Source organism: Moraxella haemolytica (assembly GCF_030177935.1).
In the GTDB taxonomy this organism is placed as follows: domain Bacteria; phylum Pseudomonadota; class Gammaproteobacteria; order Pseudomonadales; family Moraxellaceae; genus Moraxella; species Moraxella haemolytica.
Window position 1 is genome coordinate 461,372 of sequence record NZ_CP089974.1, and the last position, 115,343, is coordinate 576,714.

The window sequence follows — 115,343 nt, forward strand, 5'->3', positions numbered from 1 at the left end:
TGTCGGCAGTGGACATGCCACGCATGATGTATCTGTGTGAGCTGGCGGTGGATTTTGCTTTAAAGGTGCTACCAGAAGGCGGTGCACTTATCATGAAAGTTTTTCAGGGTGAAGGTTCGCCTGAGCTTCGTGCCCAAATGCAAAAAAAGTTCAGTAAAATTAAAAGTATTAAGCCTGCTGCTAGCCGACCACGATCAAAAGAAATGTTCTGGGTGGCGATTAAATAGATAATCTGGCTTGAATTTTTAAAGACAATCCGCATATTAACTAAAACTGCACATGGTGCAAAACAGGGCAAGCCCCTAAAAATCAGCGAATAACGCTAAGTAATATAGGAAAATTAGTGAGCGACATGGTAAAAAGCACTTTATTGTGGCTGGTTATTATTGGCGTGGTGGTTGCGATTTTTAGCAATCTAGACCGTACCAATGCCGATGCTGACCAGTTGAATTATTCATCATTTGTAACGGCCGTTGCCAAAGGCGAAATCAAGGAAGTGAAGATTGATGGCGAAGAGATTACGGGCACCAAAGTTAATGGCTCGGAATTTGAGACAGTGCGTCCCCCCATCAGTGATGATGAGTTAATGCCACTGTTGCGTGAGCATAATGTGGAGGTGCAAGGAACTTTGCCCGAGCGTCAAGGTCTAGGCTCTCAGCTATTGATTGCCGCCTTTCCCATTCTCTTGATTATTGGTTTGCTGTGGCTATTTATGCGTGGCATGGGTGGTGGTAGTGCAGGCGGCGGCATGGGTGGGCGAAACCCTATGAGCTTTGGTAAATCTAAGGCTAAAATGCTGTCTGAAGATCAAATTAAAGTTACCTTTGCCGATGTGGCAGGCTGTGAAGAATCCAAACAAGAAGTTGTGGAGATTGTTGACTTTTTAAGAGACCCTGACAAATTCACCAAGCTTGGTGCAACCATTCCACGAGGCGTACTGATGGTAGGTCCGCCTGGTACAGGTAAAACCTTGCTTGCCAAAGCCATCGCAGGCGAAGCAAAAGTGCCGTTTTTTTCAATCTCGGGTTCTGACTTCGTGGAGATGTTCGTTGGTGTGGGTGCTAGCCGTGTGCGTGATATGTTTGAGCAAGCCAAGAAAAATGCCCCTTGTATCATCTTTATTGATGAGATTGATGCAGTTGGTCGTCATCGTGGCTCTGGCATGGGTGGCGGTCACGATGAGCGTGAACAGACTCTTAACCAGTTGCTTGTTGAAATGGACGGTTTTGAGGGTAATGATGGTGTTATTGTTATTGCAGCGACTAACCGTGTTGATGTGTTGGATAAAGCCTTATTGCGACCAGGTCGTTTTGACCGCCAAGTATCTGTTGGGTTGCCTGACATTAAAGGTCGTGAGCAGATTTTAAATGTGCATCTAAAAAAATTACCACAGACCATTGGTGTCGATGTGAATGCACTTGCTCGTGGTACACCAGGATTTAGTGGAGCTCAGCTTGCCAACCTTGTTAACGAAGCTGCTTTATTTGCCGCTCGTCGCAATAAGTCGCATGTGGACATGAACGACTTTGAGGATGCCAAAGACAAGCTCTACATGGGACCAGAAAGAAAATCTATGGTGTTGCGTGAAGATGAACGCCGTGCCACAGCTTATCATGAAGCAGGTCATGCCTTGGTTGCTCAGCTGTTACCAGGTACTGACCCTGTGCATAAAGTTACTATCATGCCACGAGGCTGGGCATTGGGCGTAACATGGCAGTTGCCAGAACAAGATGCTGTTAGCAACTATAAAGATAAGATGCTAAACGAGCTTTCCATCTTGTTTGGAGGTCGTATCGCTGAAGAGATTTTTGTGAATCGCAAGTCTACAGGGGCGAGTAATGACTTTGAGCGTGCTACCAAAATGGCTCGTGCGATGGTTGCTAAATATGGCATGAGTGATAATCTGGGCATCATGGTCTATGAGGCCGAAGAGCATGGTGGTTATATCGGTGGTTCAACTCGCACCATCTCAGAGGCGACACAACAAAAAGTTGATGATGAGATTCGCCGTATCTTAGAAGAACAATATAATGTGGCATACAAACTCATTGATGATAATCATGACAAGATGCACGCCATGGTGGATGCACTCATGAAGTGGGAAACCATCGATCGTGAGCAGTTTTTGCAAATCATGAATGGCGAAGAACCTCGTGAACCAAAAGAATATCAGCATGAAGTGCTGGACATTACTGTGGGTGCACCAAAATCGCCATTTGATGAGCTACCGCCACCATTACCTACTGCTTAACCATGGCAATAAAAAACAGTGTCGTTATGACGCTGTTTTTTATTGCCTGTCAATCTGTTCTACCAATAATCTTTTTAAATTTAAACACTCGTTCACTAAAAATGCTTGCAATTTTACCAAAAGTCTTATAGCATGATTATTTTTATTTTCTAAAATCAATTGGTAAGAAGTATTATTATGGCAGGTTTTTTAAAAACTCAATTTAATCGTGGAAAAAAAATCACAGGCATGGGGCTGACACTTGTTGGTGGATACCGAGCTGCTAAGCGTATCGGTGCATTTGGCGAGGTGCCACCTAGAGATGTCCTGCCTAAGTACATTCAAACCTTTTGCAAAAAGATGGCAAATTCATTCGGTGTGCAGGTGGTGCAGGTTGAGCGTGTTCCGCAGATGCAAGGGCTATGGGTTTGCAATCATGTCTCATGGCTTGATATCCCTGTGGTAGGTAGTGTTGCTCCTGTGTTTTTCTTATCGAAGGCGGAGATTGGTGAGTGGTTTATTTTTGGTCGTCTCGCTAAGGCAGGCGGTACACTATTTATTAAGCGTGGGTCTGGGGATTCTGCCAGTGTGAGTGAACAGATTGCTGACTTTTTGCGTGGTGGTTCATCAGTGGTGTTCTTTCCTGAGGCAACAACCACAGATGGCAAACAAATCAAAAAAATTCATGGTAAGCTATTGGAGGCTAGCATACAGACAGGATTGCCCATCCGACCGATGGTTATTGCTTATGTGGATCAAGATGGCAAGTTGTCGGATGATGCTGCTTATTATGGTAAGCGTACGATGGCACAAAGCTTAAAGAGAGTTGCTGACAGTAGTGGTATTACTGCTTATGTATTACCACTAGATCCAATATTTCCAGAGAATAAAAAGAGAAATGAGCTAACTGCTGAGTTACAACAGGTGATGGAGATGGGATTGGCGGAATTACACAAAAGGGTATTAAAATCCAACTAAGGATGATAAACAACAAAAACAAATGATTGTTTTTGTTGTTTTTTTTGATGACTAGACCGCCTAAGAGTTCAGTGATGATTGATTAGACAAATTTTAGATTGCTTTCGCCTTTTGGCGTTACCTTAAAAATTTGCACCTTAAACAGCACCTCTTGCCCTGCTAATGGATGGTTAAAATCAACCTCAACCTCATCGTTGCCAACCTTGCTAATCACCCCAACAAGCGAGTTTTTGCCTTTATCATTAAACTCCATCATCATTCCGACTGCAGGATTCGGCTCAGATAAGGAAAACTTGGCTCGAGGGAAAGTTTGTACATTGTCGCTGTTCCACACGCCAAAGGCTTGTTCTGGTGGTAGGTGGGCGGTTCTGACATCGCCTGCTTTTAGATTGATGAGAACCTGCTCAAAGCCTAAAAGTAGACTCTCATCGCCAACAGTTAGGCTGACAGGCTCATGACGCCCAAAGGTTGAGTCAATCACTGTGCCATTGGGTAGGCTGACTTCAAAATGCAGACTGACGACACTGCCGTGGGTGATACGAATCTCTTCATTAGGTAGAATTGGGTTCATGGGTTACTTAGCCTATATTGATTAAATTTGCTTAGTTTATCATAGGCGTAATTGATAGTAAAATATTCAACGAGCGTTAGAAGGCTGTGCTAAATCAATTTTATAAGCATAATAAAAAAGGGCGAAAAACCACACCCTTTTTAATGCTGGCATCATAAAGGCACTAAAGTGTTTTGGGCTGCCGTTTTTTTTCTAAAAACAACATATCATAAACAACCAGTACCATGCCTATACAGATACCAATATCGGCAATATTAAAAATCGGATAATGCCAAATATCAGCATAATGGACATGAATAAAATCAATGACATAGCCATAAAGAAAACGGTCAACTACATTGCCAATTGCACCGCCTAGCACCAATGCCAAGCCGAGCGATAATACTTTAGCCATGCGTGGAACTTGCCGTATATAAACCGTGAGAAATACTGCTACTGCTAATCCCAAAACAGCAAAAAACCATTTTTGCCAGCCTGCTTGGTCAGCCAAAAAGCTAAATGCTGCACCATGATTATAGGCTAAAGTCCAATTTAGTAGAGGCGGTATGACATCTACTGTCTCATACAGTTCAAAACGACTATTAAAGTATATTTTAGTGATTTGATCAAGCATGAGTACAACAAGAGCGATGAGATAATATTTCATCGCGTTGTTATTGGATGGGGTGATATTAGGCATAATGACGCACTTCTCCATCACCTTCAATGTTGGTTATACAGCGACCACACAATTCAGGGTGTGCTTTGTGTGTGCCAACATCCGTACGAATGTGCCAACAGCGGGTGCATTTTTGCCCTTCGGCAGGCGTGATGGCGATATTCAACTCTGTCCCTTGAGAGATGGTGGCATCACTGGTAATAAAGACAAAGCGTGCCTCATCGCCTAGTTTTGCTAGGGCTTGATGGGTTTTTTCTTCGGCACTGATGGCAACCTTAGCTGTCAGGTTTGAGCTGATTAGCTTCTCGGTGCGAGCATCTTCGATGGCTTTATTAACCAAATCTTTAGTGGATAATATCGCTTGCCAGTCATCTTCTGTGATGTCGTGCATGGCGGGCGTTGGTAGCTCGTACCACAGCTGAGTAAAGACATATTTGTCATCATCTTTGTTGGTGCGAACCAGTTCCCACGCTTCTTGGGAGGTGAATGGTAAAATTGGTGCAATCCAGCGAATGAGTGCTTGTGCGATATGATAAAGTGCGGTTTGGGCCGAGCGTCTTGGCTGACCGTCTGCACGAGTGGTGTAGGTGCGGTCTTTGATGATATCCAGATAAAAACCACCCAAGCTTTGTGAACAGAACATGGAAATGGCTTGCACCACTTGGTGAAAATCCATGTCGTCATACGACTTGATGACGGTTTGTTGGGTTTGATTGGCAAGATGTAAGATGAATTTATCAACACTGACCAAATCGTCAGTCGCCACAGCATCGGTCGCCACATTAAAGTCGCTGGTGTTAGCCAATAAGAATCGCATGGTATTGCGAATACGGCGATAGTTATCTACCGCCCCTGCAAAGACTTTTTGTCCTGCACTCATTTCGTAGCGATAGTCGGCAGAGGCAATCCATAGGCGGAGCATATCCGCCCCTGTTTTATCGATTTCTTTTTGTGGTTCGATGATATTGCCCACGGATTTACTCATTTTATGGCCTTTTTCATCAACCACAAAACCATGTGTCAAGACCTGCTTAAACGGTGCTCGCCCATAAATGGCTTCAGAGGTTAACAAAGAAGTCTGGAACCAGCCACGATGTTGATCCGAACCTTCTAGGTACATATCAGCAGGGTTGGTTAAGCTGTCATCTTGACCAAGTACAGTAAAATGCGTTGTTCCAGAATCAAACCAAACATCTAGCGTGTCAGTAACTTTTTGATAGGTATCGGCATCATCACCTAAGAATTCACGAGCATCTGCGTCAAACCACGCTTCAATACCACCTTGTTCAATCACTTGGGCAACTTTTTCGATCAGCTCGCTAGTATTTGGGTGTAGCTTACCCGTATCCTTATGAATAAAAAAGGCAATCGGCACTCCCCAAGTGCGTTGGCGAGAGATACACCAATCAGGACGGCTCTCCACCATGGCCTCAATGCGGTTTTGCCCCCATGAAGGTGTCCAAACGACTTTCTTGATATCTTCTAGAGCTTTTTGACGCAGTCCGCCTTGCTCCATGCTGATAAACCACTGAGGTGTGGCACGAAAGATAATCGGTGTTTTGTGTCGCCAGCAGTGCGGATAGCTGTGGGTGATTTTTTTGTGGTTTAATAAATGCCCACTTTCTTCTAGACTTGCAATAATCTTTGGCTGCGCTTTATAGATATGCTCACCGACAAAAATTGTGGCTTCTGGCAAATAAACGCCATTCGCTCCGACTGGGTTTTCGGTCGGTAGGTCATTGGCACGCCCAACATTATAGTCGTCCATGCCGTGAGCAGGAGCGGTGTGTACCAGACCTGTACCACTATCAGCTGTTACATGTTCACCTGTGATAAACGGAACTTGGCGGTCACAGATGAGCGGATGTTGGGCTTTTAGGGCGGTTAGTTGTTCGCCTTTGATGCTAAATAAGGTAGTATAATTCTCAATCCCTATGGATTTGGCAAAATCATCTTTTAGACTATCTGCCACGATATAGATTTTATCGCCAGTTGTCAAAAACGCATACTCAAGCTCGCTGTGGACAGCAATCGCTTGGTTGGCAGGCAAAGTCCAAGGGGTTGTTGTCCAAATCACAGCCTGCAGCGTACCTGATAAATCGGCGGTTACTGCTAAGTTTTCACGACCTAAAACATCAAAAGCAACATAGATGGCGTCTGATTGTTTGTCTTGATATTCCACCTCGGCTTCAGCAAGGGCAGAGCCACAGTCCAAGCACCAATTGACAGGCTTTAAACCTCGCACAATATGCCCATTGTCATAAATTTTGCCCAAAGCACGCACAATGCCTGCTTCGGTGGCAAAATTCATCGTTAAATAGGGGTTGTCCCAATCCCCTAGCACGCCCAGTCGCTTAAAGTCTGCCATTTGTAGCTGGATTTGGCTGTTGGCATAGTCTCGGCAATGCTTGCGAAATTCGGTGGCATTAACTTGTTGACCGACTTTACCAACTTTGGCTTCTACTTTTTGTTCAATTGGCAAGCCATGACAGTCCCAGCCTGGCACATATACCGCATCAAAACCTGAGAGATTTTTGGATTTGGTGATGATGTCTTTTAACACTTTATTTACGGCATGACCTAAGTGGATTTGACCGTTGGCATAAGGGGGGCCATCATGTAAGATGTATTTTGGTAAGCCTTTTTTGGCGGTACGAACTTTTTTGTAAAGTTTGTCTGCTTCCCATTCGGCTAGCCATTTTGGCTCTCTTTTGGCAAGGTCGGCACGCATGGGAAATGGGGTGTCGGCAAGATTTAGGGTGTTCTTGTAGTCGGTGGCTGGATTGGTTGGCTGACTCATTTTATTGGCTCTAAAATCAAGAGAAATACTAATTATACCCCAAAAAACAGGCTTTATAAAGACAAACTTGCCCCAAATACTGCAATCGGTGTTTATGAATACAGTTTGGGATAAAGCGTGCCATAATGACCATCCAATCTCTCATCGCCAATTTGATAGATGTGAGCGATGGTGGTATTTTTAATGACTACCCAAGACAATATCAGCATGATAAAGCCTACTGTACCATAAAAATAAATCAACACATCGTGTCGTAACGCCCAAGTCGTCAATACCACCCCAACAGGAATGAACGCAATACAACACGCCAAAAAGACAAATTCAAAACTGGTGCGAACATGCTTTGGGGTAGCGGTACAGCGAATGTGCATACTGCTGATATTAAACATGACCACGCCAACACCCATCATCGCAAGTGCAATACAAAAGCCATAAAAATTATCCACCACAGACAGCACAATCCCAACCGCCACCAATAAGATGCTGAATGCGACAGTCCTTTGCTTGCCAAGTGATTGATTAACTATTTTTAACAAATAAGCACTGCCAACCATCATACCGATACCAAAAAACTTTCGGCAATGCCAATATAAAACGCAGGCAATTTGAATTGGTAGGCAATCTTATAGGGAACGATATAAGCAATGATTGGCGTGATGATAAAATTTGCCAATGATGATACCAAAACCATCAGTCTTTCGATGGGATTGTTAAGCAGGATGTTAAAAGTGTTTTTTGATGGGTGTTCTGGGCTTTGTTTTAATTTGATGTCTTTTATGCCATAAAATAAGAGACTGCTTATCAAGGAGAAAATCATACAAAATAAGATGATTGTCTGGGCGTTAAAATAATGAATGACAAACCCAGAGATGGCAGGGGATAAGATGGTATTGATGGCATTGACAAAGCCCCGCACCTTAAAAGCGTGCGATTTGTTATCATCAAGATACAAATCGTTGGTAAGGCTTGTCCCCAGCGGATTTAAAAGAATACTAATCATCAAACTGATGATAAAAATCATGCCAAAAATAAAATAATGCTGCACAAATGACAATGCTAAAAAAGACAGCAGGCAAATCAAACAAAAGCCAATTAGGGTCTTTTTGCTGTGAATGGTGAATGACGATTGATGGCATATACAAGAAAATAAGAGTAACGCCAATACCTGACACGCCCAAGAGATACCAATAAACACGCCCAAATGTTCAGACTGATGAAAGGTGGTGAGCATGAGCCAAACAAATAAAAGTCCGATCGTTCTGATGCTTGTATTGAGTAGAGTTTCTGTAAATTGATAGAGATAAAAATCTTTATGCTTCATCTTCTCTCCCTTGGGGTGTTTTGCACCTTATCTTAGCTGTATGCAAACTTTGGTGTAAATGCTATAGTTTTATTAAGCCATAGGCATTAAACGGGTGATGTCATAGATGAGCTGTGTTGCAATATCCATTGGGGTAAAATACCGACTTCTTGTCATGAATTCTTATTTTTATGCGATTGCAATTATATGATTGTTGCCAAGTCTAGCAGCCTTATTTTGGTGTTCACTGAGTTAATATAACATACTTTTACTCTCTTGTGGTTTTTTTATTGTCGATAACATCAGCTAAAATTGATAAAAAATATGGCAATTTTTGTAAAATTTTGTTATAATTTTGCGATTTTTTTAATCGGTACGCCATAATGACTTTTAATGTTCTAAACTGTTTTAGCAATCAATCAGCATACCGCCTAGTAACGGTGCTAAATAAGTCATTGAAAAATATCTATTTTTTTAAAATAACCAATAGCCTTATCGTTATTGGTTTTTTATTACTCCAAAATCAATAAAATAAGGGTAATATTATGTCGTTTTTTCCAAAATACCGACCTTATACGGGCAATCTTGATACTACGCCTGTCGCCACGAATGAATACCTGCCTGTTACGCAGACTGCCATGCTCGGCATTCAGCATGTGCTAGCGATGTTTGGGGCGACAGTTTTAGCACCGATTTTGATGGGCTTTGATGCCAATCTTGCCATCATGATGAGTGGTGTTTGTACGATTTTGTTCTTTTTGATGACAGGCGGGCGTGTGCCGAGCTATTTGGGTTCGTCTTTTGCCTTTATTGGGGTAGTGGCGGCAGCGACTGCTCACGCCACTGGCTCTGGTGCAAATCCTAATCTTGGTGTGGCATTGGGCGGTATCATTGCTTGCGGTATTTTGTATGCGGTGATTGGGTTTTTGGTGATGACAACAGGCACCAAGTGGATAGAGAAGCTGATGCCACCTGTGGTTACTGGTGCGGTGGTGATGATTATTGGATTAAACCTTGCTCCTGTTACGGTCTCATCTGTTGCTGGCAAACCATTTGAACTGTGGATGACTTTGGTAACCGTGCTTTGTATGGGCATGATTGCAGTATTTGCACGAGGATTCATGCAGCGTCTGCTACTACTACTTGGCTTGGTGCTTGCCTACATTATCTATGCCATCGTAGCAAACGGTTTGGGGTTTGGTGCACCGATTGATTTTAGTGTTATTGCTCAAACGGCATGGTTTGGCATGCCGAGCTTCTCATCGCCTGTATTTGATGTGAATGCCGTGCTCATCATTGCACCTGTTGCGTTCATTTTGGTTGCAGAGAACTTAGGACACATCAAGGCGGTTGGTGCGATGACAGGTGAAAACCTAACGCCATATTTGGGCAAGGCGTTCGTTGCAGATGGTGTAGCGACCGCATTGTCAGCCAGTGTGGGTGGTACAGGCATGACGACCTATGGCGAGAACATTGGAGTGATGGCGGTAACTCGTGTATATTCAACCATCATCTTTGTGGTTGCAGGGGTGTTTGCAATTTTCTTGGGCTTATCACCAAAATTTGGTGCACTCATTCAGACAATCCCTGCACCGATTTTGACAGGTGCTTCCATCGTGGTATTTGGTTTGATTGCCATTGCAGGTGCAAAAATCTGGATTGATAATAAGGTAAACTTTGCAAATAACAAAAACCTCATGGTTGCTGCCATCACCATCATTTTGGGCACAGGCGATTTTGGGTTAATGATTGGCGAGTTTAATTTGGGTGGTATTGGTACAGCAACTTTCGCTGCCATCTTGCTGAATTGGTTTTTAAGTTTAAAAGAAGCAACAAAGACAGAGCAAGCTCATTGATGGTTAAAAATTGACCGCAATTGTTGCTTGATGGATAACGATATTTACAAAAGGTTTGCATATTTGTAACAAAAGCCTTATAATAAGTACATCTATCCATTGCTAATGTATCAAGTGATTTGATGGCAACAGGTGGCAGCCATGATGAGTTGTCGCCTTTTTTCGTACTTAGTGCTATTGATTTAGTATGGTTATAAATTCACAAAAATAAAAATATGGGGTCAATCATGTATGATAATCCATTTTCTTGTACTGCACAGCCAACTTTCGTTGAAGGTCTGCATTGTGTGGTAAATGCGTTTAGTGCACCGCTTTGGGATGTCTTGCTGTGGCTACTGATTATAGCCGGTTTGTTTTTTACCGTGATGTCAGGTTTTGCACAGTTTCGCCTATTTGGTCGTAGTGTTAAGACCATGTTGGGTAGTCGCACAGGTCATGATGAGCGTCAGGGAATCTCTGCATTTCAGGCTTTTGCTACAGGCTTGGCAAGCCGTGTTGGTGTGGGTAACATCGCAGGGGTGGCACTTGCCATCGGTATCGGTGGTGCAGGGGCGGTCTTTTGGATGTGGCTGATTGCCTTGATTGGTATGTGTTCGGCATTGGCAGAATCAAGTCTGGCTCAGTTGTTTAAGATTAAAGATGAAGCAACAGGACGGTTTCGTGGTGGTCCTGCTTACTACATTGAGCAAGGACTAGGTCAAAAGTGGCTTGGGCTTGTGTTTGCCTTGGCTTTGATTGTGTGCTTTGGCTTTGTGTATCAGTCAATTCAATCAAATACCATTACGCTGTCAATTCAATCGGCGGTAGGTTGTACTGCTCAAGATGATGCGTGTCAGAGTGATTGGCAGATTTATAAGCACATCATTGGTGCGGTATTGGTGATATTGGCTGCCCCTATTATTTTTGGTGGTATTAAGCGAGTATCAAAGATTGCTGAGGTGATTGTTCCTGTGATGGCGACAATCTATCTATTGGTATCGGCTTATGTCATCTTGATGAATATTGGCGACCTGCCTGGTGTTATTACGCTGATTTTTAGTAAGGCGTTTGCTTTTGAGGCGGCAGGTGGCGGTCTGCTTGGTTCTATGGTGTCAATGGCAATGATGCAGGGCATTAAGCGTGGTCTGTATTCTAACGAAGCAGGTCAAGGCTCTGCCCCAAATGCGGCAGCGGCAGCGAGTGTTAAACATCCTGTGGAGCAAGGCACTATTCAGATGCTCGGTGTATTTGTTGATACGCTGATTGTCTGTTCTTGTACGGCATTTGTGATTTTACTTGCGACCATGCCAGAAAACGCAGCCGATCTATCTGGTGTACAGCTTACCCAAGCAGCCCTTGAGAGCCATGTAGGCAGTTGGGGTCAATATTTCTTAGTGGTAATTTTGTTCATGTTTGCATTCTCAACCATCATTGGTAACTATGCTTATGCAGAGTCAAATATGCAATTTTTGAAAAATAACCCTGCGGTATTGACGCTGTTCCGCTTGTTGGTGCTTGGCTTTGTATATTTTGGAGCGGTAACAAAAGTGGCGGTTGTTTGGGACATGGGTGATTTGACCATGGGAATTATGGCTTTCATCAACTTAATTGCCATTTTACTGCTATCAAGATATGTATTCTTGCTTGTCAAAGATTATACCAAGCAAATCAAGGCAGGCGTAGCAGAGCCAGAGTTTAAACTGGATAACTACCCAGAGCTTAAAGCAAAAATTAAATCTGATATTTGGTAATTGCATAATAAAAAAGACCTGCTATTGTGGCAGGTCTTTTTGTTTGGCTAGGTTTCGTGCTGATTGAGTACTGGTATAGACCCGTTCTATGTAAACTTTGGTAGTTATGGGTACTTATGATATTTTATAATGAATGGCTGGGGGTAAAGATAGTGGGCATAAAAAAGCCCATCACAATGGGCTTTTTAAAGAATATACCGTCAATATTGCTAATTAACGCTCAAGATATTGAATCTTACCTGCAACACCGTCCCACTTTTCATGCTCTGGCATTGGGTTTTTTTTCTCGGTGATGTTAGTCCAAATTTGTGATAACTCTTCGTTTAGGGCGAGATATTCTTCTTGACCTGATGGGATTTCATCTTCGGAGAAAATGGCATTGGCAGGACATTCTGGCTCACACAGTGCACAGTCAATGCACTCATCAGGATTGATGACCAAAAAGTTCGGACCTTCATAAAAACAGTCCACAGGGCAAACTTCCACACAGTCGGTATATTTGCACAGCACGCAGTTATCGGTTACAACAAAAGTCATGGGAGTACCTTGGCTAAAAATGGCTAACAGGTAGCAATAAGTTTATTATCAAAAATGCACAATGTATGGGCATGTATAAAACGAGCTATATTTTAACTTGTTTATGAGATTTTCTCAAACAAAACCTGTCATTTTATTATGCCAAAATAGAAAAATGATTGATGAAAACTGCAAATAGCAAGCGTCATTAAGCAAGATGATGACCCATGTTGGCTTAATGACGCTTTGATGACATTGGTGAACTAAACTTAGATAAGCAAATAGATTGCTGATGGGTTTAGTGTGTTGATGCATATCAGTTCGCCTTTAGCTGAGCTTCTTTGGCGACTTGATAGCAATGATCAATATGTTCAAAGGCGATTTTTTTGAAAATCATATAACCAATGGTGGCAGCGACCATTTGACCGCCAAGTGGTACATATTTAGCAACTTGCTTACCAATGATACGACCACCAAACCCTTGAATGGTCTTATTTACCACGCCACGAGTTGCCACTAGACCACCAATGGCAACGATACGGTTTTGAATGCTTTGTTTGCGGTCTTGTTCGCTGACGCTACTGTTTGGGTCTGTCGGTTCTTGCAGTTCGAATCTTTTGGTGATTTCAGGCAAGAGTTTGGACAGCATGCCAACATCAATCGCTACATCTATGAATGGCACAGGAATGATGGCGACACCTGCCGAGATTTTAGCACGAGATTTGGCAAGAGTGCGACACTCGGCACGGACTTGTTCAAGGTCTAGATTTGGATTGAAGTCTTTAGCGATGGGCTGAGAGATTGGTTTTATCATGATTTGTTTCCTTTTTAAATGGGTTGGTGATATATCAATTTATTGTACATGATATACAACCCATTATTGTACATGATATGTAACTAAGCTGTAACGATATGAGTTGTTTTGTGTAGAATTAGCACACTAAGTACGAACCATTAGTGATGCTTGAGATGGCGTGGGCGAAAGCCTGTGCTAAGCAATGCTATGCCATAGACCAATGCACCCATCACACAGATGCCCAAAAGAGTAAAGATTCGCATCAATGTACCGCCATCGGTTGGATAATAGGGCAGTAGCATGGATAATGCCAGCACCATTGCAAGGCTTGATATAACAAATTGTAAACCCATCTTTTGCCAATGCTTACATAAGCGAAAGATGTCTCGCTTATGTAAGAAATAGTAAAGAAGCCCTGCATTAACAAAACTGGCAGCGGTGGTTGCTAATGCTAAGCCACCATGTAGTGGAAGCTTCATCAAATAAAAAATACCAATGAATAGTACACTAAAAATCATGTTAGCAAATACAGAGATGATGCCAATCTTAACGGGGGTCTTGGTATCTTGCCCTGCAAAAAAGGCGGGGGCAAAAATCTTGATGAGCATAAAGCCTAAGATGCCACCTGATAGGCACTTTAGGGCAAAACCGCTCATCAGAGCATCATTTTGGGTGAATTCGCCACGCACAAACAAGGCATTCATCAGCACATCAGACAACATGAACATGGCAAGTGAAGCAGGTAGTCCCACAAGAACAACCAGCCTTGCTGCCCAGTCGAGTGTTTTTTTGAAGGTGTCATCATCGGCTTTGGCACGACTGGCGGACAGACTTGGCAAAATCACTGTGCCAATTGCAACGCCAATTAGTCCTAGCGGTAGCTCGCTTAAGCGTTCGGCAGCATAAAGCCAAGATACCGAACCGCCAATCATCAGCGAAGCAAAAACAGTATTTAGCAGTAGGTTGATTTGAGTAACGGATACGCCAAAGATGGCAGGGAGCATTAGTCTTAAAATGCGTACCACGCCTTCGTGCTTGAATTCTATTTTTGGGGCGATGAGTAGCTTTTGGCGATACAACTGCGGTAGTTGAATCAAAAGTTGTAGTAGCCCAGAGATGGCAACTGCATAGCCTAATGCCATGATGGGTGTATCAAACATTGGGGCAAAGAGTAGTGCTGCCAAAATCATGCAAACATTAAGCAATACAGGTGCAAAAGCAGGAGTAGCAAAACGACCATAGCTTTGCAAGATACTGCCAAAAAATGCCGTCATAGAAATAAATAGCAGATAGGGGAATGTCAGTCTTAATAGTTCGGTAGCTGCCACAAACTTGATGGGGTTGTCTTTAAACCCAGGAGCGAACAGATGAATGATAACTGGTGCGATGGCGATGATAATGACAGTTAAAGTAAGCAGTATAACGCTTAGCACGCCTGAGACACGGCTGATGAGTATCTGAACTTCGTTGAGCGTGCGTTTTTCCTTGTATTCGGATAAGATGGGGACGAAGGCTTGGCTAAAAGCCCCTTCGGCAAATAAACGACGCAAAAAATTTGGGATTTTAAAGGCGACCAAAAAGGCATCCATCAACCCACCGGCACCAAATACACCCATCAAAACAACATCACGCAACAAACCTAAGATGCGAGAGAGCATGGTCATGGCACTAACCACCATGGTTGAGCGAAAAAGACGAGATTTTGCCATAATACAGCTTAACAATAAAAAAGAATATTATAATGGATTTTTGTAGAGTTCGTATGCAAAAGTTTATGTAAATTTTTAGCTGACTACTGTGAGCTTTATCAGTAATAAAAAAGCTGTGGCAAGGGGTGGTAAGATAAGGATTTTGGTTGAGCTTAGATGGTTGTTTTGATTTTACTATCGTTATTATTTAGGCATAGTGTTTCAATCATTTGTCTGATTCTTGACCAATCAAAAAACTTGCCAGGATCGCTTTTTCGGGTTGGTGCGATATCGCTATGCCCCATTAGATGACGCATTGTCTTGGGGTAGGCTTGGTAAATGGCATGAATGACCTGAGCCAGTGCTGTATATTGAGCATCAGTAAAGGGCGAAAAATCATCTCCTTCAAGCTCAATGCCAATGGTAAAATCGTTGCAATTTCTCCTGCCTAGATAGACCGACTCTCCTGCGTGCCAAGCCCGATCATCAAAATTAACAAATTGTACGATTTTGCCGTTTCTTTTAATGAACAAATGGGCAGAGACCTTCATCGTATAGATGGTGGTAAAGTACTCATGATCATTTGGGTTTAGTTGATTTTGAAAAAAGGCTTCAACAAAGTGTATGCCATTTTTGTCGGTTTGTTCAAATTGGGATGGTGGCAGGCTAATATTATGAATGACGATACCGTCAATAGTGGGCGTGCCATCAATGGTGGGGCGAGTGTTAAAATTGGGCGATGGCATGAAGTTTGCCCCTTCTAATACGCCATTTTTTATGCTGAAATGCGTCATGATGATGGTATACTAAAGGTATATCTATTATTGTAGCAAAATTATCATGAATACGAAACGCTTTTGTTGGATTTTATTGGTGGTGTTGATGACAGGTTGTGGTATGGCAGGCTCATTGGCAACAGCACGGGCAGCACCGCTACAAGATAAGATTGGTGTGGAAAATCAACTACCTTTTGCACTTAGTGATGTGCAAATTGATAAGCTGTCCCAACATGTGCTGTGGAGACGGCTGTTGATGCTTGGTGATGGCGGATACGCTAAAGATAAAAACCGCATTGATACAGAGACATTTTTCTTGTCGGATGATGGGCATACAAACCCAAAAAGTGAACTGATTGCCATGCTATCGGCAATAGCGGTAAATGACCAGAAGATAATTTGTCGTTTTCCTGCACGAACGCATTTTTTAAAGACCGAATTGGTCAAGTTAGGTGTTAATGTGGTGGCATCTGATGCAGGCTGTCAAGAATTTCGTACATGGGCGGATAAAATAGATGCGCGACAGTTGTCGTTTGTCTTTGCCGAAGAGCATGGCAATAATATTGCTTCGGCTTTTGCACATGCGTTCATGCGTATTGATGGTGATGAGCGTGCTACTGTCATGAATTATACAGTGGCAAGTAGTGCAGATGATGGTTTGATTGCCAATGCGATTAAGCCGCTGACAGGTCGCTATGCAGGCGTGATGGAGATTTTACCTTATCGTGTAAAATCTGATGATTATCTGGTTAAGGACGAAAGAGACTTGTGGGAATATCGTCTTGATTTAACACCATCTCAGGTTGATCAAATCATGCGTCATCTTTGGGAAGTGAAAGATTTGGCACGCTCTTATTATTTAACCCATGATAACTGTGCTACTGAGATTGCTCGTCTTGTTGATGTGGTGCGTGCTGATAAATCGCTACTGTCCATGTTTGGCATGGTAACTACGCCTGCTCAGGCTGTCCAAGTACTTGATAGGCAAGGTATCATCACAAACACCACCTACCACCCATCAAACGCCACAAAACACCAAGCCATCATGACCAACAGCAATGCATTTGATATGACTGCCATTCAACCAAATAACAACAATCCTGTTACTGCCAGTCCAACGCATCGCTTAGGTATGGCAGTATCTTATGATGAGCGGTATGTAGATAAAACGGGCTATCATGTGAGTATCCGCTCAGCTTATCAAGACGCACTGGACAACCCTGCTGGTGTGCGTAAGTTTCACGAGGTAATACTACCGTCCATCGACTTAGCCTATCAAGATGGCAAAATTCGTCTCAATGAACTGACGATATTTAGAACAACCAGTCTAAACCCAGCCAATACCGCTAAAGCTTATCTTGGCGGACAAAGTCAAAAAAAGGCGTGGGCAACACGAATGCAGCTTGGATTAAAACAGGCAGTTGATGCTTCAGATGAACAAAACGACACGCATCTGGTGGCAGACATTGCCCTACAAAAGGGCAGGTCTTGGACGCTTGGTAAGCCCAAGGCTCAGACGGGCGATATGGCAGATATGGTATGTTATGTGCTAGGTGGCACAGGAGGACAGATTGGCAAGGTTAATCAGGGCTATCGCATGGGGTTGAAGTTTAGTGCGGGTTGTATTTATCATCAGACGGATAGATGGCGAATGACAGGGGAGATTGAAGTGCCGTATTGGTATCACAAAGACGATGCGGGGCGGTCAAGTTATGTGCAGCCTGAGCTAAAACTGGGTGCACAGTACGACCTAAGTCGTTATCATGCTTTAAGAGCAACTGCCAGTATCCAAAAGAACCATAGCCAAAACAACCATGCTGTTAAATTTCAAATACTGCGTTATTTTTAGGCCATGAAAGAAGGCTGCAGTATTTGAATGTTCTTAAAATAAACGATGTGATGAGTTTTTTAAATGGGGCGATATGAATAATTATCATCAAAAATGCTATCTTGTCATTGGGCAGGGCGATATTGGATTATCTTTGACCAGACAGCTTGCCCAAACAGGGTGTCAGGTTGTTGGGCTATCACGCACTGCCAAGTGCCATGCCAATTTGCCCATCACGCATTGGCAAATGAACGCCTTAGAGTTGGATGCCAAACGACTGCACAATATCACACACATCGCCATTATTGTTTCGCCCGATACACAAAAGGATAAAGTGCGGGCATATCAAGACAGCTATCTTGCCATTTGTCAGCATATGGCATCTTTGGCGGATGAGTTGCCACAGATTCGTCAGATTTTATTCGTATCATCAACAGCAGTTTATAGTGAAAATGCAGGCGAAGTGGTTAATGAGCAGATGATTGCACAGCCTAGTACACCAACTGCCAAGGTGCTGTATGATGCAGAGCAAGTCATTGTGAAAGCCTTTGGGGATAAGGCGGTGATTGTCCGACCAAGTGGCATCTATGGGGTATCAAGACGGCGTATGCTAAGGCTAGCGAAGACGGCACATGGCGATGGTGTACCAAGCCAACATTACACCAATCGAATCATGGATACCGATTTGGTGATGGTGCTTTGGCATATTTTAATGCAAAGTGAGCCAAAGCCCATTTACATAGCGACCGACTTTTGTCCTGCTAGTAGCCGAGAAGTACTTGATTTCTTGTGCCAAAAATTACAATATCAGCCACTGAAGGTGATTGATGCTCCCGCCACAGGCAAGCGACTTGTAAGTAACTTACCCAAAGAGTGGTTGCAATTTGGTGATTATCGTCAGGGATATACACACATTGTGGGTAATTTAACTTGATATTTTTGGGGTATACCACCCAGCAAAAGATGGTGAATTAGCACCATCTTTTTATTTACATTAAGGGGTTTTTATTTGCCTTTGGCTGTAGTTGGATCTTCTAATGGAATCCATTGTTTTGGAGTGTTGCGTAGCTGTTGGCGACTAAAATTCACCCAAATCGGCAAGGCGGCAACACCACCATATTCTCTTGTACCCATTGGTGCAGGGTTATCAAAGCCAACCCAAACCACCGTTGAGCTGGTTGGATGCACGCCAGCGAACCAAGCATCTTTGGCTTCGTTAGTTGTGCCTGTTTTGCCACCCACATCAGATCGCCCTAGTGCCAATGCTTTTTTGGCTGTACCACTGGTGATGACTTCTCGTAGCATTTCTGCCATTTCATAAGAAGTCTGATGACTGATGACTCTGGGTGCTTGCTTAGCCGTAGTATGGATGATGGTTTTGTTTGGCTTTAAGCGATCATGTTTTGTTGTGGCATTGGGACTGCTATCGGTAGGTTGGTTGTCCTTTGTGACTGTCTTTTGGACTGCTTTGCTGTTTGCTGACCGTTGTGCTTTGGAAAGTTCCTTGTTGTGGCATGGAGCACAAGCTTGGGCGGGGTTTGCCTGAAAGATGGTCTCATTGTCAAAATTATAAATGCGATCGATGAAATAAGGTTGTACACGATGACCACCATTGATAAGAGCAGCAAAACCTGTTGCCATCTGTAAAGGCGTTGCGTTAGCGGCACCTAGTGCCAATGCTAAAGTTTCAGGCAGGCGTTCTTTTTCAAGCCCTAGCATATCTAGCGTTTGGCGAGCTTCATTCAGTCCTGTTGCACGCAACAGACGAATGGATGGGGTGTTTCTTGACAAGGCGAGAGCTTGCCGTACTGACATATATTCTGTGTACTTGCCATCGGCATTTTTGGGCTGCCATTTGCCTATACGAATGGCAGCATCTGAAATAAGACTATCTGGTGTGTATTTTCCTGACTCTAGGGCGGCAGCAAATATCAGTGGTTTGATGATAGAGCCAGGTTGGCGATAGCCTTGGGTAACACGGTTGAATTTGCTGTGGTTAAAGTCAAATCCACCTACCAAAGCACGAATTGCTCCGTTTTGTGGGTGAATCGATATCAAAGCACCTTGAATTGATGGTGGTTGGGTCAATCTCCACGCAGTCTTTTCTTGGTTTAAGGGCATGACTCGCACGATATTGCCTACTTTTACCATCTGATGGGCATTGCTAAAGCGACCGCCCACACGACCTGAACCGATGGATCGGCGAGCCCAGTTCATGCCAGACCATGGAATGGTGATGGTATGACCTGATTGCAGTATGGCTTCAAAACTTGAATGATTAACTTTGACAACTTTGGCAGGATACATGTTGTCAAAATTTTTAAATTTATCTAAATCACCATTTTGAGATTCTGGACCTTGCCAACCGTTACCATGACGGCTGTCATAGCTTTTTAGTCCTGCAACGAGAGCATTTTCGGCGGCAGTTTGCTCTTGGCTGCTGACGGTGAGCTGTACACGCCAGCCACTATCCATGACTGATTTACCGTATTTTTTAACCAAAGCACTTCTTGCCATTTCCGCCAGATAAGGCATATTCATGTCAAGTTTTTCTTGATACAGGTTGAGTCCGATGGGGGCAGCTACTGCTTCATCATGCTGTGCTTGGCTGATGCGTCCTTCTTTTAGCATACGCCCGATAATCCAGTTGCGGCGTTCTAAGGCTCGTTTAGGATTGATGACAGGGTTGTAAGCTGATGGGGCTTTTGGCAAACCGGCAATCATTGCCATCTCAGCGATGGTGAGTTGGTCTAGCGTTTTGCTATAATAACGGCGAGCTGCAGCAGCAATGCCGTATGCACCTTCGCCAAGATAGATTTTATTGACATATAAGGTTAAAATTTCATCTTTGGCCATCTCATTTTCTATTTTTCTGGCAATGAACAGCTCGGTTAATTTACGATCAAGCGTGCGTTCGGCACTCAAAAAATAGTTCTTTGCCACCTGCATGGTGATGGTTGAGCCACCTGTTCGGGTGTCGTCATTGGTAATCACTTCAGTGATTGCACGCCCAATGCCCTTGACGCTGATACCACTATGCTCAAAAAAGCTAGAATCTTCTGCTGATAAGAAAGCATCAATCAGGTGCTTGGGGATTTGTTCGTAGCTAACCGGCATAGAAAAGCGGTTGCCATACTGACCAATCAGCTTATTGTCCGCCGTATAAATCTGCAAAGGCATTGCAAAACGATTGGCATCAATGTTTTTTACATCTGGTAAGGTAGGCTCAAGATACATCGCCATGCCATAAAAACCGATGGGAAAGGCAAGCACCAAAATTAAAAGCAGGGCGATAATGGCAGCTAAACAGCGTAAAATCACAGAAAGTATTGACGCATTAAGCATTGTGGCGGTATTGGTTTGAGTCATGTTGGTCTTTTTGATTTGGTGTGGCGATTGCCTGTAGCCACTGGATTTTACTTCATTGAATGGTCATTTTACCATTTTATTAAAAAAATGCCAGCCCTGTATTTTGCGTCTCACAAAAGACTGATTGATGTTTTGTGATTGGCTTTTTTTATGCAAAATCATGAATGTATTTAGTATTTGGGTTGTTTTATTGCAGTTTTAAGGTGGGTAATGACTAAAGGTGCTTGTTTGGTTTTTTTGATGTACTGCTTGTGAAGTAATAAAACTGCTAAAAATAATATACAAAATGGGCAAGTTATTTTTTAATTCGCCCATGGATCGTTTGTGTTTAAAAACTATCGGTAGGTACAAAGACATTGCCGACCATAAGCCGTCTTGCACTGCGGCTCATAGATACTCTGCGAGCCACCCATTTGCCATTCACGCATTCAGACTGTCCACCAACGGTAAGTCTGCCTGATGGGTGTCCAAAACAAACTTCGGTCAAACGCCCACCACCTGCCACTTCATTGACAATCGTACCGACTATCGTTCCTGCTGTACCAATCGCTACGCTTGCTGTACCCATCATGGCATGGTGCAACTGCCCCATACTCATCGCACGAACCAACAGATTGATGTCACTTGCTTTTACGGTTTTGCCACTTGATGAAATGTACTCAACAGGCGGTGCAACCCATGCAATTTTTGGCGTGTGTTGGCGAGTTTTAGCTTGTTGAATATCATCAATTAAGCCCATTTTAACCGCCCCATAAGCACGGATTTTTTCTAATCTGGCTAGGGTTTCGCTGTTTGAATTGATGTCCGCTTGCATTTCTGTGCCTTTAAAGCCCAAATCGCTTGCGTGCAGAAATATCGTGGGAATGCCTGCGTTAATCATCGTAACTTCAAACTCGCCCACATTAGGCACGGACAAAGTGTCCTTTAAATTGCCTGTGGGGAACATCTCTCCGCCCTCGTCCACAGGGTCTATAAATTCAATTTTAATTTCACTGGCTGGAAAAGTTACCCCATCAAGCTTAAAACCACCTGTTTCTACCACTTGACCGTTCTTGATGGGTACATGGGCGATGATGGTTTTGCCAATATTTTGTTGATAAATTCGTACTGTACAAATACCATTGTCAGGGATTTTATCTTTTGCAATCAAGCCATTAAAAATCGCAAAACTGCCCACCGCTCCTGTTAAATTGCCACAGTTGCCCGACCAGTCAATCATCGCCTTGTCAATCGCCACCTGCCCAAACAGATAATTGACATCGTGTACGCCGTCTGTGGCAGGCGAGATAATCACGACCTTTGATGTGCTTGATGAGCCGTTGCCCATACCGTCAATTTGCTTGCCGTAGGGGTCTGGACTGCCAACGACTCTAAGTAATAAGGCGTCTCGTGCCTGCCCTGCCATTTGGCAAGGCTCTGGCAAATCCGCCAAATTAAAAAATGTACCTTTTGAAGTACCGCCACGCATATAAGTGGCTGGGATTGGGGTTTGCATTTTGGTTATTCCTTTTGTGGATTTGTGCTACTTATATATTGATGATATAAAATATCCGCAAATTCAATTTCAGTTAATTCACCAATGACCAAATCACGCATTGCATCCGCCATTAAAATATGGTCTATCGTAATTTCATAATCATTGAGCGATAAATATTCTAGGGCAACCGCCAATCCTGTGCGTTTATTGGCATCAGATAAAGCGTGAGCCATTGCAATGCTATTTGCATATTTACTGGCAATTTCAAAAACATCATTTAAGCCTTCATACAAAATCGCATTATCAATCCGAGATAATGCCCCTTGTAATTTGCCAATATCCGCTTGTCCTTTCATTCCTTTTTCGGTAGAAAGAATGTAGGTATTAATTTCAATGACCCGTTCAAATGGAAAACAAATAATTTCCATTACATATCTGCCAAGCGTTTAAAGGTTTCTTTATGGGTTCGCAAAACCAATTTTGTTTCAGATTTAATAATCTGTTGCCCTTGTTCGCCTGTTAAATCTAGCTTTTTGGTTGCAGGGATTTTTGGGCGATTGGTTGGGTTAATGCCGTATTTTGAAAGTTTGTTGTTCATAAAATTTTCCTTTGGGCGTAAGGTGCGTTTTACGCACCGTTTTGGAGTTATTCACACAGCCAATCTACAAGCTGTTTAATTGTATCAAAGTCAGAAATGACACTGTCCACATTTTCACTATCTAACCTATGTTTGTAGTTAGCCCATACTTGTTCATTTTTTTCAGCTAACCCCAAATGAGTTTCAATAGTGCCTTTTGTCCATAACCAAATTTGCTTTTCCTTAAGTAAGTTATGAAGCTTATGTATGGATTCACTTGATTCATCTTGTTGGGCCAAAATTTTATAGCCATAAGAAGCTGATATTTTTCTTTTTTCTCCATTGATTTTGGTTAGCTCACCTTTTCTAGGCAATTTATCTTCACCTATCAAAATTTCAGAATTATTTGCTAAGTTTTCTAAAACTTGAATTAAGGACTTTCTATCAGCATTACTTTCTTCTATAAACTCCTGTTTGTGGGCTTCTTTGAAAGCATAATCCAAATCTACAATTACCTTTGTAGGAATACCTATTTCTTGAAGTACGGTTAATGCTTTTTTGATGTTGCCAGTACCACCAACACTAACCAAAGCAATTTTTTCTTGTGCTAGTGTCTTTCCTTTTAATTTTTCAAAAATAAAAGGTAATAGCCTATGCTCTGTTGTACCTTCAACTAACAAAACTTTCTCAGAAAATAGAATTTTGCTAGAATTTGTTAAGCTAAATAGTAATTCTCTTTGGGATATGGTATCAGATATAACAGAATTCACGGCTTGTGAAAGGCTAGTCAGACAGACAGTTTTTTTTTCGCTCTTTCTTATTAGTAAGGTATTTCCAATATCTTCCGAAGTAATCATTTGAGCTGAATGAGTGGTAAAAATTACTTGATAGCCATTTTTGGATAAATACTTTAATGCCACTCTTAGTTGCTCTATTGCAGTAGGGTGTAAATATAGTTCTGGCTCATCTATCAAAAGTAAGTTTGTAGCAAAATTTTCTGTTGCATTTACTTCTGCCAAACTTCTAATGAGTGCCATTTGAATGGAACGTTGTGAACCGTGTCCATAATACGATAGATTTCTTGCAGTATCATCGCTTTCAAAAACCTTAATTGTTCCTGACTTGAATATGTCTGAGATATTGGGTGTTTCAAAATGTAGCTTTATTTGAACGCCCGAAAAGAAATCATTGATATTTTTATTTATTTGATTATCCAAATCTGATAAATCAGACAATCTCTCACTACCATCAGATGATATTTTCTTGTTTATTTCATTTAGGGATTTACTAAAATCTTCTGAATATCTTTCAGCTACTGATTTAAGCATTTTGTCCAGCAATTTGCCAATAGTAGTTGTATTTTTTGCTTTTGTTGCATCTTCTTCGGCATTATCCATAGCACTAATTTTAATAGGCTCTGGCAATAAAATCTTAATGGCATTATCAATACCATTGGGATTATCTACCCAAGTTGCGTTATTCTCATCATAAACACTAAGATTAACATTAGTTGCTTTGTCATCTATTTTATGCTGTGTTCTTTTTATTTTTAAAATTCCATTTGATATGTAAGGTTCAATCGATTTTCTTTGTTTAATTTCCATTTTATCAAGTCTTTCTTCGGTAATTCCTGAAATTTTACCAATAACTTCTACTGGCTGATTTTCATCAAAAAAGTCAGCTTTTGTTAGTGCAGATTTTTTGAGTAACCATTGAATGGCTAATAATACATTTGATTTTCCAGCATTATTATAGCCAACTAAAGCCGTATAAGGTGATAATTTGGTATTAAAACTTTTGCAAGAACGATAGTTGTTAATTGTAATTTCATCTAAAAAGTGCATATTAAATTCTCCAAATTTTGCTAGGAAACAAGACAATTCTACCACAAAATTGCCTTGTCTTTACACCAATTACAACTCTCCTTTATCCAAGAAATTTACTCGCAAACTCCCTTAGCACACCCCCCGCCTTATAGGTTTTGACATCACTATCGCTATCCAGGCGGCATAAGACAGGCACTTTTTCAATATCGCCATTTTTGCGTTCAATGACAAGTTCTAATTCACAGCGAGCTGAAATTTCCCCTTGTACCGCATAAATTTCTGTACCGTCTAATTTAAGGGTATGGCGATTTTGACCGTTTATAAATTGCAGCGGCAACACGCCCATTCCCACAAGGTTGGTACGGTGAATGCGTTCAAAGCCTTCTGCGACAATCACTTCCACGCCAGCCAAACGCACGCCCTTTGCCGCCCAATCCCTACTTGACCCTTGTCCATAATCCGCCCCTGCAATGATGATAAGAGGTTGTGAGCGGTTCATATAAGTTTCTATTGCCTCCCACATTCTCATCACCGTGCCATCTGGTTCAACTCGTGCCAGTGAGCCTTGTTTGATTGTACCATCAGCGTTTTTGACCATTTCATTAAAGAGTTTTGGATTTGCCAAAGTTGCTCGTTGTGCGGTCAAATGGTCGCCTCGGTGTGTAGCATAAGAGTTAAAATCCTTCTCTGGCACACCCATTTTTGCTAGATATTCTCCTGCTGCCGAATTTTTGATGATGGCATTGGACGGCGATAAATGGTCGGTGGTGATATTATCAGGCAAAATGGCAAGCGGTCGTAAGTTTTTAAGTTCACATTCTTTTGCCAATGCTCCCTCCCAATAGGGCGGACGGCGGATATAGGTGGACTTTTCACGCCAATCATACAGCGGACTTTGGGCGGTTTGTGAATTGCCCAAATCAAACATTGGAATGTAGATTTCTTTAAATTGCTCTGGTTTTACGCACTTGGCGACAATCTTGTCAATTTCATCATCTGATGGATAAATATCTTTTAGATAAATCGGCTTGTCGTTATGATAGCCTAAGACATCATTTTCAATGTCAAAACGAATCGTGCCAGCAATGGCATAGGCAACCACAAGGGGCGGACTTGCCAAAAATGCCTGTTTTGCTTGTGGGTGAATGCGTCCATCAAAATTGCGATTGCCTGAAAGCACTGCTGTGGCGTACAAATCACGATCGATGATTTCTTGCTCAATTTCAGGTCGTAATGCACCACTCATGCCATTACAAGTCGTGCAGGCAAAGCCAACAATGCCAAAGCCCAATTTTTCAAGTTCGGATAATAATCCTGCTTCTTGCAAGTACAATTTGGCTACTTTTGAACCAGGGGCAAATGATGATTTGACCCAAGGCTTGCGAGTTAAACCCAATTCATTCGCCTTCTTCGCCAACAGTCCTGCGGCAACGGTGTTTCTTGGGTTGGAAGTGTTGGTACAACTCGTTATCGCGGCGATAATCACCGCTCCGTCAGGCATTAGACCATCTGTGCGATTTTCTACCACGCCTGCAATACCTTTTGCCTTTAGCTCGGCCGTTGCTACTCGTGCGTGTGGGTTGGAAGGACCTGCGATATTACGAGTAACGGTAGATAAGTCAAATTCTAATACTCGTGGATAAACTGCCTTGGTCATTGCTTCTGCCCACAGCCCAATGGTTTTTGCATATTGTTCAACCAATTTAACTTGTTTAGGCTCACGACCTGTCAAAGTCAAATAATCCAAAGTGTTTTGGTCAGTATAAAATAGTCCAGCACTTGCCCCATATTCAGGGGTCATATTGGCAATCGTTGCTCTATCGCCAACTGACAGACTGTCTGCTCCTTCGCCAAAAAATTCCAAATACGCCCCAACCACTCGCTCGTTGCGTAAAAACTCAGTTAACGCCAGTACGATGTCGGTTGCTGTAATGCCTGCTTGCTTTCTGCCGATTAAATGCACGCCAATGATATCGGGTGTACGCATCATTGACGGTTGTCCTAACATCACGCATTCAGCCTCTAGACCGCCTACACCTACCGAAATTACACCTAGTGCATCGGTATGTGGTGTATGGCTGTCTGTACCGACACAGGTGTCAGGAAATGCTACACCATCTTTAATCTGCACCACGGGCGACATCTTTTCTAAATTGATTTGGTGCATAATGCCGTTGCCAGCAGGAATCACATCAACATTTTTAAAGGCGGTTTTTGTCCAGTTGATAAAATGAAAACGGTCATCATTACGGCGGTCTTCAATGGCACGGTTTTTGGCAAAAGCGTCAGGGTCATCGCCGCCGTGTTCCACCGCCAAAGAATGGTCTACAATGAGCTGGGTTTGTACCACAGGATTGACTTTGGAGGGGTCTCCGCCAGCTTGGGCAATCGCATCACGAAGTCCTGCTAAATCGACTAAAGCCGTCTGACCCAAAATGTCGTGGCACACCACTCGTGCAGGATACCAAGGAAAATCAAGCTCTTGCTTATTACCGATAAGTTCATTTAGATAATCGGTAAGTTTTGGGTCATCGCTACAATTTCGTACCAGCTGTTCGGCAAGTACTTTGGCGGTGTAGGGAAGTGCTTCATACGCACTTGGGCGAATGTCGTTAATTGCCTGTTCTACATCAAAGTAGTCTAATGCAGTATCGGCTAAGGGTTTACGGTAGTTTTTCATTGCTAAGTTTCCTTTTCTTTGGCTGTGAAAAAATTTATTTAAAACAGAATATGTTTTATAGGGGTGAAAAATATCGCTTAGTTGATTTATAAGGTCTGCTGGTAATGGATTTTTTAGATTTTCAAAAAACACATATTGTTTGTACTCTTCGTTTTTTTGTGTTTCAAAATGAAAAATACAAAGATTGAAATCACTATCTCGTGAAAATTTTCCATCACTATCAAGCAATGAAATAGTATGTTCCCCTCCTTCAAAACTATTAGTTTCGTATATTAAATCACCTCTTTTGCCATAAAATGCAGGATATATGAATCCGCTATGGATTCCATCATATAAATTTCCAGTATAAGGCAAACATTCTTTTGGTTGACAAAGGAAAGACATATTTTTAAATGACATCATCAATATTTTATAAGGATAACTTTTTGTTTGTTTTGATGATTTTACATCTCTGATTTTTTTTATTATTTTTAATATTTCAGTTGTTCCAAATGGTTTGTATTCATTAAATGCAGAAAAAATATTCTTATTGGGATTGTTTTTAAAAAATAATTTGATATTTTTATTTATTTTTGCATTATCTAAATTTTTTTGTTTGATGCAATCTCTATGTTCATTAACAGAAACGCATTCAAAAGCAATATTTTTTCCATTAATTGTAGCACAAAAATCAGGTGTGGAATTTTCATTATCTTCTAATAAAAAATTTCCATAAGAATACATAGGTTCCAACATATGTAATTCATTGATGAAATTTTGAATATTAACATTGTCTTTTTCGTCTTTAAATCTTTTCAGACGCTCTTTGTCAATAGCTTTGTTGTCTAATGCTTTTCTAATTAAACTCTCCAAATCAAATTTATTGTTCATATATAAAATTTCAAATAAAGGATTGATAGTTGCTTTTCTGGATAAAGCCCCTTGCTCCAATTTTAGTTTTTCTATATATTCATCTCCTAATAAATCAAATAGTATAGGAAATTTACTTTCTATTTCATTTATTTCTCTCATAAAGCACTCCAATTTTAAAAACAAAGGCACATTTTCCCAATTAAAAATATGCCCTTGTTTTATTGAATTACCGCTCACCCATCGGCACAAATTTTAAATCATCAGGACCGGTATAATTGGCTGATGGACGGATAATTTTGCCATCTGAACGCTGTTCTAGCACATGAGCCGACCAGCCTGCGGTACGAGCGATGACAAACAGTGGGGTAAACATTGCGGTCGGCACCCCCATTTTTTGATAAGACACCGCAGAGAACCAATCAAGATTTGGGAACATTTTTTTCTCGTTCCACATTACGCTTTCCAAGCGTTCGGCGATGTCAAATAAACGCATATCGCCTGTTTCCTCCGATAGGTCTTTGGCGACTTGCTTAATGACGACATTTCTAGGGTCAGCAATGGTATAGACAGGGTGTCCAAAACCAATGATAATCTCTTTTTTGGCAATGCGTTCTTTAATATCGGCTTCGGCTTCATCAGGCGTGCGATAGCGTTTTTGAATGTCATAAGCGACTTCGTTGGCACCGCCGTGCTTTGGTCCTTTTAATGCTCCAATCGACCCACAAATGCACGAATAAATATCAGACCCTGTGCCAGCAATGACACGACTGGTGAATGTGGACGCATTGAACTCGTGCTCAGCATATAAAATCAGACTGATGTGCATTGCTTTAACATGGCTGTTGTCTGGTCGTCTGCCGTGCAATAGATGCAAAAAATGCCCACCAATGCTGTCTTCTTCGCTCTCCACACTGATACGCTTGCCATTGTGGCTGTATTGATACCAATACAGTAGCATAGAGCCTAGACTTGCAATTAGTTTATCAGCAATGTCTTTAGCCTCTGACGCAGGCTGGCTCTCACGCTCGGGGTGTACGCAACCAAGCATGGATACACCTGTTCTCATCACATCCATCGGGTGTGTATGGGCAGGCAGGCTCTCTAATACTTCAATGACCCGAATCGGCAAACCACGCATGGATTTTAATTTTTGTTTGTAGGCTGTCAGCTCAAATCGATTGGGTAGGTGTCCGTGGATGAGTAGATGAGCGACCTCTTCATATTCGCAGTTATTTGCTAAGTCTAAAATATCATAACCACGATAATGCAAATCATTGCCTGATTTACCAACGGTGCAAAGAGCGGTATTGCCTGCGATTTGTCCGCTTAGGGCGACTGATTTTTTGGGTTTAAAGCCGTCAATTTTGGGTAGGGTTTGTTCACTCATAGCAGTGTTCCTTTTGTCCTTAATGGGAAGAATGATAATTTAATGGCATTAGACGGTTAAATTATCGGTTTTTGGATAATTATGCTTGGATAATTATCCGTTTTTTAAATATCCTTTTTAAAACTGGGTGGGGATATTTAAATTTTTACAGCTTTAAAAATCCAGAGTGCCCAATTTTTAAAGCCAATATTAACAATATTATAAAAATTAACATTTTAAAAATGTTAGTACTAATTTTATCTCTTAACCATATACCAATATATAGACCGATAATAGAAAATATGGTTAGAAAAAATATCAATCCATATTCATTTTTATCAAGTAATAAATATTGATTTCTTAGCATATAAATTTGAATAATTTTTGCTAATAAAAAACATAAATTACTTGCTTTTGTGATACGATTTTTATCATCTGTTTCACTAAATAAAAACATAAGTAATATTGGGGACATTGCATTAGTAGCACCACCAACTATCCCAGCTAATAACCCAAATAAAACCATATTTTTATTATTAGGATTTACTTTAATGCTTTTAGCTTTTCCATACATATTCAATAATCCGTTTATTGAATAATATAGGGTAATACTTGCCATTAAAATATATAAATAAGATACTGGTAACATTAAAAGCATTTTTACACCTAAAATACTTCCAATAACACTACTAATAGCAAGCAATTTATAAGCTCTTAGGTAGTAAATTATTTCTTGATAAATGCTTTTTTGATTATTGCTACATAATACCAATATACTCATCAAAAGACTGGGTAATGCTACCAATGCAACTACCTTAGATAGGGGCATAACAAATGCTAAGGAAGTAGTTCCTAGCATTGGAAATGCCATACCTGTAATTCCGTGCAATATTGAAGCAATAACAAAAACAATAGATTGTATTATCTCTTGCACAAAATCCCCCTAAATGGTAATTCTAGCTCTAACATAATGTCTAGATTTATCTGTATAATCTGTTCTAGCGTGCAAACCATTGGAATTATCAATAATGATTAAATCATCATCTTGTGCGGAAAACTCTTGAATATTATTGGAGTTTTTTATCAAACTTACCATATAATCAAGAGCATCTATCATTTCTTGCGTTACCTTATCTTTATTTTCTAAAATGCCTTTGTAAATACAATCATCTCTAAATCTAATCATTTGACTATCATTGGGCAAAATAGTTCCCCATACAACACCATCTCTTTCCCCAAAGGATTTTGGTGTTTTAAATGGATGCTGATTATTTGCAAGAATATTTGGATATTGCAATCCAAGTTCTGTATTTGATAGTTCTTTCTTAATATCAGATGAACTTAAAAATAGAGAATTCCCCTCATCGTTAGCAGATTTTACAACATACATTACCAAGTAATTTTCTGGATTTTCACTAAAAGACGAATCGCTATGAAGTGAGCATTCTCCAACATCTTCCGAAAATGTAATTTCATTGTTAGTTGCATAGTCATCACCACGATATTTAATATCCCAAAATATGGATTTTAAATTATCATCATTTTTATGATTTGTTAATTTTCCTAATTTAGAAAGAAAGTCAAATAATTTTTGATTTCTCTCTACTTCATCACAATTACCAATATTTAAACCACGAACAATACAATATCCAACATTGCTGACCTTTTCGTGAATTTTTTCCAATAGATTGACATTGGTAACAGATAGAATATGGTTTTTACTCATAGTAGATAACCTTATTTAATTAGTTGATTGAAAATTGATTGCTTTTGATTTATGAAGAAATCATTAGTTAGCTTTTGCGTTAATATACCTCCTATCCAAATAATCCTCAAAAGCGTGGTAATTAATGCGTTCGTATAATTCACTGCGAGTTTGCATTGTGTCTATGACATTTTTTTGTGTGCCGTCAGCTCGTATGGCATTATAGACATTCTCTGCTGCCTTATTCATTGCTCTAAAAGCTGATAGTGGATATAAGGCGAGTGAAACGTCTACGCTTGCTAATTCATCGGTGGTATAAAGTGGCGTTGAGCCAAATTCGGTGATGTTCGCCAAAATCGGCACGCCTGTCGCATTGGCAAATTTTTGATACATCGCAAGGTCGGTAATTGCTTCTGGAAATAGCATATCTGCCCCGGCCTCTACATAGGCACACGCTCGCTCAATCGCACCGTCTAAGCCTTCTACTGCTAAGGCATCGGTACGAGCCATAATCACAAAATTGTCATCGGTACGAGAATCTACAGCCGCTTTGATTCTATCTACCATCTCTTGCGTGGAGACAACGGCTTTATTTGGGCGGTGACCACAGCGTTTTGCACCAATCTGGTCTTCAATGTGCATTGCTCCTGCCCCAAATTTGATTAAAGATTTTGTGGTGCGGGCAATATTAAACGCACTCGCCCCAAAACCTGTATCGGCGTCCACCAGCAGGGGTAAGTCGCATACATCGGTAATGCGGCGAACATCGGTAAGTACATCATCAAGATTAGAAATGCCCAAATCAGGCAAGCCAAGAGAGCCTGCTGCCACACCACCACCTGATAAATAGATGGCTTTAAAGCCTGCTCTTTTGGCAAGTAGTGCATGGTTTGCGTTAATTGCACCGACAACTTGTAAAGGTCTTTCATTGTTGACGGCTTGACGAAAATTAAGACCTGCTGAAGTGATACTCATGATGGTTATCCTTTGTTCTTAAAAGCAGCAAAAGCTGGCTGGGATTGAATGATGTTTACAAATTAGTGTGTAAGTAAGGCCTATATAATAGGCGACTAAATGATGGTGATATGATTTAGTATAGTCATAAGTTTGAAATATTGCCATAGACGAGTTCTAAAAAACACTCATCATAAAGATGAGTGTTGCAATACTATACAGAAATTAAATAATATACTTTGTGTTTTGCAATATTATGGGCGGATTTATACAAATTTTGGATATTATGTAAAATATTTAAAATATTTTGTTACAAATTTATCAATAAGGGGTTTGTTTGTATGATGCCTTTTTTTTCATAGACAGTTTGGATTGATTTTAATAGTGTAGTGATGTTAGGGTTTTGGTTGTCCAAAAGTGTATTAAGATATATGGGGGAGGTGGCATTATCAGGGCTAAGTGGTAGGTAGGTGATTTTTTCTTGATGAATTCCCTTTAGGCTTATTGGCACGATGGTGACGCCTTCACCTGCTGACACAAGCCCTAAGGCAATCTGCATATCTCTAACCTTTTGAGTATTTTTTGGAATAAGATGTCGTTCGTAAAATAAATGTAAAAGAGGATCAAACTCTTGTCCTGTACTCAATAGTATGGGTGTGCGATGATACAAGATTAACATCTCATCATTTAATGATTTAAAAGAAATGTTGCTTTTTTTTGTAAGTTGATGATTCATCGGCAGGGCAACAACCAGCCGTTCATGTCGTAAGAGTATTTGTTTGATGAATGATTCTGACGATAAAAAACGACCAAAGCCGACATCGATTTCGCCTGCTTTTAATGCACGATTCTGATCACCAGAGCTGATTTCTGTCAGTCTAACATCAAGGTTTGGCAGTTGTACTCTTAGCTCGCCTATTACATCAGGCAGTAGTCCATATAAGATTGATGCCACAAAACCGATTCTTAAAGTATTTGGGGTGTATTTACCAAAAGTTTGGGTGAGTGTGATGAGTTCATTTAGCTCATGCAGGTTTTTTTGGCGTGATTATAAAAAAAGATACCTGCCGCTGTTAACTGTATTGGTCAATGGCGACGGTCGATGAGTTGTTGTCCGAGCGTCTGTTCAAGCTGGGCAATATGGCGAGATAAGGTGGGTTGTGAGATACCTAGCATCTTGGCGGACTGGCTGATATTACCCGTCTTTGCTACATGAATAAAGGTGTTGAGATGAGATAAATCCATGATTTATGCCAAGTTTAAAAATAGTATAATTAGAATAGCACAAAATCATAGTTTTGTGTGGTATGACTTAAATTGAGTTGCTATGAGTTGCTATAATGTTGCGGTAGGGTTAAAAAATTCTCAAATTTTCCACAAAAATACTTGAAATGCTAAAAAACTATGCTATCATGCGAACTACCAAATTTTATTTATATTTTATGGAGCCTAGTTCATCACGCAAGCTAAGTCAAATAAAGATGGTGTTTGGTTGATGGACTGGTGAGAATTGTGGCCTACTTTCTTAACAGGATTTAATAAGTAGTAACAATTTTTAGGGCTAGGAGTGGTCTTAAGAAGTATTTTGTTAAGGAAGTGAATTTTTAAATTGCAACTATGCAATTTACAAGGAGGTTACCATGTCGCATGGTACAGAACACGATGTCGTGGGCTACTGGAAAGCCAATGTACGCCTCATCATCGGTTGCTTAATTGTTTGGGCATTATGCTCGCTCGGTTTTGCTATCATACTTCGCCCAGCATTGATGGGCATCACTTTCATGGGTACAGACCTTGGACTATGGTTTGGTCAGCAAGGTGCTATTCTTGTTTTTGTCGCTTTGATTTTTTTCTATGCTTGGCGTATGAACAAGCTGGATAAAGAATATGGCGTAGAGGAGGAATAAGCCATGAGTCAGTTTTGGATTAACCTATTTTTTGTTGGTGCTTCGTTCGTGCTTTACTTTGGGATTGCACTGTGGGCGCGTGCTGGCTCAACAGAAGAATTCTATGTTGCAGGTGGCGGTGTTCACCCTGTTGTGAACGGTATGGCAACGGGTGCTGACTGGATGAGTGCTGCGTCATTTATCTCAATGGCAGGTATGCTAGCGATGGGTGGCTATGCTGCGTCGGCCTATTTGATGGGTTGGACGGGTGGCTTTGTATTGCTTGCATTATTGCTCGCCCCTTACCTTCGTAAGTTCGGTAAATTTACTGTACCTGACTTTATTGGCGATCGTTTCTATTCTAAATCGGCTCGTCTGATTGCGGTTGTCTGCCTTATTCTTGCATGTACAACCTATGTTATCGGTCAGATGACAGGTGCTGGCGTTGCTTTCTCTCGCTTCTTAGAAGTTGATAAGAATACAGGTCTTATCATTGCTGCTGTTGTGGTATTATTCTATGCTGTATTAGGTGGCATGAAGGGTATCACCTATACACAGGTTGCTCAGTATGTGGTATTGATGATTGCCTATATCGTGCCTGCGATTTTTATTTCTTTAAACATCACTGGTAACCCTATCCCAGCTTTGGGCATGTTTGGCAATGATGTGGAAAGTGGCATGACCATGTTGTCTAAGCTTGACGCATTAGTAACCGATCTGGGTTTTGCTGCTTATACTGCCGATGTACCTGATAAACTAAATATGTTCTTGCTGACTTTATCGTTGATGATTGGTACTGCTGGTTTGCCACATGTTATCATCCGCTTCTTTACGGTTAATAAAGTATCCGATGCTCGTTCGTCAGCAGGCTGGACATTGGTATTCATCGCCTTGCTATATACGACCGCTCCTGCGGTAGGTTCTATGGCTCGTATGAATTTGGTTGAGACTGTATATCCAAATGGTACAGCTTCTGCACCGATTGATTATGAAGCTCGCCCAGAATGGATGAAAAACTGGGAACAAACAGGTCTTTTGAAGTTTGAAGATAAAAATGGTGATGGCAAAATTGATTACTATAATGACAACTCAAAAGACGATGCTTTCTTGGCAGCGGCTGAAGCCAAAGGCTTAAAAGGCAATGAATTGGTTGCTAACAATGACATCATGGTACTTGCCAACCCTGAGATTGCAAACTTACCTGGTTGGGTTATTGGTCTGATTGCAGCAGGTGGTATCGCAGCGGCGTTATCTACTGCAGCAGGTCTGTTGCTAGCCATCTCGTCAGCCATTTCGCATGATTTGATTAAAATGGTGCTCAAGCCAGACATTTCGGATAAAGGTGAACTAAATGTCGCCCGTGTCGTGATGGTATTATCGATTGCGGTAGCCACTTGGTTGGGTATGAATCCGCCAGGCTTTGCGGCACAAACAGTCGCCTTGGCGTTCGGTATTGCAGGCTCTTCGTTGTTCCCTGCCTTGATGATGGGTATATTCTCAAAACGCATTAACAACAAAGGTGCGGTTGCGGGTATGCTAGCAGGGTTGATCTTCACCTGTATATACATATTCTTGTTTAAAGGTTGGTTCTTTATTCCAGGTACTGCAAGTCTTGCTGATGATGCTTCTGGTTGGATCTTTGGTATCAATCCACTTGGTATCGGTCCGATTGGTGCATTGCTAAACTTCGTGGTCGCATTTGCGGTATCGTATATGACAGCACCGCCACCACAAGAGATTCAAGATCTTGTTGAAAGCGTACGCTATCCTAAAGGTGCAGGTGCTGCGATTGATCACTAATCGCAAAGCCTTTAAAAAATGCAAGTCTTAAGGGCTTGCATTTTTTATTGCATATTTGCACTCATGACTAACGATATGAAATTATTTATATGTCAAGTCAAAGTGTATAAAAGGGTTGAAAAAAACTAACTATTCAAGCAGAATGCTTTGTGATATAGTTTGGATACTGTATGATGACTTATGATAATCATCAAAGCATTTGGCAAACTGATTGGTAAATTTAAGGAAAAATAACGATGTTTTGGGAATTGATTGCAACTTTTTTGACAGGATTTATGGCGGCAGGCGTGGTGATGTCATTACGACTTATCATCAAAAAATTACCAAAGTGGATTGTGCCGGCAGCAGCAGGGCTTGGTATGATTGGTTTTCAGGTGTATAGCGAGTATGATTGGTTTGACCATACCAAAAACCGTCTCCCAGAGGGAGTGGTCGTGGTGGCGACGCATGAATCATCTGTATTTTATCAGCCTTGGTCGTATTTTATTGCACCAACCACTCGCTTTGTGGCTGTTGAAAAGATAGTAGGTGAGTCAGGTCTTGTTAGGCAAGCGAACTTATACTTTTTTGAAAGACGCATGTCGGCAGAGCATACGCCCATTTTGGTGGATTGTCAGAATAAACGCCAATCTGACTTCTCAAAAGTACCAAATTGGGGCATAACGCCAATGACTAATAATATCGTCATGGCAGTATGCAATTAAAGTGTTCTAAAGATTAATAGCAATAAAAACCTTGATTATATCATACCAGAAAATAGATAATTTTGTAGTAGTTCTCATTGTGTACACATCTTATAGATGATTTGAGTAATAAGTTTAAAACCAAAGTTAGTAAAATAAAAGTGAGTATTTAAATAAAAAAGTCCTGCCAGTGCAGGGCTTTTTTTGGTTTATGAATCAGATTTTGAATTTTTCTTTAACAAAGTAATAATTTCTTTTAGTGAATCAATCTCATTTTGTTTTTGTTCTAGTAGCACATCTTTATTTTGAAGTAATTCATCTTTATGTCTCAATAACATCTTTAGTTTTTCGTTGTCAGTGGCAATACTATCATTTGTTCCACAGTAAGCTGTATTATTATCTGAACTTTCGTTATTCATTAAAAAATAAATGTTTTTATTGCTATTTTGCATCAGTTCAAGCACATCCAACTCAAAAATCTGTGCTATTTGTTCTAGTTTGGCTAATGTCAGCTTGGTCTCTCCGCGTTCAATCTTAGCGTAGCCATTAACAGACATGTGCAATTTATTTGCCATCTCCTCTTGAGACCACTGATTTATTTCACGCATGATTTTAATTTTTTGGGGAATGTTTTTCATATTGCCTACTTTTTGGGTAATTTTCACCACAAATGTGTTTTTTATAAATATTGCTTGTTGGTGGTTGAAGTTGCTTGTCATCACTATAATTTCATTATATTTTTTGTCGCTTTAATTGGCAAGTATTTTTTTAAGTAAGGATTTGTATGCAGGGTTTTGGTTTTCCAATTGAAACGATTGTAATATTTTTTGGTGTGATTGTCATTTCTGTTTATTTAGATTTATTTGCTCACAAAAACACTGCTGAAATTAGCATAAAAGATGCATCGCTTTGGTCTGTCTTTTGGATTGGTCTTGCGATACTATTTTATAGTTATTTGTGGTGGCGATTTACACCTGAATTTGCCAATCTTTATCTGGCAGGATATGTTCTAGAAAAGAGTTTATCCATTGATAACCTAATGGTCTTTATGGCAATTTTTTCATCATTTGGTATTGCAGGCAAGTTGCAACATCGAATTTTGTATTGGGGAATTATCGGTGCTTTGGCTTTTAGGGCGATATTTGTAGCAATCGGTACAGGGCTTTTTGTTGCCAGTCCTTGGGTTGGTTTCTTGTTCTCTGCATTTGTCATTTGGAGTGGGTTTAAAATGCTACAAGGCAGCGATGATGATAGTGAAGAAATTGAAGATTATTCTAATCATTGGAGCGTGCGATTGATGGGTAAATTTACACCTATTTATAGCCGACTTTTTGGCGATAAATTTTTTGTCAAACATGGTGAGCTTAATGCTGAACAATTAGCTGTAACGACAAGAAAAGGTTTGCGTTATGCCACCCCTGCTTTTTTGTGCCTAATGGCGATTGAGACATCTGATGTGGCTTTTGCTTTTGACTCTGTACCTGCGGTTATTGCGATCACTCAAGAGCCATTATTGGTGTATGCGGCAATGATTTTTGCCATTTTGGGGCTTAGAAGTTTGTATTTTGTACTAGCTGCATTAACCAAATATTTGGTGTATTTAGAAAAGGCGGTGGTTGCGTTATTGTTTTTTATTGGCTTTAAAATGGGTTTGCAGTCGTGGAATCATGCCATTAGCGACACAGGCATTCATATTTCAGCAAATACAAGTTTAATAATAGTTTTATCTGTTCTAGCAAGCGGTGTGATTGCATCGTTTATTTTTCCTGAAAAACAATAACTGTTTTTCTTTTTCACTTAACACAATGGAGAATGATTATGTCAGTATCTTTATCAAAAGGCGGTAATGTCAGCTTGAGCAAAAGCGACCCTAGCTTAACCAAGCTTATTATTGGTTTGGGTTGGGATGTGCGTTCAACTGATGGTGTGGATTTTGACCTTGATGGCAGTGCTTTTTTGTTGGCTAGCAACGATAAAGTGCGTTCAGATAATGATTTTATTTTTTATAATAACTTAAAGTCAATTGATGGTAGCGTGGAGCATACAGGTGATAATCGTACTGGTGAGGGTGATGGTGATGATGAAAGTCTAATCATCAATTTAGATAAAGTGCCAGCAGGTATTGAAAAGATTGCCATTACTGTAACCATTCATGATGCCGACATTAGAAGACAAAGTTTTGGTCAGGTTTCCAATGCATTTATTCGCTGTGTAAATGGGGTAAGTGACAGGGAAATCGCTCGTTTTGATTTAAATGAAGATGCTTCTACCGAAACCGCCATGATTTTTGGGGAAGTGTACCGCCATAATGGCGAGTGGAAATTCCGTGCTATCGGCCAAGGTTTTTCAGGTGGTTTAGGAGCTTTGGCACGCAATTATGGTATTAATATCTAATAAATAGCTATTGACAATAAAGAGCGGTTAATTATTCGCTCTTTATTTTTTAGGGTTGGTTCTTATGATTAGGAGTGCATAATGGCAATTGATGTAACCAAAAAACCAAAAATTTCACTGAGTAAAATTGTGCTAGAAAAATCTGGCGATGCAGCAAGAGTAGACTTATCCAAAAATAATGACAGTGCTATCGTTATTAATTTAAACTGGTCTCAAAGCAAAAAACCTAATGGATTGCTAGCTGGTTTATTCCAAAAACATCAAGAGATCGATTTAGATTTGGGTTGTTATTATCAATTAAAAAATGGTCAATCAGGTGTCATTGATGGCGTGCAATTTTCTCACAATCGTGGCGGAGCAAGAAACCAACAAACCGCACAAGGTTGTTATACACAATCACCTTGGGTATGGCATTGTGGAGATGATAGAGTTGGTAGTAGTGCGACTGGCGAAAGTATTCTGGTTAACCCACAGGGTATTTTAGATATTAGACAGCTAATCGTTTATTGTTTTATTTATGATGGGGTTGCCAAGTGGAATGAGTCTGATGCCATTGTAACAATAAAAATACCCAATCAACCTGATGTTGTGGTTGAAATGGGCAGACAGACTGATGGCAGAAAATTTTGTGCGATTGCTATGATTGATTTTTCTGGTAATCATATGACAGTACGCAAGCAAATTACCTTTCATCGTGGACATAAAGACTGTGACGATTATTATAAATGGGGTTTTAACTGGGGAGCTGGTTCTAAATAGTCTATTAATGTTTAAAAACCGCCTTAGTGCGGTTTTTTGTCATCTTTGAGTCTTTGTTTTATTAGAGTCATCACATTTAGCTTGGCAACTTTATCAAAATAATCATATACAAAAATATGATGCCTTGTTAAAATACAGTTAAATTCTAGAAACAAAATTTTATTAAGGAATATCCAATGAAGGCTGCTTTATCTTTGATGACGGTATTTGTTTTGTCAGGTTGTGTGGCAACACCCACCACGCAAACCAAAACTGCCAAACCTACAACTAAAATCAGTGAACGAAAAAAACAAGACATTGCCCCAGAAATTGGCTATGGTTTAACTGACCAAAAACTGACGCACGCCAAACATTTTATGGTAGCTACCGCTAATCCTATTGCCACGCAAGCAGGCTATGATATTTTATTAAAGGGTGGTACAGCCATTGATGCTATGATCGCTGTACAGAGCACGCTTGGCCTTGTTGAGCCGCAATCATCAGGACTTGGCGGTGGGGCATTTGTTGTCTATTGGGATAATAAAACTAAGCAATTAACAACTTTTGATGGGCGGGAAACTGCCCCACAAGCGGTTGATGGTGAGTTATTTATGAAGGATGGTAAGCCTATGGGCTTTATGGATGCAGTCGTTGGCGGTCGCTCGGTTGGTGTGCCTGCTATCCCCATGCTTATGGAAACCTTGCACAAAAAATATGGTAAATTAGCATGGCAAAGCCTATTTGATACACCCATTGGTTTAAGCAAAAATGGTTTTTATGTCTCAAAACGCATGGCAGACTCTATTAAAAGTAATCAAAAAACCTTAGCAAATTATAAATCAACTGCTGATTACTTTTTGCCAAATGGCAAACCTTTGCAAGAGGGTGATTTGCTAAAAAATAATGAATACGCAAATACCTTAAAAATGCTTGCTGCAGAAGGTTCACGCCCATTTTATCAAGGTCGGTATGCCCAAAACATCGTAGGTGTCGTCCAAAATAACAACGGTGCATTAAGTATGGCGGATTTTCATGATTATAAAGTCATACAAAAAGAGCCTGTCTGTGCCAATTACCGCAGCTATCAAGTGTGTGGTATGGACGCACCAAGCTCTGGGGGTATTGCGGTTGGGCAGATTGTCGGTGTGCTCAATCAATTTTCAAAAGAGCAATTACCAAAAGATGACCCAAACACGCTAAGAATCTTGGGTGATGCGTCAAGGCTTGCATTTGCTGACCGTGAAAAATATGTAGCTGACCCCGAATTTGTCAATGTGCCAAGCCAATTTTTGATGTCAGACCATTATCTAAAAAACCGTGCCAAACTTATCAAAAACAGCAATACTGCCCTTGATATGGTTCAAGCAGGCAATGTGCCCAATTTACAAAGCAAGTATGTTGCTGCCCCAAGTCTAGAATTACCGTCTACAAGCCATATTAGCATCGTGGATAAATATGGCAATGTATTATCCATGACCACATCAATCGAAAATGCGTTTGGTTCAGGGCTTATGGCGAATGGTTATTTATTAAATAACGAATTGACTGATTTTTCTTTTGAGCCAACCAAGAGCGGTAAATATGTCGCCAATCGTGTTGAAGGTGGTAAGCGTCCACGCTCATCAATGGCACCTACTATTGTGATGCTAGATGGTAAGCCGTATATGGCAGTTGGTTCGCCAGGCGGTAGTCGTATTATTGGCTATGTCGCCAAAACACTGGTGGCACATATTGATTGAGGTATGGATATTCAACAAGCGATTAATTACCCAAATGTTTTAAACCGCTTTGGTAATTATGAGCTTGAACAAAACAGTGATGCAATAGACTTTAATGATAAGCTCATTGAGTTTGGCTTTAAAACTGATATTCGGGATTTGAATTCAGGCGTTCAAGGTATTGTGATTACGAATGCAGGTCTATCGGGGGGTGCTGACCCACGCCGAGAGGGTAAGGTTATGGGGCGTTGATACTATTTTGCGATCATTTTAAATTCTAATAATCATAACAGCATAAGAGGTAGCTCAAGTAATCCGATAAATGATGCAGGTCTTTGAACGCATGTTTAGCTATCTTTTTTGGATTTTTTAAAGATGTTTAAGACCTGAGGCTATTTTGGTCTATTACTTAAGCTATGCCATATTACAAACTGTATCATCAAAATCATGTTATAATAAAGTGCTAAATGATTTGAAAAACTTGAGAAATTATGAAAGTATTGGGGCTTGAGACATCTTGTGATGAGACAGGGCTTGCGATTTATGATAGCCAAATGAATGATGGAAAGGGCGGTGTACTCGCTCAAGTGCTGTATAGCCAGATTGAACTGCATGCTACTTATGGTGGCGTTGTACCTGAGCTTGCTAGCCGAGACCATATTCGTAAACTTGTACCGCTTTTTCATGATTTGTTGGAGCAGGCGAATATCTCAAAGCACAAGATTAGTGCTATCGCCTATACCAAAGGTCCAGGATTGATTGGTGCTTTGATGACAGGAGCGTTGTTTGGGCGGACGCTTGCTTATGGGCTTGGCGTGCCCGCCATTGGTGTGCATCACATGGAAGGACATCTGTTAGCACCTTTGTTGGGTGATGATGTGGCATTTCCTTTTGTCTGTTTGTTGGTTTCAGGTGGGCATACCATGCTTGTGCGAGCAGATGGGGTGGGTCAATATGAAGTTTTGGGTGAATCTATTGACGATGCAGCAGGCGAGTGCTTTGATAAAGCAGCAAAGATGCTAAATCTGCCTTATCCGGGCGGTCCAAATATCGCACAACTGGCGGTCGGTGGGGATAAGAATGCCTATGAGCTACCACGCCCCATGTTGGGCAAAGGACTTGATTTTTCATTCAGTGGCATGAAAACTGCCATTCATAATGTCATCAAAGACACGCCAAATGCCGATAAGGACCCTGTGGTTCGTGCCAATATTGCAGCAAGTTTTGAGTTTGCAGTTGTTGATACACTGGTTAAAAAATGTATTAAGGCATTAAAGCAGACAGGACTAAAACGCCTTGTTATTGCAGGTGGTGTGTCCGCCAACAGTGAACTTCGATTAAATCTAGAAAAACAGCTCGCCAAAATTCATGCCACCGTGCATTATGCACCAAAAGAGCTATGTACGGATAATGGAGCGATGATTGCTTATGCAGGATACTGCCGTTTACAGATGGGGCAGAGTGATGGACTATCGGTTTCGTGTGTGCCCAGATGGGATATGCAAAGTTTGGCAGTCTAGTTGCCGTTTTGTTTGTTGGTTATTTGTGAGCCATGTGTCGGATTTTTGGTAAATTGAAGAAGCGTAAAGTAAAAATAGTTGGGCTTGTGAGGTAACTTGAATTATTTTCAATTATTTTTAAAAATATATCATTTTTATTCATCTAAGTTTTGTGGTTTAATATACATGTCTTTTAAGCAGTTGTGAAAAACAGCTGACAACCACTAAACATAGGTGATGACATGACAACACAATTTAAATGCCAAGTTCATACCCTTGAATTTGATGAAAATTATGAACCAGCCAGTAGTACTCGCTTAACCACTAACTTTGCCAACTTGGCTCGAGGCGAGAACCGCAAGCAAAACTTACAAAATGCCATTAACATGATTGACAATCGTTTTAATGATTTGGCAAATTGGGACAATCCTAATGGCGACCGCTACTCAGTAAAGCTAGACATTGTGTCTATTGATATTGATGTGGCAGGTAAGGGCGAGTTCTTCTCAGGTCTTGAATGGCTAAAAACTTCAGTGATTGACCATAAGACTGGCAAAACCATCGATGGCATCATCGGTAATAGCTTCTCATCTTTTGTGCGTGATTATGATTTTAGCGTGTTGCTTCGTGGATATAACGAAGGCAAGAGTGAGTTTAGCGTACCAGCAGGTTATGGCGATTTGCATGGCAAATTGTTCAAACTCATGGTAAACTCGCCAGAATACCAAGCTCAATTCAAAAAACCACCCGTCTTGTGCTTAAGCGTGGCAACCACCAGAACTTACCACAGAACAACCAACGCTCACCCAATTTTAGGTGTGGAATATGTGCAAAATGACTATTCATTGACTGATGAATACTTTGCCAAGATGGGCTTAAAGGTTCGCTACTTCATGCCGCCTAATTCGGTTGCACCGTATGCGTTTTATTTTGATGAAAATGCTGATTTGCTCAATGATTATACCAACCTTGAACTAATCAGTACGATTGCCACAATGGAAGCTTTCCAAAAAATCTATCGCCCAGAGATTTATAATGCTAACTCGGTGGCAGGGCAGGTGTATAAAGGTAGCTTGACTTATCAAGACTACTCACTGACCCAAGTTGAATATGACCGTGTGGAGCGTACCGAGCTTGCCATCAAGCAGGGTAAGCTTGCAGAAGAGCAGTTCATCAAGCCCTATAAAGAGATTTTGGATGCTTGGTTAAATGAAAAATAATTAACTTTGGTTCAAATCAGCTGATAGAATCATCGGCTGATTTGGCTTTTTTGTATCACATGAGATTTTAGGCTTTTAGGAAAACACAATGAGCAAACTTTTACTCCCTACTTCTACTGCCGGCAGTTTACCAAAACCTGCTTGGCTTGCCGAACCTGAAAAACTATGGTCGGAATGGAAATTCTCAGGCGATGAATTGCGACAAGCCAAGCAAGATGCCTTGTTGGTGTCACTTGCTGAGCAAGCCGCTGCTGGTATTGATATTGTGAGCGATGGTGAGCAGACTCGCCAGCATTTTGTAACGACATTCATCGAACATCTAGACGGTGTGGATTTTAATAAACGAGAGACTGTTCGTATCCGCAATCGTTATGATGCTAGCGTGCCTAGCGTGGTAGGGGTGGTATCACGCCCTAAATCGGTATTTGTGGAAGATGCCAAGTTCTTGCGTGCACATACCGATAAACTCATCAAATGGGCGTTACCTGGTCCGATGACGATGATTGATACGCTGTATGATGGGCATTATAAGAGTCGTGAAAAGTTGGCGTGGGAATTTGCCAAAATCCTAAACGATGAAGCAAAAGAACTAGAAGCAGCAGGCGTGGATATTATCCAGTTTGATGAACCTGCTTTTAATGTGTTTTTTGACGAACTTAGTGATTGGGGTGTGGCAGCTTTAGAGCGAGCAGTAGAGGGTCTAAACTGTCAAACAGCGGTACATATTTGCTATGGCTATGGCATCAAGGCAAATACCGATTGGAAGCAGACGCTAGGCAATGAGTGGCGGCAATACGAAGAGAGCTTCCCGTTACTACAAAAATCAAGCATTGATATCATTTCATTGGAATGTCAAAATTCTAAAGTGCCAATGGACTTGATTGAACTGGTGCGTGGTAAAAAAGTCATGGTGGGGGCGATTGATGTGGCAACCAATACCGTTGAAACACCAGAGCAGGTGGCGGATACTTTGCGTAAAGCTCTACAATTTGTGGATGCAGATAAGCTATATCCTTCTACCAACTGCGGTATGGCTCCTTTGTCTCGCACGGTGGCACGAGGTAAGCTCAACGCCCTTAGTCAAGGAGCACAGATTATCCGTACCGAATTGACAGCGAATCGCTAGGCGTATTTGTACATAAGGTGTGCATGTCGCACCTTATGTTTACTTTGATAAACACTGATTAGATTTTAAGAATTAACATGGTATCTGTAACAGATTTTAAAGATGCGATGGCAAAGCTAGCCACTGCCGTGCATGTCGTAACCACTGATGGCGAACATGGTCGCTACGGCTTTACTGCATCGGCAGTAGCAAGCGTTACCGACTCACCACCCACGCTTCTTGTGTGTATGAATACAAGCATTCGCTTTTATGAGGACTTTGTCAAAAATGGCGTACTGATGGTCAATACGCTAACTGCCAAGCAGTCGCATTTATCCAACGCCTTTGCATCTTCGTTGAGTGCAGAAGAGAGATTTGCTACTGCCAGTTGGACGACTTTGGCAACAGGTTCGCCACTTTTGGAAGAAGCTCTCATTGGTTTTGATTGTAAGATTCGTGAAATTAAGGAAGTAGGCACGCACGGCATCTTGATTTGTGAAATTGTGGCAATCAAGCATGGCGATAGTAATGAGGCGTTAACTTACTATGAGCGTGGATACCATCAAGTTGCCCCACAGACGGCATTATAGATTGATGTATTTATTGATGAAATTGCACAAAAGGGCGAATCTGTTCGCTCTTTTTTATGCCTGCTTTTTTATTGGCAATCAACTTATGTTTACTGCAATCACTCAGTATGGGTTGTTATCTTGTTGAGCTGATTTAAGGTGTTGATAAATTTATCTTGCTTAGATGATGCTATTTTGAGAAAATAGGCTGTTTGGTAGATGTATCGTTAATCATCAATCCACCCACTAACCTTAAAAAAGAGTTCGCCTTGCCGTTATCTGAATCATCTTTAAAATTTGAATCCTTACCAGGGTTCTTTGCCAGTCTATATTCTAATATCTTAGCTGCATTAAAAATGCTGGTTGGTAGTACTCGTGCATTTTCGCTGGTTAAGCCAACTTTTGGGCAGTTTATATTATTCTTATTGACAGCTTCAGGGTCAAACATTTTGTTTGGCTACTTGTCGGCACATGAAAGTGGCTATTTTAATGAACAAGGACTCATCAGTTATCTGATTTGGCCAGTCATTATCTTGGTGGCAGGCATCATTTTGGCAAAACGCACGATGAACTATTCGTTATTGTTTGTGCCTGTGATTTTGTGGCTGACTGCTGATACGATGCTTGTGTTATCACAAAGTGCCATCCAATTTTTGGATATTAAGGGTCTGTTGCCATCATCTTTATATGGTATTTTGCCTAATTTATTCATGTTGCTGTTTGTATGGCAGACGGCATCGTTGTTGTGGATTTTTGCCAAAAAGCTACATTGGCAGTGGTGGGAGCGACTGTTGATGATTGCTGGTGCGGTAGCATTACTGATTGTCTGGCAAAAAAACACCGCCGACCAACCGATTTTTAAGGTTAAGGAAGTTGTACCAACGCTAAGTGAGCAGCAGTTCTATGAGCAGTCAGCACTGCTGGAGCAAAAGCTATCTGCCATCGCCAAGGGGGTTAAGGGTAAGAGTGAGTGGTATTTTGTGGGGGTGGCAGGTTATGCAGAACAAAATGTCTTTGCCAAAGAAATTGAACAAGCACATCAGCTGTTTGAAGCTCGTTTTGGGGTAAAAGATCGTGCACTCATGCTGATTAACAACTTGTACACTTGGGATACTCATCCCATCGCCAGTCGCACAAGTTTGGCTCAGTCGCTAAAGAATATCGGCACAAAGATGAATCCTAATGAAGATGTGCTATTTTTGACATTAAGTTCACATGGGGCGGTTGATGAATCAGGTAGTATATTGGGGGATTTGGTGATGACTAACCCTCCTTTGACGCTTGACTCCATTGATCCTGTGTGGCTTCGTGGAGCACTTGATGCATCAGGTATTCGCTGGCGTGTTATTGTGGTGTCATCGTGCTATTCAGGGTCGTTCATTCAGGCTTTATCAAGTCCGACTACCGCCATCATTACCGCCAGCCGACCTGATCGTGCATCTTTTGGTTGTAGCAATGACGCTGACATGACTTATTTTGGTCGAGCATTTTTTGCAGAGAGTATGCGTGAACAAACGACGTTAACTGGAGCATTCTCTCAGGCTCGTCGCCGTATTGGCGAGCGAGAAGCACTCATGGGATTTGAGCCATCTGAACCGCAAATGGTGATGGGAGCGATGATGCAAATCGCTTTACCTGAGCTTGAAAAAACATTGTTTGATCGCACCAATAGCCTAAGTGTAAAGTTGCCTAAGTTTGATCACCTAGAGATTGTTAAATAAAAAAATCCTGCCTAATGGCAGGGTTTTTTATGGATTAACTCTTTGGAATGATTAAAGTATATATTTGATAAAACTAATTGATGAGTTGATATATATCATAAATTCAGATATATGTATAAAAAATTGTGAATAATGTTTGCATTTTATTTAATTTTTGATTATATTATCCTTGCTAATAAAGGCATTAACAGAAATTATGAATTTCTATTAATAAAATATTTTTTATTGTCAACATAGGAAGATTGCCATGACTATTCAAGCTACTATCGCTAAAATTGAGCAAAACTACGCTCATCAGCCAGAATTTATCCAAGCTGTTAAAGAAGTTGCCATGACTATCGAGAAGGTCTATGGCGATAACCCAAAATACGAAGCCTTGCAGGTATTTGAACGCCTATGTGAGCCTGATCGTATCATCTCATTCCGTGTAAACTGGGAAAACGATAAGGGTGAGATTCAAGTAAACCGTGGCTGGCGTGTACAGTTTAGCAATGCCATCGGTCCTTATAAAGGCGGTATCCGTTTCCACCCGACCGTAACCGAAGGCACTCTAAAATTCTTAGGTTTTGAGCAAATTTTCAAAAATGCCCTAACTGGTTTGCCAATGGGTGGTGCTAAGGGTGGTTCAGACTTTGACCCTAAAGGCAAGAGCGAGGCTGAGATCCGCCGTTTTTGCTACGCATTCATGCGTGAGCTTCATAAAAATGTCGGCAAAGATATGGATGTGCCTGCAGGCGATATCGGTGTGGGCGGTCGTGAAGTGAACTATATGTTTGCGATGTACAAAAACCTAACTCGTGAGTTTGAGGGGGTGCTAACTGGTAAAGGCGTAGGTCATGGTGGTTCGCTCATTCGTACTGAGGCGACAGGTTATGGACTTGTTTACTTCCTTGATAATATGCTAAAAGTCAACAACGATAGCCTAGAAGGCAAAACCGTCCTAGTATCAGGTGCGGGTAATGTGGCACAGTACGCTGCCGAAAAATGCCTACACTTGGGTGGTAAAGTCATCACTTTCTCTGACTCAAAAGGCACGCTCGTTGATAAAGATGGCTTCACCCAAGAGAAGATTGACTGGGTTAAAGCTCACAAAGAAAATGGCAAAGCTTTGGCTGACTATGTATCAGAGTTTGGTGGCGAGTGGTTAGAAGGTCAAAAGCCTTGGCAGTTTGATGCTGAAGTGGCTCTGCCTTGTGCCACCCAAAACGAAGTTAATGCTGACAATGCCAAAGCCCTTGTGAAGCATGGCGTCAAATATGTTGGCGAAGGTGCAAATATGCCACTGACAGCCGAAGCGATTGATATTGTGCGTGACAATGGCATCGCTTATGCTCCTGGTAAAGCTGCCAATGCTGGCGGTGTGGCGGTATCTGGTCTTGAGATGAGCCAAAACTCAGTGCGTAAGTACAAGTCTTTTGAGGATTTGGATTTGGAACTTCAAAAAATCATGAAAAATATTCATGAAAGTGCCAAGGCTGCTGCTGAAGAGTACGGCACAACCGAAGGTGCGATTGACTATATGACAGGTGCTAATGTGGCAGGCTTTACCCAAGTTGCCAATGCACTTGTGGCTTACGGTTATCTATAATCGCTCTTTTGTTAATGAATAAATACTATTAACAAGTTTTACTAAAATAAACACCCCAAAAGCCAGATGCCTTTGGGGTGTTTTTTATGACAACATATAATCATCTGTTATAAGGCATGATTTATGACGGATTATCTGTGAAGAATTATAATCTTGGTGGCATGATTGAATCAAACTAAAGCAAAAGATGGCTTTACCAAGAGCTCACCCCAACCAAAAGGCATCAGAAGTTGGGGTGATTGGTTGATTTAATTCTTGGGCAATGATGATTTATGATATTTAATGTGTGTGATGCGAGCTGTGATTTTGATGTTGGGTATGGCTGTGATTGTCTTGCGTGTGATGGTGTTCAGTAAAGCTATGCTCGGTGTGATGATTGTGAATATGATGTTGGTGGTTGCCAACGAAATGACCATGCCCAGTGTGGTCGTGTCCGTGCATCATGTGCATGATGGTGGGCGATAAAGCAACCAAAATCCCTGATATTAGCATTAATGCACCACTGAACTTGCGTAGGTTGAATTTTTTTACCGTTTTTTGCAAAAAGGCAAGTATGCTATCAGTAGCGATAAGCATCGGCAGTGAACCTAAGCCAAAAAATAGCATGAATGTCGCACCAACCAAAGCATGGGTATGTAGGCTTGATATGCTGACCGCCATAACCAATGCACCATACACTAAACCACAAGGCAAAAACCCCCACAATATTCCTGCTAAAAATGCCTTAGAAGGACTATCAATGGGCAAGACCTTTTGACGCACTGGAGCAAGTTTGTTCCATAGTCCTAGACCTAATTTTTCAAGGCGGTTTAAAGCAGGTAAGCCAAGCATGAGCAGGGCAGCAAAGATGAGAGCCGCTCCAAGCAAAATTCGTGGCATGGCGTTATTTGTTAAAAATGGTGCAATGAGCTGGCTACCTATAAGCGTTGCCAACACGCCCAATGCCATATAACTGGTCAGTCTGCCAAGATGATAAGTGGCAACCAAAAGTCTTCTTTTGGCGGGTGAAAGATGTCGCATTGAGATGCCAAATGCAGTAACAATACCACCACACATACCCAAGCAATGTGGCGAACCAAAAAAGCCCATAGCAAGGGCTGCCAGTAATAAAGAAGCTGTCATGAACCACCTTCAGGATATGTTAATTTACATGGTTGTTTGGATTGTTGGCTAGGGATTTTCGGCGTGCTTGCCTGTCATCTAAGATAATCTGTTCTGGTGCGTTGTCTAGGTCTTCAAACTGATTGGATTTCACAGCGTACCAAATCGCCCAAATCGCCACAATGAACAAGATAAGACTTAAAGGAATGAGCAAGTAGATACTAGGCATAATAATCCTTGTTATAAATTGATGACAAACTGCCAATCATCATGATATGGCTTTATTATAACATACTATGGCAGGTATTACCAATAAAGAGCTTGCTTATGAGTGATTTTTTACTGGGCGACCACAATGGCACATGGCAGATGGTGCAGGCTTTTAATGGTTTTGGTTGCATTGCCATGATTGTTGATTGCATTTATCAAGACATACAGCTGATGGGTAGCATATCGTGCTGTTGTGTGGGCAGTGTATCACTGGGTTTGGCAATATCTTGCACCGTAAATGGTGTCTTTAGTAGCTGAAATAACCGCCCAATCTCGCCAAAATCCCCTGCTAGCACGGCATCTATTGCGTCTTGTGCCATACTATTTCTAAGTATGTACACAGGATTGGTTTGTTTCATAAGACAGGTGGCATCTGTTTTATTTGTGGTGTGTTCGATGAGCTGTATGTATCTTGTCGTCCAATCCATCCATGAAGTTTGACCATCTTGAGCGTCTATCTCTGCTGTGAGTGTGTCTAATAGTGCTTGCTCGTGTGGCGATGGCATATTATCCACTAGGGCAATGAGTGCCCGAAAACTGTTGGTATAATCAAGTTCATAAGTTTTTAAGAGACTTACAAATTCATAGGCAAGATTGACGCTGTCTTGGCGATGAGGCAGTCCTAATTTTTTGCATATCCCTTCATTATAAGTATGATAAAAAGTCTCTTGGTAACTATCCAGGCTTGCCATCATGGTTTCTTGTTTTATTGACAGCAAGGCAAAGCAAGATAGCCATTTTTGTAAATTCCAATGCCCAATGGTTGGTTGGTTTTGATAGGTATAGCGACCATGATGGTCGGAGTGGTTATTGATCCAAGTTGGGTTAAACCGCTCCATCATGCCAAAAGGACCAAAGTCTAGTGTTGAGCCTGTAATGTTTAGGTTGTCTGTGTTCATCACACCATGACTAAAGCCGATAAGCTGCCAATGGGCGATGAGCTTGGCGGTATTTTGACAAACCTGTTTTAAAAATTCATCAAGGTCATTTTTGGGTAAATGTGGATAATAAGTTGCAAGCATCTCGTAGGTAAATTCGCTAAATAGCTTAGGCTGGTATGCTGCAATCCATTCAAAATGCCCAAAACGCACATGGCAATCATTGACTCGTAGCAGGCTTGCGGCTTTGACCATCTGTATGCGAGCAATCAGCGTGTCTGAGACAACAAAACCTAAAGCGTTTGAACTTTTGATGCCTAGGCTAGATAGGGCATGACCGCCTAGATACTCACGCACGGTACTATCGACCATCGCTCGCCCATCACCAAAGCGAGAAAAAGGCGTGCGTCCTGAACCCTTTAAGTGCAGGTCGGTGAGTTTGCCATCTTTATTAATAACTTGAGTGAGTAATAGACCTCGTCCATCGCCAAGCTGTCCTGCCCATTGTCCAAACTGATGTCCTGCATAAACCATCGCCAATGGACAAAACTCATCAGCAAAAGCATTATTATCTCCACCAATGATGCCTTGCCAATCAAGTGCGTCAAAGGGAATATCAAAAATACGCTCATACAAGTCATGATTAAAATGCACCAGTAAGGGATTTTCTAGCGGTAGGGCGGCTTGCCTGTGGTATAAGATGGGGTCTAGAGTGAGATAATGATGATGGTATTTCATGGGTATGCTCGTTAATTTAGCCCATTGTATCACAAACAGCCATAAAAAACCCTTTGTCATTGAACAAAGGGTAAGGAGAAAAACGATGTTGGTACTTATTGGACCGATTTACCTTTTAACTGCAAGTAAGCATTCTCAATGCGTTCACTGTGTGCCAAGATTTTGGCTTCTACTTGAGCAAATTGTTCCTTTAATTTCTCATCGGCTTCATGCAGACGATTGACAAATTCGGTACGCTTAAGTTCAACAGATTTTGCTTTTAGAGCGTGCCATTCTTCTACCGTTTGGGTGAACGCATCATATTCGGCACTGATGCGTTCTTTAAAGGCAAGCAGGCGATCATCTAGACTCTTTTCGTTGCTTTTTTCAATGCGAGCTTGGGCACGCTTGAACTGCATGATGACTTCGGCGTGCTTGATGGTTACATCATCAACTCGTTTTAGGTCTTTGGCAAGTCCGACTTTGTGTAGCATGCTGATGAACCATTTGGTTGGGTCGTATTGCCACCATTTTACGCCATTGCGATAGTCATATTGAAAGTAATGATGGTAGTTATGATAACCTTCACCCCAAGTAAAGATGGCAAGAATTGGGTTGTCTCGTGCGGTGTTTTCATCAGTATATGGTCTGCTGCCAAACATATGGCACAGCGAGTTGATAAAAAAGGTGAAGTGATGAGTTAGCACCATACGAAGCAGACCTGCAATTAAAAAAGTGCCAAGCATATCGCCCGTCAATATACCTGCCAAACCAACCACCACGATATTGGTTAAGATTACCCAGATGCCATAATATTTATGCTGAAGTTGTAGTAGTTTATCTTTTTTAAGGTCGGGAATATTTTTGTAGTCGTATTGACCGCTTGGATATTTACGAAGCATCCAATTCATATGGCTAAACCAAAAACCACGCTGTGATGAGTATGGGTCATCATACTCATCGTCAACATGACGATGATGAGTTCTGTGTCCAGAACACCAGTCAAAGGCTGAACTCTGTACAGCTAAGGTTGCCCCAAGCAACAAGAAGTATTTGATGATGGGGTGTGCCTCATAGGATTTGTGTGCCCATAGGCGATGATAACCTGCTGTAATGGATAGCCCTGTCCACGCCATAAAGAAAGCAAAAGCTGTCCAAACGGCAGGATTGACACCATGTGTCCACAGATACCAAGGCACAAGTACGATGGCAAGCAGCGGGGTTGATAGCAAGACAATGGCTGGCACCCAGTTGATGGGGGCGTTCTCAAAGGCTTGCGGATTTCTTTCGACGCTCATGTTGGGGTCCTGTTGGTCAAAATAGACTGGAATGATGGTTAGTAATATTATTATATTGTAGCCTAATTTTTTAAAAAAGTGAACATTTATTCACATTAAATTAACTGAACTTTATAAATGTTATTATTGATTTTATCAATCATATCGTAAATTTTGATTGGCGGTGGCTTTTGAGAGTTTTTCGATGAATTTTTAAGAAGTTTTTGGTGAAATTGGTGTTTTTTGTGGTGTGAGTTTGTTATAATTTTTTGTTAGCTTGCTTGCTAGACAACAGACGCTTTTGGGCATTGTAGAGATTGTATTTACTAACTGGTTGATGCAGGCAGCTACTTGGTTTAATTTTGTAAGGACTGATATGTCAAATCGCAAGGAATTATTTGAAATTAGGGAAACTAAAATCCTGCAAGCTGCTGAGCAACTCATCTTAGAATCAGGCGAAGGCGATTTGACATTAGATAGCTTAGCGTGGCATTTGGATTTGGCAAAAGGCACACTGTACAAGCATTTTGCCAGTAAAGATGAACTGTTACTTAGGATTCTCATTGACCATGAAAAACGGCTATTCGCCATGAATCAGACCCAAGATGGGGCGGCAGCAGGCGTTGCTCGCATGGTATTACAACAACTACGACTGCCACAACGAGCGATGCTGTTTAACCATATTGAAGAGCGTCTGGCGGGTACATCGTCAGGGCTTAATAAGATATTTGCCGAGCTATATCGTATCCGCCGTGAACGCATGAAAAGACTGCTTGAAATCGCTGAACAGTATCTAAAGGAACAAAAAAGTGCGATGACGGTGCGAGATTATGTGGCGAGCATTTGGGCGGTCGGTCAAGGCGGTGCAGGATTGCTCAATTCAAGTTTTTATCAGCGGTATTTGGGTAGTAGGGAGACTTTAAAATATGCTCTTGTGCAACAACTGCTTGATTTACCAAAACTGTATCCACTTGATCGTGCTGATTGATGAGTCTGACGCTTGTCATCATGCTTGCTTTGGCAGGCTTTGTTTTTGATATTTTGACAAAAATGGCGTCAGCATGATTGTTGATGCTGACGCCAGTCATGGGTTGTTTGTGTTTATTTATAAGGATGGTTTTTGACACGCTAAAAGTCGGTAAGTCTAGATTGATATTGCTTCATCATCAAGATTGCTCACTGGTTCCTAGGTACATACCGTCATTTTTAGCAAGGATTGGGTGATCGGTATCTTTAATATTGGCTCTTAACATCATGTAGCCTGCAACACCAGAGATGAGCGAACCTAAGATGATGCCTAATCGTGGGTCGTAATCTTCAGGAATGCCACCAAAGGCAAGACCCGATATGAATAGCGACATGGTAAAGCCGATACCGCACAGCAGTGATACCCCATATATCTGTTTAAGATTTGTCCCTTTGGGTAGTTGTACTAAGCCTAATTTTACCACCAAGAGTACAGGTAGCATAACGCCAATTTGCTTGCCGACAAATAGACCTAGTGCAATACCTAACGGCACACCATGAATAAGACTATCTAAATTCGTACCGGCAAGAGAAATACCTGCATTGGCAAAAGCAAATAGTGGCAAGATACCAAAGGCAACGGTGTTGTGCAAGTCGTGCTCTAGCTCTTCTAATGGCGAGTGTTCTGGGTCTTTTTTATTGCGAAGTGGGATAAAGAGTGCCAACAACACCCCTGCCAATGTTGCGTGTACGCCTGATTTTAACATTGCAGCCCACAACACCGCACCGATCAGTAGATAGGGCGTTAAACGCACAACATTAAGGCGGTTTAAGATGAATAAAAACGGCAGACAAACAGCCGCAATACCTAGCGAAACCAAGGACAGCTCGGAGGTGTAAAATAGTGCGATGATAATGATTGCCCCCAAGTCATCAAAAATGGCGATGGATACCAAAAATACTTTTAGGGCGTTGGGTACTCGGTTACCAAGTAGGCTTAATACGCCGATAGCAAAGGCAATGTCGGTGGCAGTTGGAATCGCCCAGCCTTGCATGGCAATGGCATTACCGTGATTTAGTCCTGTATAAACTAAGGCGGGAGCTATCATACCACCTACTGCACATAAGGCAGGCAGGATAATCTGCTTGACATCAGACAGCTCGCCAATGAGGGCTTCTCGCTTTAGCTCTAGCCCCACCAAAAAGAAAAAGACTGCCATTAGTCCATCGTTAATCCAATGATGGGCATCTTTATTGATGCTAAATTCGCCAATCTGAACCACAACGGGGGCATGAATAAAGCTGTTATAAAAGTCATACAAGGGTGAGTTAGCGACAATCATTGCCAAGATAGCAGCGACCGCCAACACAATGCCTCCAGCGGCTTCTAATTCAAAAAATGCTTTAATTCGGTTCATTGGCATAAGTATTATTCTCTTGACTAAAAAATAAACAATCTTAGAAATATATCATAAAAACTGATGGGGCTAAAGGTCTTTTATGATATTTTGCGTAAAAAATTATAAAAAATATCATTTTATGCTTTTGATGAGTAGACTAGAATTTGATGGCGTCTATGGCAAAATCACGGCGAGCGATATTGAGCATTTGCCAACTGATTGCGTTATTAACTTGGCAATAAAAACCGTCAGCTTGTTGGTTGGGCTACTAAAATTACAACTGGTCTGATGACCTAATATTTTATTGGTATTAAAAAATAGGACAGGCTAGATAAAACATCAATCATACTAGGTAGGGCAAAAGCGTTCCACACCCACGCCTAATCTGTGCTAAAATATGCACTATTTTTAACCTTTACATCTCTTATAATGAATCACGCCTTCCAGACCAAAAATATACTCCTTGCCATCACAGGTGGTGTCGCCGCTTATAAATCTGCTGCTCTTGCTCGCTTGCTCATGAAGGCGGGGTGCAATGTGCGTGTCATGATGACTGATGCGGCGTGCCAGTTCATCACGCCTTTAACTTTGCAGGCATTGACGGGTCAAGAGGTGCATACTCAGCTACTTGATGAGCAAGCAGAGCGAGGCATGGGGCATATTGAGCTTGCCAAGTGGGCAGATGTGGTGGTGATTGCCCCTGCTACAGCCAATATGATTGGTAAACTGGCTGGTGGCTTAGCAGATGATTTGGTGGGTACGGTGTGCTTGGCAACTACCGCACCAATTTTGATTGCCCCTGCGATGAATCAGGCGATGTATGGACAAAAAGTCGTCCAAGAAAATCTGCATAAATTACAAAAATTTGGTCATATAATCCTAAATCCTGACAGTGGCGAGCAGGCGTGTGGCGATGTGGGAGCTGGCAGATTGCCCGAACCTGAAGATTTGTGCGAGCGAATTTTGGGTTATTTGCGTCGTTGTTCAATACCCCAAAATTTGACAGGCAAGACCGTTGTTATCACCGCAGGGGCGACAGTAGAATCCATTGACCCTGTGCGTTACCTATCCAACCATTCTACAGGAAAAATGGGCTATGCCATCGCTCGTGCCTGTCTGGATATGGGTGCAAAGGTTATTATTATTGCAGGTAAATCGGTTCATCTGCCCACGCCAATAGGTGCGGATAAAATCACCATCACAACGGCAGATGAGCTGTTGGTTGCTTGTCAAAGTGTGATGCGTGATGATGGCGATACCATCTTTATCGCCACCGCTGCCGTTGCTGATTATAAAGTCAAAACTGTCGCTACCCAAAAAATCAAAAAAAATGCTGATAATGACGCTCTGGTCTTAGAGCTTGTCAAAAATCCTGATGTGCTTGCCACTATTGCCAAAGAATTCCCCCGTGCTTTTATGGTTGGGTTTGCTGCTGAGACTCAAGATACCGAAAATTATGCCAAATCCAAGCTTGTCAGTAAAAACTTGGACATGATAGCGGTAAACGATGTGTCAGATACTTCCATTGGCTTTGGTGCAGATGATAATGCCATGACGGTGTTTTTTGCTCAAGCCTACGCCAAAGACAAAAGACTACTTGCTAAGGCAAGCAAAGATGATATCGCAGCTCAGCTTGTTTTGATGATTGGTGAAACAATGCTGTTAAAACAAGCCCAATTTAATCAACAAAGCCAAGCTAAGAGCATGATAGTATGAAAACCTTGACGCTGGAGGTGTGGTTGATCGCCTTATTTTTGGTGGCGTCATTATTGCTGGTATTGCAGGCATGGGTTTTCCGCTCATTACTATTGGTGCATTAAGCTCGCCTTATGGTTTGGCAGAAGCGATTATCATTGTGCTGATACCAACAACGGTGTTAAACCTAATTGCATGGCTGTTTGGCAATGGTAGTATTTGGCATAACTTTAGCCATTACCTTAGAAAATACTGGATGTTGATTGTTGTTTCGGTGATTGGTAGTGCTTTGGGTGTGTATCTGCTACTTATTATGAACTCAGCATATCTGATGTTGACTTTGGCCGCTGCGGTGCTGTGGTACGCCATCATGAGTCTTTTGGGTAAAAAAATCGTTCTGCCTAATAACCTAGTATCATTGATGATAATTGGTCTGGTTGCAGGTGTGATTGGTGGGGCGACCAACGCCATGTCATCGGTGTTATTGATGTACTTATTATCCATCAGTGATGATAAATTTACCATCATCAAGCTAGGCAATCTATGCTATTTTGTTAATAAACTAGTACAAGCCATCATTTTAAAAGATGCCATCATGAGCGTGCCAAGCCAAACTTGGGTTGTGATTGCTTTCTTAACGGTGTTGTCTGTGGTAGGGATTGTGCTTGGTGGACGGCTTGGCAGTTGTTTACCCAAAGAAAAATTTCGCTTATTGACTTTGGTGATTTTGTTGCTACTTGGCATAAAAGTTGGTTATCAAGCGGTGCAAATGCTATGGTTATCTTAGTGGCGGATTATTTTGGTGTGGGTCTTTCACAAAACATAAAAATTGATTGGCAAATCCAAAAAAATGGTGTATTTTATTAGAAAATTTTAATCGCAATATTTGGCGTTATGTAATATTGTGCCGATAGGTCGAATGAGATCGGCCGCTTCATGTGAAAAAGGAATAGATTATGACGACATCTAACTTCGCACTCCCAAAAGATCGCTTGTGGTATAAGACCTACGAACAGTATGGCGTTGATTATGATTTTGAGATACCAGAACATATTAATTCGTTGGCGGATAGTTTTGAGGAGTATATCGCCACTCATAGAGAGAATAATGTGCTAACTTTCATGGATAAGTCCATGACCTATAGCGAGTTAGATGTAGCAAGTTTAAAGATTGCAGCGTATTTGCAGTCGCTAGGGCTACAAAAGGGCGATAAAGTAGCGGTCATGATGCCCAATGTGCCACAATATCTCATCACGATGTTTGGTATTATTCGTGCAGGTTATACACTAGTCAATGTCAATCCGTTATACACTAGCCATGAGCTTGAGCATCAGCTCAATGATAGCGATACCAAAGTATTATTCATCTTGGAAAACTTCGCCAAAACTTTTGCTGATGTCAAAAACAAGAGGCAGGTAAAGCATGTCGTGGTCGCCAGTATTGGCGATATGTTGGGTCTAAAAGGCTTGGTGGTAAATCTGGTCGTCAAATACATCAAAAAAATGGTACCAAGCTATCAGTTGGATAATGCCGTCAGCTTTAAAGAGGCGTTAAACAAAGTTCCGCACAGTAATTATAAACGCCCACAATTAGAACTTGATGATGTGGCAGTGTTGCAATACACAGGTGGTACAACTGGTGTGGCCAAAGGTGCGATGCTGACCCATCGCAATATTATTGCCAATGTTAGACAGGCAAGCAACTTCGTGCAAACGGCATTTCCTAATGGCGTAACAAAAGGCGAATATGTAACGATTGCTCTACCACTTTATCACATATTCTGCTTCATGGTGAGCCTGTTGGCGATGCGTATCGGTTTTTCGTTATTGTTGATTCCAAATGCTCGTGATTTTAACGACTTAACCAAACAGCACAGCAATTATCGCCCAGCTTTCTTTATGGGCGTTAATACGCTATTTAATGCACTGACGAACCATGAAGGCTTTAAGAATATTGACCACAGCAACTTAAAGTTTAGTCTTGCAGGGGGTATGTCTGTCTTACCCAGTACTGCCAAAGCGTGGGAAGATATGACAGGTTGTTATATCACCGAAGGTTATGGACTATCAGAGACTTCGCCTGTACTGACTGTTACGCCACCACCGGCAGGCTATTCCGGCAGAATCGGTGTTCCTTTGCCACACACAGATATCCGCTTGCTTGATGATGCGGGCAACGAAGTGCCATTTGGTGAGCCGGGTGAAATCTGTGCCAAAGGTCCACAGGTCATGAAAGGCTACTATAAGCGAGATGATGAAACCGCCAAAGTGATGACTGATGATGGATTTTTCCGCACAGGCGATATTGGCATTATTGATGAAGAAGGGTATATCAAGATTGTTGACCGCAAAAAAGATATGGTCTTGGTGTCTGGCTTCAATGTCTATCCAAACGAAGTTGAAGCGGCAATCTCCGCTCATCCAAAAGTGCTAGAATGTGGGGTTATTGGTGTGTCGGATGAGTATAGCGGTGAAATGGTGAAAGCCTATATTGTTAAAAAAGACGAAACTTTAACTGAGCAGGAAATCAAACAATGGGCAAAAGAACAGCTAACAGGCTATAAACGCCCAAAAATCATTGAGTTCATCAATGAATTGCCAAAATCAAATGTCGGTAAGATTTTGCGTAAGGATTTGCGTAAGCTTGAAGAACAAAATAAACAATAAGTTGCCATTGGCGATGTAGTTTTAAAGAAAAAGACCTAAGTGGGTCTTTTTCTTTGGATAATGTTTTGTATTATTGGGCGGAACTTGATAGAATATCCTTGCATTAACAAACATAAAAAATGAGTAAAAATCATGCGATACAATAACCGTGCATTCAATGAAATGCGTCCCATCTCATTCACCAGAAATTACACCAAGCACGCTGAAGGTTCGGTATTGGTATGCTTTGGCGATACCAAAGTGCTGTGTACTGCTAGCATTGAAGCGGGCGTACCACGCTGGCTAAAAGGGCAGGGTCAAGGTTGGCTGACAGCTGAGTACGGTATGTTGCCTCGTGCCACAGGCACACGCACCCAACGAGAGGCGGCTAAGGGCAAGCAATCTGGACGCACCCAAGAGATTCAAAGACTTATTGGACGCTCTTTGCGTGCGATGCTTGATTTATCAAAACTGGGAGAAAATACCATCTACATTGACTGCGATGTCATTCAGGCAGATGGCGGTACTCGCACAGCAAGCATTACAGGGGCGGCGGTAGCACTCATTGATGCCCTAGAGACTTTGCAACGAGACAAAAAAATAACCCAAGACCCATTATTAGGCTTGGTTGCGGCGGTGTCTGTTGGCATCAAAGATGGTCAGGCTTATTTGGATTTGGATTATAGTGAAGACTCAACTTGTGATACCGACTTGAATGTGGTAATGACGCAGGCGGGTGGCTTTATTGAGATTCAAGGGACGGCAGAAGAAAAGCCCTTTACGCCTGATGAAGCAAATGAGATGCTTGCTTTGGCATATTCTGGTATTCGCACACTGATTGATGCACAGCAAAAGGCATTGGGCTGGTGATGCAGGTTATAGAAGATGGTGTGCAAATAAGGCTGATAGGCAAGACTTGCGATTATTTGTTTATTTGGGCATTGGCCATGCTACTTTGTTCGGTGCTAGTAGCGGTGATTTGCTTTACCATGCCTGTTCCTTATGCTATCGGTGCGGTGGCATTATGGGCGGTGCTGATGTATTTTTTTAATCAAAAAAAACATACCGCCAAGACGCAACAATACCATGCTCAAGGTCTGCTTGTGATAAAACAAGGATTCTTTAGTATCAATGGCATGAATGTTAGGCTAAGTGAGAATGCTTGGATACAGGCTGACCAAGCCCAGCTAACCATTTGCGATAAAGGATACTGCCATCACTTTGTGGGCTTTGCTGATGAACGAGAAGTTGTCATTGCCAAAGCGGTGCTTGAGGGGCAAAAAATAGCCATCAGACAAACAACCATCAAGATGGGCACACCCTCTTGATGGTTTTTTAAATATGGGTTTGGTTGGCAATTAAAATGGTTTGACCACCACCAGTACAACTACTGCTACAAGAATAAAAACAGGAACCTCATTAAACCATCGCCAATAGACATGGCTTTTTAACTTGGGGTTATCCATCAGACGCATCCGAAAACGCCCGCATAGCAGGTGATAGATGGTTAGGAGAATGACAAGTGTGAGCTTGGCATGTAGCCAGCCTTGTGTTTTGTACACCTGCCAATTCATGATGACCATTGATAGACCTAGCACCCATGTGGCTATCATTGCAGGAGTCATAATCCCACGATACAGCTTACGCTCCATAACAACAAAGCGATCTAGGCTTATCCTATCCTCACTCATGGCGTGATAGACGAAGAGGCGAGGTAAATAAAAAATCCCTGCAAACCAGCAGATCATCGAGATGATATGAAAAGCCTTAATATAGTCAAACATGAGAAGCCATCAGCAATATAAAAATTGTAGATAAAATAAAAAGTGGCATGATACCACTTTTTATTTGACTTTGAAAGTTGATTATTCAAAGAGGTTATTAAAACGCCCATGCGGTACTGATGAAGCCACCAGTATTGGTATCTGTACCATGCTTGCCATCTAGATGTGTAGCATAAGCACCCACGCCTATTTGGGTGCGACCGATTTGACCTTTTAGACCCAATGTGGCACTTGTGGTATGAACTTTATCACCCACGACAGTGGTGTTAAAGCCTTTGGCGTATTCAGGCACTGATGTGAGAGCGGCATTGATCACACGGTCATTTTCCTTAAACTCGTGAGTATGGCTTACTCCACCTGTAAAAGTTACCTTTGGCGTGATGACATAATCCATATCAATGCCAACCTTACCTTGCAAGGAGTTGATGTCTTGCTTATGGAATCTCATGGCGGTAGACAGTGCAAGTTGGTCTTCTGTCAGTGCGTTTAAGGCTACTTTTTGCGTGTTAACACCAATATAAGGGCGAATGCTTGCTTTGTCTAAACTGATGTTATAGCCAGCTTGCATACCAGCATGGAAGCGTCTGGCAGCTGCATTGGCACTGTGCTGGCGTGCTTCACCTTTCCAAGCGATTCGGCGATTGGTATTGACTGTTAGGCGATCGATGCCTGCATTCATACCTAGGTATAGATTGTTGAATACATGGCGATGATATACACCAACACCAATGTTCTTAGCCTCTGCACTTAAGGTATTAGATAGGGCATAATCTTGGTTTTGATGGCTCAGATATGCTCCTGTATGGCTACGCTCGCCTGCAATGTCGAGCCCTGTGGTAAGCGAACCATTGCTACCTGCAAGAGCATCTACCCATATACCATGTTTTTGACCATTTAAACGATTTAGGCGACGGCTTAGATGCTCATTGTTAATGGTACCTGTATTAAGTATCTGCTGAGGCAGTTTGCTCACTTGAGTAGGTGCATCAATGATGGAGCGGTAATACTGTGCCAAGATATGGTGAGTGCGTCCTGATGGATGAATTTCATCAGCAAAGGCGAAGTCTTCATTGGCTGTAGGGGTCTGCCAAGAGCTTTGGTCGCAAGTAACTGAAATTAATGATGATGGTAATTGTGGATGAATAGGCTTGCATCCGTAGGTGTCGGTATGTTTAAAGCCAAAAGCCTCTTTGTTGCTTACTGCTTCTTGAAGCAGGGCAAAAGTGTTGGCAGGAATGACATTTGCGTCGCTTTGATTGAGACCGGTGTATAGTGTGCTGTTGTAGTATTGAGCGGCAATGGTGGCAGATGCTTTGTTTGGGTCATTAATCATACGAGGAGTTAGACTGACATCAGGTAGATTTGGCACCAAGATTTGCTTTGCTCCTGAGTCGCTTAGACGCTTGACTGATTGTATTTCAGACTGTGCAGCATCTTGTAGAATTTTAATAGAATCTAAGATGCTGTGTTTTTTATCACTGGCTTCTAGTAGGTCATTTGCACCAATCCAAACGGCATAAAGTGCTTTGGGGTCAGCTTTATCATGTTTGTTAAAATAACTGTCAATTTGTTGTTTTACAGAGGGGCTTGTGGCAATACCAAGAGGTTGCACCACCTCGAATTCTGCTCTAGCACCACCAACAGCATAGTTTGTTCCTGTTAGTGTTTGGTTGTCATTAGGTTCGGCAGTATGTCCATAAGAGCGAGCAAGTACGCCAGCCCATGTTGTATCAGGGTTTGTGGTAAAAGAAGGCTGAGCCTTTGTATTAAAGATAAGTCCAATTAAGCCACTATCGTTGATTTGTTTAGCAAAATTACCTGTGTCCGACAGACTGTCTCCAAATACAATGACTTGGCTGTACGGCTGTGCATGAGTACTTAGAGCAAGGGATATGGTCAAGCCTAGGGCTGACTGTTTAAGTAAGGTGGATTTTTTCATGGGATTTAATCTCTTTGAGTGGAAAAAGAAAAATATTTGCTCATAAAGCTTTGATTAAGCAAATAGCGGACAGTTTTCAGGCAGATCCTGAAATTCATCTTTGCCTGTCATGGCATTAACGATGGTGGGTTTGGGTTTGGGTTGTTGGGCGATAAGTCCTAATTCAGCCATGAGTCGATCATCGTTGGCTTGGGACTGATTGCCTGTGGTCAGTAGCTTATCGCCATAAAAGAACGAGTTTGCTCCTGCCATAAATGCTAATGCCTGCTCGCCATCGGTTAGGCTTTCACGCCCTGCCGATAGACGCACATAGCTAGTTGGGCAGCAAATACGAGTAACTGCAATCGTACGAATCCATTCAATGACGGATAACCGACCTTCTTCTAGAACCTTATCGCCAAGTGGTGTGCCTTTGATGGGGACAAGCAGATTGACAGGAATGGATTGGGGGGCTACAGGCATAGTGGTTAGTTCATGTATCCAATCAATGCGATCTTCACGGCTTTCGCCCATGCCCACGATAGAGCCACTGCATACATTGATACCAGCTTTGCGTACATGGTCTAGGGTTTTTAAGCGGTCATCATAGGTGCGAGTAGAGGTAACTTGATTGTAATAATTGCGAGAGGTATCAAGGTTGTGATTGTAATAATCAAGACCTGCGTCAGCAAGCATTTGGGCTTGCTCAGATTGTAACATCCCTAAAGTCATGCAGGTTTCAAGCCCTAAGGCTTTAACTTCACGAATCAGTTCGGTCAGATAGGGCATGTCTTTGGTTGAAGGGTGCTTCCAAGCGGCACCCATACAAAAACGAGAAGAGCCAGATGCTTTGGCTTGTTTTGCAGCATTGATGACTTTTTGGACTTCTAGGCGTTTTTCAGCTTCAAGCCCTGTTTTATCACGGTAATGACCTGACTGTGAACAGTAGCCACAGTCTTCAGGGCAGTTGCCTGTTTTGATGGATAGTAGGGTGCTGATTTGTACTTCATTGGCATTGAAATGCTGTCGGTGTACACTTTGAGCCTGCATCAGCAAATCCATGAGTGGCAGGTCGAACAGGCGAGCAATCTCTTCTTTACTGCGTCTTATTGCTGTGTTGTTGTTCATTAGCAGTCCTGTCAAAAATAAACTGAAATTTATCAGTAAACAAATGTTCCTTATTCTAACAAACTTTATAAAAATAGTAAACAAGTATTCAAAAAAGACGCCATCATTGCTATGATGAATCAATTAGGTGAGTTATTTACTAGTCTTGCTTTTAATGGCATTAACAACCTGCTCAACATAAGGCTTGACTTGGTCAATATAGCCTTTATATTCATCAGGGATTTTTGTGGCGTGCTTGGCAACTCCTGCAAACCAAAGCACAAGCTTATAGTCTCCTGTGATTTTGACATCGCCATTTTGTACAGCGGTCATAAAAGCGGCGATATCACCTTTGGTAAGTAGCTTAACACCTGTGTTGGAATCCTTAAAATCAATGGTTAAATCCGCTTTGTCTGTTTTGCCTAGCGACTGACTAAACGAGCTTTGTGTAAACTCATAAAAACGCTCAGCGGTTGGGCTGATGAACTGGATGCTGATATTTTTGTCGGCAATGAGAGAATTTAGCTCATCATTTGAACGGCTTTTAATGAGCGAGCTTAAACGAAAGCCTAAAGTGGCAAGTAGGGCATCTAAGGCATCTGCTTTAATATCTAAAAAAGGCACTATAAACATATCAAAACTCAAAAATAAAAAGTGAATAAGAGCTAATAATTAGCTAATTGATAAAAACTCATCAAGTAGTATAACAAAAATTTTTCACGAAAAGCTAGCTATTCAAATCATGATTATTATGTTTTTGTGTTTTATTTGACGGTTTTGGTGGTACATGTGCAGTTGGGCAAGTCAAGCGTACATCAATCAAGTGTGTACATCAAAACGATGACCCAAGGCATATAGCACTCCTTCAAGCCCTGTAATATTGATGGCTGCATCAGCTTTGGCTTTAACAATAGGTTTGGCATGATAAGCGATGCCTATATCGCTGATGTGCATCATTGGTAAATCATTTGCCCCATCGCCAACGCAGACCACTTGGTGCATACCGAGCGAGTGTGCGTTTGCAATCTTAGCAACGATGGCAGCCTTTTTGTTGCCATCAATGATATTGTCATCTATTTGTCCTGTTAATTCATCACCCAAAACAGATAGGGTGTTAGCGTGATATTCATCTATGCCGAGCGTTTGAGCGACATATTGGGCAAATGGCGTAAAACCACCTGAAATCAGTACTGTATGATAGCCCAACGCTTTTAGTGCCTTGATGGCGGCGTATGCACCTGAGCTAAAGGTAATGCGTTTGGCGATGATTTCGTCAATGACCGATGCCAAGACCCCTTCAAGCAGTGCCACACGGCGAGCAAAACTGGTTGCAAAATCAATCTCACCACGCATTGCCTGCTCGGTAATCTCTAAAACCTTATCCTCAATGCCACAGAATCTAGCAATCTCAACGATAACCTCTTGTTCAATTAAGGTAGAGTCCATGTCAAAGCACGCCAAACGGTGGTCGTGCAACACTTGACCGACAGACAAAATGTGTACATCGGCATCATTATCAAGCCTATCTGCCAAGTAGGTGCTAAGCTGTTCATCAATGATATGAGTGGCAGCTTTGCGTTCGCCATCGCTCATCTGGATACATTGGGCTTGGGCGAGCAGATAGCGATGAACAGAAACATCAGCTAGCGGTTCTTGAACTTCTATGAGATGGGCATTTGTTTTGGCGTTTTCATCATCATGGACAATGATGGCTTGCCAGTTTGCTTGAGTATCCACCCATGCCTGTATGAGCGAATCAACATTGCCGTGCGGACGCTTGACAACGACCACGATGGCAAAGATGGGTAATTGTTCCAAAGGAGCGGTAGTTATGCTCATGCCTATGGGTAGTACATTGGCAACAGAATTTAGGGCGTTTTGCCATGCTTGACTATGCTTTGGTAGGGCGTAAGTGATGCTCATATATGGATAACCCTGTTTTCTTGGTGATGAGTATGGGCTATCATGCCCAAATATCAAAAAAAATACAACCCCCATTCCAAACTTTTTACCCTTTGGTATCAAAAATATAACCAAGATTGTGTTATTGTTTGGGTATTTTTAGAAAAAACACTGATTTTTTGGCAAAAATAGATAAATTTTAGCTAAAGATGCAGCAATTTTTAGCATAAGCGTGGTAAAATGGTTGTTCTCATCAAGTTATTTACCCATTGTTGCCACAATCCTTGGCAGGGGGTTTTAGGTTTTTGTATCTTATGACTTTCTTAGCACCACGACAAGGGCTTTTTGCCGTATTTATTTTGGTTAGTTTATGTCTGCATACTTTGTTTTTTGTGCTCAGTGAAGAGCGTGAAAGCAAAGATAGATACCGCATTTCTGCTGAGCAGTCAATCGCTGAGCTTACCTTGGAGCTAAAAGCACCACTTGCTAATAATGACCGTATCAGCATGAGCGTGCTAGCAGATAAATATGCCAAAGATTATGAGCTGTCTTTTGTGGGCATCTATGACGCTAAAGATATCCTGATTGTACCTGTGGGCAGTGAGAATGATGCAGGTATTTCCCTAAAGGGGTCGGTGGTCTCGGGCAGTGATGCACTAGGTAGCGTGGTGGTAAAAGCCCCGAGCATCAGTCGTGCTAAGATTATCTCAGAACATTGGCTATTTTTGCTTGGTGCATTGGCACTGCATATGATTTTGTGGTTGATATATGGCTATATTGCCCGCCCAACCAGTGAACTAAGAGATAGTATCGCCAAAAAAGTACGCCTAGAACTACTGGATAAAGGTCTTTTGGTACAGCAGACTACGCAGTCGCTAACTGCAACCGCTAAGGCAAATGAAGATGTAAATGACAAAGGCGAAGACAAAGACAGGGGTAAAGCCGTCCCATCGGTGAATTCATTTCTACAAAAAGCCAGAATTCAGCAAGAAATATCAATGGGTGATACGCAGGCAAATACTCATGATGTGACTGACACTATCTCTGATCAAGCTGGTTACATGGTTCAAATACTGCTTGAAGACCCAAATCAACTATTATCCACCGTAAGCCATGACAATAAAGTGGCGTATTTCGCCTTATGCAATCAGCTACTAGATAGGTCGCTAAAAGAGCTGTTGAATCTGACATTATTGGTGGGTGTGCAAGCAAAAGTGATTAAATATTATGATGATAAGGGTGCAAAAGTCGTCATCAATGGCAACGACCGTGCCAAACAAGCAACAGCAGCAGTATTCTTATCAAAGCTCATGCTTATGCTGAATCAGGCGGTGTACGATAAACATCGTGAAATCAAACGACCTGCATGGCAAATTCGCACCGCCGTTAGTAGCGTACAGCATGCTAGTGTGGTGTTGGGATTGACCAATAAACGCAAAGAAACGCCACTGATTCTGATTGATGAACAAGCTCAAGAAGAAGTAAAAGTGTATGTTGAGCTTGTGCGGTTAGATAACCCCAAATCCATTCACGAGCGTGAAAGTCGCAGTCTTGCCAGTGTGAGTAGGGCTACTGCTGAGCGATTACGCCAAGCGATGGAAAAAGTGCTGTTATAAGAATGCTATCATAAAAAAATTCAAAAATACTTGACATTTTTATAAATAACTTATATAAGGCTGTTGGTGGTTGATAAAAATGCAATCAAAAGTCATTCTATCGGCTACCTAATGAACAGATGATTAATGGGGAGTCATGATGAGCGAAATTGATGATTTTGATGATGACAACTTTGAAGAAGATACCGATGCAAAATTGGTAGATGAAGTCAAAGCAAAACCTTTGGAAAAACGCCTAAAAATTGATGCACTGCTAGAGCAACAGCGTTTAAAAAAGCTCGAGCAGGCACTTGAGCAGGAAGATGATTTTGCTGAGTTTGATTTAGATGATGATTTTGATGACTTTGACGACTTTGACGATTTTTAACCTGTTAAGTAACGGCAAATTAAGATGATGGGATTTGTACCTGTTGGTATAAATCCTTTTTAAATGATATACCTTGATAATGATTAAGAGAGCAACAATGAACAAACAAGCATTATTTGATTATCTAGAATCCGATGCCAATCAATTCGGACTAGATCCGATTGCTGCACATGGTTTTTTGACAGCAACGGTTGTAGGCAAGCCTTTGCCAAATTGGCTATCGGCATTTTTTGAAGGCGGTGAACAGCAAGTTGCTGACGAGGTCAAGCAGGCATTGCTAGCATGGCAACAAGAATTGCACGACACACTAAAAGCAGAAGAACCGATTGAATTGCCTTTTAATGCCAGTGAAGAAGCTGAAGATTTTAGTGAAGAAGGGGATCTGGCGGCGTGGGCCATCGGCTTTGTTGATGCCATGTACTCTGATGAGAATGTTGATTGGTTTGATGATGAAAGCACCAAAGAAGATGTGGCGATGCTTACCCTGCCAATGGTGCTTTTATCCGGCATTGATCCAGAAATGGACGATATGCGAGATGAAGAGACGCTGGCACAGATGGCAAATGCCCTTGAAGACAATATTACCGAGCTGTTTTTGTTGTTCCATACAGATGATTGATGATGGTTGTTTTTTAAGCAAATTGTGCGTAAAATGGGTCTTGGTTGACCCATTTTTTATGTCAAAATCAACAAACAGCGGAAAAAATCATGCAATTATCCAATCTAGAGCACTTGCCCAATCACACCATTACTGAACGCTTGGATGTGGTCTATGGTAGCACGGTGCGTACCAAACATGTGGGTAAGGACTTTTTGGCAGGGCTTAAAAATATCATAGGCGGTGAGCTTGTTGCCTATACCGAGCTACTCGAAGAAGCACGCCAAGAAGCTCTTGACAGAATGATTGCTAAAGCGGTGGAGCTTGGAGCAGATGCGATAGTGGGCGTGCGGTTTGCTACTTCTAATGTGGCAGCAGGTGCGTCTGAAATCTTTGTTTATGGCACAGCGGTTAAGGCAATAAGAGAGCCTTTTGTGCAGACCACCGCACAAGCCATACCACAGCAAGATTTGCAATCAAATCAGGCATAAACCATGAGCCTGTTTGAATAAATCTGGGGCGATGCCATGAATATGATTGCACTGCTTTTGCAGAATTTTCAAATCGTTACTGTCATTATTTTGGTGGGTGTGGGGTGGTATTTTGGCACAAGATCCGAACGCAAGCATCTGGCAAATTTGGATGCTGACGAAAGGATTTTGGCGTATATCGTCATTTCAAATGAACGCTTTTATCAGCCTGATACTCATGCAGATGGCGTACTGGTCTTAGGTTCGGTATCTATTGCTCAAGACTATTTTAAATTGATGTATTCTGGTGTTTTAAGCCTATTTGGTAAAAACCTAACCGTTTATGAAAGACTGCTTGAACGAGGACGGCGTGAAGCGGTGGTGCGAATGAAAAAGCAAGCACAAAAGAGCGGTTATAATCACATCTATGGTGTGAGAATTGAGACATCAACGATAGGTAATGGCGGTGTGGAGGTGCTTGCCTACGGCACGGCAGTGGCCAGTTTGGATAATTTTAATGTATCCTTACAGCCTACCCATCTAAACCAGTAACGCCCACCGTAATAACTTTTTGTTGGTTTCTACCCCTAACTTTGGTTACCAAAAAATCCCCACAATCCCCTTATTTTTTGCTAAAATAGGGGGTATTTTTTCATTAAAATTTTGGAGTTATGATGCGTACTTTGGATCAGTTGTCCGCCACTTATAATCCTGCCGATATTGAAGCAGGCATTTATGATAAATGGGAACAAAAAGGCTATTTTAAACCTACCACCGACAAAGACAAATCCTTTTGTATTGTTTTGCCACCACCTAATGTAACAGGCTCACTGCATATGGGGCATGGCTTTAATAATGCCATTATGGACGCACTGACTCGCTATCATCGCATGAAAGGCTACAACACGCTCTGGCAAGGCGGTACTGACCACGCAGGCATTGCCACGCAAATGGTGGTAGAACGCCGGCTCGGTTTGCAAGGTATCAGTCGCCACGACTTAGGGCGTGAGAAGTTTTTGGACAAAGTGTGGGAGTGGAAAGAGTTATCGGGTGGCACAATCACTAGCCAAATCCGCCGTTTGGGGTCAAGCGTGGATTGGTCTCGTGAACGCTTTACGATGGACGATGAGCTGTCCGATGTGGTCAAAGAAGTGTTTGTTCGCCTATATGACGAAGGTCTGATTTATCGCAAAAAACGCCTTGTGAATTGGGATACCAAGTTGCATACCGCTCTATCGGATTTGGAGGTAGAAAATCACGATGAGCAAGGCTCGCTTTGGCATTTTAATTATTATTTCGCTGATAAAAATTTAACAACGGTAGATGGTAAAAATCACCTTACCGTTGCCACCACTCGCCCAGAGACACTGCTTGGCGATACGGCGGTTGCGGTTAATCCTGATGATGAAAGATATGCTCATTTGATTGGTAAAACAGTTATTTTACCTATTACTAATCGTGAAGTACCCATCATTGCTGATGATTATGTGGAAAAAGAATTTGGCACAGGTTGTGTAAAAATTACCCCTGCTCATGATTTTAATGATTACGATGTAGGTGAACGCCATCACTTGCCTTTAATTAATATCTTTGATAAAGATGGTTGTATTTTGACCGAATTTGATGTGATTGGACAAGATTCAATTTCAGCTCCGACTGAGTATGCAGGACTTGACCGCTTTGTTGCTCGTAAAAAGTTGGTTGAGCAGGCTACCAATGAGAGTTGGCTTGAAAAAATAGAGCCACACGCTTTAAAAACGCCAAAAGGCGATCGTTCTGGTACGGTGATTGAGCCATTACTAACCGACCAATGGTATGTCAACATTGATGAACTTGCCAAACCTGCCATCGATGCAGTGCAAAATGGCGATATTAAATTTGTGCCAGAGCAATATACCAATATGTATATGGCGTGGATGCGTGAGATTAAGGATTGGTGTATTAGCCGTCAGCTTTGGTGGGGGCATCGCATTCCTGCGTGGTATGATGACAATGGTAATTTTTATGTGGGGCGTAATGAAACAGAAGTTCGCCAAAAATACAATCTAGGCGATATTGCTTTACGCCAAGATGATGATGTGCTAGATACTTGGTTTAGTTCGGCTCTTTGGACATTTAGTACATTGGGTTGGAAAGGTGATGAGAGTGATTTTGATAATCAAATCTTACAAAAATTCCACCCAACTTCGGTGCTGGTAACTGGCTTTGATATCATCTTCTTTTGGGTTGCCCGAATGATTATGATGACTTTGCATTTTGTCAAAGACAAAGACGGTAAACCGCAAGTGCCTTTTAAGACGGTTTATGTGCATGGGCTTGTTCGTGATGGCGAAGGTCAAAAAATGAGTAAGTCAAAAGGCAATGTATTAGACCCACTGGATTTGATTGATGGCATTGATTTGGAGAGTTTGGTTGCCAAACGCACCACAGGACTGATGAATCCTAAAGATGCCACCAAAATTGAAAAAGCCACCAGAAAAGAATTTGAAAATGGCATCAATGCTTATGGTACAGATGCGGTGCGTTTTACTTTTTGTGCATTGGCGAACACAGGGCGAGACATTAAATTTGACTTAAAACGAGTAGAGGGCTATCGTAATTTTTGTAATAAAATTTGGAATGCTACTCGCTTTGTCTTGATGAATGTTGATGGCAAAGACATTGATACTGATGCACGCCCAGAGCTTTGGGAGTTGCCAGAACAGTGGATAGTAAGCCGTCTGCAAAAAGCAGAACAATCGGTTAATCTTGCTTTTGATACTTATCGGTTGGATTTGGCAAGTCAAGCGATTTATGACTTTATTTGGAATGAATATTGCGACTGGTATGTGGAGCTGACCAAGCCTGTCTTAAATGACCCTGAAGTATCTGATGACAGAAAAGCCCAAGTGCGGTATGTCTTATTATCGGTGATGGAAGTTGCCCTACGCCTTGTACATCCAATCATGCCGTTTATCAGTGAGGAAATTTGGCAGACGCTTACCCCAATGATTAATCGTGGTGGAGAAAGCATTATGCTAGCTCCTTATCCAATAGCCGATGAAAGCCGTATCAATGAGCAAGCCGAAAATGATATGGCGTGGTTACAAGGCTTGATTGGGGCGGTGCGTAATATTCGTGGCGAGATGAATTTGGGCAATAGCGTCAAATTGCCTGTGTTATTGCAAAATATCACGGATAGCGAAAAAGCACAAATTACCCGCATTGAGCCTTTATTTAAAGCACTTGCTAAGGTGGAAAGTATCACATTCTTGACAGATGATGAAAAAGCCCCCTTGTCGTCATCAAGCGTGATTGGACAAGCGACCATTTATGTACCGATGAAAGGCTTGATTGACCCTGCGGTAGAACTTGCAAGACTACAAAAAGAGCTGGACAAATTACAAAAACAATTTGACCAAATTGCAAATAAGCTAAATAATGAAGCCTTTGTTGCCAAAGCCCCATCTGCGGTTGTTTCGGCTGAACGAGAGAAATTAAGTGAGCTTGAAAGGCAGATTGGGAAGGTGAAGGAGAGTGTGGAAGAAATCAATAATATGTGATTTGTAATTGGTTGAAAAATCAGGCATAATCATTGTGAAATGGCTATGTCTGATTATCATTTTTTAGAGAAGTATTATGAGTAACGATTTAAGCAAAAAATATGTGGTAACAATTGATACTAATATTTTTCATAGTATTGGCTATAATTTTAATAGCCCAAAGATATATGAATTAAGCAAAATTCGAGACAGAAATATTAAAATTATTCTTTCTGATATTATTTACAATGAGATGATAAAAAATTTTGAAAAAAATAAACGGATAGATGAGCAAATAAAGCAGTTAGGAGGATTGGTTGCTTTTGCTGGTGATAATAATATTTTATCAAAAGATTTACAAATTTCCATTAAAAATGAGTTAAATTCTTGTAACCACATAGAGATTGCAAGGAGAAAAATCGATGATTTTTGTAACGAATATAGTATTGAAATTATAAACACTTCCAAGCTGGTTGATATGCAAAGTATTTTGGATATGTATGTTAAAAGTATTGCACCGTTTGAGAAAAATAAAGACAAATCATCTGAATTCCAAGATGCAATCAGTTTAGTCGGATTAACAAATTGGGCAAAAGAGCAGAATTACGAAATTCTAGCTGTCAGTAATGATAATGGTTGGAAAGACTATGCTCATAGCTTAAAAATCATAAAGGTTTTTAGTGACATTTCCCTAATTGCAGAACATTTATTATTGTTGGAGAATAAACAAAAAGAGTTAAAAAGATTAAAGGAAAAATTACTGAAATTTATTGATAGAAACTATGATTTAATATCAGGAATAATTGAAAGTGATGTAGAGAATTACGGATTATATCCTCTTGCAGATAGTCATTACCATTATGAAGTTGAAGATAAATATATAACATATATAAATCACACATTTGACAATGAAAAAATAGTTATTACAGAAATAGATCAAGATTATTTTGATGTCAGTGTCTCTGTAAATATTGATTATGAAGCCAATGCTACATTTTTATTTGAAATGAAGGATGGCATTGATGGAGATTATATCAGTATGGGAAATAGTATGGAGATAATTGAAGTTAATGATGATTTTGATTTTTTTATGAGATTTCATTTGGATGAAAATACAGAAATTACAGACTTTAAGCTAAGTAATTCCAAAAGTCATCACGCTATCCTTGAAGTGGATTTTGGCTGGGTGGAACCAAATTGGGATTATTAAAATATCATAGTTAAGGTTAAAATATGGCATTAGCAAAACATTATGAAGAGATTTTGGAGCGGTTACATAGCAATGTAAATTCCATTAACTATTTAATTAAACCAGAAAATAGATGGATTATTACTGATGATAGATGGCAACAGATTCTTGCTAATTTAAATAACCAGATAGAAAAAGCAGAGAAAATTTGCAAAGAATTGTCAAATAAAGATTTGTTGCAATTGCAGAATGAAATTGATAATTTAAAAAAAGAAAATATAGAACTTAGGTAATATATTGATGATTTAAGTAATAAATCAAAAGTAGATAATATATCCAATAAACAGCTATCAGTTGAGCAAGCAATTATTTTTCGCCATAAAATTCAAGATGGATTTACACAAGTTTTACTGGAAAATTATAAAAATGATATTGTTATACATCATAAAGATTTTCCTGAAATTACAGATTATTTAGAGGGTAAAATCTTAGATGTTGGAATTGATGTAATGGGTAATATATTTTCTATTAGCGTTTCCGATAGGACAGAAATTGAAGGTTTTACTAGAATTTCTAGAGGGAGGTTAAAAATGATTGATGGTGAGAATTATGCAATGATTAAGTCCAAGAAAAAGATATATGTGCCAGAATGGATTTGTGAAAATTTTTACCGAAGAAATAAGTGGCATAAAGTTTATTATATGGAAGTTGATAGATCTGTAATCGGTGATAATGGAGAAATTTATGATAGTGTTGTTTTACAAACCTTTATTATTGAAAATTAACTAAAACTACGCCAACCCTCACAACCCCTATGCAATCACATCAACATCAGGGGCATCGCTAAAAACACCCAACAATCATTTTACCAAAGACAACATTAGACAGCCATAATGGCCACTAAGGAGATATAAAAAATGCAAGTTTATCAAATACAAATTAAAGAAACTTTATCAAAAGTTGTCAAAATAGAAGCGGACAGTCTTGATGATGCCATTCAGATGGCAAAAAAGTGTTATCAAGAGGAAAATATTGTCTTGGATTGGAGTAATTTTGTTTCGGTGGAATTTGGTGAAAGTTTGGTGTTGAACGAGTAGAATTCTTAAAATTATCAAAAAGGCATTATTAAGCAATAACCACTCAATCAAAATATGAATTTAAACAAAAAATCCGTGAGCAAATTAGTGTGATTTGATTGCCATTAAGTTTTTAACCACCCCAAACACCAAACTATGCCCCTGCACTATCACATCAATATCAGGGGCATAGCCACCGCCCATGGTTACCACCGTTGGCAATCCCTTGTCAAACAGTGTCTGAATCACATACCGCTCTCGCTCATACAGCCCATTCATGGTTAAGTTTATCCGTCCAAGCCTATCATCGGCGAGCACATCTACCCCTGCTTGATAAAATACAAAATCAGGATTAAAACCATCAAGCACTTTGGGTAAATGCTGTGTTAACAGCGACAAATACTCATCATCGCTCATGCCATCAGCAAGATGAATATCCAAATCTGATTTGGGTTTGTGATAGGGATAATTTTTCTCACCGTGCATACTCATCACAAAGACATTGGCATTATCCGCCATAATGGACGCATTGCCATTACCTTGATGAACATCTAGGTCAAGGATTAAAATCTTTTTGGTAAGCCCTTGGTCTAACAGTACATGGCTTGCCACACAAACATCATTTAAAATACAAAAGCCCTCACCACTATCTGTAAAGGCGTGATGCGTACCGCCAGAAGTGGATAGGCTAATGCCATCTGTCAAGGCATATTTGGCACACTCGATTGTCGCTCCAACAACAAGCCTTTCACGGTCTATGAGTTCTTGATTCATCGGCAAACCGATTTTACGGCAGTCTTTGGGTGGTAGTGTCTGTGTATTTAGGGCGTGCCAGTAGTTGGCGGTGTGCGTGGTTAAAATCTCATCAACAGTTGCCATTGTCGGTGTAAAAAATTGAGAGAGTTTGGCAATGTCATCAGCAAGTAGTTTTTTTGGTAACAATGCGTACTTTGCCATCGGAAAACGATGTCCTGCTGGCAGGGGTAGGCAAGAAGCGGGGTGATGGGCGATTTTAAAGGGCATGGCTAATGGTTGGTGGTGCGTATGGTTTTATTGGGATTGATTGGTGGGGATAAAAAAGCCACCATCGCTTTGTGATTCGGTCTCATCAGCTATCTCTAGGTAATCATGTACGATAGGGCTAGGCTCAACCTCGCCCATGATCTCGTTGAGCAATCGCCAAGCCAGTTCTGTTAGTCCAGACAAGCCTTGCAAATAGCAGGTGAGAGCCTTATCGCTTAGGGTGCTAAACTCGGCATCAACTGACATTTTTACACGCACTTCACCATCGGTGGGGTCAAGCTCTATGCTACCAAAAGCGATGTTTAAGTTGGTGTGAGCAATTTTCATGAGCATGGGTGCGTAGTGACTGGGCGGTACAGTCTGGGTGAGTACGCCAAACATTGCCATAAGCTGATTTTGTTCATTGATGCGAAACACGCAGGTCCAGTCTGATGAATTATCCGAGAAACTTAAAATCACATGATGTGTGCGACCATCAGTCTTGGGGCTGGGTTTGCGATGTTCGTAGTGCCAGTCTTGGGCACTAAGCCATGCTGTGATGCGGTCGGTGATGGGGTGGGGGCTTGTGCTTAAGGTCTGCTCTTGAGTGGGTTGTATTTTTGTGAGTAAATTTTTTAGCTTGTTGAAGAATTTCATGATGTGTGCGTTCGTTATTTTTGGTGAAATTGTAGCCTAATGGGGTATATTATGCAAAACAAATATCAACTAAATTGCTAAAATTGCATAAATCAGTTTTGATTGTGTGGGATTTTTGGTATTATTAACCATATTTTTAAATGATGACAGATATGACGGTTTTTACTCAATCGCCCATTGTTACGCTTGATGCCATTGATGTACAGCGTGGAGAGTTTGTGCTGTGTCAGGGTGTGAATTTGACGCTTAATGCAGGCGATATATGCCATTTGATTGGTGAAAATGGACTGGGTAAGACAACGCTGCTATCACAAATTGCAGGACTGCTACCGATTGTCTGTGGGCAGGTGATGTATCATGATGATGTCGTAAGTCCAGTTTATGTGTCGCATCAGCTTGGGATTAGCGGTAGTTTGACGGTTCGGCAAAATTTAGAGTTTTTATTGTCTTTATATGGGGCGGATACACACCGTGAAGTGATAGATTTTGCTCTTGAGCAGGTGGGGCTTTATGGTTTGGGTGATGTATCTAGCGTACAGCTGTCAGCAGGGCAGATGCGAAGAGTGGGGCTGTCTCGCCTGTTCGTCTTAACGCCTAGAGAGTCAAAGTTTTGGTTACTTGATGAGCCATTAACGGCACTTGATGTTGACATGGTAAAACGCATGGAATATCGTATCGCAAACTTTGCAAAATTGGGTGGTGCGGTGCTGATGACTAGCCATCAAAGTACCGAGCTAAGAACGAGTGTGCTTGATTTGGCGGAGTTTGCGTTATGATGAAAAATGCCTTTGCTACGATGTTGCTAAGAGAGTGGCATATTAAAAGACAAGGAGCGGTGCAGTGGCTATTCCCTTTGATGATTTTTTTGATTATCATCACGCTGTTTCCACTTGCAATAGGGGCTGAACCTGCACTCTTGTTACGCTTGGCAACTTCTGCCATTTGGATTGCAGCTTTATTGTCGCTAGTGATGGGTGTTGATGACCTATTTAAAGCTGATATGGAAAATGGCACGCTAGCACAGCTTGTGGTGTCAGGGGCGTCGTTACCAATCTGGGTGTTTGCCAGATTGCTTGTGCATTGGGTATTTAGTGCAGGTTCCGTCTCTTTGTTGTCATTGCTTGCCATGCCTTTATTTAATATGCCGCTTGGTGATACGCTCATGCTCATGTTGTCTATTTTGGTGGGTTCGCCGCTCATGCTTATGTTATCAGCGATTGCCAGTAGTTTGACCTTGAGTCTAAAAAATGGTGCGGTACTTGTGCCACTTGTTGCCTTGCCCATGCAGTTACCTGTGTTGATATTTGCTACTGGTGCGGTTGATTTGTATGCCACTGGACTAAATGGGCTGCCGACTTTGGCACTGCTTGGGGCAATGAGTATTATGGCGATTATCATCACGCCATGGGTGGTGGCACAGATATTAAAGATGGTGTGGTCAAATTAGCATCAAGAATCAATCTAGCAAATAAACCAAAACCGCTAAACATATGGCGGTTTTGGTTTATTTGGTTGGATTAGTTAAGACGATGACAGTTAAAGATTGGCATACTTTGGCGGATGTGCTCTTGTTTGGTCTTGTCAAACTCTCCATAAACAACCAAATAGCCCGCTTCGCCTACTTCACTTTGATGGCTATCGGCAATCACTTGCCCATGAGCGTCCACCATCATTGCATGACCCCAAGTTTCTCGGCTCTTACTACCGATGTGGTGAATGCCTCCTTGCGTACTACCAATCATCATGCACTGACTATCTAAGGCACGAGCTTGTAGTAATAATTGCCAATGTGCCTCCCCTGTCTTATGAGTAAAGGCGGCAGGTACGCTGATGATGTCAGCTCCCAATGCTCTTAGTTTTTGAGCCATCATAGGGAAGCGGACATCAAAGCATATCATCAGTCCTAAGTTAATCTTTTGGTCTTGTATGCTTAGGGGGACAACCACAAGCTCATCACCTGCCTCAAAGGTCTTACTTTCGTCATAGCTACCTGTGCTGTCATTGACGGTGGCACGAAACAGATGAATCTTATCATAACGAGCGATTTGACGGCCGTTTGGGTCAAAAACTAGGTTGGTTTGGCGGTATTTGCCATCTGATACAACAGTGCCATTATGACGCCTATTACATGGCAGTGTACCTGCAACCAGATGTATCTGATGTATTTTGGCGAGATTTGACAGGGTGTTACAAATCTCATCAAAACGCCAAGCCAGTTCGTTTTGTCTGCCCATGACACACATATTTTCAGGTAATACGATGATGTCAGTGTGCGGTGCGACATCGGCGATGGCACGACCTATGATGTCAAGATTGGCATCAATGTTGGTCTGACTATTTAGTTGAATGCTAGCAATACGAATGGTCATGGCATACTCTATAATGAATGAAGATAATTAGCCGCCGCCTACCGCTTGCACGACCTCGATGGTCATGCCATCATTGATGGCGGTGTTGGAAAGTTGTGATTTTGGTATCAGCATACCGTCAATCTCAACGGCAAATCTGCCTTCGGTCATTGCCAGTTCGGTCAATAAATCAAGGACGGTGGCTTTATCGGTGGCGAGTGATTCGCCATTTAGGGTGATATTTTGCATGGCTATTGGATTTTGGTTGTTAAGATTGATTGGGTGAATTGTTAGTTTGATTGTGCGGTTAATCTGCCAAAAACAAGTATCAGCCATCCGCTAATCATAAGTATGCCACCAACTGGCGTAATCATACCAAGCCATTTGGGTGCACCCAAAGCGATGGCATACAGTGAACCGCTAAAGATGATGATGCCACATTGCAAAAAATACGCAGGCAGAGTCATTTTGTAGCGACCTGTAGCATTCAATACACCGATGGCAAGCAGACCTAATGAGTGTATGAATAGATACAAGGTTGCTGTATCCCAAATGCCTAATTCATACGCACCTGCAAAATTTTTAAGTCCATGAGCACCAAATGCACCAAGGGCAACGCCAATGGCAAGATTGATGGCGGCAATTTTTATCCAAATCATAAAAAACTGTGCTATTTTATCAAAATTTATTTATATCAGCCTTATGTCAGCAAAACCTTTGATGTCAGTCGCTTAGCATGGTGCTATCTATAGTCATGGCTTCTCGGATTTTATCCATGGCGTTTTTTTCAATTTGGCGGACTCGCTCGGCAGAGATGTTATACACTGCGGCTAGGTCGTGCAGGGTGGATTTTTGGTCAGCAAGCCATCTTTGGGTAATGATGTCTCGTGAACGCTCATCTAGCTCTTCCATGGCTTCTTTTAAGGCACTGGTGGTATTTTCTTCCCAGTCGGCTTCTTCAACCACATCAGCAGGGTCAATGGCATCTTCTAAGAACAGTTGTGGTGCATATCTCCCATCATCTTCATCGGAGTCTTGCATTTCAAATGATGCATCATAGCTGGTCAAACGAGATTCCATTTCAAAGACTTGTTTGACGGTAACATTTAGGTCTTTGGCGATGGCTTCAGCTTCTTCTTGGGTGAGCTGGTTGCTGGATTTTTTAAGACTTCTTAGGTTAAAAAACAGCTTTCTGTGTGCTTTGGTGGTCGCAACCTTGACGATTCGCCAATTTTTAATGACGAACTCATGAATCTCTGCCTTAATCCAATGTACTGCAAATGATACCAGTCGCACACCTTTGGTTGGGTCAAAGCGTTTTACTGCCTTCATCAGACCTAAATTACCTTCTTGAATCAGATCGGCTTGCGACAGTCCGTATCCAGAATAACTGCGAGCAATATGAATCACAAATCTTAGGTGGCTCATGACAAGCAGGCGAGCAGCTTCAACATCGCCGTCGTGGTAGTAGCGTTCAGCAAGCTGCTTTTCTTCGTCAGGTGTCAAAATAGGAATTTGATGAACTGTATTGATGTACGCACCAAGATTTACGCCAGGGGCTGCCAAATGTGTTGGCATGGCAGGGACTAAATCACGGGTGGCGACTTCATGATTGGGTGTATCGCCATGCGTAATGATGGTGCGAATGGCAGGCGTGATGGTCTTGATATCATCTATGCCTTCATGGTCGTCAAGCTCTTCATAATCATCCATATCATGCACATGAAAACCATCGCCAAGTGCCAATTCATCCATCTCATCAATGGCGTACTCACCGTTATAATCATCAAAGTTACTCATGTCATCTAAATCATCATAATCATGAGTGCTGTTGTATTTTTTTGTCATAAATAGTGCTTAGGCAAATAAATTCTTTTGGGTCTATTGTAAGGCTTAAACAACCTAAACGCTAGCTTTTTTTGTGATGATAAAGTGAAAATAGTTTGCTGTATTGTGGCCGTCATCACTTTGCCAAGTTGTTATGGATAGCCCTTGTTTTTGACAAAATGCCACTAGGTCTGTTTGGGAGTTCTTATCACTGGCAATCAGGTACAAACTCTCATCAGTCGCAACGCCTCTTAGGGCGATTTTTGCTTTTAGTAATGGCATGGGGCAAGCTAAGTTACGAGCATCAAAAAAAGCGGACAGTGTTATGTTGTTATGCTTGCCTGCGAGTGCTTGCTGAATGTCGGTTAGTTGCTCTGTTGTTAATTGAAGCATTAAAGATGGAGTAAAGGTAATGGTTGTCATGTAAGGCGTTCTTATGTGTGGTTTTTTATGGTTGGTTTAATGGGATATTTGGGCGAGTTTATATTTTACAAGATAAAAAGAATGATTTGCACTGTTTAATAAGATGATTGTGGTGATGAATAACGGAGTTGGGTTTTGTGGTGATTTATAGTAAGATGATACAAATCGTTCTATAATGAATCCATGATGAAAAAAACACCCCTAGCCATGCTTTTGCTATCGATACCCTTGATGATGCCGGCAGTAGCTTATGATGGACAACAAACGACCGTCAAAGCGCCAAGTCTGATGGCAGGTGTGGGCTTTAACGAGCAATATCATCACCGACAAATTGCCCTATGGTCTTTGCGACAGATTCATGCCAATATACCTTTGGTTGATGATCCGTGGTCGGTTCAGCTGTTGCATGTCATGGTAAATCAGATGAATGCAACAGTCCGACAGCAACCTGTCATTGCCATGCCACTCATCAATGACAATCAGGTTAATGCTTTTGCTGTGCCAGGTGGGGTGATTGGGCTAAATACAGGCGTGGTGTTGTCAGCAGATGGGCTAGATGAGGTGGCGAGTGTCTTGGCTCATGAGATAGCTCATTTAAGCCAGCGTCATTATGAACAGCGTGCAGATAATCACAAAAAACTCTTGGCGTGGCAGATGGGTGGGCTATTGACAGCATTGGTGGCAAGTGCAGCAGGTGGCGATGCGGTATTAGCTGTGATGGCCGGCTCTCAAGCGGGGATGGCAGAGAGTGTTGCTGCTCATAGCCGAGAGCATGAGCGAGAAGCAGATAGGGTAGGTCAGCAGATATTATCTAAATCGGGTTATGATGCCCATGCCATGCCTAGATTTTTTCATCAGTTGCACCGGCAGGTTTCTTTAAATCAATCCTCAAGCGTTTTTATTCCTAGTTTCATGCAGTCGCACCCATTCACGATGGAGCGATTGTCTGAGGCGACCGCTCGTGCATCTCGCTATCCTACCGTGCCCATGAGTGATAAGCAAAACCAAGCTCGGCTGTTTGATTTATTATACTGGCGACTAAAGTATCTGACTCGTCAGACAAATCTGTCAGAACTGACGGTTAATGTCAAACAAAGTCAAGGGGCAAGATTGGCACTGGCAATGTTTTTCATGGATGATGGTCAATATGACCAAGCCCAAAAGACGCTTGATGAAGGTAATTTTATTCATGATGAGTTGTTATTCGTACTTGTGCAGGCAGATTTATTGAATGCACAGCATCGTTATGAGGAGGCGGTTCGCCTACTAAAGCCATTGCAGGCCATCTATCCTGAACGGCGAGATGTGCGATTGTATTTGGCAAAAAATCTCATCGCAACACAGCAAGCCCCTCAAGCGATTGCATTATTGCAAGATTTAACCAAAAAAACTTCGCACGATGTGCAGGCGTGGCAACTCATGCAACGGGCCTATGAATCTAAAGCTTATGGCGATCATGATGAACGCAGTCAAGAAATATCTACCATTTACGCATTGCAAGCTCGCTCTTGGACTGAGTTTTGGACGGATAAACACGAAGCTGCTTTGCGGTCTAACGCCCAAGCACTAAAAATCGCCAATGCTCATAAATCACTACAGTCATTGGTTGCGATGTTACAGGCCGATAAAGAACAGATTGTCATGGCAAAAGACTTTAAGCCAAGATTTTAGATGGGTAGACTCATGGTTGTTAAATCCAATAAAAAGCACGCCATACGGGTGTGCTTTTTTTGTTGATATAAACTGTAAAATAAACCCCATAAGTTTTGATGGGTTAGGCGGTCAAAGCCTTTTTGACAAGCACTGATATGACACCAGCATCAGCCCGACCTGCGGTCTTATCTTTGACAGCATTCATCACACGCCCCATGTCTTTCATGCCAGATGCACCTAATTCATCAATGGTCTCGTTGATGATGGCGTTGAGTTTGTCATCGGATAATTGCTCAGGTAAAAAAGCAGAGATGACATCAATCTCAAATTGCTCTTTTTGTGCCAAATCATCACGCCCATTGGTGGTATAGATGCTTAGGGACTCTTGGCGTTGCTTGATTTGTTTTTGTAAAATCGCCAATATGTCTTTATCATCAAGCTCGGTTTGCCCATCAATCTCTACTTGCTTAATGACAGCCTGCACATTGCGTAGTACCTTGACTTGTTCCATGTTTTTGGCTTTCATGGCGGTCTTGATGGTATCGGTTAGGGTGGTTTTTAGGGTCATAAGAGTATCCTTTATTAAGTTGTAAAAGTTAGGTAAGAAATGATGTGTTTTTGGTGATATCAACCAAGCTATTGTTGTAGCTCAAGCAATCTATCATATACCACGCTTTTTTTAATGCCTAGCACATCTGCCACGATTGCACTGGCTTTTTTTGGTGGCAGTTCTTTGGCAATGGCAAGTAGCCAATCATCATAATCGGCTTTTTGTACTGGTTGGGTGTTGCCTGCAACAACCAACACGATTTCGCCACGCTGTTGGTTGGCATCGTTTTTTACAAATGCCAATAAATCAGCCAGTGGCAATTTTTTTATTGTTTCAAAGGTTTTGCTAATTTCACGGCATAGCGTAACTTCTCGTTCGCCACCAAACACATCCACCATGTCGGACAGGCACTCCACAATGCGGTGTGGTGCTTCATAAAAAATCAAGGTCTCGGTGTGCGAGTCATACAGTCTTAAGGCTTCTTTGCGTCCATGTTGCTTGGTGGGTAAAAACCCTACAAAACTAAACTTATCAGATGGCAATCCTGCAACAGACAACGCCCCAATGACCGCACACGCCCCAACAATGGGAACGATGCTCACACCCACATCATGGCACGCTTTAACCAACCTAAACCCAGGGTCTGAGATAAGCGGTGTTCCTGCATCTGAAATCAAGGCGATTGATTGACCGTTCTGTAATCGTTCGGTAAGCCGTGCTGTCTGTATGTCGGCATTATGCTCGTGATAGGCAGTGGTGGGCGTGGTAATGTTAAAGAAACTTAATAATTTAGAGCTTGTACGAGTATCTTCACACGCGATCACATCGACCGATTCTAGGGTGTCAATTGCCCGTTTTGTCATGTCGTTTAGATTGCCAATGGGGGTGGCAACAACATATAAAATGCCTGTCATGGTATTTTGCCTTTTTTTGGTAAATAATGATTATTGGTCTAATTTGGGTAGGTTTAATTTGTCTTTGAATGTATAATTTTACAAAAATCTTTGACTGTCTTTAACCATCTTTTTTAACCAGCATTGTTCTAATCACTACTTTGCAGTTCATTATTTGCTATGTGTTGGCTTACCAAATCTGTATCCGTTAAATCCAGATTTTCCCCCAAGTGTAGCCAATTTCCCAATACATCTGCCAATTCATCGAGCCCTTCTTTATTCAATGCTGAAAACAACTGAATAGAAAAAGGTAGTTCTAGAGCTTGTAATTGTTTTTTTGTTTGCAATAGTGCGGTTTTGGCAGCCCCACGCTTTAATTTATCTGCTTTGGTCAGCAGTACATGCACAGGCAAACTACCATCTTTTGCCCAATGAAGCATTTGTTCATCAAAATATTTTAGTGGATGGCGAATGTCAGTGAGTAAAATTAGACCTGTTAGACTTTCACGATGCACAAGGTAGTTTTCAAGCTCTTTTTGCCACTTGATTTTCATCGCCTCTGGTACTTGAGCGTAGCCATAACCTGGTAAATCAACGATACGACTATGCTGACAACCAACATCAAAGAAGTTAATCATCTGCGTACGCCCTGGAGTTTTTGATGAGCGAGCAAGCTGTTTTTGGTGAGTGATGGTATTGATGGCGGATGATTTTCCTGCATTGGAACGCCCTGCAAATGCCACCTCAAAACCTGTATCAGCTGGGCAAAGTTTTAGGGTGGGGGCGGATAATGCAAAGGTGGTCTGGCGAATGATTTTTTGGTAGTCGGTGGTGGTCATGGCTTGCAAATTTGTGGTTTGATTTGTCGTAAAAATAACCAATAGTGTATCATGAAAGCCATAAAATAGCGACAATAAAGGAGTGTGTATATTTAAAGAAAGGAGTGTGTATATTTAAAGCGAATTGGTTTGGGCTTATCAACGCTATTATGTAGCAGTTGCACAAAAACTGCCTAAAAAAATAAACTGTAATAAACTCAACCGTTATGTACACTCTGCCCAAAATAGAACCCTAACCACTCATAAGGAGTAAAAGTCAAAGTTTTTCCTGTAGTCTCATCTTTCTTAGTTAAAGATGAATGTGGTCTAACTGTGTTGTAGAAATTAAGAAATCTGGTTAATTCTTGCTTTCTATGTTCACTACTGACAAATTCGTGTTTATCGTGCCAAAGCTCCATTAATGTTCGTATCACTCGTTCAGCTTTACCGTTGGTTTGTGGTCTACCTACTTTGGTAAATTTTTGGTTAATATTGTTGGCATAGCAGACTTTAACAAACTCATGGTCTTTGGTGCCTTTGTATTTAAGTACCGTTATCTGAATACACCACATCAATTTGGTAGGGACACGGTTCTATCATTTGTTCTGCCAAAAACTGTGCTGCACTAAAAGCGGTTTTGTCAGGCAGTATGGCAGCATACAGTTCACGAGAATAATCATCTATGACAACAAACAGATATTCTCTAGGACTGTTTGTGGTTTGTCCTTTGAGCAGAGGTAAGCGTTTGGTATCAATGCACCATTTCACCAAGATAAGATTTGTTGTAGCGTTTGGCTTGCTTTCTAAGTTTATCTTGGATGAATTTTTCAACTTTAGCTAAGCGTTTAATGCCATGTTTGGCTTGTTTAAAGCGATTGTTGGTGCCGGTTTGGGATTTTAATAACTTAACACGAGCAAGTTTTAAGACCTTGTAGATGGTAGGTCTTGATACTTTGTACTCCAATACTACCGAAGTTACCGATTGCTTATTCTGGTGATAAGCAGTCCAAATCGCTTCCCTGTGGTGGGGAGGCAGTCTTGTGTTTTTGTGTATGTTCATTTGCAGTATTTTACCTTAATACTGTAAATAACGGGAGTTTATCTTACAAATAAGTCTTTAAGTACTTACTTTTTTAGATCTCAAAACTTCTCGTATTAAGGACACCACCTGATCGTCTTTAAACTGCGTTTGAAACACCAATTTAGTTTCACTTTTAATATCGGCAAAAAGTTGTTGTGCATACTTGATTTTTTGCTGTTCTTCTTGACGCAAATCATCGCCGCCTGAAACATTTTTGCTTTCTAAAACCAAATTCAAGGTTTCGCCTGAATCGGTTTTCACAATATAAGCAAAATCAGGGGAATACGTTTTGCCACCAGCTACAGGAATTTTGATGGAATTTTTTGGAATTTTGGTGAACACAATCACCTCTTTAACCTGATTATCCGTAATGTTTTCACGCTCCAATTCGCTGTCATAAAACACACTTTCAAACAAAAATTCTTCTAGCGGATTCACTTCATCAAACTGCGTACCCAAATCAGAAGCATTCACTTCGGATAAAGCATTACCTTGATTATCGGTAAATTTTGTTGGGTGTACACTGCCACCCACACGGCTATAACCCACTTCAAACGCACGAAACGAATTCAGCAACAAACAACGGTCAAACCCTACCTGAATCGCTTTAATCGTCTGTTCATTCAGGTATTTTGAAATATCCAATACATCACGCACGGCAAAAAATGCTTGATGTAAGGTTTGCATTTGAATCAAAGCCGTTTGCGATAATTTGAGTAAAAAATCACGATAGCTCAATGTGTTAATGGATTCAAATATTTCATCATACACACTTTCGCTGTTTACTGCTGTTAATAATCCGTTGCTGACTTGGATTTCTCCGTCGATGATTTATCAAAGATAGAAATGCCTCTTTGGGTATTATCTTGGTAATGTAAACGGCTCAGATACATATCAAATCGAGATGATATTTGCTCAAAACATTCTGTGATAGTATCCTGACCACTAGAATACCCTTGCTCTATAACTGCTGCAAATATACGAATATTATTACTTTGAACTAATTTCAAGCAATCTTGAATGGCATTAATACGCTCACTCATTGGAATGCCTCTCCATTCACTCTTTCCAGATCTCATTGGTGAACCATGTAACTCATAGAAATATGGATCACTCCCTTCAGAATATTGGCAGAATCGAGAGGCTATCACATTCATTTTTTCCTCAATCCAATGAGTATTTCGTTCAAATACAGCGATACCTGATAATACAAAATATTTTTGAGTAGGATCTGTCGTAGAACTAGACTCATCAACATACATAAGATACATATAGCCTCTTTGTTCAATAAAAAAGAGCTATCGCTAGATTACTCTACCAGATAGCTCTTCCATAAATTTCTATTAAGGAGAGCCAGTAATGAAAATCTCATTAAACACCGTTAAACAGCGAAAACTGACCCTGCCACATAGTATAGAGATTTTTTGACAAAAATCAAGTATAAAAAATGATTTTCAGGCTTTACAAACTTGAAAGAATGTGTAAGATCTAGAACGTCTGACATACGGACAGAAAATCCTAGTGGATGTATTGGCTGGATACATCGTAGTAACTGTGTATTTGCGAATATGATTTGAACAGTTCTACGCAGTTGATTCAAAATCTTTTGCCATAGATTGGGCATTGCAGCTGGAATAGATTAAATAAGTTGAGCCCAAATTGTTTAAAAATTCCGCTACAGATTGACCAATGCCTCTACGAGGTGGGTTTACAATCACCAAATCAGGTGGGGTGCCGTTTTCATTTAAGGCAAATTTTGCAGAATCGAGCGAGATAAATCTTACTCTGAACTCTTAGAAAAAGTTGCTTGTTCTGGAAGTATTTTATGGGGTTCTTTTTTTGCTTTTATAGACATATATTTCTCCTTAATAGGAGGCAATTATATGGTAATGGCTAGAAATAAAAAAGTGTTGGAATGATATTTAAACCAACACTTTTTAACTAGATCAAATTTTATTTAATTACACCACACGCCATTCGAGGACCACCACCACCAAGAGGAGCCGGGTGGTCTGAGTGGTTATCGCCGCCTTCGTGGATCATTAATGAACGACCTTTAATTTCATCTAATTTTTTCAAGCGAGGGGCTAATACTGGATTAGTTGATGTACCATCGTGTAAAACGGTTAATGCAGGTAAATCGCCTAAATGAGCATCATCAGACCACGGTAAGCCGTGATGTGGAGCTTTATTAGGGTTCCAGTGTCCTCCTGCGGCTAAGCCTGCTGTGAGCTTGCCACCTTTTTCTTTTGCATCACAGCTTGGGTTTTCGTGAATATGGAAGCCGTGTAAGCCTTCTGTTAAATCTTTTAGATTTGGAGTAAATACTAAGCCGTATTTAGATTCAGTAATTTCTACTGTACCAATATCTTTATTGCCTTTTTCTACATCAAGAAGTTGAATCGGCACGGTAATTTTTTCCAGTTCGGCTGCTGTTACCGAAAAGCTGAATAAAGAACCTAATGCAATTGCTAATGCTGTTTTCATTTTCATAAGACTGCCCTTTTTCATAGATAAGCCGTTAATTGGCAATTCATTTTAACCATAGCAGTCAAATTTTGTCAAGTTCTAAGGCTAATGTTGCCGCTGATTTTGTGGAACTTTCAATTGCGGATACTGAAATTTCAATGCCAGTTAATTCTGATCTGCCCCCCAAAAGTTGGACTAAACAACCAACTGATTAAGGTGCAGATTTTTTATGACTAAATATAACCAATCTTTCAAACAACAAGTGATCGAATTTTATCTTCAAAATGATAAAAATCGCTCGCTAACCAGACGCCATTTTCAGCTGGCCGACCGCACACTAAAACGTTGGATTAAACAATATAATCATAATGGCATCAATGGGTTAGCCTGCTTAGGTAAGAAGCGAAATTACGCTTTGGAATTTAAATTATCCATTGTGCAAGCGGTTAAAAACGGGCAGTTTTCCGCAGAAGATGCTTGTCTTTACTTTGACATTGCCAATTCGGGCAGTGTCAGCCAATGGTTGCAAGCCTTTGATAAACAAGGTATAAACGGTCTATTGCCCAAACCAAAAGGTCGTCCGACAATGAAACCGAAATACCCGAAAATGCCTCCTCCACCGAAAACTGAAGAAGAACGCTTACGTTATCGGATTTTGGAACTGGAAGCGGAGGTGGCTTTGCTAAAAAAGTTGCAGGAATACAACCAAGAAAAAATGCGGAAAAAGCAAATTTCGTGAACGCATTGCGAAATCAGTTTCCACTTGAAATCCTATTGCCACTTATCGGCTTAAAACGCAGCACTTTCTTTTACCATCTTGGTGCTAAAGTAAATAAAAATGCGGAGATTGAGCAGAAAATTGCTGAGATTTATCACAAAAACAAGGGGAACTACGGTTATCGTCGTATTACGTTAGCCTTACGTAGAATTTGGGCAATCAACCATAAAAAAGTCCAAGCAATCATGCAGAACTTAGGTTTAAAAGGGAAATGCAAACGCAGAAAATATCGCTCGTATCAAGGCGAAGTGGGCAAAATTGCGGACAATCTACTGAGACGAAATTTCCAAGCAACCAAGCCTGATAAATGGGTTACCGATGTCACGGAATTTAAATGTGCGGATAAATGTGCGGAAGGTAAGCTATACCTCTCTCCAATCAAGGATTTATTCAATGGTGAAATTATCGCCTATTCTTTAGCAAAAAGTCCGAATGTTGAGCTGATTAACCGAATGATGAGCCAAGCTGCTACAAGGCTTAATGGCACAAAACCGATATTACATTCCGATCAAGGTCGGCAGTATCAAATGGTAGATTTTAGAAAAATTTGCCAATGTAATGGCATTACTCAAAGTATGTCAAGAAAGGGAAACTGCTTGGATAACGGCGCAATGGAGCGTTTTTTCGGGCGGCTCAAAACGGAATGTTATTTTGGCAAGCAGTTTGAAACCTTTATAAATCCCTTATATATCAATGTTTTATAAATTTATACGACAACAAATTTCCTGTTGTGGACAACTTTGCTTTAACTTGGTGTTGTCTTATTATTGACAACAGTATATTATTTAAATGTTGTTAATAGCAGGGAATTTGTTGTTTTATGGGAAATAATCTAGTTGTGGTAAAGGCTAACAGCCTTATTGAAGCCAGTTATAGATTAAGTATTGATGAAGTGCGGATTTTGGCTTTGACGATTGGAACAATGGATCCAATGTCAAACCAAAAAATCTTTGATTTTACCGTAGCTGATTTTGTGCGTGAGTTTCCCGAAATCAGTATGGATAATGCCTACAAGCAAATTCAAGCAGCAATTAAACGAATTTATGAGCGTAGTGTAAGAACCGAAGATAGCAACGGGGTTACAGAATTTCATTGGGTCTCTTCTCGAACATATTTCAAGAAAGAGGGGCGTTTTAGAATTGCTATGACCGATGAGGTTATGCCTTATCTAACTCAGCTTAAAGGGCAATTTACACAATATCAGCTTAAAAATATCGCTTATTTTAATAGCGTTCACTCAATCCGAATTTATGAGTTGATTACGCAATATCGTAACGTTGGAAGTAGAGAAATTACCGTTGAAGATTTGAAAAAATGGTTGCAAGTTGAAGATAAGTATCCACGTTTTAACTCTTTTAATCAGAGAGTAATCGAGCCTGCAATTACAGAAATTAACGAAAGATCTGATTTGTTTGTTGATATTGAGCAGATCAAGCGAGGACGAAGTATTTATGCTTTAAACTTTACAATCAAGAGCAAGAAAAGTACGGTTGGAACTGAATTAAAACGCCCACCGTTTCCGCATAAAAACAAGTATGGGAAGTATGTTACCTTGAACAAAGCCAACCCTAAAATGAGTAATGCTGAATACGGTAATTATGCGAAAGATTGCCTAAAAATCCTTGAAGATTTTTATTCTGATATAGCTAATGTTACAACGGAAGATTTGCGGAATTATTGGGTATTTTTAACGTGTAACGCCAGCTTTAAATCAAAGCTAGGTAAGCGTTCTGATTTTGTGAACGAGTTGCAAAATCGTGGGTTCAAGATTGTGAATTGTGAATTAGTTAAAGCGTGAAAATACTATGAATAGCAATTTTTTGCTGATATTCAGCATAATGGTACAACTTATTCACTTTCTCATTTAAACCCTTTTGAAATTAGTTTTTACGGTCAAAAAGTAAAGAAAGAACTCAAATTAAGCGTTATTTTTTCTGATCATTGTTTTACTGAAAGGGCAGATAAACAACGCCGTTCATCAGAGCGAATATTCTCTCTTAAGAGATTTAATCTATCGCTGATGTTACCTGAAATTCTAAAAGGTATGTGCAACGAGAAAGTAAAAGTTTATCAGACATCTGCAAGATGTAATTTTGCTTATGTAGTTCAAATTGAGAATAACGGCCAAGAATATAATGTCTTTTTTGAAGTCAGGAAAAATACCAAATCAAAGCTAACAGACTTAGTGTTACGTGTCGAAAGTGCCTATGTTTTTGATGAGGGAAACGAACTTCAATATAGCGGAAACATCAGATTTCTTATACTTTGTCAGAAAATTTATTTAGGTGAGAAAATTGAGTGTAGAAAAGATTAGACTTGATTTTCAAATATACAAACCGCATAATTAAAACATAACTTACGGCGACCCGATGAAATTGATCGTAAGACGGCTCGAAAGAGTAAGGTGCGATGCCTTGGCAAGTGTATTCGGGATAATTTAGGTGATTAGCTACCGTAAATTCCAACAATGCAACACTGGTTTCACTGGGTGTAACATTGACGAGTAATTCTGTACTGTTCATTTTATTCTCTATGATAGCTTTGATTAATGGTGCTGAAAATACCGATTTTCATTTTAAATTGCAAATACTTGTCAGAAACACGCTTGATCTGTATAATATACTTCATTTTTTAACTTAGGTATGACGATGAGAGCACTTATCCACACTTTTCGTAGCACGACTTTAGACATCACGATTTTACGTCTTAGCGTATGTCTAATCTTCTTTACTTTCGGTATGACAAAATGGTTTGATTTTGAGGTGGAAATCCTTAAGCCGATGATCAGTCCGACTTGGTTGAATTTTCTCTATGAGTGGCTAGGCTATCACGGCACAAGTTATTTCTTAGGTGTGGTTGAAGGGATTGCTTATATAGCACTTGCCGTTGGCTATTGGAAACCTAGGTGGGGAATTATCGGTTCAATGACAGTATTACTGGTTTCATCTGTTACACTTAGCCTGTTGCTACAGCTTGGTTTTAACAGCTTTATTTTCAAGGATATTCTACTTATCGGCGCAGGATTAGTATTATTAAAATACGATCTAAACCGCCTTTACTCCCACGAATAGCTCATGTTGTTTTTTTATCTGCCCCAAAAGTTGAACTAAGCCGTGAGCAATACAGAACTCAGTCCTTGAATTAATGTAGAAGATCAAACCTAATCTGACAGTCCCCCGTTTAAAAATAGCTGTGTCTGTCAGATTAATTTGAGCTTAAATTCTTTTCTGCCCAAATGCGTTTTCCATCAACTAATGTCTCCATCGGTGTTCTTCCACAGCACATTTTTCCTTGATGGGTTCGATGATGGTTATAATACATTAACCATTCATCTAAGTCAGCATTGCAATGCCTCTAAATCCATATAAATCCGTTTTCTGAATGCCACTTGGTAGAACTCCTGCAAAATCGTTTTGTGAAAACGCTCACAGATACCGTTTGTTTGTGGGTGTTTCACTTTGGTTTTGGTGTGCTCTATGTCATTGATAGCCAAATAAAGCTCATAATCGTGATTCTCAACTTTCCCACAATACTCACTGCCTCGGTCTGTCAGCACTCGTAACATAGGTAACCTCTGGCTTTCAAAGAATGGTAATACTTTGTCATTTAGCATATCAGCAGCAGTGATAGCCGTCTTCATTGTATACAGTTTTGCAAATGCCACTTTACTATAAGTATCAATAAACGTTTGCTGATAAATACGACCCACACCTTTAATATTGCCGACATAAAAGGTATCTTGTGACCCTAAATAGCCGGGGTGGGCAGTTTCAATCTCGCCACAAGCCATATCGTCTTCTTTCTTCCGCTACAAGGCTTGTATCTGTGGCTCACTCAGAATAATGCCTTGCTCTGCCACCAATTTTTCGAGGGCAGTTAAGCGTTGCTTAAAATTGGCAAGATGATGACGTAACCAAATCGAACGGACACCTCCTGATGAAACAAAGATGCCTTGTTTACGGAGTTCGTTACTCACTCTTACCTGCCCAAATGCTGGGTTATCAAGAGCAAACTTCACAACAGCTTGCTCTATTGCCTCATCAACACGATTTTTTAAGTTGGGAACACGTCTATTTTGATTCAGCAATGCTTCAACACCACCTTGCTCAACCGCTTGTTGATAACGATAGAATGTATCTCGGCTCATTCCCATTACTTTGCAGGCTTGAGAAATATTACCCAGTTCTTCTGCTAAATTTAATAAACCGGTCTTGTGTTTAATGAGAGGGTTGTTAGAATAAAACATGAGAGTTTCCTTTTTGTTTAGATTGATTTTTGACACTCATATTCTAAACGGGAAACTCTCACTTTTTAGAGTGAATTGTCAGAGCAAGTCTGATCTTCTACAGCATAGACGATCTTTTCGTTTTGTTTTTTTGACTTTCCACCACATACAGCTTGATTTCTTTCTCGCCATACAAACCTGCAAAATCCTTGCGAAAATGCTCGGCAAGCGAAGTGCTTTCTAAAAATTGTTTCGTTCCTGCTTTAATGGAAAGCGTTGGCACAACCACAATAAACTTAAACACACCCAACACACGGTTTAGCTCAAACATGGTTTTGGTGTAAGTATAGGTTTTGCCTGTGCCTGTTTCCATGGCAATATCCAGCACATTGCTGCCTGAAAGCGGTATGTCCTCCACGCTGTTGGCTTTTTGGATTTTCTGCAAATTATCCATTTTCAGGCTGCCCGAAAATACGATTTCGGGATTTTCATCGCGGCTACCGTGTTTTAAATGCACGCGGTCAAACACACTCAAAACCGATTCAATCGCCCGTTCTTGGTGTGGTAAATTTTTTTCATAAGTAAAACCAGCCATTTAAACCCTCGCAAGCACGCTTAAATTGTTCAAACCTTTTTTATTGGCATAAGTTTTAACCGCTTGTGCCAATTCTTTTTGGATGGCACTGTCCATATTTGCGCTGAATAAAACGATGCGTTCAGGCACAAAATCCTTATCGTTGTCCAGCTTTTCAATCAAGGCTTTGACGCATTCAGAATGAAAACCGCTTGCCAGCAAATACAGATGATGGCGGCAGTAATAAGCCGTGTAACCCGCCAAATGAATGGTTTGGACTTTTTCAGGCAGTATTGAGCCGTCATACACGCGCCAAGTGGTTAAAAGCGTGTGCAATTGTTCATCATTCAAAGCCGTATCTGTGATATGCAGTAAATCAGGCTGAATGGTGTCAAAATCGGTTTTTAAGGCAGCCTGAAAATCAAAAAGTGGCACGGTTTCAAAGATTTTGAAACCCAAATCGCCTGAATAGTCGGGGTTTTCGGTGCGGATTTTGGTGGCACTTCGGATAATGCGTTCTTTGGTGATTTCAAAAATATTATGAGGTTTCCCAATATTATCTAAAAATCCAATTGTATTTTCTAAAGATTTTCTTTTTTCTGATGTTGCATTTTTAAGCGCTGCATCTAAATCTTCTGGTAACTGAGCAAGAATGAATTTTCTGTTTCCGCCCTTTTCCGCATTGAGTTTCATCACTGCATGAGCCGTTGTGCCTGAACCAGCAAAAAAATCCAAAACCACATCATTGTCAACACCTTTAAATGTTGATGAAAGCACCACTCGGGTCAATAATTCCAAAGGCTTGGGATTTTCAAAAGGAGAATTTCCCTTTGCAACCGAAAATAACTCTTCTAACTCTCTGATACCATCAGCAGTCAAATGCTTGTTGATGGAACCCATATTTAAAATGCTGTGGAATTTTGAAAAATCTTCTGATACTTTTCTCAATTTGCCAATAATTGTCTTACCGTATGATTTAGGCACTAAAATATATTCATTATTTTTAATTCCCAAATCAATTTTTTCTTTAAATTCTTCTCCCTTTACAGAAATAATATCTTCATAATGTAAATTGCCATATTTACCAAACTCTTCCCTAATGGCATCTTCTTGAATCCAATAAAGCTCACCATCAATAAACACTTTTTTCCCGCGAATGTCTTTGGGTCGTTTTAGATTATCAAATTTAGTGATGTTTTTCGCATAAACAAATAGGATTTCATGCCCATTGACAACGTATTTCGCATTTCCGCCACCTTCTGACGTATTAACAATTAAGTCTTTGATAAAATTCTCTTCCCCAAACACTTCATCACATAAAACCTTTAATTGTGCCTGTTCATTGTCATCAATGCTGATAAAAATCACGCCATCATCGCGCAACAATTCACGCGCCACATACAGACGCGGATACATAAATGTCAGCCACGCACTGTGCGAATTGGACTTTTTCGCGGTAAACTCCAGTACGCACTTGGCTTCGTCCAAATCCATGCCGCCCAATTGCACCAGCTGCTGCGGCGTGAATTTGCGGTCGTCTTGATACACAAAGCCGTCTGAACCTGTGTTATACGGTGGGTCAATGTAAATCATCTTAATTTGATTTTTGTAGGCGTTTTTCAGGTGTTTCAGCACTTCCAAATTGTCGCCTTTAATCAGCAAATTTTCGCTGTTGGTGTTTTCAGGCTGCCTGTTGTGTGCCGTATCTTCTGCCAGCAAAGTTTCAGGGGGCGTGTCTTTTAAAACACGTGCATAAGATTTACCCAGCCAATTTAAGCTGTAACCCTCTTTTTGCGTGGCAATGCCGTCTGAATGCAGGATTTCCGCCATTTTGTCAGGCAAAAATGCACCGTGTTTGTCAAAGCAGTTGGGGAAATGCTGTTTTAAGATTGCGAGCCGTTCGTTTTCGTTTTGTGGAAATGTTTGGTTTTCAGGCTGTGTGTTTGACGAAAACAAGGTTTCTTGGGTAAGTTTAGTCATCACTTACCACCTTGTTCTTTATCTGTGCTGTGAAAGCATGGAGGTTCCTTAAATTTAAGTCAAGGGGTTTATCTGGAGTTTGTTTGATTAAGCGACTTTGATTTCATCACACCCAATGAAAAAACAAAATCAAATCCAATTAAAAACCAAAACAAGCCAAAACAATAAGGGGATAATATGGCAGAATCTCATATCAGCAGCGACATTGCCAGTAGAATTGATAAACTTATTAAGCACAAACAGGCACTACAAAAACAAATCCAAGAGATTGACCAACAAATTCACATTCTCACCCAAGCTGCTAAAATCATGGGCGAAATAGACCAACTGCCCAAATTAAGAACATCCGCTTTTAAAAATAGTATCAAAACCCTAGTAGTGCAGGTGCTAAAACAAACAGATAAACCATTATTAACGCATGAAATCGCAAAACAAGCACTGATGCTAGACAGTGCCAAAAACACAAGTGCAGAGCCTGATAAAAGACACAGCAAAGCCGTTTATAATGCACTAAGACCACTGGTTCAACAGGGCTTAGTCATCCAAACAGGAATAAGAAAAGGCGAAACACGCTATCAGTGGGCGACAAATACCTTAGAAAGCAGCTAAATCCATTAGACAGACAATAAAATCAAAGAAAAAAGCAGCCAAAGAACTGCTTTTATTGTGGTTGGTTTTGTGCAAGTGCTACATAATGGCGCTTATCAATCATCATAAAAATGCTGTTGCCAGTCCGCTTTGATGGCAAGTATCACAAAATTTAATAAGACTTGTGAGTAATCAGCTTGATAACAACCCTTAATTGTAATAATTACCAAATACCCCTTGCATCTTAGCAAAAAACTTGCATAATAAAGCCAATAGAGAAAACGGCCGTTCTCTTATTGAATCCTAGCGGAAGTTATTATGTCAAAATTACTACAAACAATCGTTACAAGCCTTGCTTTATCGGTTGCAAGCATTACCCATGCTGATGTTGCTAGTATCTATAAAGATACCTGTGCTACCTGCCATGACAGTGGTGCTCTAAATGCTCCTAAAAAAGGCGATAAAGCCACATGGGATCGGTTAAAGACCCAAAAAGGAGTGGATACTTTAATTAAAAACACTCGTCAAGGAATGCCAAGAATGCCTGCGATGGGGTTGTGCCAGACTTGTAGTAATGATGATTTTGCTCGGCTGATTGAATACATGGAAAAATAAATTGAATAATGAGTGGTGGTAGGCTCATTGTTTGCCTATCATGAATAATATTTATGATTATTTATAAATATTGAATATATTTTAATAAATAATCAGTAAGATACATTAGATTGGTTAAATTTTGCCTTATTTTTCAAAGAAAGATAAAAAAAATGAAAAAAATGTTACTAAAACCACAATTTCTGTAGGAAAATTTAGTGAAGTCTTGCTATAATAGCAGAGATTCTGATGTATTGATTTGCATCAAAAAATTGATGTCGTGTACTTTGAGTTATTTTGAACAAAACCCAAGACTTGGGCGTTGCCCAGTAGTTAGTAGGAAATTGTTATGAAACCTGCCAATAAAACCACTTTCGCCAAACTTGCCCTTGCTATGGGTTTCGGTATTGCCAGCATGGGTGCTAGTGCCATCGTTACCGTACCAAGCTATGACATTGAAGCGGGTAAAAAAATTGTTGATGTTAACTGTGGTGCGTGCCACGGTGTTGATGGTGTTAGCGTTGCACCTGCTCAGCCAAATTTGGGCGGTCAAAATGTCAAATATCTATACAAGCAACTTGTAGATTTTAAAACCAAAGCTCGCCGTAACGGTGTGATGGAAGCTCAACTTGCCAATCTTACCCAGCAAGACTTGGCGAATGTTGCAGGTTATTATGCTTCTCAAGCTCCTTGGGCACCAGGTTATGGTAATAAAGCCACTTACGCCACTGCTCAAAAATTGTATCTAGGTGGTGATAAGACTCGTGGTATCATTCCTTGTGCTGGTTGCCATGACCCTAAAGGCTCTGGCAATGAGTGGGCTGCTTTTCCACGCTTGGGTGGTCAGCATGCAACTTATCTAGCCACACAATTAAAACTGTTCCGTGCGGCAGGTCGTGAAGATGAAGGTCTGGTGGCCGAACAAGTGCGTACTAATGACTCTGCCAAAAAAGGCGAGAAAGGCATGATGCAGATGGTTGCTGCCAAACTATCTGACAAAGACATTAAGATTTTATCAGAGTTCTTGGCTGCTGTTCACTGATTTTAGCAGTGTTTTAAACATGATTTGAATAATCATCATCAAAACTGACAAAAAGCCCCATCTGGGGTTTTTTTGTTGTCTACGTATTGATGTGGTTTTGTGATACAATGGAGTATCTTTTTTATAAGGCTAGACTATGTTTCAAAGACAACTGATGTTTTTTGTGGCGTGTGCATTGCCGTTATTATTTGCACACCAGCTTCCACCAAACATGGCAAGGGAATTGGATTTTTGGCTAATTTGGCTTGTGGCGATGAGTGTGGTTGGGCTACCCGTTTTGTTTGCGGAGTTTGCTCTGTCGGCTCGTAGCGGTCAGACCCCTTGGCTTGGTATGCAAAAACTCACCAGAGAGGCAGATGCGTCTATGGTATGGCGAATCTTTGCAGGATTGTCGGTACTGGTATCTATTCTTATTGCTGTCAATATTGTCTCTTATGTGGCAGGGGGTTTTAAGATGCACATGCCACAAGTGGCTGACAATCTTGGCGTGCCAAGCATAGGCATTGCAACAGCCTTAAGTATTGTTGTGTTGATTTTAAGTCTGCTAAAGTCTCGCTTATTGCCTGTAGGTTTGCTTTTGATTTTGGTGGGTTCGCTGATATCGCTATTTGATGGTGGTCTGGCCAGTGGTGTGAGCATACCTGTGCTTACGCAGGTTACGCTTGGTGAGTGGGGTCGTGCCGTGTTGCTTGCACTACTGTCGGTGGGTGTGGGTACGGGTCTGTATTGGTTCGGTAGCGTCAATGCGACCTTAGAGGTGGTCGATGCTAAGAAATCTTTGACAGGCATGATTTTGCCGATTTGGTTTACACAGCTTATTTTTGGTTCATTGGCACTGTTGGCAGGCAGTGCGATGGTTAATCAGACCTCCTTTGTGGTGGCAGGCGTTGGTATGTTGTTGGTCGCAGCGTTTTTGTTGTCCTATGCCGGTGGTCAGTTGATTGCTCGTTTTGGCATGATGGCAGGCGGAGTAATTTTATTGGCGCTTGGTTTGGCATTTGGTTTATTACCATCAAGCGTGCTACTCATTGTTCTGTCGGTCATCAGTTTGGTTGCGGTTGTTGTACTGGCGATATTTGCAGGCTTTGTGATGAAAATCAGCCATTTGCGTAAGATACTAAATTTTGGTAGCGAGCTTCGTTATAATGTCTGGCGTGTACTGATTCGCATTGTTGTGCCTATGGCGGTCTTGGTTGCTTTTGTGGGTTTGGTAACAGAATGGCTGATGTAATGGTGCGTGTGGCTTTGGCTTATGTTGCCAAACAAGGCGAGCAACTGTACACCGAGATGGATGTTCCTGATGGCACAACGGTCTGGCAAGTTTTGCAGATGAGCGGTTGGCTTGATATGCTGATATTGTCTGAGTTTGCCAGCTGGTGTGCGGACAATCAGCACGCCAGTCCCAATCATAAGGCTTGGTATGTCGGTATTTATGGACAAAAAAAACGCCTAGATACACCACTGCATGATGGCGATAGGGTGGAGATTTATCGTGCTTTATCATATGACCCAATGACCAGACGCAAACAAAAATCCAAAAAACAAGTTAGAAATAAAAGTCTAAACCCATGATGATTCGTTGGTGGCTTAATGCTTTATCAATCATTAAAAACAAAAAGCACGCAAAATTTAGCGTGCTTTTTTATTGTTGTGATGGCTGTCTATGGTCTAGAGTGAGACCACAAGTGTTATTGGGCTTTTTGTGTTTTTGTAGGTAGGCTATCATGCCCATCAATACGCACCACACGACCATTTTGAAAGTAGATGCTCATGTATTGACTGGCATTTTTGATATTAGTCTTGCCTTCTCTTTTACCCACAGTGCCTGCGGTGTAGTCATAGATATAATCCCAACGATTAGGATTTAGGGTGTCATGCACAGCAGGACTGCCGAGTAGATACAGCACTTGGTCGGCACTCATACCCACCTGAATCCGAGAGGCTTTTTCTTGGGTGATGGGCGTGCCTTGAGGCAAATCGATGGTATAGACACGAAATATGCTACAACCAGATAGGGCGGTTATTGATGCCAGCAGGGTGGCTGTTAGGATTTTTTTCATGGTGTTGTCTCTGATGGTATTATCTTTTGATTATTTTGCAAAGGGGTGCTTCGCCATTTAAATTTTTAACATATTAAACGCAAGTGCCCAAATATGCAAGTTTTTTGTGCCGTATTTTTGGTGATTAAATGCAGGTTTTAGTGTGAAAAACAGCGATATGCTGTGGATATGGGTTGATTTGTTTAATGGGAGTTATTGACAAATTTTTACTTAAAATATATGGGTTTTGGGGTGTAATTTACAGGAAAATGTGATAAAGTATGTTTCATTCATTTTGTAATTGATTATCAGATGATAATAAACCATTCATGAACATTTGATAAAATCAATCATAACGACATAGGTTAGACAATTATGGCATTTACCAATAAAGATTTACGCAAAGCAGGGCTTAAAGTAACCCTGCCACGCATCAAGATTTTAGAACTCTTGGAGACCGCAGAGCATCATCACATGAGTGCAGAAGATGTGTATCGTGCGTTGGCGACACAAGGGGAAGATGTTGGCTTGGCAACTGTGTATCGTGTGCTGACCCAGTTTGAGCAGGCAGGCATTGTTGAGCGACACAACTTTGAAAATAATCTGTCAGTATTTGAGATTGTCCAAGAAGACCATCATGACCATTTGGTGTGCGATGTTTGTGGTAAAATTGTTGAGTTTAACAACAAAGTCATCGAAGATGAGCAAACCAAAGTGGCACAGCAGTATGGCTTTAAGCTGTCGGCACACTCTTTGGTGTTGCACGGGGTGTGTGATAAAGAAGAGTGTCAAAAGACGCTAGATAATTAAATTGATTAAAAAAACAGCCAAATTTGGCAAGTGTTATATTAGATTTATTCACAAAAATAACCTACTTATTTAGGTTATTTTTGTTTTTATTGGTCGTGAACAAATTAGCTGTTAAATTCATTAAGCGGCACTAAAGTCGTTCAGGCTCATTGGCAAAACTTAGGGCGGTTTGTCTATCAATCAGACCTTGATTAAGTAGCTGTCTTAGACTACCATCAAAACTCATCATGCCATCAGACATTCCTGTTTGTATTGCCGAACGCATCTGGGCAACTTTGTTTTCACGGATTAAATTGCGAATGGCAGGTGTAGCCATCATGATTTCAAAGGCTGCCACACGCCCACCGTTGATTTTTGGGATTAAGGTTTGGGAGATGACGGCTTGTAGCGATTCTGAAATCATGGAACGAATTAGGTTTTTTTCGTGAGCATCAAAGACATCAATAATGCGATCAATGGCTTTGGGGGCGTTGTTGGTATGTAAGGTTGCAAGGACCAGATGACCTGTTTCTGCCGCTCGTAGGGCAAGGCGAATACTGGATAAATCACGCAGTTCGCCAATTAAAATCACATCAGGATCTTCACGCATGGCAGATGTTAGTGCCTGCTCAAAATCATGCGTGTCTTTTTTAATCTCACGCTGGTTGATGAGAGCAATTTTAGAAGTGTGTATGAATTCGATGGGGTCTTCAATGGTTAAAATGTGTATGGGGCGATGCTGATTCATATAATCAATCATGGCAGCCAGCGTGGTGGATTTACCTGAGCCTGTCGCCCCTGTGATGAGTATCAGACCTTGATTTAATTGACATAATTTTTTGAAAGTGTTACTAGGGTCTAAGTCGTCAATATGTGGTATTTGGTCGATAATCAAGCGAAAGACTGCCGATATACCACGGCTTTGATAAAAAGCATTGGCACGAAATCGGCACAGTCCGACAATCTCAAAAGAAAAGTCCAGTTCTTTTTGTTGTGTCAGTTCATCAAGCTGTTTTTTATTTATTATTTCACTAAGTAGCCGCATGATGTCATCATGACTAAGCACAGCAGTCTGAATCGGCATGATATCGCCATCAATACGCAAACGAGGCTTTTCGCCTGCAGATAAGTGCAAATCTGAGGCGTGCATCTGTTTGGCATAGCAAAGCAGGTCGGCAAGTGTTGTAATCATGTTGGCGTTCATGGTGGATTTATGAGTTATTAAATCATGTTTTTGGGTTGATAAACAATCATTTTATGTAAATTTTATAAAATTGCTTAAAAAGATTAGGTGGTCATGATACACTGATATGGTAACAGTAAATATGATAAACCTAAGTACTTTATTAGGTAAGGAACAAGAGATAAAAGAGATGGTCATGCGACAAGACGAACTGTTTAACCATTATAGACAAGTTACCAACGCACTCAATCAAGCAAATGAGCAAAGCAAACAAAAAACCCTAGCCAAACTGCTTGCGGTATCTAAAACCAAGCCTGAATCTGACATTAGAACATTATTTGACTGCGGACAGCGTGATTTTGGTGAGAATTATCTGCAAGAGGCGATTGGTAAGCAAAGTCAGCTAACCGATTTGCCAATCACATGGCATTATATTGGTAGTATTCAGCGGAATAAAACCCGAGACATCGCCACTCATTTTGATTGGGTGCATACCATTGAACGAGAGGTGATTGCAAATAGACTCAATGAGCAACGAGGTGAGCTGCCCCCACTTAATGTGCTAATTCAGATTAATATTGATGATGAGAATACCAAATCTGGCGTACAGCCCGATGAACTACTCACTTTGGCACGGCAGGTGGAAAGTTTGTCAAAGCTGTGTTTGCGTGGCATGATGATTATCCCTGCCAAAGACAGTCATGATGCGTTTGTGCGAGCCAAAGCATTGTTTGATGAGATGGCGGATTTGGGTGAATTTGCCCATTGGGATACTTTGAGCATGGGCATGAGTGCAGATATGGAAGATGCGGTGGCAAATGGGGCAACAATGGTGAGAGTGGGAACGGCTCTATTTGGAGCTAGGAACTATGGACAGTCGTCTGATTGATTATTCATTTTTAAAATGATGATAACAATCTGACTGTGGTTACAAAGCTGTCTTATTTGTAACAATAATAAATATTGCTAGTATGGTAAGCTTGCTATAATAATCTGATTCATGTCTATTAGGAATATTTAACATGGCAAAAATCCGCCAACTTTTTACCCCTTTTTCTATCAAAAACCTAGAATTAAAAAACCGTGTCGTTATGCCGCCAATGTGTCAATATTCAGCAACTGACGGCATGCCAAATGATTGGCATTTTGTCCACTATACAAGCCGTGCGGTGGGTGGTGTGGGTTTGATTATCGTGGAGATGACCAATGTTGCCCCTAACGGTCGCATAAGCCCTAATTGCTTGGGACTGTGGAATGATGCACAAAAAGACGCTTTCAAAAAAATCGTGGACAGTGTTCACGCCCATGGTGCTAAAATCGCTATCCAAATCGCTCATGCAGGTAGAAAAGCTCAAGACGAACCGAATGCTGTAGCCCCAAGCCCCATTCATTATGGTGAGCTAGATTATGCTGGGCAAAATCTGATTACGCCAAGAGAGCTGAGCACACAAGAAGCCAAAGACTTGGTGCAGGCCTTTACCAATTCAGTCAAAAGAGCGGTGGATGCAGGCTTTGATGCGATTGAGCTTCACGCCGCACATGGTTATTTGATTCATCAATTTTATTCGCCAAAATCCAATCAGCGTAACGATGAATACGGTCAAGATAAAGCATTGTTTGGTGTGGAAGTCATCAAGGCGTGTAAGGCGGTAATGCCTGCGGATATGCCTTTGATTGTTCGCATTTCTGCCCAAGAATATGGCAAAGATGGCTTTGACAGCGATTATGGTGTGGAGATTGCTAAGCGATTTGCGGACGCAGGGGCAGATATGCTTGATGTGAGTGGTGGTGGCGATGGCGTATTGCACAAAGGTAATCACCCGGAGATTTGTGCAGGCTATCAAGTGTCGCTTGCTCGCAAGGTCAAAGAGGTAACAGGCAAGCCTGTGATTGCAGTAGGCTTGCTTGACAACCCCGCCCTTGCCGACCATGTATTATGTGCAGGCGATGCCGACCTTGTGGCGGTAGGGCGTGGGCTTTTAAGAGACCCTTATTGGGTATTAAACGCCCAATATCAACAAAATCGGGCAGATAGCTCTGAAATGCAGTTTGTACCACGACAATATGAGCGTGGATTTATGTGATTTAAAATGATGTGATTACACCGCTCTACATATTATTTGGAGCGGTGTTTTTTGGGTATGTGGAGTATTTAGTGATGGGCTAAAATGTTTTGACTGTCATTTTGGCAAGTTGTTTGACGATGACCGCTCTTGTAAATAACACGCACACCGATTAAATCATATACTTAACTGACCGTGTTTATGCACTAGAAGGTCAAGTTGATAATATCGCTGTGATTAAAAATGATAATATTCTATATATTATGGACATGCAAATTGCCAATAGCCATGCTGGTATTAAAAGTCAAATTGGCAAAATCAGCCCAAAACTTATCAGCTATGGACGGTTATGAGACCATCTAAATTTTGGTATTAAAATTTATAAAAAGTAAGTGCTATTTTGGCGTTTGGTTTTGAAGTTGATGGCAAGCTTCAAGATTGAGATTGACGAAAGTCTCCCAATCTATTTTATTCTGAAAATGCATCTGGAAAATGCATCTGGTAATAACGCTCAACTTGGCAAACTAATGGGCGAGTCTCATAAATCTGGCATAGATTGGTATCGGTATCCAAAAATTGACAAATACCATCGCCCCTGTCCAAAAAAGCAGTTTGTTCGCTTTTATAGACATGGCGACAGCATAGACCGCAAGCGATGCAGGGGAAGGGTTTGTGGGTCAAGTAATTTCGCCTTGATAGTTGTTATTGATGATTTGTTTGGCTTTGTAAATATTGTTGTTAGCATCGCTCAATACAAGGTGTATTATAGCATGGTTTGGCGTGGGTTGGGGCTGGATTTAAAAACCATTCGTGATTCTTTTGATGTCATTTAAAATAAATTAAAGCAAGATGGCAATCTCATCAACAAAGGCGAAAAAGATGATGAAAGTTTGGCGGATTTTACTGATAAAAGCATTTGTTCAAAACTAGCCGATAAGACTTTTTATAGCTCGGTTACGGCTGTTTTGATTTCGCCTAAGATGAAAGGCTTTTTTGGGGTCTGAGAAAGACCGATATATACTTTGAAAAGTGCTTATTCATTAAACAATAAAAAAGTCGGATAATAGAAACAAAAGAAATGCCATTTTATGGATTGCTTTATCTGATAGAAATAGGCATTTGATGCAAATAAATCTGGATTTTATTTTAATATTTTTTTAAAAACTAAATAATTTAAGGTATAATAATTGCCCTGAAACGAATATTCTTAAAGAAATGTGAATTTCGGTTTAACTTTAACACACCAAAAGAGCAGTAAAAACACTGCAAATGGTGTGGAATTTAGGTTTTATTTACTACAACCCCTTATTTTTTTGGAGATGTTTTAATGTTTGACTGGTCTGAAGGCTATATGAAAGATATCAATTATACAGTGGGGTATTATCCGGATCTGAATCCGCAACGCTGTATTTTGCCTTTGTTGATGGAAAATATTGCCCCGCCGGCTATTTTGGATAATCAGTATAATGCCTGCGAACTTGGTTTTGGAATGGGGGTATCGATTAACATCCATTCAAATAATAATGCCCAATGGTATGGTACGGATTTTAATCCTGCTCACGCACTCTTTGCCCAAAATCTTGCTCAAGGTAAGGAAAATTTATTTTTATCCGATCAATCTTTTCAAGCGTTTTGCACCAGAGAGGATTTGCCGGACTTTGACTATATCAGTCTTCACGGTATTTTCTCTTGGATTTCGCCGGAAAATCAGCAAGTTATCGTTGATTTTGTTGAGCGTAAGTTAAAGGTTGGCGGCGTTTTGTATATTAGTTATAACGCTCAGCCGGGTTGGTCAACAAAAGCACCATTACGACATTTAGTTGAACAATATTATAAGATGCAGCCTTCAATGCAAGGCAGCGGTGAGAATTTAAAATCTGCATTATCCTCAGTGCAACAAACCGTATCACTCTGTTCGGCGATGTCTAAGAAAGCACCACTGCTTGTAGAAGAAATAGAACATATAGCCGGTATGGATGCTCGTTATGTCGCTCACGAGTATTTGAATGAACATTGGCAACCAATGTACTTTAGTGAGATGGAGGCGTATTTAAAGCAAGCTAAAATGAGTTTTGCGTGTTCTGCAAACTATGTTGATGATTACACATTATCACTCTTTAATGAAGAACAGATGGCATTTTTGGCGGGCATTAAAGATCCTTCATTGAGACAGACGATAAAAGATTTCTTTTTAAATCGGACATTTAGACGAGACCTGTGGGTTAAGGGCAAAAGAGAGCTAACCGATATAGAAAAAGAGCAAATTTGGAATAAACTGAGCATTATTCTAACAACAGACAGAGAAAATGTTAAAAACACATTGACCTACAGTGTTCAGGTTAATTTGAACGAAAAGTATATCAATGCACTGTTGGATATTTTATCGGATTATAAAATTCATTCGGTTGCGACCCTACGGAAGAAACTAGAGAAAGAGATTCCAACAAAGGCATTTTTTGAACTGTTGGCTATTTTAGAGGCAAGAAATGAAATTATGCTGGCACACTCCGATGATGTTATTGCTCGGAATAAGAAGTCGTGTGAGCAACTCAACCAACGGATTGTCGATCATGCACTGAGTCCAACGGAGATGGGTGTGATGGCTAGCCCTGTAACGGGATCGGGGATTTACTGCAATGATGTTGAATTGCTTTTTATTGCCGGATATTTACAAGGCATTAAGCAGGATAAATTGGAAAACTATGTTTGGAAGCGTCTAAAGGCAATGAACAAATCCTTGACTAAAGACGGGGAATTGTTAGAAGGCGAAGCAGCCAATTTAGCTGAATTAAAAGAACTTAAAGCCGAGTTTGTGAAGAAGAAGCTGAACTTATTGAAAGGATTGCAGATTTTATCATAATCGTGCGTTGAGGTGGATTTACCGTTGTTGTGAAAAAGCCAAAGCTAATACCCCCAGTACGCCTGTGCTTGTACTGGGGGTATTTTATGGGCTGTTATATTGTAGCACTTTATGAATCCAACTATCCGTATGATTGAAAGGTCTTATTTTGGTGGCAGGTATTGGCATACGGATTGCTCAGCGTCGCAAGCCAACGCACATTCTGATTATTGAGATAGAAAAACTGTGCTTGATTGGTTAGTAGAAAATCCAAATCGGGGCGACTATTCGCCTCCCCCAACCCCAACGGCACCAGCTCAAACTGCTCATTCAACCAATCCACCCACGGCTGTCAGTGGCTGCGGGTATAAGCTTCCCCTGCTGGGCGAGAATGCCGATTTGCCATGTTTCGGCAAGTACCGTGTGGGAGAGCAGTAGAAGAAAGAGAAATAGGTGTTTCATTTTGGAGCGTTGGAGAATTGATATGTTTATCATAATCGGTTGAACTGAAATTGGCAAAATCCTACTGCTTTTTGCCGCTTGTTTAGGCTCAGGTTTTCTCTGCGATAAATTCCACAAACTTGCTCGCTATCGCAGACGGATAACGCTGTGAGGCATACAGCATAAGCAATTCATAATCAGGTTTTTCAAGCTCAGGCAAAATCTCTACCACACGATTGTTTCTTATCCATTCGTTTGCCGTAAAATCAGCTACTTGCCCAATCGCTTGCCTCTGCAAAATCATATACTCCACCGCATCATCCTTTTGGATTGTGTTGGATAGGTATAATTGCAATTCTATTTTCCTCTTTAAAAATAAAATCTTGTAGTTTTCCAAGATTAAATAATTCCGTGTGGTCAATTGCTGTAAATTGAATCGCAGATTGTTGTGCCAAATTCAATCCAAGAGAAATTCTATCTTGTATTAAGGTAATCCAACTTGAATGGCGATATTCATTTTTATAAATAATTTCTGAAGCATTAGTATTATAAGGCGGATCAATATAAATACATTTGACTTGCCCTTGATATTTGGCTTGTAATAAATTTAGGGCTTGAAAATTATCACTATGAATGATTGTGCCGTTGATTTGATTGTCCAAATCATCAAAAGTCGCCAATAATTTGGCTTGAAAGGCGTGATTAAACAAAGAAGTATTGATAACCAAATGCACATTTTCACGCTTGATATTCTCTGCACCATATAAGTTTTGCCATTCTTGGATTTGCTTTTCGTTGGCAAAAATTTCATCATAAAGCTGACTTGGAATATTATCCAGCGTAATTAAATAATGACAATCGGCAACAAATTTTTTCTTTTCCCAAAGTCGTTTTTGGAAATTTTCCAATTGTGCCAAAAAGGCAATAATATCAAAGGCAATGGCATGCAAAGTTTGAATTAAGTGTAAATTTTGGGCAATATGGTCGGCAGTTTGGGTATTGTCAATATCGTCCAAATTCATCACTTCGTTTTTGATATAAAAATCAATTCACGCTTTAAAAATCCACCCAAATCTTTATGAATAAAATAATCGGCGGTGTTTTTGGTGGTGTAATCGCTTAAATGTTTTTCTAATAGCGTGCGTTCTTTATTTTTGTCTGTTGGGATTTTTTCTGTCAGTGCCTGCCAGTTTGTTGCCACCGTTTCATTGGCAAAAATGGTTGCCAAATCGTCTGCCAAAATTTTGTTTTGTTTGGCGGATTTGGGAAAGGCTTTGTAATCAAATAAAATGGTTAAAACTTGCCCGTTATCAGACTCGTAAATGGGTAAAATTTCATTGTCATCGATTTGGGCATTGGCAAGGGCAAAAAAGCGTTTGGAATCGTTGTCTTTTTGATTGTCTTTGGCGGTATCAGCTTGATTTAATTTAAAAAAGACTTCTCGTCCGTCCGATAATTTAAAGCGGTAATTGGCAAAGTTTTCTCCCGACTTGGTGTAATATTGGTCTTTGTTTGCCCAATGGAGTAATACTTCTTCGCCATTGTAGGGAATGGCGTAGGTGTCGCCCTTATAACGCCCAAAAAAGGTGAGCAGGTGGCGATATACGGCATTTTGGACATCTGTGTTGCCACTTAATTCATCGGCAGCTTTTTTAGGCAGGGTGTGGTTAAGATAATGGCTAATTATGCTGTTCTCTGCGTGAGCGGTGGCGTGGAAATTAATCCAAGTGATAAGCTAATTTCTGTCCCGCTTGTGGGGGCAGGGGGGGTAAATCCTGCTCATCCTTACCGCACTTTTAGTCGCAGGGTTGGCATTTAGCAGTGAAACCGCTCGGCATGATTTCTTTCTACTTTTTGTTCCTCAAACAAAAAACCGCCAACAAGCGGTCATTTTTTGAAAAAAATTTGCAAATATCGCCCTAACGAATGGGCGGAAGAAAAGCGTGCCAATTTTAGCACGCTTTTGCTCAAACGACACTACTTACTCAATTTCTCTACCTCATCTGCCATAAGCAAGCGTTCATTTTTATGGAACTGTTCTGCCATACAGAATGAGCCGAAAGAACTTAAGTGATCTTGATCGATATAAAGCGGAATACCATTAATAAAATATTCTTGAGGCAAATATTTTGCGGGATCAACCCATTGAACATTAGGAATATCCTTAATTAAATTAAAGATATACTGATTGCTTTCTGCTTTATTTCCTAACTCTTCAATCGGTTTTAAAAACCGCTCTAAACCATATTTCTCTAAAAACACAGATCTTAAGGGAGAACGATCTGCCACTTTCACATCAGCGAACACATACACTTTTTTCGTTTTAGCAAAATATGTCACCAAATTTATAAATTTCTGATCAAAATCTTCGATAAAAAATTCCTTTGGTACCATTCTCGGTACAGGGCCATTATTCCGTTTTAAATCATAAAACATAGAAATCATCACAATGGGATAAGGCTCATATTGTGCCAATAAGGTTTCGCATTCCGGTCGAACCTTACCCTCTATAGTCAAAGGCAAATGACATTTAATGGGCATCTCTACATTCCCTATATTCCCTATTGCCCAACCTTCACGATTACCGATATAGTGAAAGAAAGGATGTAAATGCCCTGCATGTGAGTCGCCAAAAGTGGCGACTTTTTTAGCCAGCTTATCATCCGCTGCGACAACATACTCTGGTATTTCTTTAAATGCGTTATTTCTTGTTGTTATTTGTTTTTTCATTACCAAGTTATAACTGATTAAGCAAACCGAAGGAATGAGATAGATAAGCACAAGTGCTTTTTTGAATGAAAGGGCCGATTTTCGAATCGGTTTCTCCAATAAAAAATAACTTAATAAGGAACAAATAAAATTTGCACCAAGAATAATGAGAACAACATTAAAACTTAATTGCTGCTTTGCCGTGATATAATGCGCCCAAGCAATAAACAGCCAATGGAATAAATATAATGAATAAGATAGTTTTCCGACAAACACCATTGGCTTAGAAGAAAAGAGTTTCTTTATCAGACTTTGGCTGTTTTCCATTGAAGAAATTAATATTGCCGTTAAAACACAAGGCAACAATAAACTGTCATTTAGTAATAAAGGCATATCTTTATGGAATAAAAACAAGCAAGCTAATAATGCGAAAAAGGCAATGAAACTCACGCAGTATTGAGACTTTTCCTTCCATTTTATCGGCTTTATAACCGCTAATATAGACCCAACTAATAGCTCCGGAAAGCGTAAGTTTGACGCATAATAGGTGTTATTTAATCCTAATGCCGAATAAATTGAGTCGGGTAATAAATAGGTAAACGTAAAAAATAAAAACAGGAAAAATCCGTTTAATTCTTCGTGTATAGAAGTGATGGAATGAAAAATCCCCTGCCATTATTTCTGTGGTAATAATTTTAGTGATTAAATAGCCCGAAATCACAAAGAAAATATCCACCCCAATAAAACCGCCCGAAATCCAGCGATCATCAAGATGGTAAAAATAACAGAAAGAACTGCCAATGCTCTTAGTCCATCAATTTCAGGACGATAAGTTATGGTTGGTTTCATAAATCATTGATTTCTCATTTTGGGACTGACATAGATTAGCCCTAAATCCCACACCATTTTCGCAGTGTTTTTAACTGCTCTTTTGGTGTTCCAAAGTTAGACCGAAATTCATATTCCTTCAAGAATAAAGGGAGATTTTTTCGGTCAATTCTGCTGTATTTTCGGAGCGTTCGTTTCGCTTGGCTCCAAAAATTTTCTATGCCGTTGATGTGATTGACATTGCCAGTAAATTTTGTAAAATGCAATACCCAAAAGTAACCAAACCTACTGATATCTAAAGTATTATATATCTTTTTAATGGCTGTATCAATAATGCTATTCGGTTATACCTTTTCTCAAATAATGTAAATGTAGGTCTTAATTTTAGCATTGAGCATGGTAAGGATAAAGACTGCAATAATTCAATCAACTGATGTTGTTTATAGGTATGTAAATACCTTTTTTATGGCTTTCTGGCATAATCTGAGATGGTTGTTTTGTATAATCCTGTATTTTCTCATGAAACCCACAATCAGCACTCATTCATCAAGACATCCGGCAATCTAACAATGCTGATTTTTATAACATATCCATTATCCCTGCGGACATTGTTGTCTTTTTCTTGTCGTGATTCTCTTAAGAGATTTATGGCGAAATGATGGCATTTTTGTGGAATTTTAGGTATGATAATGCGTTTAGTCAGTCATAATACGGATAAGCCATGAGTATGTTCACCAGTCATCAGCACGACCTAGTCATCTATAACACCATGAGTGCAAACAAACAGCCTTTTGTGCCGTTACAAGCAGGCAAGGTGGGTATGTATGTTTGTGGCATGACGGTATATGATTATTGCCATATTGGACATGCTCGTGTGATGGTGGCGTTTGATGTGATTTATCGTCATCTATTGGCATTAGGCTATGATGTTTGTTATGTGCGTAATATTACCGATATTGATGACAAAATCATCAATCGTGCCAATGAAAATGGCGAGACGATTGCCGAGCTTACCACAAGATTCATCACTGCCATGCATGCAGACGCTGACGCTTTAGGCTGTCTGCGTCCAAGCATTGAGCCAAAAGCGACCGAGCATATCGGCGAGATGCAACATATTATTGGTACGCTGATGGATAAAAATCACGCCTACACCAAAGGCGGAGATGTGTATTATGCGGTGGATAGCTTTAAAGAATATGGCAAGCTCTCTAAGCGAAATCTTGACGATATGCAAGCAGGTAGCCGTGTTGAGGTGGCAAGCGACAAGAGCAATCCATTTGATTTTGTACTGTGGAAAAAAGCCAAATTAGGCGAGCCAGCATGGGCAAGCCCGTGGGGTGATGGTCGTCCGGGTTGGCATATTGAATGCTCGGCGATGAGCGGGACTTGCTTGGGAGAGACTTTTGATATTCATGGTGGCGGGCATGATTTGCAGTTTCCGCATCATGAAAATGAGATTGCTCAATCTGAAGCCTGTACAGGTAAGACCTATGCCAACCATTGGCTACATGTAGGGTTTATCAATGTTGATGGCGAAAAGATGAGTAAGTCTTTGGGGAATTTTTCAACCATTAAAGAGGTGCTTGCTAAGTTTCATGGCGAGACCATCAGATTTTTTATCCTATCGAGCCACTATCGTAGTCAGGTGAACTTCTCTGATGTTGCTTTAAATGAGAGTCATACCGCCATCAGTCGTTTATATCATGCTCTAAAATCAGCCGAGAGTGTAGGTAAGGTTGTGGTTGATGATACCATCGTTTTGCAGGATTTTGCTAAAGGTTTTGTCAAGGATTTTATCTTGGCGATGAATGATGATTTTAATACACCAAAAGCAGTGAGCGTGCTGTTCTTGGTGGCAGGCGAGATTAACAAGGCGATGAAAGCAGGTGATGAACAAAGTGCCTTACAATATGGCTTGCTATTAAAAACCTTAGCGAGCAATCTTGGGTTATTGACTGCGTCTGCCAGCAAGTTTTTGCAAGCCAGTCTAGATGATGATGGATTGTCTGCTGATGTGATTGAAGCACTCATCAAGCAGCGAGCAGAAGCGAAGGCAAGTAAGGATTTTGCTCGTGCTGACCAGATTCGCCAACAATTAAAAGAGCAGGGCGTGGAGCTTGAAGATGGCCGTGCAGGGACGACTTGGAGACGAGTTTGACGGATATTGATGTAGCTAAGCCTATATCGGTTGGTTTTTAAATAAAAAAAGAGCATCACTCATTGATGCTCTTTTTTTATTTTAAGTTTTGTTTCAGATTTTTTTAAATGCGATGGTACAAGACCGCATTTGATGGTCATGAATAACTTACCAATAATCACTCATCTAAACTTTCTAGGCGAATACGAACGACAGGTTCGGTAACGGCAGATAGTTTTTCTATTTGTTTAATGGCTTGGTTCATTTGTTTTTCTAGGACGGGTAGTGTCAAGATAATAATTGGCACAAGTCCTGATTTGTGGGCATCTCTTTGCAAGATGGCGTCAATATTAATGCCGTTATCACTTAGAATGCGAGTGGTGTCAGCCAGTACACCCAGTTCATCTTTGACAGTCAGTCGCAGATAATAACCGCAGGTCATCTCATCACTAGATAAAATGCGAGTATCTGATAGCTCTTCTGGCACGAACGCAAGATGGGGAACATCGCTTGGTGTGGCGGCAGTGATGACATAAATCAAATCCATCACATCTGCCATGACTGCCGATGCGGTTGCACCAGCACCAGCACCATCGCCATAGTACAGCGATTGACCCAGTGGATGGGCATCAACCATCACTGCATTTTTTACGCCATGCACATTGGCAAGTAGGGTGGTGTCTGGGATTAGCGTTGGGTGAACACGCAGTTCAAAGCCATTTTCACGGCGAATGGCAAAGCCTAGATGTTTAATGTTGTAGCCCAGTTCTTTGGCATAGACCACATCTTGTAGGCTGACTTTGGTGATGCCTTCGCAATATACTTTGTCAAACTGAATGGGAATACCAAAGGCAATAGA

At 40.9% G+C, this 115,343-nt stretch carries 116 protein-coding genes and 4 pseudogenes (2 of these 120 running past the window's edge); 57 read left to right on the plus strand and 63 right to left on the minus strand.

All coding sequences use genetic code 11. The annotated features are described in order from the left end of the window. The 3 genes from LU276_RS02145 to LU276_RS02155 form a co-directional block, all read left to right on the plus strand. Window positions 1-227, plus strand: partial view of an RlmE family RNA methyltransferase gene (locus tag LU276_RS02145; RefSeq protein ID WP_284674041.1) — the final stretch only. It extends 406 nt beyond the left edge of the window; only the last 227 of its 633 coding nucleotides appear in the window; its start codon lies off the left edge, out of view; the stop codon is at window positions 225-227. Between the two features lie 125 nt (window positions 228-352). Beyond that, window positions 353-2,251 carry an ATP-dependent zinc metalloprotease FtsH gene (gene ftsH / locus LU276_RS02150; protein ID WP_284674553.1) on the plus strand — a complete coding sequence of 633 codons (1,899 nt, stop codon included), beginning with the start codon at window positions 353-355 and terminating at the stop codon, window positions 2,249-2,251. Between the two features lie 177 nt (window positions 2,252-2,428). Next, window positions 2,429-3,208, plus strand: a complete 780-nt coding sequence (locus tag LU276_RS02155) for a lysophospholipid acyltransferase family protein (RefSeq protein WP_284674042.1) — start codon at window positions 2,429-2,431, stop codon at window positions 3,206-3,208. 82 nt (window positions 3,209-3,290) lie between these two features. Here the strand turns inward: LU276_RS02155 and LU276_RS02160 are convergent, their stop codons facing one another. The 5 genes from LU276_RS02160 to LU276_RS02180 all read right to left on the minus strand — a co-directional run bounded on the left by LU276_RS02160 (window position 3,291) and on the right by LU276_RS02180 (window position 8,558). Continuing rightward, window positions 3,291-3,779 (minus strand): FKBP-type peptidyl-prolyl cis-trans isomerase, encoded by a 489-nt coding sequence (locus tag LU276_RS02160; RefSeq protein WP_284674043.1) that lies wholly within the window; start codon window positions 3,777-3,779, stop codon window positions 3,291-3,293. A gap of 163 nt (window positions 3,780-3,942) precedes the next feature. Continuing rightward, window positions 3,943-4,458 carry a signal peptidase II gene (gene lspA / locus LU276_RS02165; RefSeq protein WP_335342687.1) on the minus strand — a complete coding sequence of 172 codons (516 nt, stop codon included), beginning with the start codon at window positions 4,456-4,458 and terminating at the stop codon, window positions 3,943-3,945. Continuing rightward, complete coding sequence (ileS, locus tag LU276_RS02170; RefSeq protein ID WP_284674045.1) at window positions 4,451-7,237, minus strand: isoleucine--tRNA ligase; 2,787 nt, start codon at window positions 7,235-7,237, stop codon at window positions 4,451-4,453. The genes lspA and ileS overlap by 8 nt, the downstream gene beginning before the upstream one ends. 92 nt (window positions 7,238-7,329) lie before the next feature. Then, on the minus strand, window positions 7,330-7,794 hold the full coding sequence (locus LU276_RS02175; protein WP_284674046.1) for an MFS transporter: 465 nt from the start codon (window positions 7,792-7,794) through the stop codon (window positions 7,330-7,332). Continuing rightward, entirely contained in the window at window positions 7,791-8,558 is a 768-nt protein-coding gene (locus LU276_RS02180) for an MFS transporter (RefSeq protein WP_284674047.1), read from the minus strand. Before LU276_RS02180 ends, LU276_RS02175 begins: the two co-directional genes overlap by 4 nt. A gap of 521 nt (window positions 8,559-9,079) precedes the next feature. On the opposite strand from LU276_RS02180, the gene LU276_RS02185 reads away from it, so the two are divergent. After that, window positions 9,080-10,393 (plus strand): solute carrier family 23 protein, encoded by a 1,314-nt coding sequence (locus LU276_RS02185; protein ID WP_284674554.1) that lies wholly within the window; start codon window positions 9,080-9,082, stop codon window positions 10,391-10,393. A gap of 227 nt (window positions 10,394-10,620) precedes the next feature. After that, complete coding sequence (locus LU276_RS02190) at window positions 10,621-12,123, plus strand: alanine/glycine:cation symporter family protein (protein WP_284674048.1); 1,503 nt, start codon at window positions 10,621-10,623, stop codon at window positions 12,121-12,123. Window positions 12,124-12,336: 213 nt separating this feature from the next. On the opposite strand, the gene fdxA is transcribed toward LU276_RS02190, so the two are convergent. The 4 genes from fdxA to ampD form a co-directional block, all read right to left on the minus strand. Then, the gene (fdxA, locus tag LU276_RS02195) at window positions 12,337-12,660 is read right to left on the minus strand and encodes a ferredoxin FdxA (RefSeq protein ID WP_284674049.1); all 324 of its coding nucleotides are present in this window, start codon (window positions 12,658-12,660) and stop codon (window positions 12,337-12,339) included. Window positions 12,661-12,955: 295 nt separating this feature from the next. Continuing rightward, window positions 12,956-13,453, minus strand: coding sequence for a hypothetical protein (locus LU276_RS02200; RefSeq protein ID WP_284674050.1), 498 nt, complete (start codon window positions 13,451-13,453; stop codon window positions 12,956-12,958). 140 nt (window positions 13,454-13,593) lie between these two features. Next, window positions 13,594-15,144, minus strand: a complete 1,551-nt coding sequence (gene murJ / locus LU276_RS02205) for a murein biosynthesis integral membrane protein MurJ (RefSeq protein ID WP_284674051.1) — start codon at window positions 15,142-15,144, stop codon at window positions 13,594-13,596. A gap of 152 nt (window positions 15,145-15,296) precedes the next feature. After that, window positions 15,297-15,920: a 1,6-anhydro-N-acetylmuramyl-L-alanine amidase AmpD gene (gene ampD / locus LU276_RS02210; protein ID WP_284674555.1), complete on the minus strand. Its 624-nt coding sequence runs from the start codon at window positions 15,918-15,920 to the stop codon at window positions 15,297-15,299. Window positions 15,921-15,963: 43 nt separating this feature from the next. Between ampD and LU276_RS02215 the strand changes: the two genes are divergently transcribed. Both LU276_RS02215 and LU276_RS02220 read left to right on the plus strand, forming a co-directional pair. Further along, a complete protein-coding gene (locus LU276_RS02215; RefSeq protein ID WP_284674052.1) occupies window positions 15,964-17,748 on the plus strand; it encodes an Lnb N-terminal periplasmic domain-containing protein in 1,785 nt (594 codons plus the stop codon). 73 nt (window positions 17,749-17,821) lie between these two features. Continuing rightward, complete coding sequence (locus tag LU276_RS02220) at window positions 17,822-18,661, plus strand: NAD-dependent epimerase/dehydratase family protein (protein ID WP_284674053.1); 840 nt, start codon at window positions 17,822-17,824, stop codon at window positions 18,659-18,661. A gap of 71 nt (window positions 18,662-18,732) precedes the next feature. Here LU276_RS02220 and LU276_RS02225 read toward each other — a convergent pair whose 3' ends face one another. The 12 genes from LU276_RS02225 to LU276_RS02280 form a co-directional block, all read right to left on the minus strand. After that, window positions 18,733-21,096, minus strand: a complete 2,364-nt coding sequence (locus tag LU276_RS02225; RefSeq protein WP_284674054.1) for a penicillin-binding protein 1A — start codon at window positions 21,094-21,096, stop codon at window positions 18,733-18,735. 328 nt (window positions 21,097-21,424) lie between these two features. Continuing rightward, window positions 21,425-22,591 carry a 2-methylaconitate cis-trans isomerase PrpF gene (prpF, locus tag LU276_RS02230; protein ID WP_284674055.1) on the minus strand — a complete coding sequence of 389 codons (1,167 nt, stop codon included), beginning with the start codon at window positions 22,589-22,591 and terminating at the stop codon, window positions 21,425-21,427. 5 nt (window positions 22,592-22,596) lie between these two features. After that, the gene (locus LU276_RS02235) at window positions 22,597-23,001 is read right to left on the minus strand and encodes a type II toxin-antitoxin system death-on-curing family toxin (RefSeq protein ID WP_284674056.1); all 405 of its coding nucleotides are present in this window, start codon (window positions 22,999-23,001) and stop codon (window positions 22,597-22,599) included. Beyond that, window positions 23,001-23,171, minus strand: a complete 171-nt coding sequence (locus LU276_RS02240; protein ID WP_046696179.1) for a hypothetical protein — start codon at window positions 23,169-23,171, stop codon at window positions 23,001-23,003. Before LU276_RS02240 ends, LU276_RS02235 begins: the two co-directional genes overlap by 1 nt. Before the next feature lie 47 nt (window positions 23,172-23,218). Beyond that, a complete protein-coding gene (locus LU276_RS02245) occupies window positions 23,219-25,039 on the minus strand; it encodes an ATP-dependent nuclease (protein WP_284674057.1) in 1,821 nt (606 codons plus the stop codon). Between the two features lie 37 nt (window positions 25,040-25,076). After that, on the minus strand, window positions 25,077-27,656 hold the full coding sequence (gene acnD / locus LU276_RS02250; protein ID WP_284674058.1) for a Fe/S-dependent 2-methylisocitrate dehydratase AcnD: 2,580 nt from the start codon (window positions 27,654-27,656) through the stop codon (window positions 25,077-25,079). Between the two features lie 1,078 nt (window positions 27,657-28,734). After that, the gene (gene prpC / locus LU276_RS02255) at window positions 28,735-29,895 is read right to left on the minus strand and encodes a bifunctional 2-methylcitrate synthase/citrate synthase (protein ID WP_284674059.1); all 1,161 of its coding nucleotides are present in this window, start codon (window positions 29,893-29,895) and stop codon (window positions 28,735-28,737) included. 145 nt (window positions 29,896-30,040) lie between these two features. After that, a complete protein-coding gene (locus LU276_RS02260; RefSeq protein WP_284674060.1) occupies window positions 30,041-30,808 on the minus strand; it encodes a sulfite exporter TauE/SafE family protein in 768 nt (255 codons plus the stop codon). A 9-nt stretch (window positions 30,809-30,817) separates the two neighbouring features. Next, a complete protein-coding gene (locus LU276_RS02265; protein ID WP_284674061.1) occupies window positions 30,818-31,600 on the minus strand; it encodes a TauD/TfdA family dioxygenase in 783 nt (260 codons plus the stop codon). A 63-nt stretch (window positions 31,601-31,663) separates the two neighbouring features. After that, window positions 31,664-32,554, minus strand: a complete 891-nt coding sequence (gene prpB, locus LU276_RS02270) for a methylisocitrate lyase (RefSeq protein ID WP_284674062.1) — start codon at window positions 32,552-32,554, stop codon at window positions 31,664-31,666. 289 nt (window positions 32,555-32,843) lie between these two features. Next, on the minus strand, window positions 32,844-33,488 hold the full coding sequence (locus LU276_RS02275; RefSeq protein ID WP_284674063.1) for a LysR substrate-binding domain-containing protein: 645 nt from the start codon (window positions 33,486-33,488) through the stop codon (window positions 32,844-32,846). Between the two features lie 131 nt (window positions 33,489-33,619). Next, window positions 33,620-33,778 carry a helix-turn-helix domain-containing protein gene (locus tag LU276_RS02280; RefSeq protein WP_284674064.1) on the minus strand — a complete coding sequence of 53 codons (159 nt, stop codon included), beginning with the start codon at window positions 33,776-33,778 and terminating at the stop codon, window positions 33,620-33,622. A 395-nt stretch (window positions 33,779-34,173) separates the two neighbouring features. On the opposite strand from LU276_RS02280, the gene LU276_RS02285 reads away from it, so the two are divergent. The 3 genes from LU276_RS02285 to LU276_RS02295 all read left to right on the plus strand — a co-directional run bounded on the left by LU276_RS02285 (window position 34,174) and on the right by LU276_RS02295 (window position 36,923). Further along, the gene (locus LU276_RS02285; protein WP_284674065.1) at window positions 34,174-34,440 is read left to right on the plus strand and encodes a DUF4212 domain-containing protein; all 267 of its coding nucleotides are present in this window, start codon (window positions 34,174-34,176) and stop codon (window positions 34,438-34,440) included. A gap of 3 nt (window positions 34,441-34,443) precedes the next feature. After that, window positions 34,444-36,219 carry a sodium:solute symporter family protein gene (locus LU276_RS02290; protein ID WP_284674066.1) on the plus strand — a complete coding sequence of 592 codons (1,776 nt, stop codon included), beginning with the start codon at window positions 34,444-34,446 and terminating at the stop codon, window positions 36,217-36,219. 236 nt (window positions 36,220-36,455) lie between these two features. Next, on the plus strand, window positions 36,456-36,923 hold the full coding sequence (locus LU276_RS02295; protein WP_284674067.1) for a hypothetical protein: 468 nt from the start codon (window positions 36,456-36,458) through the stop codon (window positions 36,921-36,923). Window positions 36,924-37,111: 188 nt separating this feature from the next. Here the strand turns inward: LU276_RS02295 and LU276_RS02300 are convergent, their stop codons facing one another. After that, window positions 37,112-37,621, minus strand: coding sequence for a helix-turn-helix domain-containing protein (locus tag LU276_RS02300; RefSeq protein WP_284674068.1), 510 nt, complete (start codon window positions 37,619-37,621; stop codon window positions 37,112-37,114). A 65-nt stretch (window positions 37,622-37,686) separates the two neighbouring features. Here LU276_RS02300 and LU276_RS02305 point away from each other — a divergent pair, with 65 nt between their 5' ends. From LU276_RS02305 to gdhA, 11 genes are all read left to right on the plus strand, one after another. After that, window positions 37,687-38,682 (plus strand): TerC/Alx family metal homeostasis membrane protein, encoded by a 996-nt coding sequence (locus LU276_RS02305; protein WP_284674069.1) that lies wholly within the window; start codon window positions 37,687-37,689, stop codon window positions 38,680-38,682. Window positions 38,683-38,720: 38 nt separating this feature from the next. Then, window positions 38,721-39,296, plus strand: a complete 576-nt coding sequence (locus tag LU276_RS02310; RefSeq protein WP_284674070.1) for a TerD family protein — start codon at window positions 38,721-38,723, stop codon at window positions 39,294-39,296. A gap of 81 nt (window positions 39,297-39,377) precedes the next feature. Beyond that, complete coding sequence (locus LU276_RS02315) at window positions 39,378-40,055, plus strand: hypothetical protein (protein WP_284674071.1); 678 nt, start codon at window positions 39,378-39,380, stop codon at window positions 40,053-40,055. Between the two features lie 176 nt (window positions 40,056-40,231). Next, window positions 40,232-41,773 carry a gamma-glutamyltransferase gene (gene ggt / locus LU276_RS02320; RefSeq protein WP_284674072.1) on the plus strand — a complete coding sequence of 514 codons (1,542 nt, stop codon included), beginning with the start codon at window positions 40,232-40,234 and terminating at the stop codon, window positions 41,771-41,773. A gap of 3 nt (window positions 41,774-41,776) precedes the next feature. After that, window positions 41,777-42,004: a gamma-glutamyltransferase gene (locus tag LU276_RS02325; RefSeq protein ID WP_284674073.1), complete on the plus strand. Its 228-nt coding sequence runs from the start codon at window positions 41,777-41,779 to the stop codon at window positions 42,002-42,004. Window positions 42,005-42,243: 239 nt separating this feature from the next. Further along, window positions 42,244-43,272, plus strand: coding sequence for a tRNA (adenosine(37)-N6)-threonylcarbamoyltransferase complex transferase subunit TsaD (gene tsaD / locus LU276_RS02330; RefSeq protein WP_284674074.1), 1,029 nt, complete (start codon window positions 42,244-42,246; stop codon window positions 43,270-43,272). Between the two features lie 221 nt (window positions 43,273-43,493). Beyond that, entirely contained in the window at window positions 43,494-44,471 is a 978-nt protein-coding gene (locus tag LU276_RS02335) for a DUF1852 domain-containing protein (RefSeq protein WP_284674075.1), read from the plus strand. An 88-nt stretch (window positions 44,472-44,559) separates the two neighbouring features. Beyond that, a complete protein-coding gene (locus LU276_RS02340) occupies window positions 44,560-45,597 on the plus strand; it encodes a methionine synthase (protein ID WP_284674076.1) in 1,038 nt (345 codons plus the stop codon). 77 nt (window positions 45,598-45,674) lie between these two features. Beyond that, window positions 45,675-46,166, plus strand: coding sequence for a flavin reductase family protein (locus LU276_RS02345; protein WP_284674077.1), 492 nt, complete (start codon window positions 45,675-45,677; stop codon window positions 46,164-46,166). Window positions 46,167-46,414: 248 nt separating this feature from the next. Further along, a complete protein-coding gene (locus LU276_RS02350) occupies window positions 46,415-47,866 on the plus strand; it encodes a C13 family peptidase (RefSeq protein WP_284674078.1) in 1,452 nt (483 codons plus the stop codon). Window positions 47,867-48,113: 247 nt separating this feature from the next. Further along, window positions 48,114-49,454, plus strand: a complete 1,341-nt coding sequence (gene gdhA / locus LU276_RS02355; protein ID WP_284674079.1) for an NADP-specific glutamate dehydrogenase — start codon at window positions 48,114-48,116, stop codon at window positions 49,452-49,454. A gap of 279 nt (window positions 49,455-49,733) precedes the next feature. Here the strand turns inward: gdhA and LU276_RS02360 are convergent, their stop codons facing one another. The 5 genes from LU276_RS02360 to LU276_RS02380 all read right to left on the minus strand — a co-directional run bounded on the left by LU276_RS02360 (window position 49,734) and on the right by LU276_RS02380 (window position 53,718). Beyond that, complete coding sequence (locus tag LU276_RS02360; protein WP_284674080.1) at window positions 49,734-50,576, minus strand: sulfite exporter TauE/SafE family protein; 843 nt, start codon at window positions 50,574-50,576, stop codon at window positions 49,734-49,736. A gap of 19 nt (window positions 50,577-50,595) precedes the next feature. Next, window positions 50,596-50,784: a cbb3-type cytochrome oxidase assembly protein CcoS gene (ccoS, locus tag LU276_RS02365; protein ID WP_284674081.1), complete on the minus strand. Its 189-nt coding sequence runs from the start codon at window positions 50,782-50,784 to the stop codon at window positions 50,596-50,598. A gap of 55 nt (window positions 50,785-50,839) precedes the next feature. After that, window positions 50,840-50,962: a hypothetical protein gene (locus tag LU276_RS02370; protein WP_284674082.1), complete on the minus strand. Its 123-nt coding sequence runs from the start codon at window positions 50,960-50,962 to the stop codon at window positions 50,840-50,842. 18 nt (window positions 50,963-50,980) lie between these two features. Further along, complete coding sequence (locus LU276_RS02375) at window positions 50,981-52,441, minus strand: protein adenylyltransferase SelO family protein (RefSeq protein WP_284674083.1); 1,461 nt, start codon at window positions 52,439-52,441, stop codon at window positions 50,981-50,983. Between the two features lie 95 nt (window positions 52,442-52,536). Continuing rightward, complete coding sequence (locus LU276_RS02380; protein ID WP_284674084.1) at window positions 52,537-53,718, minus strand: acyl-CoA desaturase; 1,182 nt, start codon at window positions 53,716-53,718, stop codon at window positions 52,537-52,539. A 355-nt stretch (window positions 53,719-54,073) separates the two neighbouring features. Between LU276_RS02380 and LU276_RS02385 the strand changes: the two genes are divergently transcribed. Then, complete coding sequence (locus LU276_RS02385; protein ID WP_284674085.1) at window positions 54,074-54,685, plus strand: TetR/AcrR family transcriptional regulator; 612 nt, start codon at window positions 54,074-54,076, stop codon at window positions 54,683-54,685. Between the two features lie 178 nt (window positions 54,686-54,863). Here the strand turns inward: LU276_RS02385 and nhaA are convergent, their stop codons facing one another. Continuing rightward, window positions 54,864-56,087 carry a Na+/H+ antiporter NhaA gene (nhaA, locus tag LU276_RS02390; protein WP_284674086.1) on the minus strand — a complete coding sequence of 408 codons (1,224 nt, stop codon included), beginning with the start codon at window positions 56,085-56,087 and terminating at the stop codon, window positions 54,864-54,866. Window positions 56,088-56,211: 124 nt separating this feature from the next. Here nhaA and LU276_RS02395 point away from each other — a divergent pair, with 124 nt between their 5' ends. The 6 genes from LU276_RS02395 to LU276_RS02420 all read left to right on the plus strand — a co-directional run bounded on the left by LU276_RS02395 (window position 56,212) and on the right by LU276_RS02420 (window position 61,731). Continuing rightward, complete coding sequence (locus LU276_RS02395; protein ID WP_284674087.1) at window positions 56,212-56,352, plus strand: hypothetical protein; 141 nt, start codon at window positions 56,212-56,214, stop codon at window positions 56,350-56,352. Between the two features lie 140 nt (window positions 56,353-56,492). Then, window positions 56,493-57,779, plus strand: a complete 1,287-nt coding sequence (gene coaBC, locus LU276_RS02400; protein WP_284674088.1) for a bifunctional phosphopantothenoylcysteine decarboxylase/phosphopantothenate--cysteine ligase CoaBC — start codon at window positions 56,493-56,495, stop codon at window positions 57,777-57,779. A gap of 19 nt (window positions 57,780-57,798) precedes the next feature. Continuing rightward, window positions 57,799-58,545 (plus strand): sulfite exporter TauE/SafE family protein, encoded by a 747-nt coding sequence (locus LU276_RS02405; RefSeq protein ID WP_284674089.1) that lies wholly within the window; start codon window positions 57,799-57,801, stop codon window positions 58,543-58,545. 169 nt (window positions 58,546-58,714) lie between these two features. Continuing rightward, window positions 58,715-60,424: an AMP-binding protein gene (locus LU276_RS02410; protein WP_284674090.1), complete on the plus strand. Its 1,710-nt coding sequence runs from the start codon at window positions 58,715-58,717 to the stop codon at window positions 60,422-60,424. 132 nt (window positions 60,425-60,556) lie between these two features. Continuing rightward, entirely contained in the window at window positions 60,557-61,273 is a 717-nt protein-coding gene (gene rph, locus LU276_RS02415; RefSeq protein ID WP_284674091.1) for a ribonuclease PH, read from the plus strand. Further along, window positions 61,273-61,731, plus strand: a complete 459-nt coding sequence (locus tag LU276_RS02420; RefSeq protein WP_284674092.1) for a hypothetical protein — start codon at window positions 61,273-61,275, stop codon at window positions 61,729-61,731. Before rph ends, LU276_RS02420 begins: the two co-directional genes overlap by 1 nt. Before the next feature lie 30 nt (window positions 61,732-61,761). On the opposite strand, the gene hemJ is transcribed toward LU276_RS02420, so the two are convergent. The 5 genes from hemJ to serB all read right to left on the minus strand — a co-directional run bounded on the left by hemJ (window position 61,762) and on the right by serB (window position 67,135). Beyond that, window positions 61,762-62,187 (minus strand): protoporphyrinogen oxidase HemJ, encoded by a 426-nt coding sequence (gene hemJ / locus LU276_RS02425; RefSeq protein ID WP_284674093.1) that lies wholly within the window; start codon window positions 62,185-62,187, stop codon window positions 61,762-61,764. A 97-nt stretch (window positions 62,188-62,284) separates the two neighbouring features. After that, a complete protein-coding gene (locus LU276_RS02430) occupies window positions 62,285-64,126 on the minus strand; it encodes an autotransporter domain-containing protein (protein WP_284674094.1) in 1,842 nt (613 codons plus the stop codon). A gap of 54 nt (window positions 64,127-64,180) precedes the next feature. Beyond that, window positions 64,181-65,233: a biotin synthase BioB gene (bioB, locus tag LU276_RS02435; RefSeq protein ID WP_284674095.1), complete on the minus strand. Its 1,053-nt coding sequence runs from the start codon at window positions 65,231-65,233 to the stop codon at window positions 64,181-64,183. A 132-nt stretch (window positions 65,234-65,365) separates the two neighbouring features. Continuing rightward, window positions 65,366-65,845 (minus strand): hypothetical protein, encoded by a 480-nt coding sequence (locus LU276_RS02440; protein WP_284674096.1) that lies wholly within the window; start codon window positions 65,843-65,845, stop codon window positions 65,366-65,368. Between the two features lie 186 nt (window positions 65,846-66,031). Next, complete coding sequence (serB, locus tag LU276_RS02445; protein ID WP_284674097.1) at window positions 66,032-67,135, minus strand: phosphoserine phosphatase SerB; 1,104 nt, start codon at window positions 67,133-67,135, stop codon at window positions 66,032-66,034. Window positions 67,136-67,428: 293 nt separating this feature from the next. On the opposite strand from serB, the gene LU276_RS02450 reads away from it, so the two are divergent. From LU276_RS02450 to LU276_RS02495, 10 genes are all read left to right on the plus strand, one after another. Next, window positions 67,429-68,730 (plus strand): hypothetical protein, encoded by a 1,302-nt coding sequence (locus tag LU276_RS02450; RefSeq protein ID WP_284674098.1) that lies wholly within the window; start codon window positions 67,429-67,431, stop codon window positions 68,728-68,730. Between the two features lie 139 nt (window positions 68,731-68,869). Beyond that, a complete protein-coding gene (locus LU276_RS02455) occupies window positions 68,870-69,097 on the plus strand; it encodes a PA3496 family putative envelope integrity protein (protein ID WP_284674556.1) in 228 nt (75 codons plus the stop codon). A 97-nt stretch (window positions 69,098-69,194) separates the two neighbouring features. Beyond that, entirely contained in the window at window positions 69,195-69,716 is a 522-nt protein-coding gene (locus LU276_RS02460) for a YecA/YgfB family protein (protein ID WP_284674099.1), read from the plus strand. Window positions 69,717-69,805: 89 nt separating this feature from the next. Next, the gene (locus LU276_RS02465; protein ID WP_284674100.1) at window positions 69,806-70,186 is read left to right on the plus strand and encodes a YbjQ family protein; all 381 of its coding nucleotides are present in this window, start codon (window positions 69,806-69,808) and stop codon (window positions 70,184-70,186) included. A gap of 36 nt (window positions 70,187-70,222) precedes the next feature. After that, complete coding sequence (locus LU276_RS02470; RefSeq protein ID WP_284674101.1) at window positions 70,223-70,717, plus strand: YbjQ family protein; 495 nt, start codon at window positions 70,223-70,225, stop codon at window positions 70,715-70,717. Window positions 70,718-70,839: 122 nt separating this feature from the next. Beyond that, window positions 70,840-73,707, plus strand: a complete 2,868-nt coding sequence (locus tag LU276_RS02475; RefSeq protein ID WP_418001274.1) for a valine--tRNA ligase — start codon at window positions 70,840-70,842, stop codon at window positions 73,705-73,707. Between the two features lie 76 nt (window positions 73,708-73,783). Further along, window positions 73,784-74,896, plus strand: coding sequence for a PIN domain-containing protein (locus tag LU276_RS02480; RefSeq protein WP_284674103.1), 1,113 nt, complete (start codon window positions 73,784-73,786; stop codon window positions 74,894-74,896). Window positions 74,897-74,919: 23 nt separating this feature from the next. Next, window positions 74,920-75,168, plus strand: coding sequence for a hypothetical protein (locus tag LU276_RS02485; RefSeq protein ID WP_284674104.1), 249 nt, complete (start codon window positions 74,920-74,922; stop codon window positions 75,166-75,168). Window positions 75,169-75,384: 216 nt separating this feature from the next. After that, entirely contained in the window at window positions 75,385-75,660 is a 276-nt protein-coding gene (locus tag LU276_RS02490) for a hypothetical protein (protein ID WP_284674105.1), read from the plus strand. Window positions 75,661-75,792: 132 nt separating this feature from the next. Then, window positions 75,793-75,972 (plus strand): DpnD/PcfM family protein, encoded by a 180-nt coding sequence (locus LU276_RS02495; RefSeq protein WP_284674106.1) that lies wholly within the window; start codon window positions 75,793-75,795, stop codon window positions 75,970-75,972. An 84-nt stretch (window positions 75,973-76,056) separates the two neighbouring features. Here LU276_RS02495 and LU276_RS02500 read toward each other — a convergent pair whose 3' ends face one another. Both LU276_RS02500 and LU276_RS02505 read right to left on the minus strand, forming a co-directional pair. Next, window positions 76,057-76,974: a histone deacetylase family protein gene (locus LU276_RS02500; RefSeq protein WP_284674107.1), complete on the minus strand. Its 918-nt coding sequence runs from the start codon at window positions 76,972-76,974 to the stop codon at window positions 76,057-76,059. 27 nt (window positions 76,975-77,001) lie between these two features. Further along, the gene (locus tag LU276_RS02505; RefSeq protein WP_284674108.1) at window positions 77,002-77,610 is read right to left on the minus strand and encodes a type III secretion system chaperone family protein; all 609 of its coding nucleotides are present in this window, start codon (window positions 77,608-77,610) and stop codon (window positions 77,002-77,004) included. A 152-nt stretch (window positions 77,611-77,762) separates the two neighbouring features. On the opposite strand from LU276_RS02505, the gene ccmA reads away from it, so the two are divergent. Both ccmA and LU276_RS02515 read left to right on the plus strand, forming a co-directional pair. After that, complete coding sequence (ccmA, locus tag LU276_RS02510; protein WP_284674109.1) at window positions 77,763-78,386, plus strand: heme ABC exporter ATP-binding protein CcmA; 624 nt, start codon at window positions 77,763-77,765, stop codon at window positions 78,384-78,386. Next, the gene (locus LU276_RS02515) at window positions 78,383-79,057 is read left to right on the plus strand and encodes a heme exporter protein CcmB (RefSeq protein ID WP_284674110.1); all 675 of its coding nucleotides are present in this window, start codon (window positions 78,383-78,385) and stop codon (window positions 79,055-79,057) included. The genes ccmA and LU276_RS02515 overlap by 4 nt, the downstream gene beginning before the upstream one ends. A 70-nt stretch (window positions 79,058-79,127) precedes the next feature. Here LU276_RS02515 and LU276_RS02520 read toward each other — a convergent pair whose 3' ends face one another. The 5 genes from LU276_RS02520 to LU276_RS02540 form a co-directional block, all read right to left on the minus strand. Next, window positions 79,128-79,979 (minus strand): nitrilase-related carbon-nitrogen hydrolase, encoded by an 852-nt coding sequence (locus LU276_RS02520; protein WP_284674111.1) that lies wholly within the window; start codon window positions 79,977-79,979, stop codon window positions 79,128-79,130. Between the two features lie 27 nt (window positions 79,980-80,006). Then, complete coding sequence (thiS, locus tag LU276_RS02525) at window positions 80,007-80,207, minus strand: sulfur carrier protein ThiS (RefSeq protein ID WP_284674112.1); 201 nt, start codon at window positions 80,205-80,207, stop codon at window positions 80,007-80,009. A gap of 41 nt (window positions 80,208-80,248) precedes the next feature. Further along, window positions 80,249-80,614, minus strand: a complete 366-nt coding sequence (locus tag LU276_RS02530) for a DUF423 domain-containing protein (protein ID WP_284674557.1) — start codon at window positions 80,612-80,614, stop codon at window positions 80,249-80,251. A gap of 67 nt (window positions 80,615-80,681) precedes the next feature. Then, entirely contained in the window at window positions 80,682-81,536 is an 855-nt protein-coding gene (gene rpoH / locus LU276_RS02535; protein ID WP_284674558.1) for an RNA polymerase sigma factor RpoH, read from the minus strand. Window positions 81,537-81,860: 324 nt separating this feature from the next. Then, window positions 81,861-82,208 (minus strand): sulfurtransferase TusA family protein, encoded by a 348-nt coding sequence (locus LU276_RS02540; protein ID WP_284674113.1) that lies wholly within the window; start codon window positions 82,206-82,208, stop codon window positions 81,861-81,863. A gap of 183 nt (window positions 82,209-82,391) precedes the next feature. On the opposite strand from LU276_RS02540, the gene LU276_RS02545 reads away from it, so the two are divergent. Then, window positions 82,392-83,879, plus strand: a complete 1,488-nt coding sequence (locus LU276_RS02545) for a M48 family metalloprotease (RefSeq protein WP_284674114.1) — start codon at window positions 82,392-82,394, stop codon at window positions 83,877-83,879. A gap of 103 nt (window positions 83,880-83,982) precedes the next feature. On the opposite strand, the gene LU276_RS02550 is transcribed toward LU276_RS02545, so the two are convergent. From LU276_RS02550 to sodC, 9 genes are all read right to left on the minus strand, one after another. Then, window positions 83,983-84,429 (minus strand): GatB/YqeY domain-containing protein, encoded by a 447-nt coding sequence (locus LU276_RS02550; protein ID WP_284674115.1) that lies wholly within the window; start codon window positions 84,427-84,429, stop codon window positions 83,983-83,985. A 68-nt stretch (window positions 84,430-84,497) separates the two neighbouring features. Further along, on the minus strand, window positions 84,498-85,325 hold the full coding sequence (gene rsmI, locus LU276_RS02555) for a 16S rRNA (cytidine(1402)-2'-O)-methyltransferase (protein WP_284674116.1): 828 nt from the start codon (window positions 85,323-85,325) through the stop codon (window positions 84,498-84,500). Window positions 85,326-85,453: 128 nt separating this feature from the next. Then, window positions 85,454-86,143 carry a ribosome biogenesis GTP-binding protein YihA/YsxC gene (gene yihA, locus LU276_RS02560; RefSeq protein WP_284674117.1) on the minus strand — a complete coding sequence of 230 codons (690 nt, stop codon included), beginning with the start codon at window positions 86,141-86,143 and terminating at the stop codon, window positions 85,454-85,456. A 197-nt stretch (window positions 86,144-86,340) separates the two neighbouring features. After that, window positions 86,341-86,694: an integrase core domain-containing protein gene (locus tag LU276_RS10035; RefSeq protein ID WP_418001275.1), complete on the minus strand. Its 354-nt coding sequence runs from the start codon at window positions 86,692-86,694 to the stop codon at window positions 86,341-86,343. After that, window positions 86,666-86,890 carry a DDE-type integrase/transposase/recombinase gene (locus LU276_RS02565; RefSeq protein WP_284674118.1) on the minus strand — a complete coding sequence of 75 codons (225 nt, stop codon included), beginning with the start codon at window positions 86,888-86,890 and terminating at the stop codon, window positions 86,666-86,668. Before LU276_RS02565 ends, LU276_RS10035 begins: the two co-directional genes overlap by 29 nt. Next, entirely contained in the window at window positions 86,874-87,182 is a 309-nt protein-coding gene (locus LU276_RS02570; protein WP_284674119.1) for a hypothetical protein, read from the minus strand. Before LU276_RS02570 ends, LU276_RS02565 begins: the two co-directional genes overlap by 17 nt. A 57-nt stretch (window positions 87,183-87,239) precedes the next feature. Continuing rightward, complete coding sequence (locus LU276_RS02575; protein ID WP_284674120.1) at window positions 87,240-87,890, minus strand: restriction endonuclease; 651 nt, start codon at window positions 87,888-87,890, stop codon at window positions 87,240-87,242. Window positions 87,891-87,994: 104 nt separating this feature from the next. Further along, the gene (locus LU276_RS02580) at window positions 87,995-88,474 is read right to left on the minus strand and encodes a DUF3800 domain-containing protein (protein ID WP_284674121.1); all 480 of its coding nucleotides are present in this window, start codon (window positions 88,472-88,474) and stop codon (window positions 87,995-87,997) included. A gap of 682 nt (window positions 88,475-89,156) precedes the next feature. After that, window positions 89,157-89,696, minus strand: coding sequence for a superoxide dismutase family protein (gene sodC, locus LU276_RS02585; protein WP_159630647.1), 540 nt, complete (start codon window positions 89,694-89,696; stop codon window positions 89,157-89,159). A 205-nt stretch (window positions 89,697-89,901) separates the two neighbouring features. On the opposite strand from sodC, the pseudogene LU276_RS02590 reads away from it, so the two are divergent. The 3 genes and pseudogenes from LU276_RS02590 to LU276_RS02600 all read left to right on the plus strand — a co-directional run. Then, window positions 89,902-91,124, plus strand: a pseudogene (locus tag LU276_RS02590) (IS3 family transposase); the annotation flags it as partial. A 146-nt stretch (window positions 91,125-91,270) separates the two neighbouring features. Continuing rightward, window positions 91,271-92,248 carry a replication initiation protein gene (locus LU276_RS02595; protein ID WP_284674122.1) on the plus strand — a complete coding sequence of 326 codons (978 nt, stop codon included), beginning with the start codon at window positions 91,271-91,273 and terminating at the stop codon, window positions 92,246-92,248. A gap of 850 nt (window positions 92,249-93,098) precedes the next feature. Beyond that, entirely contained in the window at window positions 93,099-93,521 is a 423-nt protein-coding gene (locus tag LU276_RS02600) for a DUF417 family protein (protein WP_031200901.1), read from the plus strand. A 133-nt stretch (window positions 93,522-93,654) separates the two neighbouring features. On the opposite strand, the pseudogene LU276_RS02605 reads toward LU276_RS02600, so the two are convergent. The 3 genes and pseudogenes from LU276_RS02605 to LU276_RS02615 all read right to left on the minus strand — a co-directional run bounded on the left by LU276_RS02605 (window position 93,655) and on the right by LU276_RS02615 (window position 97,229). After that, window positions 93,655-94,696, minus strand: a pseudogene (locus tag LU276_RS02605) (IS481 family transposase). Window positions 94,697-94,793: 97 nt separating this feature from the next. Next, the gene (locus LU276_RS02610) at window positions 94,794-95,270 is read right to left on the minus strand and encodes a DEAD/DEAH box helicase family protein (protein ID WP_284674123.1); all 477 of its coding nucleotides are present in this window, start codon (window positions 95,268-95,270) and stop codon (window positions 94,794-94,796) included. Beyond that, on the minus strand, window positions 95,271-97,229 hold the full coding sequence (locus tag LU276_RS02615; RefSeq protein ID WP_284674124.1) for a site-specific DNA-methyltransferase: 1,959 nt from the start codon (window positions 97,227-97,229) through the stop codon (window positions 95,271-95,273). Window positions 97,230-97,406: 177 nt separating this feature from the next. On the opposite strand from LU276_RS02615, the gene LU276_RS02620 reads away from it, so the two are divergent. From LU276_RS02620 to LU276_RS02640, 5 genes are all read left to right on the plus strand, one after another. Beyond that, window positions 97,407-97,838 carry a hypothetical protein gene (locus LU276_RS02620; protein WP_284674125.1) on the plus strand — a complete coding sequence of 144 codons (432 nt, stop codon included), beginning with the start codon at window positions 97,407-97,409 and terminating at the stop codon, window positions 97,836-97,838. Window positions 97,839-98,135: 297 nt separating this feature from the next. Beyond that, complete coding sequence (locus tag LU276_RS02625; RefSeq protein ID WP_284674126.1) at window positions 98,136-98,432, plus strand: c-type cytochrome; 297 nt, start codon at window positions 98,136-98,138, stop codon at window positions 98,430-98,432. Window positions 98,433-98,760: 328 nt separating this feature from the next. Further along, window positions 98,761-99,453, plus strand: a complete 693-nt coding sequence (locus LU276_RS02630; RefSeq protein WP_284674127.1) for a c-type cytochrome — start codon at window positions 98,761-98,763, stop codon at window positions 99,451-99,453. Between the two features lie 136 nt (window positions 99,454-99,589). Next, window positions 99,590-100,684: a hypothetical protein gene (locus LU276_RS02635; protein ID WP_284674128.1), complete on the plus strand. Its 1,095-nt coding sequence runs from the start codon at window positions 99,590-99,592 to the stop codon at window positions 100,682-100,684. Beyond that, a complete protein-coding gene (locus LU276_RS02640) occupies window positions 100,672-101,025 on the plus strand; it encodes an RnfH family protein (RefSeq protein WP_284674129.1) in 354 nt (117 codons plus the stop codon). Before LU276_RS02635 ends, LU276_RS02640 begins: the two co-directional genes overlap by 13 nt. Before the next feature lie 116 nt (window positions 101,026-101,141). Here the strand turns inward: LU276_RS02640 and LU276_RS02645 are convergent, their stop codons facing one another. Further along, complete coding sequence (locus LU276_RS02645) at window positions 101,142-101,513, minus strand: outer membrane protein assembly factor BamE (RefSeq protein WP_284674130.1); 372 nt, start codon at window positions 101,511-101,513, stop codon at window positions 101,142-101,144. A gap of 354 nt (window positions 101,514-101,867) precedes the next feature. Between LU276_RS02645 and fur the strand changes: the two genes are divergently transcribed. Further along, the gene (gene fur, locus LU276_RS02650; RefSeq protein ID WP_284674131.1) at window positions 101,868-102,302 is read left to right on the plus strand and encodes a ferric iron uptake transcriptional regulator; all 435 of its coding nucleotides are present in this window, start codon (window positions 101,868-101,870) and stop codon (window positions 102,300-102,302) included. A 130-nt stretch (window positions 102,303-102,432) separates the two neighbouring features. Here the strand turns inward: fur and LU276_RS02655 are convergent, their stop codons facing one another. Next, window positions 102,433-103,473, minus strand: a complete 1,041-nt coding sequence (locus LU276_RS02655) for a type IV pilus twitching motility protein PilT (RefSeq protein ID WP_284674132.1) — start codon at window positions 103,471-103,473, stop codon at window positions 102,433-102,435. Window positions 103,474-103,660: 187 nt separating this feature from the next. Between LU276_RS02655 and LU276_RS02660 the strand changes: the two genes are divergently transcribed. Further along, window positions 103,661-104,353: a YggS family pyridoxal phosphate-dependent enzyme gene (locus tag LU276_RS02660; RefSeq protein WP_284674559.1), complete on the plus strand. Its 693-nt coding sequence runs from the start codon at window positions 103,661-103,663 to the stop codon at window positions 104,351-104,353. 133 nt (window positions 104,354-104,486) lie between these two features. Continuing rightward, complete coding sequence (locus LU276_RS02665) at window positions 104,487-105,548, plus strand: NADH:flavin oxidoreductase/NADH oxidase (RefSeq protein ID WP_284674133.1); 1,062 nt, start codon at window positions 104,487-104,489, stop codon at window positions 105,546-105,548. 447 nt (window positions 105,549-105,995) lie between these two features. Here the strand turns inward: LU276_RS02665 and LU276_RS10005 are convergent, their stop codons facing one another. Continuing rightward, window positions 105,996-106,208, minus strand: a complete 213-nt coding sequence (locus tag LU276_RS10005; protein WP_335342688.1) for a YkgJ family cysteine cluster protein — start codon at window positions 106,206-106,208, stop codon at window positions 105,996-105,998. A gap of 11 nt (window positions 106,209-106,219) precedes the next feature. Here LU276_RS10005 and LU276_RS02675 point away from each other — a divergent pair, with 11 nt between their 5' ends. From LU276_RS02675 to LU276_RS02680, 3 genes and pseudogenes are all read left to right on the plus strand, one after another. Beyond that, window positions 106,220-106,360: a hypothetical protein gene (locus LU276_RS02675; protein ID WP_284674134.1), complete on the plus strand. Its 141-nt coding sequence runs from the start codon at window positions 106,220-106,222 to the stop codon at window positions 106,358-106,360. Between the two features lie 368 nt (window positions 106,361-106,728). Continuing rightward, window positions 106,729-106,812 (plus strand): annotated as a pseudogene (locus tag LU276_RS10040) (IS1595 family transposase); the annotation flags it as partial. 42 nt (window positions 106,813-106,854) lie between these two features. After that, the gene (locus tag LU276_RS02680) at window positions 106,855-108,387 is read left to right on the plus strand and encodes a methyltransferase regulatory domain-containing protein (protein WP_284674135.1); all 1,533 of its coding nucleotides are present in this window, start codon (window positions 106,855-106,857) and stop codon (window positions 108,385-108,387) included. A gap of 529 nt (window positions 108,388-108,916) precedes the next feature. Here the strand turns inward: LU276_RS02680 and LU276_RS02685 are convergent. Genes LU276_RS02685 through LU276_RS02695 form a run of 3 tightly spaced genes read right to left on the minus strand, consistent with a single transcriptional unit; the run spans window position 108,917 to window position 110,035 of the window. Further along, the gene (locus LU276_RS02685) at window positions 108,917-109,120 is read right to left on the minus strand and encodes a type 2 periplasmic-binding domain-containing protein (protein WP_284674136.1); all 204 of its coding nucleotides are present in this window, start codon (window positions 109,118-109,120) and stop codon (window positions 108,917-108,919) included. Window positions 109,121-109,124: 4 nt separating this feature from the next. After that, window positions 109,125-109,829 carry a site-specific DNA-methyltransferase gene (locus LU276_RS02690; RefSeq protein WP_284674137.1) on the minus strand — a complete coding sequence of 235 codons (705 nt, stop codon included), beginning with the start codon at window positions 109,827-109,829 and terminating at the stop codon, window positions 109,125-109,127. Continuing rightward, window positions 109,829-110,035 (minus strand): hypothetical protein, encoded by a 207-nt coding sequence (locus LU276_RS02695; RefSeq protein WP_284674138.1) that lies wholly within the window; start codon window positions 110,033-110,035, stop codon window positions 109,829-109,831. Before LU276_RS02695 ends, LU276_RS02690 begins: the two co-directional genes overlap by 1 nt. Before the next feature lie 447 nt (window positions 110,036-110,482). On the opposite strand from LU276_RS02695, the gene LU276_RS02700 reads away from it, so the two are divergent. Beyond that, entirely contained in the window at window positions 110,483-110,626 is a 144-nt protein-coding gene (locus LU276_RS02700) for a hypothetical protein (protein ID WP_284674139.1), read from the plus strand. 158 nt (window positions 110,627-110,784) lie between these two features. On the opposite strand, the gene LU276_RS02705 is transcribed toward LU276_RS02700, so the two are convergent. The 4 genes and pseudogenes from LU276_RS02705 to LU276_RS10050 all read right to left on the minus strand — a co-directional run. Then, window positions 110,785-112,134 (minus strand): acyltransferase family protein, encoded by a 1,350-nt coding sequence (locus LU276_RS02705; protein ID WP_418001282.1) that lies wholly within the window; start codon window positions 112,132-112,134, stop codon window positions 110,785-110,787. Further along, complete coding sequence (locus LU276_RS10045; RefSeq protein ID WP_418001276.1) at window positions 112,067-112,252, minus strand: hypothetical protein; 186 nt, start codon at window positions 112,250-112,252, stop codon at window positions 112,067-112,069. The genes LU276_RS02705 and LU276_RS10045 overlap by 68 nt, the downstream gene beginning before the upstream one ends. Next, on the minus strand, window positions 112,234-112,365 hold the full coding sequence (locus tag LU276_RS02710; protein ID WP_284674141.1) for a hypothetical protein: 132 nt from the start codon (window positions 112,363-112,365) through the stop codon (window positions 112,234-112,236). Before LU276_RS02710 ends, LU276_RS10045 begins: the two co-directional genes overlap by 19 nt. 41 nt (window positions 112,366-112,406) lie before the next feature. Continuing rightward, a pseudogene (locus LU276_RS10050) lies at window positions 112,407-112,688 on the minus strand (IS1595 family transposase); the annotation flags it as partial. A gap of 383 nt (window positions 112,689-113,071) precedes the next feature. On the opposite strand from LU276_RS10050, the gene cysS reads away from it, so the two are divergent. Next, window positions 113,072-114,505 carry a cysteine--tRNA ligase gene (gene cysS, locus LU276_RS02715; RefSeq protein ID WP_470365341.1) on the plus strand — a complete coding sequence of 478 codons (1,434 nt, stop codon included), beginning with the start codon at window positions 113,072-113,074 and terminating at the stop codon, window positions 114,503-114,505. A gap of 157 nt (window positions 114,506-114,662) precedes the next feature. Here the strand turns inward: cysS and LU276_RS02720 are convergent, their stop codons facing one another. Next, window positions 114,663-115,343, minus strand: the 3' portion of a protein-coding gene (locus tag LU276_RS02720) for a homoserine dehydrogenase (RefSeq protein ID WP_284674143.1). It continues 624 nt past the right edge of the window; the window shows 681 of its 1,305 coding nt (coding positions 625-1,305); its start codon lies off the right edge, out of view; its stop codon occupies window positions 114,663-114,665.

Bases quoted from the DNA above. Each gene is read 5' to 3' on its own strand.
- LU276_RS02300 (WP_284674068.1), bottom strand. From the start codon at position 37,621: ATGACAAGCAACTTCAACCACCAACAAGCAATATTTATAAAAAACACA.
- LU276_RS02600 (WP_031200901.1), top strand. From the start codon at position 93,099: ATGAGAGCACTTATCCACACTTTTCGTAGCACGACTTTAGACATCACG.
- LU276_RS02265 (WP_284674061.1), bottom strand. From the start codon at position 31,600: ATGAGTAAAAACCATATTCTATCTGTTACCAATGTCAATCTATTGGAA.
- LU276_RS02155 (WP_284674042.1), top strand. From the start codon at position 2,429: ATGGCAGGTTTTTTAAAAACTCAATTTAATCGTGGAAAAAAAATCACA.
- tsaD (WP_284674074.1), top strand. From the start codon at position 42,244: ATGAAAGTATTGGGGCTTGAGACATCTTGTGATGAGACAGGGCTTGCG.
- yihA (WP_284674117.1), bottom strand. From the start codon at position 86,143: ATGACCACCACCGACTACCAAAAAATCATTCGCCAGACCACCTTTGCA.
- LU276_RS02540 (WP_284674113.1), bottom strand. From the start codon at position 82,208: ATGACAACCATTACCTTTACTCCATCTTTAATGCTTCAATTAACAACA.
- sodC (WP_159630647.1), bottom strand. From the start codon at position 89,696: ATGAAAATGAAAACAGCATTAGCAATTGCATTAGGTTCTTTATTCAGC.
- bioB (WP_284674095.1), bottom strand. From the start codon at position 65,233: ATGAACAACAACACAGCAATAAGACGCAGTAAAGAAGAGATTGCTCGC.
- LU276_RS02610 (WP_284674123.1), bottom strand. From the start codon at position 95,270: ATGGCTGGTTTTACTTATGAAAAAAATTTACCACACCAAGAACGGGCG.
- LU276_RS02515 (WP_284674110.1), top strand. From the start codon at position 78,383: ATGATGAAAAATGCCTTTGCTACGATGTTGCTAAGAGAGTGGCATATT.
- nhaA (WP_284674086.1), bottom strand. From the start codon at position 56,087: ATGCCAATGAACCGAATTAAAGCATTTTTTGAATTAGAAGCCGCTGGA.
- LU276_RS02615 (WP_284674124.1), bottom strand. From the start codon at position 97,229: ATGACTAAACTTACCCAAGAAACCTTGTTTTCGTCAAACACACAGCCT.
- LU276_RS02455 (WP_284674556.1), top strand. From the start codon at position 68,870: ATGAGCGAAATTGATGATTTTGATGATGACAACTTTGAAGAAGATACC.
- LU276_RS02225 (WP_284674054.1), bottom strand. From the start codon at position 21,096: ATGACTCAAACCAATACCGCCACAATGCTTAATGCGTCAATACTTTCT.
- rph (WP_284674091.1), top strand. From the start codon at position 60,557: ATGCGATACAATAACCGTGCATTCAATGAAATGCGTCCCATCTCATTC.
- LU276_RS02645 (WP_284674130.1), bottom strand. From the start codon at position 101,513: ATGAAAAAAATCCTAACAGCCACCCTGCTGGCATCAATAACCGCCCTA.
- ftsH (WP_284674553.1), top strand. From the start codon at position 353: ATGGTAAAAAGCACTTTATTGTGGCTGGTTATTATTGGCGTGGTGGTT.
- LU276_RS02500 (WP_284674107.1), bottom strand. From the start codon at position 76,974: ATGCCCTTTAAAATCGCCCATCACCCCGCTTCTTGCCTACCCCTGCCA.
- LU276_RS02490 (WP_284674105.1), top strand. From the start codon at position 75,385: ATGGGTAATATATTTTCTATTAGCGTTTCCGATAGGACAGAAATTGAA.
- LU276_RS02480 (WP_284674103.1), top strand. From the start codon at position 73,784: ATGAGTAACGATTTAAGCAAAAAATATGTGGTAACAATTGATACTAAT.
- LU276_RS02310 (WP_284674070.1), top strand. From the start codon at position 38,721: ATGTCAGTATCTTTATCAAAAGGCGGTAATGTCAGCTTGAGCAAAAGC.
- LU276_RS02595 (WP_284674122.1), top strand. From the start codon at position 91,271: ATGGGAAATAATCTAGTTGTGGTAAAGGCTAACAGCCTTATTGAAGCC.
- fur (WP_284674131.1), top strand. From the start codon at position 101,868: ATGGCATTTACCAATAAAGATTTACGCAAAGCAGGGCTTAAAGTAACC.
- LU276_RS10035 (WP_418001275.1), bottom strand. From the start codon at position 86,694: ATGTGGTGTATTCAGATAACGGTACTTAAATACAAAGGCACCAAAGAC.
- LU276_RS02660 (WP_284674559.1), top strand. From the start codon at position 103,661: ATGCGACAAGACGAACTGTTTAACCATTATAGACAAGTTACCAACGCA.
- LU276_RS02315 (WP_284674071.1), top strand. From the start codon at position 39,378: ATGGCAATTGATGTAACCAAAAAACCAAAAATTTCACTGAGTAAAATT.
- LU276_RS02175 (WP_284674046.1), bottom strand. From the start codon at position 7,794: ATGATGGTTGGCAGTGCTTATTTGTTAAAAATAGTTAATCAATCACTT.
- LU276_RS02520 (WP_284674111.1), bottom strand. From the start codon at position 79,979: ATGACCATTCGTATTGCTAGCATTCAACTAAATAGTCAGACCAACATT.
- LU276_RS02700 (WP_284674139.1), top strand. From the start codon at position 110,483: ATGGCTAATTATGCTGTTCTCTGCGTGAGCGGTGGCGTGGAAATTAAT.
- LU276_RS02570 (WP_284674119.1), bottom strand. From the start codon at position 87,182: ATGAACATACACAAAAACACAAGACTGCCTCCCCACCACAGGGAAGCG.
- LU276_RS02215 (WP_284674052.1), top strand. From the start codon at position 15,964: ATGAATACGAAACGCTTTTGTTGGATTTTATTGGTGGTGTTGATGACA.
- LU276_RS02485 (WP_284674104.1), top strand. From the start codon at position 74,920: ATGGCATTAGCAAAACATTATGAAGAGATTTTGGAGCGGTTACATAGC.
- LU276_RS02360 (WP_284674080.1), bottom strand. From the start codon at position 50,576: ATGACAGCTTCTTTATTACTGGCAGCCCTTGCTATGGGCTTTTTTGGT.
- LU276_RS02380 (WP_284674084.1), bottom strand. From the start codon at position 53,718: ATGAGCGTCGAAAGAAATCCGCAAGCCTTTGAGAACGCCCCCATCAAC.
- LU276_RS02200 (WP_284674050.1), bottom strand. From the start codon at position 13,453: ATGATAAAACCAATCTCTCAGCCCATCGCTAAAGACTTCAATCCAAAT.
- coaBC (WP_284674088.1), top strand. From the start codon at position 56,493: ATGAATCACGCCTTCCAGACCAAAAATATACTCCTTGCCATCACAGGT.
- LU276_RS02475 (WP_418001274.1), top strand. From the start codon at position 70,840: ATGCGTACTTTGGATCAGTTGTCCGCCACTTATAATCCTGCCGATATT.
- LU276_RS02375 (WP_284674083.1), bottom strand. From the start codon at position 52,441: ATGAAATACCATCATCATTATCTCACTCTAGACCCCATCTTATACCAC.
- LU276_RS02370 (WP_284674082.1), bottom strand. From the start codon at position 50,962: ATGGCAATGCAACCAAAACCATTAAAAGCCTGCACCATCTGCCATGTG.
- LU276_RS02440 (WP_284674096.1), bottom strand. From the start codon at position 65,845: ATGTTTATAGTGCCTTTTTTAGATATTAAAGCAGATGCCTTAGATGCC.
- LU276_RS02465 (WP_284674100.1), top strand. From the start codon at position 69,806: ATGCAATTATCCAATCTAGAGCACTTGCCCAATCACACCATTACTGAA.
- LU276_RS02395 (WP_284674087.1), top strand. From the start codon at position 56,212: ATGAGTAGACTAGAATTTGATGGCGTCTATGGCAAAATCACGGCGAGC.
- LU276_RS02240 (WP_046696179.1), bottom strand. From the start codon at position 23,171: ATGAACAACAAACTTTCAAAATACGGCATTAACCCAACCAATCGCCCA.
- LU276_RS02280 (WP_284674064.1), bottom strand. From the start codon at position 33,778: ATGGATTTATCTCATCTCAACACCTTTATTCATGTAGCAAAGACGGGT.
- cysS (WP_470365341.1), top strand. From the start codon at position 113,072: ATGTTCACCAGTCATCAGCACGACCTAGTCATCTATAACACCATGAGT.
- LU276_RS02495 (WP_284674106.1), top strand. From the start codon at position 75,793: ATGCAAGTTTATCAAATACAAATTAAAGAAACTTTATCAAAAGTTGTC.
- LU276_RS02285 (WP_284674065.1), top strand. From the start codon at position 34,174: ATGTCGCATGGTACAGAACACGATGTCGTGGGCTACTGGAAAGCCAAT.
- hemJ (WP_284674093.1), bottom strand. From the start codon at position 62,187: ATGTTTGACTATATTAAGGCTTTTCATATCATCTCGATGATCTGCTGG.
- fdxA (WP_284674049.1), bottom strand. From the start codon at position 12,660: ATGACTTTTGTTGTAACCGATAACTGCGTGCTGTGCAAATATACCGAC.
- murJ (WP_284674051.1), bottom strand. From the start codon at position 15,144: ATGGCAAAATCTCGTCTTTTTCGCTCAACCATGGTGGTTAGTGCCATG.
- prpC (WP_284674059.1), bottom strand. From the start codon at position 29,895: ATGAGTGAACAAACCCTACCCAAAATTGACGGCTTTAAACCCAAAAAA.
- LU276_RS02385 (WP_284674085.1), top strand. From the start codon at position 54,074: ATGTCAAATCGCAAGGAATTATTTGAAATTAGGGAAACTAAAATCCTG.
- ggt (WP_284674072.1), top strand. From the start codon at position 40,232: ATGAAGGCTGCTTTATCTTTGATGACGGTATTTGTTTTGTCAGGTTGT.
- LU276_RS02305 (WP_284674069.1), top strand. From the start codon at position 37,687: ATGCAGGGTTTTGGTTTTCCAATTGAAACGATTGTAATATTTTTTGGT.
- acnD (WP_284674058.1), bottom strand. From the start codon at position 27,656: ATGAAAAACTACCGTAAACCCTTAGCCGATACTGCATTAGACTACTTT.
- LU276_RS02550 (WP_284674115.1), bottom strand. From the start codon at position 84,429: ATGACCCTAAAAACCACCCTAACCGATACCATCAAGACCGCCATGAAA.
- rsmI (WP_284674116.1), bottom strand. From the start codon at position 85,325: ATGACAGGCATTTTATATGTTGTTGCCACCCCCATTGGCAATCTAAAC.
- LU276_RS02235 (WP_284674056.1), bottom strand. From the start codon at position 23,001: ATGGAAATTATTTGTTTTCCATTTGAACGGGTCATTGAAATTAATACC.
- LU276_RS02295 (WP_284674067.1), top strand. From the start codon at position 36,456: ATGTTTTGGGAATTGATTGCAACTTTTTTGACAGGATTTATGGCGGCA.
- LU276_RS02470 (WP_284674101.1), top strand. From the start codon at position 70,223: ATGAATATGATTGCACTGCTTTTGCAGAATTTTCAAATCGTTACTGTC.
- LU276_RS02690 (WP_284674137.1), bottom strand. From the start codon at position 109,829: ATGAATTTGGACGATATTGACAATACCCAAACTGCCGACCATATTGCC.
- lspA (WP_335342687.1), bottom strand. From the start codon at position 4,458: ATGCCTAATATCACCCCATCCAATAACAACGCGATGAAATATTATCTC.
- ccmA (WP_284674109.1), top strand. From the start codon at position 77,763: ATGACGGTTTTTACTCAATCGCCCATTGTTACGCTTGATGCCATTGAT.
- prpF (WP_284674055.1), bottom strand. From the start codon at position 22,591: ATGCAAACCCCAATCCCAGCCACTTATATGCGTGGCGGTACTTCAAAA.
- LU276_RS02575 (WP_284674120.1), bottom strand. From the start codon at position 87,890: ATGCAAACCTTACATCAAGCATTTTTTGCCGTGCGTGATGTATTGGAT.
- prpB (WP_284674062.1), bottom strand. From the start codon at position 32,554: ATGAGTATCACTTCAGCAGGTCTTAATTTTCGTCAAGCCGTCAACAAT.
- LU276_RS02545 (WP_284674114.1), top strand. From the start codon at position 82,392: ATGATGAAAAAAACACCCCTAGCCATGCTTTTGCTATCGATACCCTTG.
- LU276_RS02290 (WP_284674066.1), top strand. From the start codon at position 34,444: ATGAGTCAGTTTTGGATTAACCTATTTTTTGTTGGTGCTTCGTTCGTG.
- LU276_RS02325 (WP_284674073.1), top strand. From the start codon at position 41,777: ATGGATATTCAACAAGCGATTAATTACCCAAATGTTTTAAACCGCTTT.
- LU276_RS02625 (WP_284674126.1), top strand. From the start codon at position 98,136: ATGTCAAAATTACTACAAACAATCGTTACAAGCCTTGCTTTATCGGTT.
- LU276_RS02505 (WP_284674108.1), bottom strand. From the start codon at position 77,610: ATGAAATTCTTCAACAAGCTAAAAAATTTACTCACAAAAATACAACCC.
- LU276_RS02430 (WP_284674094.1), bottom strand. From the start codon at position 64,126: ATGAAAAAATCCACCTTACTTAAACAGTCAGCCCTAGGCTTGACCATA.
- LU276_RS02345 (WP_284674077.1), top strand. From the start codon at position 45,675: ATGGTATCTGTAACAGATTTTAAAGATGCGATGGCAAAGCTAGCCACT.
- LU276_RS02710 (WP_284674141.1), bottom strand. From the start codon at position 112,365: ATGAAACCAACCATAACTTATCGTCCTGAAATTGATGGACTAAGAGCA.
- LU276_RS02635 (WP_284674128.1), top strand. From the start codon at position 99,590: ATGTTTCAAAGACAACTGATGTTTTTTGTGGCGTGTGCATTGCCGTTA.
- LU276_RS02180 (WP_284674047.1), bottom strand. From the start codon at position 8,558: ATGAAGCATAAAGATTTTTATCTCTATCAATTTACAGAAACTCTACTC.
- LU276_RS02340 (WP_284674076.1), top strand. From the start codon at position 44,560: ATGAGCAAACTTTTACTCCCTACTTCTACTGCCGGCAGTTTACCAAAA.
- thiS (WP_284674112.1), bottom strand. From the start codon at position 80,207: ATGCAAAATATCACCCTAAATGGCGAATCACTCGCCACCGATAAAGCC.
- LU276_RS02630 (WP_284674127.1), top strand. From the start codon at position 98,761: ATGAAACCTGCCAATAAAACCACTTTCGCCAAACTTGCCCTTGCTATG.
- ileS (WP_284674045.1), bottom strand. From the start codon at position 7,237: ATGAGTCAGCCAACCAATCCAGCCACCGACTACAAGAACACCCTAAAT.
- LU276_RS02580 (WP_284674121.1), bottom strand. From the start codon at position 88,474: ATGTATCTTATGTATGTTGATGAGTCTAGTTCTACGACAGATCCTACT.
- ccoS (WP_284674081.1), bottom strand. From the start codon at position 50,784: ATGCCTAGTATCTACTTGCTCATTCCTTTAAGTCTTATCTTGTTCATT.
- LU276_RS02220 (WP_284674053.1), top strand. From the start codon at position 17,822: ATGAATAATTATCATCAAAAATGCTATCTTGTCATTGGGCAGGGCGAT.
- LU276_RS02680 (WP_284674135.1), top strand. From the start codon at position 106,855: ATGTTTGACTGGTCTGAAGGCTATATGAAAGATATCAATTATACAGTG.
- gdhA (WP_284674079.1), top strand. From the start codon at position 48,114: ATGACTATTCAAGCTACTATCGCTAAAATTGAGCAAAACTACGCTCAT.
- rpoH (WP_284674558.1), bottom strand. From the start codon at position 81,536: ATGCCAACACATTTGGCAGCCCCTGGCGTAAATCTTGGTGCGTACATC.
- LU276_RS02450 (WP_284674098.1), top strand. From the start codon at position 67,429: ATGACTTTCTTAGCACCACGACAAGGGCTTTTTGCCGTATTTATTTTG.
- LU276_RS02640 (WP_284674129.1), top strand. From the start codon at position 100,672: ATGGCTGATGTAATGGTGCGTGTGGCTTTGGCTTATGTTGCCAAACAA.
- LU276_RS02160 (WP_284674043.1), bottom strand. From the start codon at position 3,779: ATGAACCCAATTCTACCTAATGAAGAGATTCGTATCACCCACGGCAGT.
- LU276_RS02190 (WP_284674048.1), top strand. From the start codon at position 10,621: ATGTATGATAATCCATTTTCTTGTACTGCACAGCCAACTTTCGTTGAA.
- LU276_RS02410 (WP_284674090.1), top strand. From the start codon at position 58,715: ATGACGACATCTAACTTCGCACTCCCAAAAGATCGCTTGTGGTATAAG.
- LU276_RS02420 (WP_284674092.1), top strand. From the start codon at position 61,273: ATGCAGGTTATAGAAGATGGTGTGCAAATAAGGCTGATAGGCAAGACT.
- LU276_RS02655 (WP_284674132.1), bottom strand. From the start codon at position 103,473: ATGATTACAACACTTGCCGACCTGCTTTGCTATGCCAAACAGATGCAC.
- LU276_RS02620 (WP_284674125.1), top strand. From the start codon at position 97,407: ATGGCAGAATCTCATATCAGCAGCGACATTGCCAGTAGAATTGATAAA.
- LU276_RS02665 (WP_284674133.1), top strand. From the start codon at position 104,487: ATGGCAAAAATCCGCCAACTTTTTACCCCTTTTTCTATCAAAAACCTA.
- LU276_RS02335 (WP_284674075.1), top strand. From the start codon at position 43,494: ATGACAACACAATTTAAATGCCAAGTTCATACCCTTGAATTTGATGAA.
- serB (WP_284674097.1), bottom strand. From the start codon at position 67,135: ATGAGCATCACTTACGCCCTACCAAAGCATAGTCAAGCATGGCAAAAC.
- LU276_RS02460 (WP_284674099.1), top strand. From the start codon at position 69,195: ATGAACAAACAAGCATTATTTGATTATCTAGAATCCGATGCCAATCAA.